The organism is Paenibacillus rhizoplanae, assembly GCF_042684125.1.
Classification (GTDB): Bacteria; Bacillota; Bacilli; order Paenibacillales; family Paenibacillaceae; genus Paenibacillus_AQ; species Paenibacillus_AQ rhizoplanae.
Genome location: NZ_JBHUKY010000013.1, coordinates 55,879 through 147,229, shown reverse-complemented (window position 1 = coordinate 147,229; position 91,351 = coordinate 55,879). Strand labels below are relative to the sequence as shown.

The following is a 91,351-nucleotide window of genomic DNA, read 5'->3' as shown; positions in this document are numbered from 1 at the left end:
AAGCGAATGCATGGCACGCTGGGGTATCTTTCCCCCGCCCGATTCGCTAAGCAGTTTACGACGGCATCCGTTGCGTGAGTATCTACTTTCTTGACAGAGGTCCAAAATACTCATTATGCCGGGCTGCCATGGCCTGCACAGTCTGGTCGAGCGACTGCGAGCTGAGGAAATACTTCTCGTACTCCTGTGAGCGCAGGTCCATTACCTCTTGCGGCAGGCTGCGGACATAGGTTGGCGTCTTGTTGTCGAACATGACGTACATCAGAGAGTCCAGATCGTAGGAGTCACTTTTGTCGCCGATGAGGCTCTTGAGTGCATCTTCCTGCTTGGCATCCTTGGAGGCCGGGAGTCTTCCGCCTGCTGCCATCGGGGACATGCCGCCATCGGAATACCACTTCAGGAACTCCCAGGCCGCTTCCTGCTTCTTGGACTTGGCGTTAATGGAGATGTAATCGCCGAGACCTCCGCGGGTCACATAATCACCTGCAGCTTCGGCGAGTCTCGGTACAGGAGCGAAGGCGATTTTGAAGTCACGCGGGAAATCGGTGAAGTTATTCGAGCTGCGCAGCAGCCATGCCCCGATATTGAGCATCGGCACCTCTCCGCTGAGGAAGACCTGCTCCACCGGCATTTTGGAAGTTAATTGCTCGCCGAGCGGCGGTGTGGTCTTATCGTCCTGCATCATCCCGTTCAACGTCTCCAGCCATTGTCGGACCAGCGGATGATCGAGATTGGAGGTGCCGTCCGGCTTGGTGTAGCCCTCCTGTGACAGCACGGAGTCGATGGGGTCCACGAAGGGCTCCATATTTTGAATAAAACCGTACGAATTGCCGATCTTCAGCTTCTTCGCATACTCGCGCAGCTCATTCCAGGTCCATTCCTTCGGAACGGGCAGACCGGCCTTGTCCAGGGCGTCTTTATTCAGAGCGATGAAGAACGGGCTTTTGGTCGTCGGAACGCCGTAGAATTTGCCGTCAATCTTCCAGCTTGCGGTGTCCGCGCCCATCTTCTCTTCAATGTTGTAATCGGTGAAGCCGCTGAGGTCCAGGGCCAGTCCCGATTCCACCCGCTTGGCGGCATGGGAGATCGTATAGTTCACGAACAAATCCACATCCTGGCCGGTAATCATCGCCGTATCCAGCTTCAGATTGCCGTCATCATCATTAACATAGCGTACATATTCAACCTGAATATCGGGGTGCTCCTTGTTCCAGTTGTCCATGACCTGCTGCGGACCTGATTCCGGGGGGACACCGCCCCACATTTTGAGCGTAACCGGTGTATTCTTACCTGTGGCAGAGCTTCCATTGTCCGCTGAAGATGAATTGCTGCTGTTCCCGCAGCCTGCGGCCAAGCCCATGATCAGAACGAGTGAAGTGATTCCGGCGATAACACGGCTCTTGTTCAAAGCGACAACCTCCCTGTGTGTACTGTATAAGCTTGCAATTCAAGAATAGCAGATGGCCGGAAGCGTCAGAAGGAACAAAAAACAGGAGAATATGGAACATAACTTTACATTCTCTTCCCGGATTAGGGCTAGGGCGGCAATAGTGCAGGGAAACGTTCTATTCCGGGAGCAGCTGGTGCGGCGTTTCAAGTCCATTGTGTAAAAACACAATCATGTCAGATCATGTTTTTCTTTTTACCCAAAATGCAGTGGCGACCCGTATGTTATGATTCTTTACATAAGAGAACCCTAACTGACAGGAGCGATGAAAGATGATTATTGGCGTACCGAAAGAAATCAAAAACAATGAAAACCGCGTAGCGATTACCCCTGCGGGTGTGGTAAGTCTAAGCGCAGAAGGCCACAAGGTGCTTGTTGAGGCCGGAGCGGGTGCGGGCAGCGGATTCCTGGACGAAGAGTATGGCGCCGCTGGTGCGGAATTGGTTGCAGAAGCCGCCGTAGTGTGGGCTGCCGCTGAAATGGTAATGAAGGTGAAAGAACCGCTGAGCAGTGAATACGGCTACTTCCGCCCGGGGCTTATCCTCTTTACTTATCTGCATCTGGCTCCAGAGCCTGCTCTTGCTGCCGCCCTCAAAGACAAAGGCGTATTCGCCATCGGCTACGAGACCGTAGTGGATGGACGTACCTTGCCGCTGCTCACCCCGATGAGTGAGGTAGCCGGGCGCATGGCTGTACAGCTCGGTGCACAATTCCTGCAAAAAAACTACGGCGGACAGGGTATCCTGCTCTCCGGGGTTCCAGGTGTAAGCCGCGGCAAGGTCAGCATTATCGGCGGCGGTGTGGTCGGCACCAACGCAGCCAAGATGGCCATCGGACTTGGTGCCGAGGTGACCATTATCGATCTGAGCGCAGACCGGCTCCGCCAGCTTGACGATATTTTCGGCGCACAGATCAGCACCCTGATCTCCAATCCGTATAACATCGCCAAGGCTGTTGCCGAAGCAGACCTGCTGGTAGGGGCCGTGCTAATTCCGGGCGCGAAGGCACCTAAGCTGGTAACGGAAGCGATGGTGCAGACAATGAAGCCAGGTTCCGTCATTGTCGATGTGGCGATTGACCAGGGCGGGATTGTGGAGACGATTGACCGGGTGACCACGCATGATAACCCTGTATTCGAGAAGCATGGGGTCCTACACTACTCGGTCGCCAATATGCCGGGTGCAGTCGCTAAAACCTCGACCATCGCTCTAACCAACGTAACCGTTCCATATGCCCTGCAAATTGCCAACAAAGGCGTATTCCAGGCCATCGAAGACAATGCCGGTCTGAAGAGCGGCGTCAATGTAGCCAACGGCAAAATCACCTGTCAGGCCGTAGCCGAAGCTCTTGGGGAAGAGTACTTCACGGTTGAGGCTGCTGTAGAGCAGGAGTTCACGCTGATCTAATCTGTAGAGATAAAAGTCGGCTAGAGGGGTATTGTAATAGACAAAGAGTATGCCTGATGCAGTCCGGTGAGCGATCACCGGGCTTTTTGTGTTGGAGTGGGCTAAATGTAATCGAAAAAGCGAACACATTCGGCGCTGCGGAGGCACGTAGGCCGAATGTAATCGGGAAACCGATCACTTTGACCCCGCGCGAATTGCTGCTGCCAAGGCAGGTGTGCCGGACATACGCTCCATGTCAGCTATCGCTCCGCACTATTTTTGCTTTTGACGAAAATCCCTCATCGGATGTTAGGTTTCCTCCATATTTCTTGCATCTCCCTATAGGCAACTGCTAGGCGCTGTAATATAATGTAATCACTTATATAAGCTTCGGCTATTCTTAGGGGTTGGGGTGGGAACATTGACAGAAGCAGAGCCATCATTTGACCGTTTTTTTGACAGCATGGAATCCCTGGCGGATACCCTTAGTGAATCGCTTCAGGCGCAGGTTACGATTGAGGACAGCAATCATCATGTGATTGGCTACAGCTCCCATCAGTTTGAGAGTGATGCGGCACGAATCTCGACCATCATCGGCAAAAGAGTACCGAATACCGTGATCATTGGCCTCCGCAAAAAGGGTGTTATGCACAATCTGGAGAATACCGGCCATCCGATCCGCATCCCCGCAGTGATGGAGGTGGGTCTGGGTCCCAGACTTGCCATGTGCATCCGGCACCAGCAGGAGATTCTCGGCTATATTTGGGTGGTGGACGGGGGAAATCTTGCCGAAGGTCATGCGGAGCGTATCGTGGAAAAGGCTGCAGGGATTGCCGGACGTTATCTGCTGAAGCAGCGCGGCTGGAAGACGAAGCAGGAGAAGACGTTCGAGGATTTCTTTTGGAAGCTGCTGACCTCGCATTATGAGAGTGAGCCGCGAATCCGCCAGGAGGCAGAGGCTGGTGCGATTCTGCTGCCGGAGCGTTATTATATCGGGGTGCTGGAGAGCAGCAGGCCGGTGGATGAGCATTTTTTGCAGAAATTCCGCAGGGTGATGGATACCTATACCGGGCAGAGGCTGCTTTTTCAGACCGCCGAGCAGAACCGGCTGATTATTCTTTTCTCCTTTATGTTTCCGTTGGAAGGGACCGGGCGTCTGTCTTCGTTCCTGCACAAGCTGCTAGGGGAGCTGGGCCAGAGCGAAGGCTGCAAGCTTACAGCAGGCTGCAGTCCTGAATACCGCGAATATACCTCGGCTGCTGAAGCATACCGCGAAGCGCTACAGATTCTGGAGATGAAGAAGCTGCTGCCTTATCATACGCGTGAGCTGCTGCTCTATGAAGAGATCGGGTTCTGGGCGTACCTTCCGGCTATTCTGGAACAGAAACGGAGCCGCCCCCGCCGGAGCCCGCTGCTCTATCCTTTGAAGGAGCATGACCGTGAGCATAAGAGCGATTTGCTGAGAACCCTCGCTGTATACCTGTCGCTGGACGGCAATCTGAAGGCATCGGCCGCTTTTCTGCATATTCATACCAATACCTTAATGTACCGACTCAACAGGATCGCCGAGATTACAGGCCGGAGCCTCAAGGAGACCGATTACCGTACATCTATCTACCTGGATCTTCTGACCGAGGAGACCGCGCAGGTGAATCTATGGTTCCAGGAGGCTGCTGGTTCCAGAGAGTAGCTAATGTTTGCGGGCGATCCGAAAGGCATTGGTAGCAGCTTCAAAGCCGATTTGAGGATAGAACGTTAAAGCTTCCTCTGATGACAAAAGCACGATGGCTACTTGATCTCCTAAGGTCTGCTGAAGGAGTTCTACCAGTTCTTTACCTATATTTTTCTTCTGATACTCTTGGACGACGGCCAGATCCGACAGATAACAGCAGTAGCAATAGTCAGTGATGGCCCGAGCTACTCCGACTACCCGGCCGCCATCCCAGCAGCTAATTAAGATATCGGCTTGATCAATCATTTTCTCCATACGTTCTAAATCGTTGTGAGGACGCTTTAGCCCTGATAATCTAAACACCTCAGCCATTTGTTCAGGCAACAGCTTTTCATTAACCTTAAATGCTAAGCCCATACTAATTACCTCTCCTTTTACATTCATTTTTATTATTCTAAGCTATAAATGAGAAAAAAATGGATAAAGGATACTCTTGCATCGTCTAGGATTAAGTGGAGGTTCTATTATCTCTGAAGCACTTGGCGCACAGGTTACTTGGAATAAAACGGCTGATAATGCCTCCGTATATATTAACTTACCTGAATAATACTGAATGAAATAAAGAGTCTGCCTTTCAATTGGGTAGGCTCTTTATTCTGAGAAGAATTACTAATATATCCAACCCTGTATCCAGGTAGCTAATACCAAAAACACAGAAAGTATTTACATAAATTTAACTTTAATCATAAATAATGTTAAATTCATGTCAATCATGCTTTCATCTGCTTTGATATAATTTCTGCTAAGGATCTGCTAAGTAAGTGAAAGGAGATTAGAGTCTTGAAAAAAGAGCTAGGATTATTGATGTTATGGAGTACCATTTTGCTGTCAGGGTGTGGGGCGGATAAGCCCGCAACGGTCACGCAAGGTACGGGGGATTCGCCTAGTAAACAAATAACAACGCAGCCGGAACAGAATACAGATCGTTCTGGGGATTGTACTGTAGACCGTATAGGCTTGGATAGTGAAACCGCACAAAATTTCTATGGAACTTGGGAAGTTGAGAAGCTTCTAGGATTCGCAAATTCATACAATGATGCTTCCGAATATCCAACAGGACAAAAATTCATTGGAGATAAAATTATCATCAAAAAAGATTTTTTTTCATCAAAAGGACTTAAAAATTACACGAAATATCAAACTGAACTAAAAAATCCATTATATGAAATTACAACGATATGTACTGACTCTACCTCTTTTTATAGATTCTATAAAATAGATATTCCAGACTTAAATATAAAGGATGTAGTAAAAGTAATAGATGTAAGTGATCCTTATACAAAACTTGGCATACCTTCTAGCTTGAATTTTTTTGCTATTAATAGTGATAGACTTATCTTGTTATCAGAGGCAACTATTTTCGAGCTTAAAAAAATTGCTGATGAAATGTAAATACTAGAGTCAATGATAATTCGCTTTTATGGACGCGTGGTAAAAATAATTTATTGTTCTGGTTGTAATCTATCTGTGTAAATCACCTTATATAGTGAAGGCATCTGTTCTGAGCCTATCTGCTAACAAGAAGGAGCGTGACATAAATGAAGAAAGTGCTATATGTACCATTGGATGACCGGCCTGTTAATTTGGATGATGTGATTGTGCAGGGGAGATCGGCGGGGATTCATGTGATCACACCGGATGTAACGGACCTTAAGAATCGGCTGGATTCGCAAAAGACCGCATCGGGCACAACCCTGCTGACCACAGGTTCACCGGCTTATGGAGATACCGTCAAGATCCGGCAATATATTCGGGATCATGCAGCTTCTGTGGATGGTTTCATCCTGTCAGCGGATATGCTGGCCTATGGGGGGCTGATTGGCAGCCGCCGTCTGCGTACGGATGCAGGGGGTGCTTATCCCACTTACGATGCTGCAATTACAGACTTGCTCGACGTCATCCGTGAAGTGAAGCAAGCTTACCCGGACAAGCCGGTGTATGTAATGGATACAATTATGAGACTGGCGACCACCTCTTTTGCGGGAGGACTGGACCTCACGGCGTATACGGAGTCCCGCAATTTCATGCTTCAGCCGCGCAGAAGCTTCACGCAGTTCGATGATATTCTCAGCGGATATAACCTGTCCCCGACCGGTGACTATGGCAGTACAGCTACTTTTGATAAAGAGCAGTATTACAATGCCAGAGCGCATAAGTTCAAGACGAACCGCTATATTCTGGAGGTGCTGGCGCAGGAGGGCTCTATTGATTTCCTTGCAGTCGGTGTGGATGATGCCAATACTCAGGGCGTGCAGATTAACGAGATTCACTATATGGAAGCAGGCATTAATGAATGGCTGGGCGGGACCCATGGTCAAAATCCGGACCGGGCCGTCATTCTCCCGGATGCAGACGGACTGGGACAGTCCTTACTGGCGCGGATGGCGAATCAGCTCTACCGGAACGGGGCTACCACCAGGTACACTGTTGAATATTTCGGACCGCATGGCTCTACCCTTACGAGTCCGTATGAATATATGGATGTGCATCAGAACATTTTGCGCCATCTGGATATTGTGGGAGGAGAGGCGGTAGGCGATGCCCGTGAGGTGGAGATTATCGCGATTACCGCTGCGGATCAGGCGCTGGCTGCGGTTAACCGCATTGAAGATAACTATTCCCGCGCCGTCCCGTCGTTAGTGATTGACTGTGTCGGCGCAGGTGCAGCAGATGCAAGTATAACTGAGGCTTTGCTGGGCAGCAGGCATACTGGCGCTCTATTAGGGTATAGCGGCTGGAATACGCCGGGGAACAAAATCGGTCTCGCACTGGGCATGGCCCAGGCCCGGTATGCTTATATCGTTACAGAGACCGATGCGGCGGCGCTGGACCTTGCGGTTAACGCTCACGGCTCACTGCTATTCAAACGCTTCCTGAAGGATTACTTCTACAAAAGGCTGGCGATTGGCGAAATCCGGACGTACTCCAGAGCCCATTCGCTCTATGAGAATGTTGCAACGTTTACAGATCAGAATATGTTGCTGTTCAATAGCCCGGAGGATTACGCTCATCTCGAGGCCCTTCTGAGAGAGCGGATGCAGACACACACGGCCACGCTTGCCGGGACGGGCGCCTTCCTGATCGGCAGTGCTGAACCGGCGTGCGGTATCCGGCAGATTAGCGGAGACGGCTGGTCCTTCTCCGAATACGCCAGCGCAGTACTTCCACACGATGATCCCGATTATATTTGGGGCCGCGCCTTTGAGATTACTTTGAATCCTAACCTGACTTTGCAATAATAGACTGTTCTTCATGGGTTGAATTTTAAATATTTTGAGGGGGGAGCTAGGCTCCCCCTATTTAGGTTTGTGGAAAGAAAAATAGATAAACCCAATAAGGGAAAAATATATATGGTATAATAAGTAAAAAATAGGAAAGGGGTGGCTGTGAGGGGAAGGATAATAACATAATGGTATGTGAGATGGATAAAATTAGGTGTATGGTACTTCCCATGGAATTGATTGGATTAATTATATGTTATTCATGGATTCATTTTCTCTGATATAATTTCAGATAATTAGACGAAAGGAGCTTTCAGGGTTGAAAAAAGAGCTTGGTGTATTGATTGTGTTGAGTGTCGTTTTGCTTTCAGGATGTGGATCAGATAAACCTGCAACGGTTAATAATGGTTCGGGTGAGTCTCCTAGTAAACAAGTTATGACACAGCCGGTGCAAGATAAGGATGTGAAGTTGCTGGGGTCTTCAGAAGATGAAAAAGTAAAGTTTTATACAAAAACTGATGGGATAACACTGGATATTAACGGTAATAAGAAAGACTATCCTTGGAATATTCCTATGGATACTGGAACTGCCCCGCAGGTATTTTACACGGATGTTACAGGCGATGGGAAAGAAGAAGCCGTAATTATCATCCAGACTGGGCGAGGAACAGAATTAAACAATTATGATATTCATGTCGTTAATGCCGAGGATCTATCCGAAATTAAAGTCCAAGGTTATGAAGAGATTGTTGCGAATCAGCTTGAAACGCATGTTGCTAAAAACGGTGATGGTACACTAGCGATTTCCGTTAAATCACAAGGAAAAGAATATGATTTCAACTATGGATTTGATCCAGCACCGGATTACAAGCAAGATAGCCTTGCTTTTGGAGGAGTATATATTTATTCATTGGAGAATCAAAAAATAAAATTGAACCTTGGAGGATCTGTAGGTGTGTCTGCTACATATGTATGTGATTTCAATATCACATACAAATTCGATAGTGCCAAGAATGAATTTCTTGCTGATCAAATTGAAGTTAAACCTTTAGGAAGCTAATAGATGAGTACTGTAGTGTAAGCCGTGTTCAAATCCCCATTGAGCAACGATGAAAGCAACAGGCAAGCCGTTAATACCCCCACTTTTTCTCCAACTCTGATAAGATACCCATTTTGCAAGAGCAATTATGCCATAATTTGTTCAGTTGTATGTGATAGAGCCATTCACAAAAGTATTGATGTTTGATACACAAGCCATATTTATTACCTCCAATATGTCACCGGCGTCTCATTATATAAAGAGAAATGAGTCTCTTTATTTACAACCACTGATCGGCGGGGACTTGTCGCAAGGAGGCTTTGATCTTTGGTGTGAAAGATTCTAGGATATGTAGTGTTGCCCCCTGATCATGGTGTTGCTGTGCTTGTACTAAAAGTTCGGCCAACATAAAATCACCGCTTTACATTTTTTTGTATTTCATTCTTTAAAGCATTGATAGCCTCGCTTAAATCAGATATTTTCTTTTCAAAACGAATAAGCAGATACAAAGTAATTGCAATCGGGAAGCCTAAATTAGCAATGAAAGTAGTGATGTCACCCTCCATCATCATTCATCCCCCTTCTTTCATTCCCCTATAAAGAGAAATGAAATGTATTTTTTACAACCATTTTCCAAAAAAATAAAGAACGTATGTTCCTATATCTTAACATTGATAATATTTCAGTCAATGAAACTAAATCTATGGTGCTGAGGATCGGGCAGCGGCCAGGAAGGAGAGCACCGGCAAAAGCCGGTTCTTTTGGCGCAGTAAGCAAACTCCTCCGCACCAATTGCGGCCCGACACGTACAATAACCTATATTTCATGACAAGAAGACGAAAGGGGGAAGCAGAATGGGGTATGGATATGCGGCTCCGGCGGATATGGCCTTTGAGAGCAGAATGCGGGGGGAGATCATTGCGGCAGCCCGGGCAATGAATGTAGGGGGGACAGATTTTTCGACCTTTGAGAATTCCCGCTGCAATCCGAGGTACTGGACCCGTACAGGAGGCGGTGGATTTGAGCTGAATGCAAATGTCACTCCTTCGGCGGCGATTAATGATATTTTTGTGAATGGACAGCTGTATGCCTTCGAATGTGCTATGGCGATGGTGATGATTCTATATAAAGCAACCATCAACATGATCGGGGAGGCGGCCTTCAACCGTTATTTCACTGGTCTGTACCTGTGGGACTGGAACTATGACAGCAATCTGAAGCTGATTACCACGTTCAACAGGAATGAGCTGCAGCCGGGCGATGTGGTCTATTTCAAGAATCCTGACCATGATCCGGCTAAGCCGGAATGGCAGGGGGAGAACGCGATTATGTTGTCCAGGGACAGTTACTACGGACACGGGCTCGGGATCAAGAATGCCACTCAGATGATTGTATCGCTCAACAGGGAGCGGGTGCCGGGCAGCCGGACCTCGGCCTATCTGGCGGATGAGGGGCTTCACCCGGACTTTGCCTATATTGCTTCACTGGGCAACGCACGCATGGGCCCGCCGGTCTCCGCGAAAGTGAATGCAAAAACCGCCATCTACTCCAGAATAGGTACGAAATCGTATATTATCCGCTAGAGCGGGGGGGCGGTCTAACCCTTGGCCGAACGGAACTTGAGCGGGTGCAGGCCGGTGGTTTTTTTGAAAACTGTACTGAAATAATGGGGATTCTCATAGCCGACCCGCTCCGAGATCTCCATGACCTTCAGGTCCGTAGTCAGCAGCAGCTCCTTCGCCTTGCCTATGCGGATCTGGGTGATATAGTCGGTAATGGTTCTGCCGGTCTCCTTCTTGAATAGCAGGCTGATGTAGTTAGGTGTCAGAAACACCTCCTCGGCAATCCTGGACACGGACAGCTCCGAGGCGTATCCCTCCTGAACGATGGTACGGATGCTGCTGACGATCCGGCTGTTCCTGGAGGTGTTCTTACCTGCTACATAAGCGCTTAAGTCATGCAGGAGTGACAGCATATACGCCTTAAGGCCGGTGATCGTGGTCTGCTGGTACAGCTTATCCATGATGCTAATCCGGTCGCTCAGCACCTGCCCGATGTCCTCATCAATCTCATATAGAGCTCTGGCGGAGGTGAAAATCATCTCCGCGCAGAGGCTCTGCACATATTCAATTCTATGCTTGGGCCCGGCCAGCCCGCCGAAGAGCTGCTCCATCAGCCGGGTGACGGTGTCCGTATGTCCTGCCTTCAATTCATTCATCAGCCGGGCCTGGAGTTTATAGATAAAAGTGCTCTGCAGCTTCTCCGTGTCGGGCTGGATATCCTTAATGTAGAGGACAGAGGCAGGCCCGGTATAGAATTTGTACACCAGCGCGGCCAGCGCATCCTTATAGGAATCCTCAAGCTGGCCCGCCAGCGGACAAGCCCGCCCGATGCCGACGGAGGCGTCCAGCCGCAGAGACTTCTGAATGTTGGCGATAATCTGCCCGCATGTTCCGGAGAGGGAGGGGGACGGAGGCGTCTGCGGGGTGCAGAATACCAGGATGAACTCGTTCTCACTGGCCACGAAGCTGATGGCGCAGGGGTGGCTGTTCAGGCTCTCCTGAATGACATTCTGGATGGAAAAATAAAGCAGCTGCTTATGCTCCTCCGAGTATTTAGCCACCGCGCTCCGGTATTCATCCAACTGGAGCACACAGACGCTAAGCAGTGTCCCCTGCTGGAAGGGCAGGGCGAAATACTGTATCTTTTGCCAGATCTCATCCTCCTTGCGGTACAGGCCGGCGATCAGATTCTGGAGGAATTTCTCCCGCAGCAGCGGCATATTGTCTTGAAGCTGCTGCTTAAGCTGCTCTATATCCAGCTGCTGCTCGCGTTCCTCTGTCAGCTTGGCCACCGCCTGGCGGAAGACACTGCGGATCTCGGGCAGCTTGACAGGCTTCAGAATATATCCCTCTGCGTTCACCTTCAGTGCCTCCCGGGCGTAGGAGAAGTCCTGGGCGCCGCTGATTATAATAATCCGGGCCCTGCAGCCTGCCTCCCGCAGCTTCTCTGCTACCTCAAGTCCCCCCATTAGCGGCATCATAATGTCGGTGAACAGAATATCCGGCCTGAGCTTCAGGCATAATTCGTACGCTTCCAGTCCGTCCGAGGCTTCCCCGATAATCTCAATCCCGAACTCTTCCTGCCAATCGAACACACGGATCAGACTGTTGCGGATAAACGGCTCGTCATCCGCTACGATCATCGTTAACATCTTCCTTCACCTCATTCCAAGTAGTGACCACCGGGAACCGGATGACAGCCAGCAGACCGCAGCCGTCTTCGGTATTGTCGTAATAACGGATGCCGTAGGACTCTCCGAAAAACTGCCGGATTCGCATATGCACATTGCGGATGCCGTAAGACTGGTTGCCCGGCTGCGGGTCTGCCAGCAGCTGGTTCAGCCGTGCGGGATCGGCGCCTATTCCATCGTCGAACACGGAGATGCTAAGCAGCTCCTCCGTCTGCTCGACCCGGATGCGAATCGTGCCTGTGCCCCGCCGCTGCTGAATCCCGTGAATCAGGGCATTCTCCACCAGCGGCTGGAGACTGAGCTTCACCACCAGACATTCCTCTGCCAGCGCCCGGTCCGTCTCCTCCAGCTCATAGTGAAGCCGGTCCTGGAAGCGGAACTGCTGAATCTGCAGATAGCTCTCGACCTGCCGCAGCTCATCGCGGAGCGGGATAATATTGCGGCCCTTGCTCAGGCTGTACCGGAAGAAGTCCGAGAGCGAGGTGACCATGCTGCTGATCTCGGGAATATCGTGGTTAATGGCAATCCAGTTAATGGAGTCCAGGGTATTGTAGAGAAAATGCGGATTGATCTGGGCCTGGAGCATTTGCAGCTCGGCTTCCTTTTTGCGCAGCTCGGTGACGTAGAGCTTGTCGATCAGTGCCTTAATCTGCTGAAGCAGCTTATTGTAGCGGTTGAATAAATAGGAGAATTCGTCCTTGCGCCGGTAGCGGATGGGGATATTGAAGTTCCCGCTCTCGGCATGCGACATCGACTGGATGAATTTGCGGATCGGTGCGGAGATATTCTCGGACAGCAGCAGGGCCATCAGGAAGGAGACGAGCATGCAGATGACTATTACGATATACATCACCCGGCGGAAGGAGATCAGCTCCCCGTTAAGCTCGCGGACAGGTGAGAAGGACAGGATGGTCCAGCCGGTGTTCTCCAGGGTTTTGTACGAGACGAGCATCTCCTCGCTGCCGATGGAGTGGCGGAAGGAATGCAGGGCGGATGAGTGGTCTGGAGAGAGAGGGTTGCTGGTACTGTCAGCAGGCCCTATAGTCAAGCTAAGCTTGCTGTAATAATCCTGGGCAGCGATATTCTGGCCGATAAGCGACGGCTCGGGGCTGATGGCGATGGTTCCGGCCTTGTCTGCGATATAGACCTTACTGCCGGGCGTGGGCTTATAATGCTCCAGGAGCGTGCCGAATTCGGCCGCCGGGATATCTAGGGTGAGCAGTCCGACATAGGGCAGTTGTGCATGCCGGATACCGAACAGGCGCTTCGCGAATTTGAGGGTGAACCGGGAATCCAGCGAGCTAAGACCCACCACGGCAAAATCGGCTTTGGCCGGAATGTTTAAATACCAGGGCTTCAAGGTAATAAGATCGATATTGAATACACGCCGTGAGAAATTATATTGGGTATATTCCGGCCGGTTCAGCATATAGAGCATAGGAACGAAGCTGTTGCCGGAGGTCCCGTTCGCGGGGAAATCCTCAAGGATTTTGCTAAGGGCGGCCAGCTCATTAATGATTCCGGTACTGTCTGTTGGCCGGTTGGAGGAGATGAGGTCCGCGAATTCAGAATTTAGGTACAGCGCGGTCATGGATTGATTGGCGGCTTCGAACCGCCGGGCGAGATTATCCTGAACCAGATTGAAGTTATTCTCAATGGATGTATTCATATTCCGGGTAATGATCCCGGCGGATTTGTTATAGATGGTGACAGAGATGATCGTAGTCGGGAGAAGAACCAGGAAGAGGAAGTAGAGAATCAGGCGGCTGCGGATGCTGAAGTTATAGAGGAAGAGTGCCTTCGACAACGAATCGTAATATTTCTTCATCGGAGTCCTCCTTCCGAGTCAATAACTGGTATACATTGTAAAACGCGTGAAGTCAGGATGTCAACGCAGGAGGTGCGGTGTGAAAAGGTTACTGTTCTATTTTATTATCATCTTAGGCTGCGGGCTGGCTATTTACACTCTTGGTTATAACCGCCCGCTGCTGCCGGACCTCACTCAAGGCGAGAAGGCCGTACCGGCGGCGCAGACCACCCGGGTGAGGGTCGCCCTGTCTGACTGGACGGAGAACCTGGAAGTGAAGAATGCTATCAGCCATTATAATAAAACAAATCCCGATCAGATTGAGATTGTAGTGATGAACCTTGCTACAGACGCATATGACGATACCTTGAATATGCTGATGACCTCCGGGCAGGGGCCGGATGTGTTCAGTGTCGATAACGCCTGGCTGGCCACTTACGTCAACAAGGGGTATCTCGCTAATTTGTCTGCTGATCTGGATGCCGGCTGGCTGCTGCGCTTCCCGGTATGGGCCAGGAAGCACGCGTCCGGCTCGTTGTTCAAGGGCGGAATCTACTTCATGCCCTCCAGTATTGATACCGTGCGCCTGATCTACAATAAGCAATTGTTCCGCAGCGCCGGACTTGACCCGGAGCGGCCTCCGCTTACCTTCGCCGCACTGGAGCAGGCGGCCCTGCAGATCAGCCGGGCCGGAGCCCCGGTGAACAAATACGGCTTCGCGTTGCCCGCCGGGGATAGCCGGGCCAGCCTCCAGGCCGGACTGGAACTATCGAATACCTACAGCGGTTATTATCTTTATGACTACCGGTCGGGCCGTTATGACCTGAGTGTGTATGCCCCCTGGCTGCAAATGGTGCGGGAGATGAAGCAGCAGGGCAGCCTCTACCCGGGGGAGACTCTGCTGAAGCTGGGCAGCGCGCTCCGGCAGTTCGCAGACGGCAATATCGGCATGATGTATGTTACCAGCAAAGATTATGTCAAGCTGCAGGAGTATATGCCTAAGGATGACTGGGGAGTAGCGCTCCCTCCGGCAGCGGATCTGTCACGGCGCCGGGCCGGGGCCCTGATGATGGTCCCCCACGCTCCGCTGGTGGTGAACAGTGCGGCGCAGAGCCGGGAGGCTGCGGTGAAGGTCTGGAGATTTCTTCAGTCGAAGGAATTCCTGGGCATGCTGTACCAGCAGGCGCTCGCCCTTCCGGTGACAGACGGGATTATGGATAAGCCGGGCGCTTCACGCGGGCTGCGCCACTTCAGGGAATTCTATCCCACCGCAGCAGAATCGATCTATCCGCTCTCCCCGCAGATCATGGACCAATACGACCCGAATACGGTGTCCATGGAGCCGCGTTATTCAGGCGACCGTCCAAGAATGCAACTGTACCTGCGGATCATCGCGGGGGACATTCCGTTGGACCAGGGACTGGGCAGCGAGAGTGAGCGGCTGAATCAGATGCTGGACATTGCAGCTACCGGGTATTCTTTTCGGCGTGAGGAGTATATCTATCCGCAGTTCGATCCCCGTTCCCCGTTATTGGGGGAGAGCCTGCTGAGCCGTTCAAGCAGCGGACGGGAATAGAATAGGCTTATATTCAGGAACCTTTCCTGGCCAGTGCGGCTCGCGGGAGGGTTCTTTTGTGTTGTCTCCTATTTATACAGGATGGCTGCCGGAATCTAGCTGTAATGCACACACCGTGCCGGAATCGCAGAATATTACTATATTGATCCATCTTTCTGCTGCTAGCTTCTATGTAGTCAAAAGATAGATTAAGCGAGGAAAGGACAATCTAGCAGGGCAATGCAAATCTGTCATTAAAGGAGACTGGAAAATGACTCTACTATCCACAGGACCGCTGGAAAATAATGCAGTAGGAGGAGTAAGACCCACTACACAGGTTACGGTCAGAATTGATAACCGCAGTAATGTTTCAGCTTCTACGGTAGTTTTACAAGGCTATTACATGCAGGGAGGCATGCGTGTACTGTATGTCAGTCAATCACTTAATGTAGCTGCCAACGGATCTATTACTAATACTTACTATGCGGATCTGGATGCCTTTGAATTTGTGTTTGCCACTTCAGATACTGTAGATGATCCGGTTCAGATCTCCGTATGGGGCAAGAGCAGTACGGGACAGCTCGTCACCGCCCACCGGTTGGTCTCGGCTGAATTATTGGGCGATACTGGCGTAACGGGTGCGACTGGGGCTACTGGGGCAACCGGCGTTACGGGTCTGACAGGCGCAACGGGCGCGGGAGTGACGGGGGCGACCGGAGTAGGAACGACAGGTGCGACCGGGGCGACTGGCGTTACGGGTCCGACAGGTGCAACTGGCGTAGGAGTAACGGGGGCGACCGGAGCAGGTACAACAGGTGCGACCGGGGCGACTGGCGTTACGGGTCCGACAGGCGGGACCGGGGCAACGGGGGCTGGGGTGACCGGGGCGACTGGAGCTAATGGGGCGACTGGCGTTACGGGTCCGACAGGTGCAACTGGCGTAGGAGTAACGGGGGCGACTGGAGCAACGGGTGCGACCGGAGTAGGCACAACAGGTGCGACCGGGGCGACTGGCGTTACGGGTCCGACAGGCGCAACTGGAGCAGGAGTGACCGGAGCGACCGGGGCCACCGGCGCAGGAGTGACCGGGGCGACCGGGGCAACGGGCGTAGGAGTGACCGGGGCGACCGGAGCAACGGGCGTAGGAGTGACTGGAGCGACCGGGGCAACGGGCGTAGGAGTGACTGGAGCGACCGGAGCAACGGGCGCGGGAGTAACGGGTGCGACCGGAGTGACTGGGGCGACCGGGGCAACGGGTGAAACCGGGGCAACGGGTGAAACCGGGGTAACTGGAGCAACCGGGGTAACGGGTGAAACTGGGGTAACGGGAGCAACGGGAGCAACAGGAGCAACGGGAGCAACAGGAGCAACCGGAGCAACGGGGGCAACCGGGGCAACGGGTGAAACTGGGGTAACTGGAGCAACCGGAGCAACCGGCCCGAATGCTGCAACGGAAGGGTTCTCTGCATTCCTGCCGACGTTCTCGGCCGCGACCAGTACGCAGCTTACGGGTTGGACTGTTACTTCGCCTTACTATGACAGTGCGACATTTAATGAGACTACGGGCAACTACACGATACCGGTATCCGGCAGATATTCGTTTGAGGCAACCATTAACTACAGCACTACGGCTGCCATCTCGGTTGCATTGGGAGCGGGAATTGATCCGGCTTTTGTAGTGCGGAGAACATCACCGACAGTAACAGATCTGGTAACCGGATTGTTCCCGCTGCTGAATGTTAACATTGCGCTTCTGCTGTCTCTGCGGACAATCCTTGGTAATGGTACGGTAACATTGGCAGGTGAAGTTGAACTGACGGCAGGCGATGTGATCGGACTCTTCTATGAAGCAGACGGATTAACAATTCCGCTTGATCTTGGAGGTGTCTCTTCGGGCATTGTGTGGTCTGTTCACAGACTGACCTAGTCCCGGCAGGCAAGACCAGACCCTTAAGCTTCAGCTAAAAGAGCGTTCCACGCGATCATCGCGGAGCGCCTTTTTGTGTTTTGTTGATTCCGCTCCTTTGCATTCCAAACTCCGTAGGATTTTGAACTTTTATTATAGATGGCCTTATTTAGCATGGAGCCGCCTGCGGGTACACTTAAGTCAGGGAAGAGAGGGACTGCTGAAGGAACACGGGAGGCGGAAGACAATGGTTATGAAGACGAAAAAGAGACACGGGCTGAAGCATCTGCTGAAGCATAAGGTGCTGCTGCTGATGCTGCTGCCGGGCGTAGTGTTTTTGCTGATCAATAATTATCTGCCAATGTTCGGAATTGTGATTGCGTTCAAGAATATCAACTATGTGGACGGGATTCTTGGCAGTCCGTGGGTTGGGCTGGATAACTTCAAATTCCTGTTCGCCACCTCGGATGCCTGGATTATCACGCGCAATACGGTGCTTTACAACTTCGTGTTCATTGTGTTTAATCTGCTCTTCGCCGTATCCATCGCGGTGGCTCTGAATGAGCTGAGGAACAAGCTGGCCGCCAAATTCTATCAGAGCATCCTGTTCTTTCCCTACTTTTTGTCGATGGTGGTGGTGAGCTATCTGGTATTCGCTTTTCTAAATGTTGAATACGGTTTCATCAATAAAGGAGTCTTCGCCCTGTTCGGGTTGGATGAGCTGAACTGGTATTCGGAGCCGAAGTACTGGCCGTTCATTCTGCCGCTGATCAATCTCTGGAAAGGGGTGGGCTATGGCTGTGTCATCTATCTGGCGGCGATCATCGGTATTGACAATGAGTACTATGAAGCGGCCCTGATCGACGGTGCCAGCAAGTGGAAGCAGATTCTGCACATTACCATTCCGCTCATCCGGCCGGTCATTATTATTACAACGATTCTGGCCATCGGGGGCATCTTCCGCTCCGACTTCGGGCTGTTCTACCAGACCACACTGAACTCCGGGGCGCTGTACCCGACTACACTGGTCATCGACACCTACGTCTATAACGCGCTGATTAATATGGGTAACCTGGGGATGTCCGCAGCGGCCGGATTATACCAATCGGTGGTCGGCTTTTTCCTGGTCCTCGGCTCGAACTGGATCGTGCGTAAGGTTGACAAGGATCAGGCGGTTTTCTAGCTAAAAGTCAGGCAGCACACGTACCCTGTAGAAGGAGTGGAAATCCGTGGCTAATAACGAAATATCCCGCTTCACTAACGTTCTCCTCCATATTATTTTTATCATCCTGTCCCTGGCCTGTCTGCTGCCGATTATACTGGTCTTCATGATCTCCATCACCGATTACGATTACATCGTCCGCAATGGCTATCAATTCATTCCGGAGAAGCTTAGCCTGGAGGCTTACGCCTATCTATTCAAGGATTACAGTGTGGTGCTGCGGGCCTACGGCATCTCATTCTTCGTCACGATCACCGGAACGCTGGCGAGTGTGTTCCTCTCTTCTCTGTATGCGTACCCGATATCGCGGGCGGATTTCCGGTATCGCGGGGTGTTCGCTTTCCTGATCTTTTTCACCATGCTGTTCGGCGGCGGGCTGGTACCGTGGTATATGGTCTACACTCAGGTTCTCGACCTCAAGAACTCTATCTGGGCGCTGGTCGTGCCGATGCTGCTGTCCCCGTTCAATGTGCTGATTATGAAGACGTACTTCCAGATGAGTGTGCCGCCCGCGCTGATTGAAGCCTCTACGATTGACGGGGCCGGCGAGCTGCGGACCTTCTTCAATATTGTATTTCCGCTGTCCCTGCCGGTGTTCGCCACGATCGGGCTGTTCAATACCCTGCATTACTGGAACGACTGGTTCAACAGCATGATCTTCATCACTGATACTGACCTCTACTCCCTCCAATATCTCATGTACAAAATGATCTCCCAGGCCGACTACCTGAGCCGCAACGGGGCACTTATTCAAGGCTCGGCCACCGAGCTGGCCAAATTGCCGGGGGAAACGATCCGTATGGCGATGGCGCTGATCGGCATTGGGCCGATTGTGCTGGCCTATCCGTTCTTCCAGCGGTATTTCATCAAAGGACTGACGCTCGGCTCTATCAAAGGCTAACCTCGGAACCTACCGATTAGCATATATCTGTTCTATCAAGGGGAGGAAAAAAGTATGGCAGGTAAAAAAGTCACAGGTCTGCTGTTGTCGCTTGTGCTGATAGCCGGATTCACCCTGGCCGGATGTGCGGGGAACAATGGCAATACAGCTGCGCCTACAGAGAAAGCGGGAGAAAGCACCACAGCTCCTGCCGCAACGAAGGAAGCTACAGGAACGGAGGCAAGCGGAACGGAGGTGCCGGGTGCGCTTGAGCCGGTGGAGTTGTCCCTGTATCTGCCCGGCGGCCCGGATAAGGATGTGGCGTCCGTGGAGCAGGAGATCAATGCTTATCTGAAGGACAAAATCAATGCCACAATCAAGATTAACCAGCTGAGCTGGGACAAACCGGCCGACAAGGTCAATCTGATGATCCAGTCCGGCGAGGTGTTCGACATGGTCTATACCTGGAACTTCATGACCAATGCCGCGAAGGGGGCGTATCTGCCGCTGGAGGAGCTGCTGGACACCTATGCCAAGGAGACGAAGGCACAGATCAATCCGGCTTACCTGCAGGCAGCTACCGTCAACGGACATTTGTATGCGGTTCCAACTGAGAAGGAGCTGGGGCAGTCGGTCGGGTTTGCTTTTGACAAGGCGATTGTGGATAAATACGGCTTCGATGTGAACAGCCTCCAGAAGCTGGAGGATATCGAGCCGATGCTGAAGACGATTAAGGAGAAGGAGCCGGCCCTCTCGCCGCTGTTCATGAACCATACCGACAGCCTGCACTGGTTCACCGCCTATCCGGACAGTGAGGATCTCGACGGCAGCAACGATATCCCAACCCTGCTTGATTACAAGACCATGAAGGTGTTCAACGAATATGACACGCCGGCCATGACGCAGCGGCTGAAGCTGATCCGCAGCTGGTATGAAGCGGGCTATATCAACAAGAACGGAGCCACAGACAAGACCGAGCTGAAGGATGCGGTCAAAAGCGGCAAAGCCTGGTTCGTCTACGGCAACATGAATCCGACCTCCACCAATGACTGGACCCGGCTTGCCGAGAAGCCGATGATTATCAAGACGCTGCTGCCTGTTCAGGTCAGCACCAAGAGTCTGCAAGGCTCCATGCTCGCCATCTCCAGAACCTCGAAGAACCCCGAGCGGGCCATGATGTTCATGAACCTGCTTCACACCGATCCGGTGCTCTACAACCTGCTGACCTTCGGCATTGAGGGCAAGCATTACAAGAAGCTGGAGAATAACACCGTGGAATTCATTGCGGACAGCGGCTATAACTCCGTATCTTCCTGGATGATCGGCAATGTGCTGCTGAATTACCTGAATAAGGATGAAGATCCGAAGCGTGTGCAGCTCTATACGGACTGGAATAAGAATTCGAATATTTCACCGGTCATCGGGTTTGTGTTCGATTCAACCAAGGTGCAGTCGCAGATCGGGGCGCTGATCAACATCACGAAGCAGTATAAGAACACCCTGTACTCCGGGGAAAAGGACCCTGAACCGGTCCTGAAGGAGATGAACAGCAAGCTGAAGGCCGCAGGCCTGGACGCTGTGATTACGGAAATTCAGAGTCAGCTCGACGCTTTTCTGGCCGCCAAATAAGCAGTAGAGGCCATAGCACGCCCGTTACCCTGCCGCAAGCAGCCAAAGCGCCCGCCTGTGGCAGGTACCGGGTATTCTCTTTCGCTAATCCAGCCTTTGGGGAGCCCCTATCTGATCAAGAGAGGGTGTTATTATGCGAATTCAGAGAATCACAGGTAAATTGCTCATTGCAGTGCTGGTATGGATGTCCGCTTCATTGCCCGGAGCACGAATTAGCTCTGCCGAAATGCCGCCTGCACAGGTGATTGTGGAAGAACATGTAAATAAAAGCACAGTCACAGAGGATACCTACCAGCCGTCTCCGCTGCTCTGGCAGGTGGGCGAGCAGGATGACAGCTCCGCAGAATTTACAGTGTATCAGGATGTGTACAGTGAGAATATTACCCTCCCCGTAAATCCCCTGAACTGGAATACGATCTCCCGCGGCATGAAGCTAGACCGCAATGCGGCGATGGAGCTAAGCTTCAATCTTACGGAAGTCCCCCTCTATGGTGTGGAGTTCAGCTTCAAGGTACTGGATGCAAGCACCGCTATTCCGCAGCTGGCCGTATTCACCAATGGCGGCTTCAGCGGGCTGATTCAGATTACCGGGCTGAACGACGGAGAGACCCCCCTTACGAACACATGGAAAGAAACCTATAGACTCTACATTCCCTCAGAACAGCTGAAGATTGGCAGCAATGAGCTGAAGCTGACCGTGGACCGCGGGCTATACGCAGATCCCCAGTCTCCCGGATATGACGGTGACAAGTATCTGTGGTTCGAATGGGATTATCTCAGGCTGGGCGCATTGACTGAGCCAGCCGACGAGCCTATCCACGGACGGTATGTCCACCTGGGAAGCACGATTGCCGCCTCGACCTTCCGGTATGACGAGCATGCGATCCGCCATCTGGCCCCGATGGCCAAGTGGCTGGGCATTGCCTATAGCGGCAACTGGATGCGCACCTCCTTCTGGTCCGATACCAGCGCAGGCTGGGACCCGCAGGGCCGCAAGTACCTGGAGACACTGCGCGACCTCAACCTTACCCCGATGGTCAATATCATCGGCGGCAACTGGAAGACTAACAGTGAGCTGGCGGCAGGGACGATCAGCTCTGCGCTGAGAAGCTATTATAGCGGATTTGTCACCAAATTCGGCGATCTTTACGAGTATGCCGAGACAGGCAATGAGCCGGGATTGTTCGGCTGGGCACAGAAGGCGGTGCTGGCGCTTCATGAAATGATGGACGAGGAGAGGCAGACGAACGGCCAGCCGTACCTGAAAATTGTCGCCCCAGGCTGGGCATACTGGCCGTATAATGGAAGCCCTGACGGCTGGGAACGGGATGCCGCCCAGCGGGCACCGATTGAAGCGCTGTCGGATGTGTCTAACGGACACAGCTATGGCGGGACCGGGGTCCAGCCGTTGCCGGGAGGCAGCCTGTATGAGAATCTGCGGGTGTATGGCGATTCGGAGGAAGGCTTCGGCAAAGAAATGGCCATGAGCGAGACCGGCAGCAACGACAATCATTCCGACAATACGAAATACGGCACGTATGCTTACAGGTTCGCTTCTGCTTTTGACCGGGAGCTGCGGGGGAATATCGGTTATGTCGATCATATTATGCAGCACGCCGCTTTCTTCAATGACGGGACGGAGTTTGGGCTGTTCGATTCTGCGATTAATTGGAACACGCACCGCTATGAAGATACAGCGGCGGTACCGGCCAATATCAACGAATCCGGGGAGACCCGGCTGAAGACGTTCCGCAGACTGGCCGCCGCGTACGCTACGCATGGAAGCCCGCTGGGCTACGAGATGCTGAATCCGGCTGAGCTGACCGGGCTGAAGGCATATTTCCGCGCAGTGGATACCTCGGCGCTGGGCACTTCGGCCATCGGGGCGGCTGCGGATAAAATCCTGCTGAACTTCGTGAATTTCGAGAAAACTCCGGTCACGATGCAGGTCCGGGTTGCCATGCCTTCCAGCGGAGTGTATGCCGGGGAGCGGTTTGGTCCAGGAGAGACGTACGCCGCCGCCTACTCCCGCGTGGAGCTTACGGCAGACCCGTACATTACACTTACAGTAGCACTGGACGCGGGAGAGACGGTCCAGTACATCCTGGATGAGCAGGACAATACGCTGCCTGCTTCTCCGGGCAATCCTGCGGCAACAGCCGTCAGCCATGAGCAGATCCGGCTGACCTGGGCGGCCTCTACAGACAATGATGCTGTCGTCAGCTATAACGTCTACCGTGACGGCGGAGCAGCTCCAGTGATCAACATTCCGGGACGGCTGACCTTCTGGAGTGACTATACCGTAGCGCCCCAGACCTCTTACAGCTACACAGTGCAGGCCGTGGATGACTCCGGCAATGTATCGCCTCTCAGCGCAGCCGTATCAGCGACCACACCGGTCATGCCCATTACACCGCATGCCGCAGGAGATCCGTCCAAGTTCGAGGCCGAAGCTACCGCCTTCGCCCTGCCGCTGAAGACCGGCAATAACAGCAGCGCCTCGGGCGGCAAGGTCGTCGAACAGACGCATAGCGGAGGCTTAACGATCCAAGGCTTCCATTCCGTGAACGGGGGCAGCTACACCTTAACAATTGTATACGCTTCCAACGAAGAATCGAAGAAAAACATTCTCGTGAACGGCGTGAAACAGTCCACAGTAACCCTGCCTTCTACGGGAAGCTGGACCGCGAATCTGACCGCACGGCAGTATGGGATTACCCTCCAGCCGGGCTATAACACAATCAGCTTCACCTCGGCGGGGAAAGGGGCAAATCTCGACTACTTCAAGCTGGAGGAAGGGCTGTATGTTCCGCTCTCCCACTGGTATCCGGCCGCACATGATCATCCTTACATTGACTATGTTGGATTCACCCCTGCGCCCAATGGAGTCTCCCATGTGACCTATGAGGAGGATGCCACGGCTGCCTTCAGCTTCAATGGTATCGGTGTCCGCTGGAGATCGGATATCAAGAGCGATATGGGCAGTGCAGATGTCTACGTCGATGGCGAGTTTAAGGAGACTGTAGTGATTCCGCAGGCAGGGCTGGAGGGCGATCATAAAATCGTCTACGAGCTGACGGGCCTAGCATATGGGCTGCACCGGATTGAGATTGCAGGCAACGGTGGGAAGGTCATGGTCAGCGGGCTGGAATATGAGAGCTACGAGTCTGTATTGCCCGTGCCAGGACCGGATCTGACGGTGACGGATATCGGCTGGCATATTGTGAACAGCGACGGAAGCCCTTCTGCGCATAGCACGCCGCAGCTGGGCGACTCCCTGATCTTCTGGGCCAAAGTGAAGAACATCGGCGTCCGTCCCACACCGCTGAATGCTTCGACCGGACTCGGGCAGATTACCGGTGGCGCCTTCTCGGTCAACGGCGGGGTGGTCTCGTGGACGGACACGAATACCAGTGTGATTCAGCCGGGCGAGGAGATTACACTGACGGCTAACGCCAGTGCGCAGGGTACCCCCCGGTGGACGGTGCCGACCATCGGCGAGTTTACGGTCAGCTTTTTTGTGAATGATATCTGGCGGTATGCGGAGATGAACAAGGAGAATAACAAGCGGGCACAGGCGCTGGAGATCAGCTTGCCCTGACGGGCTATTCAGCCGCTGGGCATATCCGCGCAGGCAGTTTGTAGAATATTGAACTTATATTATAGCTGGCTGTATGTAGAGCAGCTTCGCGATCCGGTACACTGGACTCAGAACAGAACCTGCCGGGAGGAGTATGAATGATGCAGAAGCCGTTAAGCAAGGAAGAACAGGAGTGGGTAGAGGGTACGCTTGAAGCGATGAGCCTCCGTGAGCTGATCGGGCAGACAATGCAGGACCACGCAGGCAGACTGCCGTTCAAGGGAGATGATGAAGCGGGTCTGCGCAGATATCTGGAGCAGTATCCGGTGGGCAGCTTCTTCATCGGCGGGGAGGTTATTCAGAAGGCCGCGGGCAAAGCGGAGGATTACCGGGACTGGGCGGCAATGCTGCAGGGCATCAGCAGGTTCCCGCTGCTGTTCTCCGGTGATCTGGAATTCGGGGCAGGCTCGGCCGTGAGAAGTCTCACGGCCTTCCCGCCGCTCCTTGCGCTTGCCGCCGCCGATGATGAAGCCCTGGCGTATGAATACGGCAAATATACCGCGCTGGAAGGGCGGGCTGCGGGGTTCACCTGGGCGCTGGCCCCAGGCACCGACCTGCTGCTGAACTGGATGAATCCCGTTATTACGACCCGTTGTTTTGGCGATGAGGCTGGACGGGCGGCACGCCTGTCCGCCGCTGTTATGCGGGGCATGCAGGAGCATGGCCTTGCGGCCTGCGCCAAGCATTTTCCCGGTGATGGGGTCGATTACAGGGATCAGCATATCATTACTACGGTGAACAGCTTATCGGAAGAGGACTGGTTCTCCACGTACGGGCGGGTTGCCGGGGAGATGATTAGCCAGGGTGTGATGTCCTATATGACCGGACATATTGCCCTTTCCTGGATCGAAGACGGAGCAGGCGGCGCTGGATCGAAGCCGGTCCCGGCAACCGTCTCGGAGCGGATTACAACAGGGCTGCTGCGGGAGCGGCTGGGCTTCGATGGAGTGGTGTTATCAGATGCGCTGGATATGGGCGGATTCTTATCCTGGGGAGACTACACGCAGCGCATCATAGACTGCTTCAATTGCGGTACGGATGTGCTGCTCTGGCCGGGAGTGCGGTACTTTGCAGTGATGGAGCAGGCGGTGGAAGACGGGCGCGTCAGCCGGGAACGGCTGAAGGCCAGCGTCCGGCGGATACTGGAGCTGAAGGCGCGGCTTGGCGTGCACGCTGCCCGCGCCGGGGGAGAGGATGGCCGGGCGCTGCCGCTGCTGGACGACAAGCTGCCGCCCGGCCTGGACCGGCAGGTCAGACAATTCAGCCGCGAGCTGGCCGGGCGCTGCATTACCCTGGTCCGCAACCGCACCGGCCAGCTGCCGCTGAATCCCGGGGCGGTCCGCCGGGTGCTGGTCATCATGCTGAACAAGGTGACGGAGGGTCGCAGATATGAGCGGATGAATCTTTTTGTGGAGCAGCTTAAGACCCGGGGGCTAGAGGTCGATATTCTGGATGAATTCGAGCCGCTGACGACGCTGCGGCAATGGGAGCTGTCCGGGGTCCGCTGGGATGCCGCCTTCGCCCCTTATTTCCTTCCGCTACACGGAATGATGAATACCGCCCGTCCGGTGGGCGAAGCAGCCAAAGCCATCTGGGCCATGCAGCATGCGGAGACAGTCCGGCCGATCGGCATTTCGTTCGCTACGCCGTATCTGCTGCAGGACATTCCCTTCTTAGATACCCTGGTGAATGCGTATTCTCTGCATGAAGATACAGTAGAGCTGACGGTTAAGGCGCTGTTCGGAGAGATTCCGTTTCAGGGAAGCTCCCCGGTGAAAGCGGAGATTTGAGAGGGCGATTACGGTTCGGGGAGGCTTCAGACATCTTGAGTGCGAAACAGGAATCAGAGGCAAAACGGGCAGCGGGCAGGAAGCGGGAACTGGAGGCGAAGCTGCGCCAGATCTTTGAATATATGCGTCTTGAAAGGCACCAAGGGAATTGGGGAATGGATATAGATCATTGGGACTGGGTGCCCGGCGTGGGCGTAATCTCATTACTGGAATATGGTACGGCGACTGATAAAGAAGAGGTGACGGACTACCTGCTGCACTGGGTGAACCGGAATAAGCAGAAGGCCGAGGGGGTTCGGGTTATCAATTCCCTGGCTCCCTACGCGCTCTTTCCTGAGCTGTACCGGCTGACCGGGGACCCATGGTTTCTCAGCCGGGCTCAAGAGGTTGCAGCATGGATGCTGAAGACTGCCCCCCGGACCCGGGAAGGGGCACTGGAGCATACGGTGACAGAGGCGGTGGAATTCCCGGAACAGGTTTGGGCCGATACGGTGTATATGGCCGTGCTGTTCCTGGCCCGGCTTGCCGGTCTGACCGGCGACCAGGAGCTTGCTGCCGCCGCCGTGCAGCAGACCGTGCAGCACCTTCGGCTGCTCCAGGACCCGGCGACGGGGCTGCTATTCCATGGCTGGAACAGCCGGGCAGGCAGCCATATGTCGGCAGCCCGCTGGGCCCGGGCCAATGCCTGGGTGGCACTTGCGGTCCCGGAGATTGTGGCCGGGACCGGAAGCCTGACTGCTATTCCACAGGAGCTGTACAGCCGCTACCGCAGGCTTGCTTCTGCCCTGCGGCAGGCGCAGGGGGCCGGCGGCTTGTGGCATACAGTGCTCGATCAGCCGGATTATTACGAGGAGACCTCGGCCAGCGCCGGTATTGCCTGCGGCTTCCTGAAGGCGGTGAAGAGCGGACTGCTGGAGGATGCCTATCTGGAGAGCGCGGAGGCGGCCCTTGCGGGAATTCTTCCGCTTATCCATGAAGACGGTGAGGTGCAGGGGGTCTCGGGAGGCACCCCGGTCATGCCGTCGATAGCAGCCTATAACACCATTGAGAGATATCCGGCACTGTACGGGCAAGGGCTGGTGATGCAGCTGCTGACAGAGGCATTGGATCTGGGGCAAATGGAGGATAGGCTAGAGGGTCAGGGGCATCAGGAGTGTCTGAAGCGCCAGGGACGTCAGGAGTGTCTGGGAGGACAAGAGGACCAGGGGCTTCAAGAACATCCAGAGTGTCAAGGGGGTCAGCAACGTCAGGCGCAATCCGGGGGGGATGACGGTGAAGGATAACGCAGAAGCTGCGGGTGGAGGGGTGGATCAGCGGCAACGGCTGATCCATAAGATGGCCGGGCTGGAATCCCGCTACGATTCGGCCATCTGCATGCTGCGCTCTCCGTTCAGCAGCCCGGGGTATCATACGACGCTGAAGCAGGCGGAGTTCATCCACTCCACCAGAGACTCGCTCAGCTATGCGCTTGGACTGCTTGACACGGAGCTGGCCCGTTATGAAGAGCGGGCATTCGATATTATCCGGCAGGTCATCTCCTTGCAGGATACGGACCCGGCGCATGATACCTTCGGCATCTGGTCCTGGTTCTATGAGGAGCCGCTGGACCAGATGGCTCCGCCGGACTGGAATTGGGCTGATTTCTGCGGCAGCCGTCTGGTGCAGGCCCTTTCGCGCCACGGTCACCGCTTCCAGGACGATCTGAGGGAGGCGGCCGTCTTGTCCATAGAGTGTGCCTGCGAAGCCATTATCCGGCGCAATGTCGGACCGGATTATACCAATATTGCGATTATTGGCGCGTTCGTGACCAGAATTGCCGGGGAGAAGCTGGGGCGTAAGGATTATGCGGACTATGGGCTGGAGCGGCTCAGGAAGCTGCATGCTCATACCCTGAAGCATGGGGCTTTTCAGGAATATAACAGCCCAATCTACACCTACATTGCCATTCTGGAGCTGTCGAAGCTTCAGTCCGAGACCTCGGACAGCAGGGTTAAGGCATGGACCAGAGAGCTGCTAGAGCTGACCTGGAGGACCGTGGCCGGGTATTATCACCCCGCCACGGCCCAGTGGTCCGGCCCGCATTCCCGCTGTTACGGAGTGCTGCTGGAGGACCAGAGCAAGGCGTTTCTGCAACTGGCGACAGGAGGAGCCGTGATGTTCTTCCCATGGGAGGAGCTGCCCTACGAAGAGGAATGGTATATGAGCGGCATTCATTGTCCCCCTGCCTATCTGAAGGGCTTCAAGGTTCCTGAGACGAAGGAGATAAGGCAACGCTTGGAAGGGGAGGAGAAAGGGCAGGAGCAGGGGACAGGGAAAGAGCGGAAGCGGGAGTTGGGCCAGGAACAAGGGCGGGATCAGGAATGGGATCAGGAGCGGAATCGGGAGCAAGGTCGGGATCAGGAGCAAGGTCAGGGTCAGGAGCAAGGTCGGGATCAGGAGCAAGGTCGGGATCAGGAGCAGGGTCAGGTGCAAAATCACAATCAGGGGTATGACGGCAAGTGGGCGGTCACTTATATGACTCCGCAGTGGAGCATGGGCTCCTTCACCCATAGTGATCTGTGGAACCAAAGACGGCCGCTGCTGATCTATGCCAATAATAACGGACAGCCCTCATATCTCCGGCTCCGCTGCCTGCATGACGGCTATGACTACTGCTCCGCACGCTTCCAATCGCTGCAGGAAGCAGGCCGTGTGCTGTTCGGGATCGATTTCATGACAGATGGCGGGGATACCCATCCGAATCTGGACCGGACCGGCGGTGTGATTGCGGCTTCGGACCTGCGGCTGCGGCTGGAGGTTGGCGGCGCTCTGGAGGGAGTTACAGCCGCATTAACAGAAGAAGGTACGGTTATCACCATTGCAGGAACGGAGTTTCGCCTGACAACCTGGTTCGCGGCATTCAGCGGGCAAGCGGATGCAGGCAACCGATTGGTGTGGGAACTTCATAAGGCAGACGGCCGGATGAATATCGATATGATTCTCTACGCCGGTCCGCGCAGGATGCTGGACTTCACCTCCATGCAGCAGGCTGCGCTGGTGTTCTCTCTGGCGGTTCAGGAGGAGGGGGGATTGAACTCTGCCCCACTTCTGGAGCTGACGGATGAGGGCGGGCTGCGGGTTAGCAGCGGCGTAGAGCACGAAGAGGACAGAGCGCAGGGAGATGAAGGAGAGGAGGCGGCAGAGAGAGCGAATAAAGCCAACGAATCGAATGATGTGAATGAAACGGATAAAACGGATGCTGAGAAGGGAGAGCGGGGTGTAAAAGTCGAAAAAAGCGTAAAAAGCATGAAAGGCGGATTCGCACTTAACCTGCGGCCCGCTCCGCGAGAGCTCCTGATATCACCGGACAAAGGCTGAACGTATGCGAAAAACCGAAAACAATTTGCTGGTACAACGGCCGATGACAAAATGTATGTGAAAAACCGAATACAATGGTGAGTGCGAAGGCACATGAACCAAATGTATGTGAAAAACCGAATACAATCGATGCTGCTGCGATGAGGGATGGACCCCATGCTCCGCAGCCCGTAACATTTTAGAGAAATCCTGCAAAAAGTGCAGCAACATTGCCCAATAGAAGCGGCTTATGCTGAAATCCTGCATGAAAGGCAACAAAGCCAGTGCTAACTTGCTCTTATCACCGGAATTCCTGCAAATGATGCAACAATGCGATCCATACAAGCGGGTCCGTGAGAGGAAACGCTAAGAATTGGCAAGAGATAGGCGGAGCACCGCCATGTAAGGAAAGAACACTTCAGAGCGTATGTGAAAACCGGCTACAACACAAGGAGCTGGCCCCCGTGATGCGGGGACCAGCTCCTGTGACATTCAGTGATTTTATTGCGGCAGCTCTATAAAATCATCTCTGAACCGCTCGTAATCGGCGGCCCGGCATTCCAGCTTCAGGCGTGTGCCCTGCTCTTCGTAGCTCACGGACTGCACATCGGCATGTTCATTGAAGTAGGAGACAATGCTGCCCCGGTCGAACGGGACTAGAATCTCACACTGTACATAGTCGGTGAAGATGCAGCTGCGGATCAGAGTGACCAGCTCGGCGATCCCGCGGTTTTTCTTAGCAGACAGGGTTACAGAGTTCCCCTCCACCTGCGGGTAAGGCTCCTCCCTCAGATCGGCCTTGTTGTAGGCGTACAGGGTAGGAATTCCGTCAGCGCCCAGCGCCTTCAGGGTCTCGAACGTTACAGCCATATGCTGCTCATGCTGCGGATCGGCAATATCGACGACATGAATCAGCAAATCCGCTTCTGTTACCTCCTCCAGGGTCGAGCGGAACGCCTTCACCAGATGATGGGGCAGCTGGCTGACGAATCCTACGGTGTCGGTTAGCAGGAAGGTCTTGTGATCGGGCAGCGCAATGCTGCGCACCGAGGTCTCAAGCGTGGCGAACAGCATATCCTTGGCGAGCACGCCTTTGCCCGAACCGGGATGATAGGTCTCCACCAGGGTGTTCATTAAGCTGGACTTGCCGGTGTTGGTGTAGCCGACCAGACAGACCACAGGCACCTCGTTCTTATGCCGCTGCTTACGCTGGATCTGGCGCCGGGCGACCTGCGTCTGCAGCTCTAACTGCAATACGGAGATCCGCTCTTCAATCCGTCTGCGGTCCAGCTCCAGCTTGGTTTCCCCGGCCCCTCTATTCTTCAGACCGGCCCCGCCGCCCTGTCTGCCGAGAGACTCACGCAGGCCGCTCAGGCGGGGAAGCATATATTGCAGCTGTGCGACCTCTACCTGAAGCTGGGCTTCCTTGGTCTTCGCCCGCGAGGCGAAGATATTCAGAATCAGAATCGTCCGGTCAATGACCTGGCGGTCCAGTGATGACTCCAAGTTGCGGATCTGGGAGGGTGACAGCTCATCATTGAAAATAACGATCGGTGCTTCGTGCTGGTCCATCAGCAGCGCCAGCTCCTGGATTTTGCCGGTCCCGATGTAATGCGACGGGTTCACCCGGCTGGATTTCTGGCTAAGCTCAGCCACGACCTCAATCTCGCAGGCGGCTGCCAGATTGCGCAGCTCCTCCATCGAATAAGCAAAGTTCGTGTCGTTCTGCAGCTGCATGCCGACGATAACGGCTTTCTGTTGTACGGGTTCCATATATAGATCAACCTCCATAGTGTAATTTGGGCATCAAAAAAGCACAGGCAGTCTGCCTGTGCTAACAGTAGGTGGAGGAACAACAGAATAAAGTCTGGTATAGCCCGCTGTGCGGGAGCAGCTATACGGCCATGCTTGCCATAGACACCATGAAGGTTCAAGCGGCAGGGGCGAAGGGCTCCGGCAACTTAAAAAGATATAGAGCTAATCCTCCCGGCAAACGCAGAGATCCTGGCGGAGCGGATACAGGCCCTAGTGGGCATAGTGTACTGGTTCCGGGTATCAGCGTACAGGTTGCGGATTAACAGGTGTATGCTATGGGTTACGTGTTATGGACAGACTTATCCTGAGTCCTCTGCACAAGGCAGAGCTTTCGCGCTATGGGAAAATAATTAGCCGCGCAAAGTGCGAATCCGGATATAGTCTATCACACGCAACCCTCCGTTCTAAAAAAGTTACATTGATTTTAGCACAGTCCTTGTCATCTGGCAACAATCTCCAGGGGCGGGAGCGTCAGTGGGTTGACAACTGCCATGCTCTGAAAGCCGATCAGAAACTTCCAATTCCCTCTGCATATCCTATTGAACACAGCTCTAACGGAGGGTGATAACTATGCCTATACTGACAACCAATATGTTAACAAAGAACCTTACCCCGGGAGCAGGACTCATCAGTCAGGCAGTAGTGAAGGTAGTGAACAACGGGATAGCTCAGGGAACGATCTATTTGACCGGTTACAACAATGATGTAAGTCCCTCAACGCTGTTCGCACAGGAGTTGTTTGAGTCGAACTATCGGGAAGTTGTGACCAAAACGTATAATATTACGCATAATTTTTTCCAATTCAATATTTCCTACTCCCAGGATCAGATCCGGGTCCGCATCTATCTGGTGGACAGCGGCGGAGTCTGGATTCCCGTTCCCCTGCAGCCCATGGCGCTTAGCCGGATTACCTCAGAGTTTCGTAACAATATCCCCGTAACGAGCAGCGACACCGCAGCCATCAGCTTCCGCAGAAGCACCACGTTCGCCGTTCCTGAAGCAGTGGCCGCCGAGATCGTTCCAGACGGGCTGGAGATTCTGGCCTCTACCCCTATCCGCTATAAGGTGGTAGCCGGGGGGACGGTTAATGGAACTTTTGTGAATTACCCTACGCCTACTACGTCTATCCCCGTCACTGAAACAGCGCTGTTGGTGAATTATACCTGTACAACGGTCACAGGCGGACGGATGCTCACTCAAGGCATCGGCTCCGGCATATCCGGAGCGTACCAGAATGTGGCGGTGAATCTGCTGAATCAGCGGCTCGCCTACGATCTTCAGCTATTACCGGTCACGCTGGTGGTCAGCTCGCTTGCCGGTGAGGACAATGTGGCGGCTACCTTCCGAATGTCAGAGCAATGGTGAAGACCGAAGGTGGAGGATCAGTACTGCTGCGTTGGGTGGCCGGTAACAGACCAATGACAGACCTGTAGCATATAAAAGATAGCCGAAGCAGGGGGATATCCGCAGCGGCGGGTTATCCCACCCATTCCCGGCGCAGCGTGAACAGATCCTTCAGCGCGTCCGTGGACAGCTCGGTGATCCAGCCCTCGGAGCCGGAGATGACGTCGTCGCTGAGCTGCTGCTTGCTCTCCAGCATCTCGTCAATCTTCTCCTCCAGCGTGCCGAGCGAGATGAACTTATGCACCTGTACATCCCGGGTCTGGCCCATGCGGTAGGCACGGTCAGTGGCCTGATTCTCCACCGCCGGATTCCACCAGCGGTCGAAATGGAACACATGATTGGCGGCCGTCAGGTTGAGGCCGACCCCGCCCGCTTTGAGCGAGAGGATGAATACATTCGGCTGATCGGACGGCTGTGCTCCGGCGGCTGCATCTGCAGCGGCTTCGCCCGCGGGCAGTGCGGAAGCCTGGAACCGCTCAATCATACGGTCACGCGTGTTCTTCGGCGTGCTGCCGTTCAGGTACAGCACAGGTTCCTGAAGCTCCTGCTGAAGTACGGCCTGGAGCATTTTACCCATGCCTACATACTGGGTGAAGATCAGGCAGCGCTCGTTCTCCTCGCGCAGCTCGCGGACCATCGCCAGCAGCCGTTCCAGCTTCGCAGAGCGTTCGATCAAGGAGGAGGTGTCCAGAGCGCTACCCGCTTCCGGCTCAGGCAGTGCCTCCTTGGTCAGCAGCATCGGATGGTCGCAGAGCTGCTTCAGGCTGGTCAAGGCGGCCAGAATGGCTCCCTTCCGTTCGATGCCCTCCAGCTTCTGCATCCGTTCAAGCAGGCTGTTCACGTTCTGGTCGTAGAGTGCGGCCTGCTCGGCCGTCAGGTTGATGTAGGTCTTCATCTCATTTTTATCCGGGAGATCAAGCTGAATGGCCGGGTCCTTCTTCTTGCGGCGCAGCATGAACGGCTTGACCAGCCGCTGCAAATCTGCGGTCCGCTCGGCATTGCGTTCCTTCTCAATGGCATTTGCGAACCGGTCCTGGAACCCCTTCGGGCTGCCCAGATAACCTGGTGTAATGAAATCGTAGATCGACCACAGCTCGGACAGCCTGTTCTCAATCGGCGTTCCGGTCAGGGCGATCCGGTGCAGGGCGGGGAAGCTGCGCACAGCGGCGGACTGCTTCGTTCCGGCGTTCTTGATATTCTGCGCTTCATCCAGGCATACGGTTGCCCAGGTGAACTGCTTCAGCAGCTCCTGGTCTAGTGAAGCAGTAGCGTAAGAGGTAAGCACGACATCCGCCTGCGAGGCCGCGCCGTAGAAATATCCGGCATCCAGCCGCCGGCTTCCATAATGCAGCATCACGTTCAGGGAAGGCGCGAAGCGCTGTAGTTCCTTCTGCCAGTTGCCCAGCACGGAGGTCGGGCAGATGATCAGCGAAGGCCAGCCGGCCGGTTCGGTCTGCCGCCGGGCCACGAGCACGCCGGAAGCAGCCGCTTCCTCCTCCTGCTCCTTCAAATGGAGCAGGTAGGCGATCAGCTGCACCGTCTTGCCAAGCCCCATGTCATCGGCCAGGCAAGCGCCCAGCCCGAAGCGGCGGAGGAACACCAGCCAGGCGAAGCCCTCATGCTGGTAGCTTCGAAGCTCGGCGCGCAGACCGGCCGGCACCTCCGGCTGCGGCCACTGGCTGCGCTGCCCCAGCTGGCCGATCAGCTTCACGAGATGGGCGTTCAGCTCGACCTCCAGCTGGACGCGGACCGCTTCTTCCTCGGCCCGCTGCGCTTCTGCTTCCTCTGAATCGCCGTCTGCACCGCTGCTTAGCAGGTGCAGCTGCAGCACATCCTGGAAGGACAAGCCGCGCGACTTGTCCATTCCGGCCATGGCCCGCTGAATCTGCGCCAATAGCGCAGGGTCCAGCGGAATCCACTTGCCGCGGAACTGGACTAGGCGTTCTCCGCGGGCGACAAGGTCCGCGAACTCTGCCTCGGACAGGTCGGCGTCGCCGATGGAGATGCGCCAGTCGAAATCGACCAGCGCATCGAGGCCGAACAGCGACTGCCCGCGGCTGCCCTCAGCCGTGCCGGAGCTGATCTTCGCGCGCAGGCGCGGCTTCCTGCGGCTGGCGGCTTCCCACCACGCCGGCAGCAGCACCTGCCAGCCGGCCTCCAGCAGGAGCCGGCTGTCGGCCGTGAGGAACCGCCACGCGACCTCGTCGCTCAGCGGCTCTGCCAGCACATCGGCGCCGCGCCCGATGTGCTCTGGAAGGCTGTCACGCAGCCGTGACAGCCACCCACCCGCGCGCTCGTGGACATGCTCTGTCCACGCTGCGGGCCAAGTGCCATGCGGCTCGCCGTCCCCGGTGAGCCGCAGCGGCACAAGCGCGGATTCGTCGCGCTTGTCCTGGAGGAGCAGCTGGAGCCGCCAGTGCGGCAGCTCATCGTCAGGCTCAAGCAGCTGTAGCACCGGCCGGAACGGCGCGGTGTCTGCCTTCCAGCCGATGGACATCAGCCAGCTGTCTTCGTCCATTCCGGCTGCGCTTCTCCCGCCTGCGCTGAACAGCAGCGGGAATTCACTGCGCAGATCACCGGCCTGTGCCTCGGTGCTGTAGTACCGCTGGAAGACCGCCGCCGAGAAGGCGGCCTGCAGCCCTTCGGCGAACCCGCTGCGCTCCTGAAGACGATGCAGCGCGGCCGCATCGTCCCAGTCTGCTTCGGCGGCTTCCGCCAGTGCTTGCTCTGCCCAGACCCAGCGGAGCTGGCCTTCACGGTAGGCTGCGAAACTCGGGGCATACTGCCGGGCCTCCAGCACTCCGGCCAGCAGCGGGGCCAGCCGGGTTAACAGCTGGGCATCGCCCTGCCAGCTCCAGCCGACATGCTGAAGCAGCCGCAGGTCGGCAAAGAAGGGCAGGACCTGCTCGGCAGGCAGCACCACCAGCTCGACCTCATCGGCCTTCGAGGTGCTAAGCTCCGTGCCGTAGAAGGATTCCTCATGCCAGGCGAACAGCTTCTGCTTGAGCTGGACACCGGGCATATAATCATCCCGGTCATCCACGCCGTAGATCAGCGCATCGCCATACTGGGTGAGGGCGAGCTGAACGGTAATATTGCGCATCTTTATATTCATGGAATCAGTTTTCCTTTCCGCAGCTCCTCCTGAAGGGCGCGCAGGCGGCTATGCCTGTCTGTGAAGCCGTCCAGGAACACTTCCCAGCGTGCTTCGCGTTTCAGTTTTTTGTACAGCTTGGCGAGCCGCTTCAGCAGCTTCACGGCCGCTTTGTAGCTGTGCCGGTTCTTGTCCAGCACGAAACGCTCCACTGCCTGATGGTAGAACGGCAGGAGCAGCTCCGGTGCATTCTTCTCGATCGGCTGCAGGTCGCTCACCCGGAAGTCGGAAGGCTGATGGCCGGAGGAGATCTGCATATCCATCCATTCCTGCCATTTGCCGTAGGCGAGCAGCTGGACTTCATAGATCTCGCGTGACAGCGGCAGCATTCCCGACAGCGTATCCCACATCAGCGGCTCTTCTTCGGGCAGGTGACGCACCGCCTCATCCCAGTAGCCCGCATAATCCAGCAGATTGTACATTCGGCTGTTCAGCAGCGGGCCGAGCGCGGCCAGCCACAGGGTCAGACGTCTCCACTGACCGGCTTCGGCCAGCGGAGGCAGGAAGCTCATCAGCTCCTCCGGGTGCAGCCCGGGCCGTTCGGACGCTGTGTTCAGCTTCTCAATAGCGGCCGCATCCTCATGCAGCAGCGCATGCATCCGGCTCTCGGCCAGCAGCAGGGCATGGCGGGAGGAAGCGGCGCTTAGCTTTTCTCCGGCCTGTTGCAGCTCCTCCAGCTCCTTGGTGTACAGCTCCGGTCCGCTTAGATTCGGGGTAATCCAGTTGATCCATAGCAGGCTGTAACAAGCAGAGAAATAAGGCTGTTCTCTGGCACGGTCGCGCGTTTCGGTCAACATCTCGCTTCGCAGATAGGCAATCGTATCGTAGACTCTGGGCCACTCCTCAGGGGCTTCTGCCAGCGGCAGACCCCGCTTCATCATGTCTGTGATATGCTCTTGCAGCTCGGAAATCGCAATAGAGGTGTAGTAACCCACGGAATAACCAAGGGACAAGGGGCTCGCCATGAGGGAAGTCCCGCCAGGCCGGAGGATACTCTCCAGCACACAGAGATGAGCGTGTAACTTGAACAGTTGGGCAGCAGCGGGAGGCAGCTTGGGCTGTGCCCCGGTGATGGCGGCGAGCGCCCGGTCAGCATACTGCGGGTTACGCACCGTATGGGCAAGCGGCTCCACCAGCAGCGCCATGTATTCACGCCACTGCTGCACCGTAGCCTCAGGAATCTGCGCAGCTAGCTTCTTCAATGATTCCCCGCGCCGTCCCGGAACAGCGGACACCGCAGCGGAATGAAGCTTGGGCTGGTCGACCAGCGCCTTGGCGTTCGCGATGGAATGCACAGGCTTGTCCTGCTCCTCGGCGTATTCCATCAGCACAGCCGCCATATGCTTGCACATCCCGGATACAGGGCAGTCGCAATGGCTCTCCTGCAGATCGTCCAGGTCAATGGAGACCGCATAATCCTCCCGGCCTTCGACCAGCGCCATGATTCTGTGCGGCGTGACCACTCTGAAGGCCTGCACGCGCTGCTGCTTATAATATTGATATCCCCGTTTCAGGGTCAGATCATCGAAAGAATGGGCAACCTCCGAGATGAGCTTATCCCACCCGGCAGCATCCATGATATAGTTTGACTGCATCGCTATCGTTCTCCTGTAGCAGATTGGGTGAATCCGTCGTTCCATTATATCATTATTGTATAGCGTATCCCGGAAAAGTCTGAAATCCTAAGGAGGTATGATATGCCCCATATTGAAATATTAGGGGAACTTAAAATGAAATATCTGCTGATGGCCGGGGGATAAGCAGTCTCTGAATCATCCGAATGAGGAGCAGATGGAATGTATGCGGAAAACCGAATACAATCGGTGCTGCTGTGAAGAGGGATGGGGCCCCATGCTCCGTAGCTTGTAACATTGTAGAGAAATCCTGCAAGAAGTGCAGCAATACTGCCAAATAGAAGCGCCAGATGCTGAAATCCTGCATGAAGTGCAACAAAGCCAGCGCTAACTTGCTTTAAAAACCGGAATTCCTGCAAATGATGCAACAATGTACTGTGGCCAGAAACCTTTTTCAAAGGAATCCTGCAAAATGTGCAACAATGCGATCCATACAAGCAGGCCGCGAGAGGAAACTCTCAGAATTGGTTTAAGCAAGTACGTGATTAATTACATAATATTGATTTTATAGAAACAAATACGCTTGGATGGCGTCTAAGATAGAAATCTATCATCCAGGGAGAGATCGAAAATGAACAAACTTTTGAAAATAGGAATATCAGGACTGGCCTTGACCCTAGTGTTTAGTGCGGGAGCCTTTGCGGCTACCGTCGCTCCAAAAATAATCGTAAATGGTAATCAAGTGAAAACTCAGACGCTGCCTAAGATTATTAATGGTACGGTTTATGTCCCGATTCGGGCCATTTCAGAAGGGTTGGACGCAAGTATTCAGTGGGATAACACAAGTAAGACCGTGTATGTGGATTCTGATCCGAATTTCGGAATGGAGCGCAGCAGCGTGGCTTATGTAGCGAACCGGAACTTAGCATACAGATGGATCATGGCTTATGACGAGCGGGATTATCAGGGAGTGCTCGATGTAGTTACGCCTGATTTCAAGACGGACATTTATAACGAAAGCTTCCCGGCGGGAACGTACAATATGGGAACGATTGTTGAAATGAAGCCTGTTGCAAGTACAGACAGCACCTTAACCGTACGGATTGTTCAGAGAGTGACTGCGGAGGATGAGTACAAGGTGAAGGTGGAGCGGTGGCATTTTGTTTTTGGGCAGGGGAAAATCAAGTCTGTGAAACGGGTACCGGACACTGCAAAGTATCTGGACCGGTACACCCTTTTCCCGGGAGCTAACTTCGGCATATAGGTTCCTTACTCCGGGATGGCCCGGATCAGCTCCGTGTAAGAGAGGCCGGGGAATTTAAATGTTGTTAAAGCGCCGTCGCTAAGCGTGTGATAACCGTTATACACCCCGTTGTCGTAGCTAAAAGAATCCTGAAACAGATCGGAAATATACGCTGGCTGCACACCGCCGAACGTAGTTGCAGGATAACCGGGGATATCTGTCTCCGAAGCCTGCCATATGACTGTTGCCGTTGTGCCTGTAATTTCAACCACAGTGGTTATTTCTCCATTGCTGTAGGCATAGCGGGTGGCGTCTTTTGAGGCAAAGGAATAGCTGTAGTATTGGGACTCATCACTTTGTATACTTGTACCAGGCTTGAAGGAGTAGCGAACCGGCAACGAAATGGCCGCCAGGCGCGCCTGCTTCAGATCTGCTGAATGGATGGCCTGGGCATCAGGAGTGAAATTCTGGGATTGAATGAAGATGATCTCCCTTATCTTTTCATAGTACACACTGTATACAAATGCCTCACTGACGAACTTTGCGGGAACCATGATTCGTCCGTTGTAATTATTGGCTTCACTGTCCATCTGCACAGGCTCGCCATTCTTATAAGCAATAGACTGTCCCTGAGTCATTTCAAAGTGGTCATTGGAGGAGTTCGTAATCGTTACCGTATGGCGGATACCATTCCAGGAATAGTGGAGCCCCAGGGAAGCAAGCGTGCGGATGGGAATCATTATTCGGCCAGACTGTATAAAAGGACTGCTATCAGCGGAGATAAACGCACCGTTGATGTTTACCTGTATAGGTCTTGTGGTTGACCGGGCCGGGCTGGAAGCAGGGGCTGCCAGAATAACGTTGGGAAGCATAAGCATTAACAGGATAATGCAACAGGCAGAAAGCCACCTTTTCAATGAAAACATAGACCCATCATTCCCTTCCAGTTATTTGTATATATTGATTATAACGTGAAATTCAAATTAGGATAAGTATGGGAGAAAGCATGAATAAAAAAAACTGGATTTCAGTAATTTTAGTAGTCTCTTTATTCGGAAATGCTATGTTTTTTATGGATTATAAGCGTGTCAGTAGGAATGAAGAGTTGAAATATGAAATACTGAATGCTTATATTCAACGGGATCTAGCTCTCCTTGAGGAAACTATACAATATCAACAAGATCATAATTGGGGAAATGAAACTCTTGTTACACAAAAACTAGATGACACCATTGATTCAATCATCTTACACAGTGGAATGGAAAGCGATAAGGAGAAGGAAAATATCTTAATGAAATTGTACGATTATATGAATGCGTTTAAGGTGAGTGACGGTACTTTTGATGTTAGCCTAACCGATAAGCAACGTGCTGATTACATCCATTTAGCTCAAAAGCTGCGTACTAACGGATGGAATTACGGTATAGGATATGATACAAGCTGGGATTATTTTGCTTCAAAAGTAAACAAGCTCTTAGGAGCATCATAGAGTTCATTACAATCTTTACCCTGGTCCGGAAAAAAGGCCCTCCAGATGCCGTTATGGCTGCTAGAGGGCTTATCAGTAATCTTGTATCTATTTCTTCACTACAGGAATCCATACCTCGCAAATACATTCATCGTGCTCGTCATCCGTCCAGAAGTATTTCTCGATGCACGGTCCTTCTACTTGTTCAAAGCCTGACGACGGGAACCATTCCGAATAGATCCGCCGCCACACATTCTTAATGTCTGACCCCAGCTCCGGGTCGTTGGGCACCTTATCCAGGCAATCGAATACAGCATACGTCTGGCCTTGTATAGTCAGATTAACCAGCTCTTCTGGTACCTTCTGTCCTTCCGGCAGCTCGGTTCCCATCAGATAGCGTTTCGTCCCATCTTCACGGAAGTCGTAGTAATAACCGAACAGCAGCGAACCGGCAGGTCTTCCGGCACATTCGTTAATCCGGTCATGCGTCCCATCGTTCCAGATTTTCTCTACGAACGCAGGGATTTCGCTATAAGCATCCTGGTGGATAATAACCTCCTTACCCATGACGCCATAGCCCCTCTCTTCAACCATCCTGTAATTCATTTCGCTTTCCCCTTTGATCTGAATTTGAAAGGAGATGCGGGAGAACGATTTGAGCTTCACGTTCTTTTTCTTCGCCATATTGGGGGTCACCCCATGCACCCGCTGAAACGCTTTAGCGAAGGACTCCGGCGTCTCGTACCCGTACTTCAGCGCAATGTCGATCACCTTGCCGTCCGTCCCTGCCAGTTCTTCCGCCGCCAGCGTAAGACGCCTATTGCGTACATATTCGGTAACAGTGAACCCTGTCAAGGCATGGAACATCCGCTGAAAATGGTACTTCGAGGTCATCGCCGCTCCGGCAATATCCTCGACGCCGATGGCGTCATGCAGATTCTGCTCTACGTAATCAATCGCCTGCTGGAGCAGCCGTATCGTCTCCATCTCCTCACCTTCCTTTCACTATTCATTGTAGAGAAGCGGGCAGGGAGGGGCCTGACCGGGAATGCTTTGAGTTGTCCGGACTTTTTATCATATACTCCATTCGATGCGTTTCCTGAAATCCAAGGCTGTTATACAAATGTATGGCTTCGTTCCCAACGACACAGCATAGGATAACGCTTGTGTAGCCGCGCCGATGGATCTCATTGCATAAGTACTTCACGAAGGTTCGTCCGATTCCGCGTCCCTGAAGGTCTGAACGTACACTAATACTGCTGATTTCATTCCCGTGGAGGTGGCTGTACGCAGCAATTTGCCCGTCAAGCTCATAGACCAGCCGGTCCTGCGCATCCGTTGCCCAGGCGTTTCGTCTGCCTTCATTAGGCTCTGCTACCACAGAATCGGGGAAGCAGCCGACACGCACCCGCATCTCATGAAAAGCAGTAGCATACAGTGAATGGGCGGCAACAAAGTCCTCATCTCTATACAACCTTGCTGAGGCTGTTTCCTGAGTAAAAGAACCGCCGGTCCGTTCCATATAAATAAGTGAATAGTATGGAGCATAGCCAAGGCTGCGGGCAAACGCAAGAGAAGAGGATACCCCGAACCGGACAGAAGTACTGACCTTTCGGGTTCCGCCTGCCTGTAATTGAGCTTCTGCCATCTGCATCAATGCCCTGCCAATGCCTTGTCTGCGATACTGCGGGGCGACGAATACATTCAAATGAGACTGGGGGATGGACGCTTCCATTTGGACTAACGCAATAAGCGTCTCATCTACATAAGCGGCAATAAATAGTTCCGGCTCTTCTTCCAGCACCTGCAGGAGGTCAGGACCAGAGTCCGCGTCCAGGCTTAATAGTTTTGCGGCAGCGAGAGAATCCTTCTTGCTTAGGCGTTCGCAGCGGATATCTGATAGTTTCATTGGGTTCTTAGTCCTCCGGATCAAGATAGTTAATTCAAGCAGTCAATTCTAGCACTAATAGCTGAAGTATTTCCACTTTTTTCCTCACGTTGCTCGGAAATCGGCTAAACCCTTAGCCTCACTGTCGTAATCTTGCTCTCCTATTGCAATAGGCTGCATATGTCAAAACGAATCGTTTATACTGGCGGTAAGAGGTGATGGGGATGGACCCGCAATTGTTCGAGCGTATCTATGAAACGGTGGTGCGGCGCGAGCCGACCTATGACGGGATCTACTATACGGCGGTGCGGACGACCCATATTGTCTGCCGCCCTTCCTGCCGGGCGAGAACGCCAAAGGCAGCGAATGTTGTATTCTATGGCTCCTTGCAGGAGGCTATTTCGGCAGGCTTCCGTCCCTGCAAAAGATGCCGTCCCGAGGAAGGCGGCACTCTACGGCCTGATGCGGTACTGGCGGCGCAGGCAGATACCATTATGGACGGGCGGTTCGGCAGCAAGCTGACCCTGGAGTCGATGGCTGCAGAGCTGAAGGTCAGCCCGTTCCACCTGCAGCGCACCTATAAACGGGTCACCGGCCAGTCACCGGCTGCCAGATTGGATGCGCTGCGCACAGAAGAAGCCCGCAGGCTGTTGACGGAGACCGCAGCGGGGATGGCTGAAGTCGGCGGGGCTGTGGGGTTCCGTACGCCCTCTCATTTTGCCGCCTGGTTCGTGAAGAAGACGGGGCTGCCCCCTACAGAGTACCGCAGCAAGCATAACGAAGGAGGAAACCAACATGAACCCAAGCCGGAATAACAGCCGGAGTACAAATACTGTCACGATTTATCATCATACCCTGAATCCCGGAAACGGGGAGTGGACCCTGTGGGCCAGCGATAAAGGCCTGATCCGCGTATCCTTCCCGCAGGACGAAGGGCAATTGCCCGCCTCCTGGTTGAAAATGTATGCGCCTGCCCATGAGCTCATGAAGGATGCCGGGAGATTTGAACAGCTTGGGGTGATAACGCTGCTGGAGCGGTATTTTGCCGGAGAGCCGGTAGATTTCAGCAGTGTTGAGCTGGATCTGTGGGGCACCCCGTTTCAGCAGGAGGTCTGGCGGGGGCTGCTTACCATCCCGCACGGGGAGACTGCCAGCTACAAGCAATTGGCTGAGCGGATCGGCAGACCGTTGGCTGTCCGTGCTGTCGGTGCGGCCAACGGGCAGAACCCGGTGCCGGTCATTGTACCCTGCCACCGGGTCATTGGCGCGAATGGTACCTTAACCGGCTTCCGGGGCGGACTCCAGATGAAGCAGGAGCTGCTCCAGCTGGAGGGTATTTTGAATGTAAAGGCGGCTGGTCATGAACGATTTGCTTTTTAAGCTGCAGCTGCCGGAGGACTTCGACCTGGGGGCCTGTCTGGAGTACATGAACCGCTCGCCGCTGGAATGTCTGTTCCGCACGGATGAAGCAGGCGTCAGCCGGATGTTCAGGATAGAGGGCGGCCCGCTCCTGGTGAGGCTCAGTGTGTCAGAGGGCCACAAGCTGAGTGTAACCCGGCTGCATGGGGCGGTTCCCGGTGCGCTGGAGCAGGAGCAGCTGGCCCGCTACATTGTGGAATGGTTTGATCTGGACCGGGACCTTGCCCCGTTCTATAAGCTGGCGGCTGCGGACCCGCTGCTCGGGCCGCTGGCCAGCCAGCACCGGGGGCTGCGGATCATCGGCATCCCGGATCTGTTCGAGGCGTTATGCTGGGCGATTCTGGGGCAGCAGGTTAATTTGGCTTTTGCCTACAGGCTGAAGCAGCGGCTGACTGCTGAATACGGGGAAGCGCTGGAATGGGAGGGGCAGACCTACTACCGTTTCCCTGGCCCGGAGGTATTCGCAGAGGTGCAGGTAGAAGAGTTGTGCACCTTGCAGCTAACCCGCAGCAAAGCACAGACGGTGCTTACCGTAGCCTCGCTGATCACCAGCAGGGAGCTAAGCCGGGAGGAGCTGCTGGCACTCCCGTCCCCGGCCGCCGCCGAGCAGCGGCTGCTGCAGATCCGCGGGATTGGCCCGTGGACCTCGCAGTATGTGCGGATGCGCTGCCTGCGCGATGCGTCCTCGTTCCCTGTAGGCGATGTCGGCCTGCAGAATGTGATTAAGTTCCTAACCGGCATGGACCGCAAGCCGACACCGGCGGAGCTGCTGGAGCTGGCCCGGCCGTGGCAAGGCTGGGAAGCCTACGCCACCTTTTACTTGTGGCGGGCGTTATATTAGAACAAAGCCCTGTCTCCCCGGTTTTTCGGGAGACAGGGCTTTTTAATAGGATACAAGAGTGAATTTCTAAACATTGATACAAATTTATGTGGGATCGCTCACTGTTTTTAATTTATTGCCAATATGACCGATTATGCAGTTTCTGTTTGTTTCATCGGGCCTGAAAAAAATTCTTCCTGCTCCAGGAGTCATCCTTAAATGCCACGTAAAAATCTTATATTCTCCATCTGGACATAAAAATTTGTGGTCGTTCTCATATTGATCTAAAGTTTTTTGGCTTTCTGGAGTAATTTTAAAGGGAATTTCCGAAGCATTAAATGCCCCTCGAGTCCAATTTATAAAGTATTCATTTAAATCAAAAAGTCTATTCTTAATTTGTTTAAGAATAAGCTCACCTTTACGAAATTCTAATAATTGTGCTAAAGCTCTCTCGCAAAAAATCAATGCTGGAAAAAGTTCTTCAATTCTATTTCTCCAATCTCCATCATCTATTAGAAGTTTCTTGCGTAATTCAAAGTATGGCTTATGTGATTCTAGGTGATTAGATAGACTTACATGCCGAATTTGTAGTAGTTCCTCATATAATTCTCCCGAAGAATCTAACTCCAAGAAAGTAAGTTCTAGTATGGGGGTATTCCAGTCCAGATGAGATGAGATGCTTATTGCGATACCATCTAAAAGATGCGCCACCCCTAATCCCCGGCAATAGACTCCATTATGTATAAACTCAGAAGAAATAAAACTATTATATAAATGAGATTCAGTATGCATATCTATATAAGGTTTTCTAGAGATTTTGGCTTTGAAAAACCTTTTAAGTTCTCTATCTACCGATTCATCATTTAACCATTTCAATATCTTATAATCATTTGACAATTCCAAATGCAAGAAATCATCTGCAACTCTTAAATCGTTTTTTACACCATGATGAGAAAACAATTCCTGAATAAGTAGTACCAATTGTTCCATCTTCGATTGAGCAATTGCGGTACTATTAAATGGGTTTCTAAGGGATAACTCATTAAAGACTAATTCCATAGTATTTATCCCCTTTTCTATATTCCAAGTAGCTGGTCTAAGCTTTTGTCCCATTCATCGAAAAAGTCTTCAGGCCAATTATTAATTCTGCCATCCTTATCAATACTTAAGTTTTCTACTGAGTGTATTATTTTTTCGTTATTTTCTTGTTTGTTGAAAAAGTTAATTGAAACATCGTTAGGACTAACTTGACCTCCGTGAACGGCTAGCCTAATTCCATTAAGAACATGATCGCTATGAGTTTCTGTAATGATTTGGACTCCTCCCATTGAAGCTAATCCCATTAATTTCCCTATAATTGATTGACCTTTAGGATGTAAATGGGCTTCAGGATTTTCAATAAGCAGCAGGGTTCCAGGCTTGGAGGCTAACAAGGAAACGAGAACAGGCAGAGTATATGTCAAACCAAACCCCACATTTGTAGATCTAAAGGAATTGCTAACGTTTCGCGCACTAGTAAACTTATATCGAAGGCTGATTATATCCATATCAGTATGATCGCCTATATCGACTTTAGTGCCTGGTGTTATGATGCTCAACCAAGCATCAACTTGTGCTTTTAGACTATCAGAAACAGCATCTGGGTGTAGTAATAGCTTATTATCAACTATCTCATTTTGAAAAACTGATAAAAAATGTGTTGTGTATTCTCCATTAATTCCTAAATTATTTTGTTGTTTAACTTTATAATTAGATCTACTAAAGTAAGTTCGTGGGCCTATTCTCTCTGCGCTCAAGTACTGAAATTGATCCGAGAATAATCCAATGTGCTGTTTATTATAATTAGTAGAAAGGATAGGCAACAATTCAGAGGATTTATCATAACTAAATAACCAACTAACTTTTTCAATATCTTCATAATGCAATTCTATTCCTAGGTATTCTTTTTCGGCGTTTTCAGTTAATAGATCTTGTCCTGTACCCAAATAGATTAGTTCACCATTTAGGGATAATCCATTTTCATAAATTGTACCTTGCAAAAAAGATTGTCTTAATAGTAATAATGATTGAATTATAGTAGATTTCCCTGCACCATTTAGTCCTGTTAATAGCGTCAGGGGAGCAAGAATAATCTCTTGGTCCTGAAAGCACTTAATATTCTGTAAATGTATTTTTTTTAACATTTCAACACTTCCTTAATAATTTTTTCTACTCTAGTAAATCTAAATTCAACCCTTCTTGGATCGCCAGTACCTTGAGAAATAGCACCATCAAATCTTTTGTTCTTCATTAGTTTCATAAATTTGTCTTTAATAAGGTCACGATTAATTACTAGCTTTTTAACTTGTTCATTGTCAAGATTCCCTAAATTAACTGACCAAGTATCGAATAGAGCTTTATTAATTTGTTTTCTATTATCTTCAAGCTTATATCTTCTTCGAAATGCATCATCTCCGAATATTTCCCTAGAGCTTTTCATGGCATTCTTAAACTTGTTTTCTAATTCTTCTAATTCCTTTTTGCTCTTTTTGTTGAGAAGTCCCATTGCAGAGTTGAGGAAATTCTCTAAATCAGGAAAATATTCGGAGTATGATGTCATTGAAAACGCTAAAAATCTCAGGACAAAATCCCTATCTTCCATCCTATCCGATTTTATTGAATGACAAGTTGCATCTAAAAACTCTTCTGTTCCAGCCAACTTCTTTAAAAATGTAGATGCAGTACCTTGATTCAAAGCATGACGAATTTCTTGAGGAGTTAATGGTACTCCACCAGTGTTAATTCTTTTAAATATATTGTATTTAACTTCTGGTGGAGTTCCATCGTTTATAACAAAGGCTATTATCTGCGTTTCTTCAATTCTACGTTGAATATGTCGAGGCAACTGGTTATAGGTTTGACCATCAAATTGTGTAACGTATTCCATATTAAATAATTTTAATTCTTGATCAATAAAAAATCTTTTAAGAGCAGTAAGTCGTTGAAGTCCATCAACGACTAGCCAGTTATTATCATTGCTGCCATCAAAATAAAATGCAGGCAAAGGTATTCTTATCATAAGAGATTCGATTAATCTACTCTGTTGAACATCATCCCACAATCCGCCTTTTCTTTGGAAATCGGTTAATAAGTTTATCTCATTTTCTTTTAATCTTTTAATTAATAAATCAATAGTTAGAGATTTTTGAGTTATGTCTATTTTTGCGGGATCAAAGGGATTTGTAATGAGGGTGTCACTTGAATCATCTGTTCTTTCTATACCTTCTTCTTCATGGGAATGCTCAAAATCCCAAGACAATTGGCTATCATTCTTTTTCATAATCCACCTCACAAACTTCTTCTTAGTTATTAATTATACCCTTAGGGTATGAGCAAATACATAATTATGATTTAAGAATTCCTTTGAAAAATAATAAAAGGAATTCATCATATGTTCTTTAATCCACAGACTATATCCTTCTTTTATATAAATGTTGTTACATATGTCGTGATATCGTGAATTCTTTAGCTAGGAAGAGAGAATATAGAGAGTCTGGAAGCTGACATTTCTATTTATTTTGGCGAGTATCATTTTAACATTCAGCAGATATAATGCCGCAAACGATGGAAAGCACTGTCTCACCAGAGGTTGGGAGACAGTGCTCTTTTAAAAAATAATAGTTCTTCTGAGACCCCCGTTCTTCCCCCCCATTCTTACTTCCTGTTATCCATGAAAATCTGGAAGCATACACCGAACTTATCGGTCACCATGCCGTAAGCGGGACTGTAGTAGGCCGGGGCCAGCTCGATATCGACGGTGCCGCCTACCTTCAGTGAATTGAATAGCTGCTGTGCTTCAGCCTCGGTCTCCACCGTGAGACAGATGTTGATGTTATTGCCCCGGCTGCGCGGCATACCCGGCTCATAATCCGCCACAAAAAACTTCGTCTCTCCCGCCAGCAGCACCGCATGGGCAATCTGCGCTTTCTCCTGCTCCGTCATCGGGGCGTCCGGGTTCTGCGGGCCTTCGCCCATCGTTTGCTTGAACAGCACCACAGCGCCAAGCGCCTCCTGATAAAAAGCTATCGCCTCCCGGGCAGATCCGTCCACCAGAATATAAGGGTTCATTTGCAGTTTCATGTTTTGTTCGCTCCTTGGAAGGTATATTTGCCTGTACTAACCGGCTATGGTTATAGTGTAGACTATAATGGTGACAGGTATTGTCATAGTTAAAATATAAATGGAGTGAACTCTGTGTCGAAATCCAAAAGGCTGCTGGACCTCATGATGACTGTCAACCGCAAGCGTAAATTCACCGTCAGGGAGCTGGCTGACGAATTCCATGTCTCCTCACGCACGATTCTCAGGGATTTACAGGAGCTTGGGGAGCTGGGCGTACCGCTCTATTCCGAAGTGGGGCCGCATGGAGGGTATCAGGTGCTGAGCGAGAGAATCCTGCCGCCGATTGCGTTCACGGAGGAAGAAGCGGTGGCGATATTTTTTGCCAGCCATGCCCTGCGCCATTATAAATATCTTCCCTTCAAGGAAGAATCCTTATCCGCCTTGCACAAATTCTATAACTACATGTCTGGCGATGTCCGTGACCGGATTGATGAGATGAAGCACCGGATTGATTTCCTGACCCCGGCACGGCAGGCGGAATTCCCTTATCTGCCCCAACTGCTGAAGGCGGCCACCGGGCAAAAAGTGCTGCTGATCGATTACCAGTCGAAGGGCCGGCGGCAGCAAAGGTGGATTCAGCCCGTCGGCATCTATGCCAGTAACGGCCTGTGGTATTGTCCGGCGTATTGCTTCCTGCGGGGCGGCATCCGTACTTTCCGCTGCGACCGGATTCAGTCTGCCGGATATGACGCAGATCAAGCGGGACCGGCCCCGCTTGATCTGCGTCATATCCACTTGGACAATACGGAGCATTACGGCAGCCCGCCGCAGGAGCAGGCCGAACAAAGCCTTATCCGGCTGTACGTGGAGCTGGGGAATGAAGGGGTCCAGGCCTGTGAAGGGGAGGTATGGTCCCCGCAGCTGCTGCATATCCGTGCAGACGGCACAGGCTGGCTGGAGGGAGAGATTCCGGGAAGCGATCTGGGCTTCTTCGCACGGTTTGTGATTGGCCTGTGCAGTGAGGCTACCGTGCAGGAGCCGCCGGAGCTGGTAGCGGAGGTGAAGCGGACGCTAACCGAAATGCTGGAGAAATATAAATAGAATGAGGGAATCAGGAAAATTACGAAGCGGTTGATACCTGATTGAACTAGTGAACAGATGGAGTCTCTTATATAGAGGCTCTTTTTTTGAAATATAAGCATTTATATGTTGGCCACTATAAAGTTCCTTCTATTTCTCGCAGAAACGGTACCGTTCTTTAAAAGGATGGTACCGTTTCTGCTTGTCGAACTTTGTCATTTCCGTGTCATTGGGTGCAGATATACTTGGCTTTAGTATCAATTTGAAATAATAAAATTTTGGGAGTGAGAATCTAAATGATAGCAAGAGGCAAAACAAACAGGCTGAGATTCATGCCAACCGTGTCCAAAATGTTGGCTGTGGTGATTACAGCAGTATCTGTACTGACGGTGTCACCCGGTGCAGGCTATGCAGACCCGGCAGTCTCGGAAATCACCTCTGCAACAGCAGAAGTGAGCAGCAATAATGCCGCTGTAACCGTAACCTTCAATACCTATGCCCAGCCTGCGGGCAGCCTGTCCGATCTGATGGACGGTATTCAAATCGAACGTTCCGGTTCGGAGCAATGGGTGGATCTTGCGGCAGACAGCGCCGGCAATGACATCAGCATGAATGGAGATGGTGCGTTAGTGATCACGCTGGGCACTGCGCTAACCGGCACCGACAATAGCATTCAGATTGCAGCAGGCGCGGTTATGAATACGGAAGAACGTCTCTCTGCCAATGTCCTTACCCTCTCTTCCATTGCAGCACACGATATTACCGCTCCTGTTGTTACAGGCTCCAGATCGAATGATGGCAGCTGGTTGAGAGTGTTTTTCGATGAGAACTTCTCGCTTAACGTGCCTGACGGGGCTACCGGCGAGCAAGCAGCGGCTTTCCTGAAAAGCCGACTGAGTGTAGCTGGCGACGGGGAGCACTTTGCTCCGTTTACGAATAATGAGGGATCTGCCTATCAGAACAACGCCCGCGAGTTGTATCTGAATTACAATAATAATATGAAAATCATTTCTGGGCTAAATACAGTCATCCGGATCGCAAGCGGCACACTAAAGGATGCGGCAGGAAATCTAAATGCGGAAATGAATCTGCATGTGAGTCCCCCAATAATCCAGTCGGTGGCTGTCAGCAATGACAATCATGATGTAGTGGTGACCTTTAATAAAGAAGTGTTAAATAACACCTCTTCGGACGATAACCTGAAAAGCAATATTTACTTAGTCAGAACAGTCTCCGGACAAGAGAAGTCCCTCAAGGCTCTGGTTGCACAAGACACTGTATCCATTGAATCCAACAAGCTGAGTATTCATTTCGCTGAAGCACTCTCCGGCACGGAGAGTCAAATTTCCATTAACGGAGGAGCACTCACCGATCTCAACGGAAATGTCCAGGAACAAAGAACGATCAGCGGTTTTCTGGAGACGGCTGTTGGAGGTGTAGACCCGAATCCGGCAGACACAACTATGCCGGCATATCTGTATTCTTCCGTGTCCGATGATTATCAGAATATTACTTTCGTGTTCAATGAGGAGATCTTTAATGCTAAGGGGAGTGACAGCAAATTCCTGGAGGATGTGCAGTGGTACGATCCTTACAGAAATCAATGGCTGTATACCTTGCCTTCAGACGTTACGTTCACCTTCTCAGGCACTAAGCTCATCCTGCATTTCCCGGAGCCGCTCACAGGCTACCAGTATTATTATCAGATCAATCCGGGGCATTTCATGGATGCAGCCGGGAATGTTCTGACAGGTTACGCAGCTACAAACTGGATTTACCCTCAGAATCAAGCAGCAGGGCTGTCTTACAATGGCGGTTATTTTTCAGGTGACGGACGTTTCTTGAGCTTGTCGTTCAACACTAATACTGCTCTTGCCGATCAGACGCTTGTTGACGGAGTATCCCATCTGAATGAGTACATTACCATTTCTACTGATCATGGAGTAACCTATTCAGCCCTGGATCCGCTGGATACCGTATCTCTGTATGGCTCCCAGATCGGCATCATCTTCTACAATGCCAAACAGCAGGGCTCGGTGAAAGTCAAAGTAGCTCCGGGTGTGCTTAGCGATCTATATGACAGTAAGCGCAACAGCACAGTTGAGGCAACAGTTGCCTATAATACCCCTGAACTCACAGGATATTTCTACAGTAACACGGAAAGCGAGTTTGCTTTTACCGACAATGCGGCCTGGAGAGAACATGTAGGAAAGGTAACTGTCTATGACCGGAATGTGGGACAATACAGAACATTGAATGCCTCAGAATATGTATTAAGCGAAGGGAAGCTAACCTTGGCCGGGGGGATATTCACAGCAGGAACCCGGTACACGGTTACTGTGGATGCCGAAGGCTACAGCAGTAAATATCTGGAGGGTGGAGCTTATAAATCTTCAGAAGTATTCTCTATGACTGCGCCGGTGGTTACCGCCGACAATGGAATTACAGCAACGATCCGGTTGTTTAACAATGCCTATGCTGAAGAAGTGAATGGAAATCAGACGATCCTATTTGAGCTCTTCGACGGCAATGCACCGGTTAGTATTGTTGCGGCTAATTTGAAGTTAAGTACGGGAACGTATTCTGCCAATTTCAATGTGAGTGATGTTGCGGTGAACCCGAATTATTCAGTAAAAGCCTATGTGGTTAGCCGGTATGGCAATGATCCTGCGAACCTCGGACTCAATCTGGCAACAGTTAAGACTCCGCTGGAACTGGATTTGGCGATACTGGCTGCCAATGAAAATAATAATAATAACGACTAGAAATGATAGATTAACAGGAAAGCGGGGAATGTCCAAGTGAAGTTACGCAAGTTTAGGTTGACTCTGATTATGGCTCTTTGTTTATCCCTCGTTCTGCCTGTTGCAGCATTTGCTGACAGCACGGCCGTGACGCTACATCCTCCGGCTGCTGTGGAGCTGGGCGGCACGGTGAAGATTACCGGTACTTCTACTCTGGATGAAGTCATTATTCAAGTGCAGCGGCCGGTCAAAAGTACTCTGTTCTATGATATTGTTCCAGTAAGCAACGGGCTATTCTCTATTTCGTTTGCTTTGTCCAAAAGTGAGGTTGCCGGAACGTATAAAGTGCTGGCAGGAGCGGGCACCCAAGTTGCCGCAGCTGATCTGATTGTCAAAGCGCCGTCAACAGGAGGCGGCACTGGAACTGGCGGCGGAAGCGGAGACGGAGGCGGCACCGGAACTGGTGGGGGCACCGGAACTGGTGGGGGCACCGGAACTGGTGAGGGCACCGGAACTGGTGGGGGCACCGGAACTGGTGAGGGCACCGGGACTGGCGGCGGCACCGGAAACGGCGGTGGAACCGACAGCGGCACTGGAAGCGGCGGCACCATCAGCACTGGTACCAGCACCAGCGCTCCGACGGGAACGATCACGGCAGCAGGCAAGCCAGTCACTCCGCCGGCGTCGAATGCTACGCCCGTTCAGGTAGATACAAGCAAGAATACTGCCGTATCGGAGACGGCGGCGAACGGCCGGGTGACCACGACCGTTAATCAAGACGGCACGGCGCTGGCTGCTGCTCTCTCCGCTGCAGCACAGCAGGATAATCACGGAGCTGCTCCGATTGTTTTCATGGCTTATAATAACATTTCAGGAGCGGGGGTGCGTTTTAGTCTGCCGGCCTCCGTTCTGTCAGCCGCAGCCTTGAATGCACCGGATACGATTATATCGATGCAATCCAATGACGGCGAGTATTCACTGCCGCTAAGTGTTCTTGACTTTGCTGCAATCGTGCAAAGCCTGGGCACAGCACCGGATAACCTCACGATTCAAATCAACATTTCTCCGGCAGCGGCAGATGTGAACGCGGCAATTCAACAAAGTGCGCGGAACATTGCGGCCTCCCAGTTGGGAAGTGCCATTGAATTTACAGTTGCTGCAGCAGGGAGCGGGAAGACAATAGAGCTGAACCGTTTTGGCTCAACCTATGTCAGCCGAAGCATTGTCCTTCCCTCATCTGTGGACAAAACACATGCATCAGTAGTTCTTTATGATCCGTCTACAGGACAATTTTCATTTGTCCCCGCTTTGTTTGATAAGCAGGCAGACGGATCGACTAAAGTAACTTTTAAACGGAATGGCAACAGTACGTATACCGTTCTTGCGTCCACCCGGACATTTAATGATATCCGCAGTCATTGGGCGAAGGCAGATATTGAACTGCTGGCTTCGAAGCTGATCGTGAACGGGTCCACGGAGACTCAATTTGCTCCGGATAGTGATATAACCAGAGCGGAGTTCGCGGCATTGCTCGTCCGTTCACTGGGACTGACTCCTGATACAGCGGGAGCGAACTACACTGATGTGATGACGGGAGACTGGTATGCCGGAGCCATTGGTGCAGCAGTTCAGGCCAAGCTGGTGGAAGGCTTCCAGGATCAGAGCTTTAGGCCGAATGACACGATTACCCGTGAGCAAATGGCGGTCATGATCTCCAGAGCGATTTCATTCGCCGGACAGACTAACGATGCTATAAGCGGGCAGGTCCGGCCGCTATCTGCTTTCCAGGATCAGGCTGAGATTAGCAGCTGGGCTCAAGGGGCAGTAGCACAAGCTGTTCAGGCAGAGATTATTACCGGTATGACACCTGAAACCTTTGTTCCGGCTGCGAAAGCCAGCCGGGCCCAGGCTGTTGTCATGCTATCCCGTTTATTAAAATACACTGGGTTTATGAACTAGACTGAGAAGTTCAACCGAGCGCTGCCCGCAGAGGCGGCGCTTTGAATTTATAATGGAAGTAACACATTTTGCTCATAACATGTCCCCAATTCATCAGTGTTGTTTAAAGGGCAACATTACTCCTCCTTTACGCAACTTTTCACAACAATTCTTGTATTTCCTCGTTCGTACAACACTCTCCTGTTCGCCCTGGTATTGCTCCAGCGTTGTCGAACTTTGTCATTTTCCCGTCATTGAGCCTGTGTATAATTATTTTAAATATAAGATATGGGAATTTGAAGGGGTGGAAGAAAACAGTGAAGAGAAATTCAATATGGAAAATGGGGCTAATAACAGCAATGGCTTCGGTTCTAATAAGCGGATGTGTTGTAAGCACCAGCTCTGTCACATTTAATTATCCTGCTGACCAACCGGACAGCACCGAGCATGTATATTTACGGTATTCGGACGGTACAGTAGCTGCAGTTCCTGATGCTGCAGGAGGCAGCAGTGTAACCGTTGCGACTTACAGTAATAAAACCATTGTTGGCGGGTATGTGAGCGACGGCAATATAAGCTGGGTTCCGGAATATTCGTATTCGTACCCCACGGTGAACGTATCCGGATTTCAAACCTACAAGCCTGCTTTTGCCGCAGATCATGTGAAACTGGCTAAACAGCCGGAGCAGGATGCCAATTATCCTGCCTATATCAATGTTACTCTTGCTGTCTATGATACTGACGATAACCTGGTGACCGGCCGCACCGAAGTATTTGCCCATTCGGCTACAGCTTACACCGTATTTAAGAATACAGATCCATTGGATAATCTCAATAATAATAATACTGCTAATGGAGGCTTCTCCTCGTATACAGAGAACGGCCTCGTCACCTTCCTCATCCAATCGGACAGTGCGGATATCTCTTCCCAGATTTCGCTGTACTCGGGTGCGCAGATCATCGCGGAGAATATCTTCAAAAAGGTAACCGGAATTACAGTAACAAGTATCGGCGGCTCCGATTCCCTGTATGCGGGGGACTCACTCACTATGAGTGCTGAAGTCCTGCCGTTGCATGCTGCCAACCGGGCTGTAGTCTGGTCTGTTGTATACGGCAGCGGGTCCGCGACTATTGATGCAACAAGCGGTGAACTTACCGCAGTTGATCCAGGTACAATAACTGTTACAGCCGCAGCTACAGACGGCACGGGTACAACGGGCAGCCTCCTGCTTACTATATTGGAGACGCCAGTACCAACAGCATCGCCGATGCCGACTGAGGCCCCAACAGAGGCGCCGACGCCGACCGAGGCCCCAACCGAGACGCCAACATCGACGCCGACCACAGCACCGACCGTGGCGCCAACCGAGGCGCCAACGGAGGCGCCAACATCGACGCCGACCACAGCACCGACCACAGCGCCAACGGAGGCGCCAACATCGACGCCGACCACAGCACCGACCACAGCGCCAACCGAGGCACCAACATCGACGCCGACCACAGCACCGACCGTGGCACCAACGGAGGCGCCGACCACAGCGCCAACCGAAGCACCAACCGAGGCGCCGACCACAGTGCCAACCGAAGCACCAACGGAGGCGCCAACATCGACGCCGACCGGGGCGTCAGCACCCATAGGGGTCACGGCGACAGCTACCCCTACAGCAACACCAACGGCTGCCCCAACGGCCGCAGCAACGCCAATACCTGCTGCTGCTGGACCGGGTGTGCAGTTCATAAGCAATGTTGTCGATCTTTCCAGTGTGCTGACCAGCCTTTCGCTTAGAATTGAAGATGTCAAATTGAATCCGGCTCCGTTAATTTTTACGGATACCACGGCTCACTGGGCCAACTCTGCCATCGGTATTTTTGTAAAGTTAGGTGTGGTTTCCGGCTATCCGGATGGCGGCTTCCATCCGAATGCAAGCATTACCCGTGCGGAGTTCGCTACCGTTCTTGCTAAGGTGTTCGGCCTTTCGGAGACCGCTTCGCCCGGAAGCTCCTTGAGCGATACCTCCGGCCACTGGGCCGAAGCTTCCATCCGCGCTCTGCAGCAAAGGGGGGTGATCTCCGGCTATCAGAATGGCCTGTTCCTTCCTAACCGTGAGATTAGCCGCGCCGAGATTATTGCTATGATCTCCAAGATCATTGACCTGAACAGTGTGAATTCTCCTGCCTCTTCCGGATTCTCTGATCTGGATAAGACATGGAATCAAGAACAGATCATGCAAGCGGCGGCAGCCGGTATTATTAGCGGGTCAGGCAATGGCGTCTTTCTTCCAGCCAGGCAGGCGTCCCGGGCCGAAGCTTTGACTATAGTCCTGCGTGTATTGGAGACTAATCCGGAGCTTAAGACCCTTCTGGATACCTTGAAATAAGCAAGCCACGTGCGGCTTCTGCAGACTTCTTGTCGGTAGGAAAGCCCGCTTCAGCCTTTTCGGAGGCCGGAGCGGGCTTTTTCTGGAATTTTAGAGGCCGGGCGCGGCTTTTAGCTGTTGAATAAAAATATAATTTGAAGTATCTCTGGCAGATCAGTTTCTGATAAGATAGGAGGCACAGAATGCAAGATTCCTTCCTGAATAGAGGTCAACCATCTATGACATATAATGTGTATTTATCGGCACTTTTGATGGCTGCGACCTGTTGCTCATTACTGCTGGTTTATCTGTGCTTCAAAAGAAGAGACCTTCCTATAGCGGTAAGCTACGGTCTGGGGATGCTGGCCGGCTCCTTTTATTCTTTTGGCTATGCCTTCGAAATTGTCAGTACCTCTCTGGAGCATATCCGTTTTTGGCTGCGCGTTGAATATATCGGGATTCCGTTCGGCACAGTGCTGTGGTTCATTATGGTACTTCAGTATACCGGCAGGCAGTCGTGGGTCCGTCCCAGGAATATTGCATTAATGATGATTGTTCCCCTAATAACCTTCACAGCCCACAATACCAATGAATGGCATCATTTATTCTATACAAGCATAACGATGAACGAGACAGAGGGCTTTCCGCTGGTCACCCTCATAAAAGGCCCGTTATATAAGCTTCATGTTCTCTATTCCTATAGTTTTTTCATCATAGGGATGTTTTATTTGCTGCAGATGCTCTTCCGGGCAGTCCGGGGGATGAAGAAGCAGATTGTCCTGATGATTATAGGTTCCTGGGGGCCCTTTGGTTTTACACTAATTTATTTGAGCGACGCGATCTATATGCCTATCGACATTTCACCCTTTGGTTTCCTGTTCTCCGGTGTTTTTTATATGTGGGGAATCTACCAGTTCAATATGCTGAGGATCGCGCCGCTGGCACTTCAGCGGGTGTTCGAATCGATGGAGGAAGCGGTCATTATTCTTGATACCGACAACTGCCTCACCAGCTTTAACCGCTCAGCCAAAGGAATAGTCGGCGGGTTGAATTACAGAAATACAGGCCAGCCTGCTGCACAGGTTTTCTCCGGGTATCCCTTGCTGTTGAAGATGATGGCACAGGGGCATGACAGCGCATCAAGAATTCAGCTTGCAGGTCCGGACGGCAATTTCTATAATGTCCATCTGTCTTTTGTCAGGAATAAGCATCTGAAGATTGTCGGAAAAATGCTGCTGCTAAGAGATGTGACAGAAGCTGTGCATGCAGAAGAACGGCTGCGTGACAATGCCCGGCAGTTAAGTGAGCTGAACATGTTCAAAGACCGGATGTTCAGTGTGGTTGCCCATGATATCCGTGATCCCTTGGCGGTCCTGGTCAATCTGATGGAGCTGCTTGAAGAGGAGATACAGGATGGCAGCGGGGATCATGATGAAGAGATCCTTCACGAAATGGGTCAGCAGATCCGGAACACCTTCGGGCTTGTGGAAGTGCTGCTGGACTGGTTCCGGAGCCAGAGGGAAGGGATGATCTTTGATCCGGTAACGCGGGATCTGGCATATACGGTACGGGCTAACCTGCGGCTCCTGCAGCAGCGGAGTGATACCAAGCAGATTCATATCATTTCAGAGATCCCGGAGGAGAGCTATATCTATGCGGATAAAGAAATGCTGGATCTGATCATCCGCAATCTCTTGTCCAATGCGATTAAATTCTCGTACCGTGGAGGAAGCATCCGTTTAAAGGCGGAGAGGAGAGACCGTCACATGGTCATCGCTGTGAGTGATACAGGGGGAGGGATATCCCCGGAGCAGGCCGGTACCCTGCTGCAGGATGATTACCGGATCTCTTCATCCGGTACCTCTGGAGAGCGGGGAGTGGGCTTGGGACTGACTCTGTGCAGGGAGTTTGTACAGTTGAACGGGGGAGAGCTATGGTTCGACAGCGTACCTTCCAAGGGGAGCACCTTCTATTTCTCGCTTCCGCTCCCTCCGGAAGCGGAACTGGCTCCAGCAGGCACGCAGCACGGGGAGGGACTAAGTCAATGAAAGTGATCATTATCGATGATGAGAAGGCTATGCATCTGATATTGAAACGGATGCTTGCCAAGCTGGAAAAGGTTGAACTGATGGGCAGCTTCCTGGATACTGCCGCTGCTTTTACCTATTTGAGCACTCATGAGGTGGACCTGATCTTTATAGATATCAGCATGCCCAGAGAAAGCGGCCTGGAATTTGCGGCGAGGCTTAGAAGGGGCGGCAGGAATCCCAAACTGGTGTTCATCACTTCCCATAAGGAGCATGCGTTGTCTGCCTTTGAGGTCTACGCCCTCGATTATATTGTGAAGCCGGTGATGCAGGAGAGGCTGCATGAGACGGTGCTAAGAGCCGCTGCACAGACTCATCTGGAGCGTGCGGCAGAAGCCGGACGGGAGCCGGATTTAGGCAAGGAAGTGCGGATCAGCTGTCTGGGCGGAATTGAAATCGAAGGGGTGCAGGGGAACAAGACCAAATGGAAATCACGGAAAAGCGCGGAGCTCCTCGGCTACTTGCTTGTACATAAAGGCAGGCTTGTGTCCCGTGCACGGCTCATTGAGGATATCTTTGGCGATATGCCGCAGAAGAATGCAGAGATTTATTTGAATACAACGGTCTATCAGCTGCGCAAGCTGCTGGATACCTATGGGCTGAAGAAGCATTTGCATTCGGAGAGTAACCATTATGCTTTTACGTGCATGGGGGTTGATGTGGATCTGCTTGGTTTCGAGGAGGGCTGCAGAAGCATGCCTGTGATAGATGAGGCTAATCTGGAACAGGCTATCGAGCTTGAACAGCTATATGCGGGCGATTTATTCGGAGACCATGTGTATCCTTGGGCCTGGAATGAGATTGAACGGCTGTCGCTAATGTATTCCGCATTCACCCGGCGTCTTTGCACGGCTCTGCTGGACAAGGGGGAGATGAATACGGCGAGGCGCCTGCTGATCAAGCTGCTGAAGCGCAATGAGCTGGATGAAGAAGCGCATATGCTGCTTATGAGGACCCTGGCTCTCCAGAATAACAAAGATGCCCTGAACCGGCAGTACCTGCAGTTCGCTGATATTTTGAACCGGGAGATCGGAATCCCTCCTTCGCTTGAGGTCAAATCTTATTATGCACAGCTGCTGTCCGGGCTAGGCTAACTTAATATATAGTTTTCCTGAGGTGATGAGTCGTGTATAATTTAGGGAATTATGCATTTTTTGAGGATTTGTAAAAGAGGGTGAAGGTGGGAGATGACGGGAATGAACAGGCATTCAGAACTTGTAACAGGGGAAAAGGTATATCTGCGCCCGCTCAACGGGGAAGATGCCGAAATGTATTACCATATGTTCTACGGCACGGAAGTCCGCAGGCTTACAGGAACGAAGAAGCATATCACCAAAGAGCAGATTGAGAATTATATCGCGCGTAAATCCGGAGATGACAGCACGGTGCTACTGCTCATCGCGCTGAAGGAGAACGATGAGGTTATCGGCGACATCGCCATTCAGGATATAGATGGGGATAACCGGAATGCCAATCTGCGGATCGCCATCGGGGACGAGCGGCACCAGGGCCAAGGGTACGGGCGTGAAGCGCTGCTGCTTATGCTGGATTATGGCTTCGGCATTCTGAATCTGCACAGGATTGAGCTGGAGGTCTACAGTTATAATGCCCGTGCTGCGCATGTCTATGAGTCCATCGGGTTCGTGCAGGAGGGGGTGCGGCGTCAGACGCTGTTCTATAACCATGAGTATCATGATGTGATAATGATGGGCATGCTGGAGAGTGAATACCGGGAGCGTTATTTGAAGTAGAGCAGGAAGGTCGAATAAGGTCAAATCCTTAATAATGTTAAAATTTATTATAAAAAAAGAGCCGAAACGCCGGATTTTCCCGGTTTTTCGGCTTATACCGGTTTTGTTTTCTCCGGGGGTGCAGGCTATAATAAAGCCATAGGTCAGACAAAGTCAAAGTCTTAGCAAGACCGAATTCAAAAAATCAAAAGTCAAATGAGAGGAGAATGAAAGATGTTTGATTTGGTTCCTTTTGGTAAACGCAGAGATGATGCTTTTGGTGTGCTGGCGAAGTCGCTGAACGAAGTGTTTAATGATGATTTTTTCGCACCGCTGACAAGTAACGCGCTGTCTTTCCGGACCGACATCCGTGAGAGTGAAGGGGCATATCTGATCGAGGCCGAGCTTCCGGGCTTCCGCAAAGAAGAAATCGACATTGATTATTCCAGCCCTTACTTGACGATCAAGGCGGTTCGCACAGAAGAGAGCAATGAGGAGAACAAGGGGCATCAGATGGTGCGCCGCGAACGGCGGTATGGCGAATATGTACGCCGGTTCTACGTGCAGGATATTGCAGAGGAAGACATTCGTGCTTCTCTGAAAGACGGTGTGCTGAGCCTGGAGGTGCCGAAACGGCAGAAGTCCCAGGGCAAACGGATCGAAATTCAGGATGGCGGCGGCGATGCTTAAGGGCCGGAAAGAGCTTCAGTAAGCGGAAGGGCAGGATTTCACAGGCTTTTCATATAGCATTTAATATTAGACGCATTGTAGTGGGAGTCCCGGCTATAATGCGTCTTTTCCCGGAGGAAGGCAGAAGGTTCCCATTACACGAAAGGAGGAGGTTCCGGTGGCGGCAAATTACTATGAGCGTCTTGGGGTAGATCAGAAGGCCTCGAAGCAGGAGATCAAGAAGGCCTATCAGAAGCTGGCTAAAAAATGGCATCCCGATGTCAACAAGGCCCCGGAGGCAGAGGCGAAATTCAAGGAAGCAGCCGAGGCATATGAGGTGCTGGGCGATGAAGAGAAGCGCAAAATCTATGATGAGGAGCTCCGCTATGGTGCCGCTGCAGGCTCACGGGGTCAGCGCAGCCACGGATCAGCCTCCTCTGCGTCATGGGAATCGCCGTTTGGCGCGGGCTGGAGCAGCGGAGCCGCCTCTTCCGGCGGTATACCGGATGAGGATCTGTTCGGAATGTTCTTCGGCAGCCGGGGTGCGGCTGACCGTGCTGGCTTTTTCTCGGGCGGCAGCGGCGCCCGTCCAGGCGGAAGCCCGTGGGGGGAGGAGTTCAGTACGATGCAGGCCCAGCTTGAAATTACGCTGGAGCAGGCCTACAAAGGCGGAAATATCAGCGTTCAGGCGGCGGGCAAGGACCTGAACGTACAGATTCCGGCGCGCTCGGCGGAAGGGACTATCATCCGGGTACCCGGCGGCGGAAGCGGAGCGGGCCAGGGCAAAGGCCAGGTCGGGGATCTGCTGATCTCGCTGCATCTCCTGCCGCATGAGATCTATGAGCCGGACGGCGGGGATCTGCTCGGCACGGTTGAGATCGCCCCTTGGCAGGCTGTGCTTGGCGGAGAAGCCAAGGTGGCGCTGCCGGATGGCAGCAGCGTGAAGCTGAAGATTCCTGCCGGTATAGCCAGCGGCGGAACGCTGCGCCTATCCGGCAAGGGGCTGAGACGTCCGGGCGGAACAAATGGTGACATCCTGTTCCGGATGGAGTTGGTCATTCCGTCCGATACATCGGAGGCGGAGAAGAAGCTGTACCGCCAGCTGGCGGAGTCCAGCAGCTTCCAGGCCGGGGCGAAACGGCGCAACTCTGGCGGGGCACAGCGGCGTAGAACGGCAACGCGGTAAGAGGCAAGCACGTTCAGCATATATCACAGCCGGGTAACCGGCTGATTAACCTATACATTAGAAAGGCGATGATTTTATGGATTTCAATAAGCTTACCCAGAAGCTACAGGAAGCGGTGGCAGAGGCGCAGTCGCTGGCGGCCTCCGGCGGGCATCAGGAGATTGACAATCTCCATCTGCTGAAGGCACTGCTTCAGCAGAATGAGGGCCTGCTGCCCCGGCTGCTGCAGAAGATGAATGTTCCCGTAGCCGAACTGCTGCAGGGAACCGAGGCGCTGCTTCAGCGCAAACCCAGCGTTAGCGGGAGCGGATCGGGCACCATGCGGCGCTATGCCTCGCCTGCGCTGATTGCCATGCTGGAGCAGGCTGAGCAGGAAGCGGCGCAGATGCAGGACGAATTCGTCGCGGTGGAGCATGCTGTCCTGGCGATGGTCTCGGATGCAAGCAGCGGGAACCGCGAGCTTCGCGGGCTGTTCACCAGCCGGGGCGTTACCCGGGAGAAGCTGCTTGGCGTGTTAGCGGAGATTCGCGGACACCAGCGGGTGACCAGCCGGGAGCCGGAGGCCACCTATGAGGTGCTGGAGAAGTACGGCCGCGATCTCGTGGCTGAGGTGCGGGCCGGCAAGATCGATCCGGTCATCGGGCGCGATGCTGAGATTCGCCGGGTGATCCGTATTCTCTCCCGCAAGACCAAGAATAACCCTGTGCTGATCGGGGAGCCGGGTGTCGGCAAGACTGCGATTGTCGAAGGGCTGGCCCACCGGATTGTCCGCCGGGATGTGCCGGAGGGACTGAAGGACAAGACGATTTTTTCGCTGGATATGAGTGCGCTGATTGCCGGTGCGAAATACCGGGGGGAATTCGAGGAGCGGCTGCAGGCGGTGCTGAAGGAGATCCGCGAGAGTGACGGACGGATTATTCTGTTCATTGACGAGCTGCATACGATTGTCGGTGCGGGCAAGACGGAGGGGGCTATGGATGCGGGCAACATGCTGAAGCCGATGCTGGCCCGGGGTGAGCTGCACTGTATCGGGGCGACCACGCTGGATGAGTACCGCAAATATATCGAGAAGGACCCGGCGCTCGAACGCCGCTTCCAGCAGGTGCTGGTCAGCGAGCCGGATGTCGAGGATACCATTTCGATTCTGCGCGGCCTTAAGGAACGCTTCGAGGTGCATCACGGGGTCAAAATCTATGACAGCGCTCTGGTAGCAGCCGGTGTGCTGTCTAACCGTTATATCACCGACCGTTTCCTGCCGGATAAGGCGATTGACCTGGTCGATGAAGCATGCGCAATGATCCGCACGGAGATTGACTCCATGCCCGGTGAGATGGATGAGGTAACCCGCCGCCTGATGCAGATGGAGATTGAGGAAGCCGCGCTCAAAAAAGAAACCGACGACGCCAGCGCGCGCCGTCTGGAGAACCTCCAGCGGGAGCTGGCCGACCTCAAGGAGAAGCATCTGGGGATGACAGCCCGCTGGGAGAAGGAGAAATCGGCCATTCAGGGCATTCGTGACCTGAAGAAGCGGCTGGAGCAGGCCCGCAAGGATCTGGTCGATGCGCAGGAGATCTATGATCTCAACAAATCGGCTGAATTAAGCTACGGCATTATTCCTGATCTGGAGCGGCAGCTTAAGGGTGCGGAGGAAGCGGCGCAGCAGGATCAGGAGACCCGGCTGCTGCGTGAAGCCGTGACGGAGGAGGAGATCGCCGATATTGTCTCGCGCTGGACGGGAGTTCCCGTAAGCAGACTGGTGGAAGGCGAACGGGATAAGCTGCTGCGGCTGGAGGATACGCTGCATGAGCGGGTAGTCGGACAGGATGAGGCGGTCCGGCTGGTAGCCGATGCGGTTCTTCGGGCTAGAGCCGGCATCAAGGACCCGAACCGTCCGATCGGCTCGTTCCTGTTCCTCGGGCCGACCGGGGTCGGGAAGACGGAGCTGGCCAAAGCGCTGGCGGTATCGCTGTTCGACCGCGAGGACGGCATGATCCGTATCGATATGTCGGAGTATATGGAGAAGCATAGTGTCTCCCGTCTCGTGGGTGCTCCTCCGGGATATGTCGGCTATGAAGAAGGCGGCCAGCTGACGGAAGCGGTGCGCCGCCAGCCGTATACGGTGGTCCTACTCGATGAAGTAGAGAAGGCTCACCCGGATGTGTTCAACATTTTGCTACAGCTGCTGGATGACGGGCGGCTGACCGATTCGCAGGGCCGGATGGTCGACTTCAAGAACACCATTGTCATCATGACCTCCAATATCGGCTCACCGCATCTGATTCAGGGCACGGATGACAACGGCGAGCTGACCGAAGCGGTGAAGGACCGGGTCATGAAGGAGCTGAGCGGGCATTTCCGTCCAGAGTTCCTCAACCGGGTAGATGATATCGTGATGTTCAAGCCGCTGACACTGGGCGAGACTCAGAGAATTGTGGTTAAGCTGGTCGATGGCCTGCGTCTGCGTCTCTCCGAGCGGAACATCGGGCTGGTCCTCAGCGATCGGGCTGTCCGCTTCATTGCCGAGGAAGGCTTCGATTCCGTCTATGGCGCCAGACCGCTGAAGCGGTTCATCCAGCGCAGCCTGGAGACCCGGGTAGCGCGCGCGCTGATCGCCGGAGAAGCAGAGGAAGGCTCAGTGATGACGGTCGATGAAGCGGACGGCGAGCTGACTGTTGCAATAGCGAAATCAGAGTCTGCGAAGACAGTAGGATCGGTGTGAAATGTAATGGGCCCCGGCACTGTGCATAGATTTGGGGATAAGTATTCCTTGAATACATCCAAATGAGCAGTCAGGCATGTAGTATTTCATGTTATATCACCTCGGTTAATAGGTCTTTGGTATGGTCCAACCAGCATCCGATTGAGACTATGCGACGATTTTTTGTAAATATGTGGTTGAAATGTTGTCATGGCGGGGGCTGCCGGGTAATAGAAATGATTAGAACTTTCGAATATGGCTGGATTAGAAGCAGAAGCCAAGGAAACGGAGGGAGAGATCATGGCGGCACAGTTGGTATCCGGTATCAGCCCGGTACAGGCCACTACAGCTTACGGCAGCACACAGAGTGATGTCAGTTCTCTGGAGAAGCAGCGCAACCGGCTGCTGATGGAGCTGGACAAGGTGAATGCGGCGCAGGGCGGAGAGATGCAGACTCCTTATCGCCGGGAGCAGCTGCAGCGGCAAATACGGCAGCTGGAGGCCCATCTGGTGCAGAAAAGCGGGAGTACCGCTTCGGCTTCATTTGTACCTGCTCCCCCGCTTCAGGATCACACTCCGCCTTGGCGGACTGAGGGAAAGGGAGGCCTTAAGGGCATCGGTCTGACCGATCCCCGGACAGCGACGGTGGACGCAGAAGGCCATTTTGATGCGTTGATTTAGATAAGGGAATAGTGAACCCAATCCAGCGGTAGCTTGTCGCGGGATCGATCGCTGCGGGATGAAGCAGACCGATCTCGTCGTAGTGCCGGAGCATTTTGGTGATAACCTTACCCTAGCAGGAATGTCAATACCTAGGGTGCAGCCGGCATGAATGCCGGTCTTGCTTGATAGATTAGCTATTCCCAATGAATGATAAGCGGGCAGCGCCACGTAGGGTGGCGTTTGCCCGCTTGTTCACGTGCTATCCCCGGCCTGTATGAAGCTAAGGATCTCCGTCACAATATGGGAAATAGCTTCCTCGCGCGGGAGAAGGATGCACTGACTGACCATTTCGATGTCCTCCTGAAATAGCTCAATGATCTGGAGCATGGCCTCCGGCTGTTTTTGACGGACACCGGTCAGAAGGTCTGCGAATTCGCTGTCTGTGATAGCTGCTGGATCATTTTTTGCTTCCATTTGTTAACCCCCTGTTGACTCATATGCAGCTGGGCCGCGACCTCAGCCTCTGTCATTTCCTGTAGATAAATCTTCTGCAGAATTACCTTTCCTTTGGCCGGAAGTGTATCTAATAGCTGCTCAACGGACAACCTGTTAATCATTTCCTCTGCTTCATCCCGCTGAGCCGGGCGGATATCCATGAAGGTACACTCATGCCGGCGGGTTCGTTTGCTCCGGTATTGTAAGCGCCAGCCGATTCGATAGATTTCCTGCCGGTAACGCTGTATCATTTGCTGTTCCATTGCCGTTATGCCTCCTCTTCTATATATCTTTCTAATAATAGGGAAATATTAGGTTGTATTTTACAACCTAAATGCGAACTTATGTTCTGTTATTTTAGCATATTTGCCTGCGGACCTATAGTGATATATTTCCTGAAGCGTATTCGCAAAAAAAGAAGAAGCTCCGATAGGGAGCTTCTTTCTCTCTTCTTATGCCTTAGCCCTCGCCCTATTCGCTCCAGGGCACCAGCCGGGGCTTCGGGTCAAGGATAGACTGATACTGCTCCTTCCAGCCGTACTCGGCATCCGGGTCCAGCAGCATATAACGCAGATACTTCTCCAGCCGGAATTCCGGCTTCGACCAGCCAAGATGCTTCAGGCGCAGATTGCTTAACTGATGGGACAGCTCGAAGATATTCTCTGGCAGCCGCCCGCAGTGCTGCGGCAGATCATTCCAGGCATAGGTGAAGTCTTCCCGGTAACGAAGCAGGAACGGGCGGTAACTCTGGTGGGCCTTCCAGTACATATCCTCACGGTAACTTGCCTCATCCCAGAAGTCGTAGAGCCGGAAGCAGAATAAGTCGCAATCTGCTGTCCGCAGCAGGGAGTCTACCTCCTCTGGAAAACATGATTCGAACAGCTCATCTCCGTCCAGATTAAGAATCCACTCCGGACGGGTCTTAACCACCGCCTCCCACTGCTGCTTGCGCAGCTCTGATTCATTATGGAAGCGGGAGACAGGGTTGTGTATCAGGTGGAGCGGAATCCCCTCCAGAGCCTCGCGGCAGATATCGGCTGTATTATCTGTGCTTGCGTCGTCGATAATGACGGCCTCATCGATATACTTGCGGTGCTCCTCGAGCACCTGGCGCAGGAACCTGGTGCCTTCATTCTTGACGATCATCGTAAGGGTCAGCTTGGGCCGGCGGGAAGCAAGCGCTGCCGGAGGCTCCTTGGACAAGCGCTGCCGGGCTTCGGCTTCGGTCCACAGCACATCCCACTGTGCTGCTGCCTCCTGTACTCTTTTGTCACCGGGAGCCGGAGCCATCTCTGCCTGGCCCGGCAGATCAGTGTCGCTGTCTTCAACGGCCGGCGCTTCACCTGAGCCGTCAGGTTCTGCTTCACTCCTGGCCCCGGCTGCTCCTGAATGACTGCCAGCTTCATCCTTCGCTTCTACTATAGAGGCTGCTTCCGCGCCCGAGGTGTGCCGGATGAACTCCTCGACCAGATCCAGATCACTGTCTCTGTAGAGGTGCAGCGCAGGGAAATGGGTATCCACGAAGAGCGGAAGGCCGAGGGACGCTGAACGGATGCAGAAATGACGGTCCTCTCCCCAGTAGGAGATATTACGGACCCGGTCGTAGCTGATCCCGGAGCTGAGGGCTGAGCTGCTGATCAGCGTGCAGGCGCCAAGTCCGCCAACCTCATAGATTCCAGGCTGCTGCATCTTCAGCAAAAAAGCATGGAAACGGCGCTGAATCTCCTCCGGCGAGAGCTGCTCTCCCGGATGAATCTCCCACTGGTTGTATTCGTCATGCATCCATACCTGCGGCTGCAGCATTGTATTCGGCTGCCACTGTGTCCAGAAAATCTCGGAGATAATATCCTTGCCTGTACCGATCAGATGCAGGAGCGTATCCGGGTGCAGAATGAGGTCGGAATCAATCAGGAACAGGTAGTCATAGCCGAAGGCCTCCGCCCGCCGGATCATCAGGTTCTTGAATCCGGCCACCTTCCAGACCAGATTGGAATGCCAGACATGAGTATGCTCATCTCGGATATAGTCATCATGGTAGCCGGAGGATTGCAGGAAGACGGATCTGCCGTTCCGGGCGAACTGCTGCAGCAGCTGGCTTGCGGCTTCATCCGGGTTATCGTCAATCAGATAGAAATCAAGATCGATATCCTTCAGGTTCAGACGCAGCAGAGAGTTCAGGAATTGCTCCAGGATCGCCGGTTTCTGATGAATTGGGCTGCCCAGCAGAACCCGGGTTCTATTCTGATTCATAGCGGGTCACTCCGGAATAAGGTCAACATGATAGAACATCCCCTTGGATTCGAAAATAGTCGATATGAATTATATGTATTCAATATATTTAGAGAAGTACCAGACTAACCCCCGTTTGGAGAAATAATAAGCTGCCCGCAAGAAGAGAGAGGATTTGATGTATAGCAGAGAGCTGTTGTACAATACCGCATAAAGGGAGGTTATCAAATGGTAGATAGACAGAATAAGGTGAAGTTATCGCAATGGGATGCCCTGTTGCTGGAGTCGCTGCGTTCGTACGGCTGGTCAGAAGAGGAATTGCTGCGCAGAGTTAATGAAGGGGAACTGCCGGCGGATGAGAGCAAATACGAGTTCGATTACGGGCAGCTGTCTGTACTTGCAGATGAACAGCCGGAGGTATTCCGCCAGGCCGTTCTGGAAGGCTACCAGATTAAATACAATACCATCCGCGGAATCCGCAGCTGGATAGAGGTTGCGCTAGGAATTGAAGCGAAGCTGGAGCTTGCGGAGGGGCACGAAGCGGTGGAAGCGGAATTAACGGAGACTGAACGCGAACGGCTGGAGGATGTATTGTCTTACGGCTGGGCGGTTATAGGCGGAGCAGCCATGGACGGCAGTGCCGGAACGTACCGGATTGAGCCGATTCAGCGGTAGAATCTAAAAAGGGGACACCACAAACAGCCGCTCCGAATCGGAGCGGCTTCAGGAAAGAGGCTGGAGTATATCCGTAATAGGCGTGCGGCGGATGCTTACACTTACATATTTAACTGGATTTTCCGCGTGCTTAGTACGCCTTCCAGTCCGGTAGGGTCGGTGCTGACCTTGCGGAGAACGAATTCTTCGGCCCGCTCCGAGGTGCGCAGGCGCAGCGGCTTGGTCTCAAGCTGTACCAGCTCCCACATCACCTCCGCTACGGATTCTGCACTCTGCGGCTCCACATTCCGCTCCAGGAATGCTGCTCTGTAGGCATCCAGAATCGGCTTGTACTCATCCTCGAGAACACCGCCGGTGCTGGCGACATGCCCCATTACGGTTGAATTGAATTCCGTGGCGATTGCCCCCGGCTCAAGCAGCGTGATATCGATGTTGAACTGCGGCTTGTAATAGGTCGCCAGACTCTCCAGCAGCCCTTCCACCGCGAACTTGCTGGCGCAGTAGACCTCGTTCATCGGTTGCCCGACCAGTCCGCCGACACTGGAGGTCGCCACAATATGGCCGTAGCCAGTCTTTTGCAGCAGCGGCAGTGCAGCCCGGATCGTATGCATTACCCCGTACACGTTGGTGTTGAAGACATCCTCGATCTCAGGGAACGGTGCCTGTCCGAGCGCTCTCAGGTATCCGTATCCTGCATTGCAGAATAATACATCCAGCCTACCTTGCTCCGCTTCTATCCGGTCTATAACCTGCTGAATACTCTCCGGCTGTGTCACCTCAAGCTCTATGAACTGTAGATCCGCTACATCACGGTACAGCTCCTGTTCGCGCTCCAGATGGCGGGTTCCGGCGTAGACGGTCCAGCCTTCATTAGCGAATTTCAGTGCGGTGGCAAGGCCAATACCGGAGGATGCTCCGGTGATACAGATTACTTTTTTCATATAGCTTCAGCCTCCATTGTATTTGAAAATATGAAAAGGGTATGAATTGTACAATTTTGCCCACATTATAACATATAGTAACCGAACTCCGTCAAAACGACATAAAGTTCGTTTTCTCGCGCGGATTAGGCTAGACCAAAGTTGCTATAATTGTTTTCGGTACGGTACAATTAAATAAAAAATCCTAATCGCTTGCGAATGGAGAGGAACAAGGAAATAATGGAAGTACTCAAGCGTTATATCGCCAATTTAACAGTCCGGCGCTTCTTGATTTTGGCACTGATTGGACTGCTGCTGTACAGCATTAGAGACATGCTCAATCTGGTGCTGCTGACGTTCCTGATCGCTTATGTGATGAACAGCTTCCAGGTATTGCTCAGCAGACGGATCGGCAAATTCGTGAAGGTGAACAGTAAGGTTATCATCATTGCATTGTATCTGGCGCTGATTAGCATGATCGTCCTGGCACTCGTGAAATATCTGCCTAAGGTGTTCTCGCAGATTAAGCAATTAACTGCATTTCTGGGCACACTAACCTCCGAGGATATTCCGCAGAATCAGATTATGCAGTATTTATTCAATATGGTCAAGGAGCTTAACTACCAGAGTTATTTGAATCAAGGCATCGAATACGTATTCAAAATTAGCAACTGGGGAACCACCTTCGTCCTGGCTACAATCCTAAGCCTCGTCTTCATCCTGGAGAAGAACAGAATTGTCAGCTTCACCTCCCGTCTGAGAGACAGCAAGATCTCCTGGTTCTATGTCGAGCTGGAGTACTTCGGCCGGAAATTCATCTCCTCCTTTGGTAAGGTGATTGAGGCTCAGATCTTGATTGCGCTGTTCAATACCCTGTTTACGGTCGTTGGATTGTGGGTGCTGGGCTTCTTTTTCGAACCCTTCCCGTATCTCTTTGCCCTCTCCATCATGATCTTCATGCTCAGTCTGATCCCGGTCGTCGGCTTTGTCATTTCGCTGATTCCGTTATGTATCATCGGCTACAACACCGGCGGACTGGCGCTGACGATCAACATTCTGGTGATGATTGCCATTCTGCATGTCATTGAAGGCTACTTCCTGAATCCGAAGCTGATGTCCTCCAAAATGAACCTGCCGATGTTCTACACCCTAGTAGTACTGCTGTTCTCCGAGCATTATATCGGGGTATGGGGACTGATTCTCGGGATTCCGATCTTTGTCTTTTTCCTGGATATCCTGGATATCAGCCGGGACAATAAGCCTTCACTGGAATGATGCAACCAAGCTATATCATACGTAATTCGCATAGGGTGATATTCAACCTGCTCAAGGTTCGGGTATCACCTTTTTTATAGAATTTATATGTTTTGGGGTCCCCGCAAAGTACCTGAGTCATCATCGAAGCTAAAGCCCCACTTTGTGGGGTTACCTTAAGGAGGAGTAACCAGATGATCAGATATCCGGAATTAGAAGCAGGAGCCGTTATTGGTGTAACCGCGCCTTCATCAGGAGTGGGAGAGGAACTTCGTGAACTGCTTGAACTGGCTGTAGGACGGCTGCAAAAAAGAGGGTACGGCGTAGTATGCGGACCGACAGCGTGGACACAGGAGAAGGCCAAATCGGCCCCGGCTGCTGTACGTGCCGCTGAATTCAACAAGATGATGGCCGATGAGTCCATCGGACTCGTCATGCCTCCCTGGGGCGGGGAACTGTTGATCGAGATTCTGGAGCAGGTGGATTTCAGCAAGATGAAGTGTAAATGGATTCTCGGCTATTCCGACATCAGTGTGCTGCTGCTGGCTGTCACGCTGAAGACGGGGATTGCCACTGCCCATGGTACCAATTTCATTGATCTCCGTGGAGAACAGACAGATCCGACAACCGCTATGTGGGACAAGGTATTGTCTACCCCAAGCGGCGGGTCCGTAATTCAGCATTCCTCACAGCAGTACCAGCTGGAATGGGGAGGAGGCGAGCCGTCGCCCCATGTGTTCAACCTTACAGAAGCAACTAGCTGGAAGACGGTGGGTAATCAGGCCATCACCATGCACGGCCGCCTGCTGGGCGGCTGTATTGACGTTATCCGTCATCTGATCGGCACGCCGTATGGAGAGGTGCGGCATTTCCAGCAGCACTATATCCATAATGAGCCTATTCTGTGGTACTTAGAGAACTGTGAGCTGTCCGTGACCGATCTGCGCCGCTCCCTGGTGCAGATGAAGCTGGCGGGCTGGTTCGAGCATTGCAGTGGTCTGATGTTCGGCCGCAGTGCGGCTAACCGCCCTATGGACGGGTACACCGTAGAGGATGTATACCAGGAGCTGGCCGATGAGCTGGGCCTGCCGGTCGCATACGACATCGACTGCGGGCATCTGCCGCCGCAGGTTACTTTGGTAAATGGCGCTTTTGCAGAGGTAGCGGTTGGAGAGGGCAAGGGAACTCTGACTCAGTACTTCCGGGCATAGATTGGATATTAGGATGTTGCTCGTATGAACTCTAATTTCCTGCCTCTTCTCATACCATAAGCAGTCCGCTCTTAAACAGGTATATTCGTCATATAGAATGTGAATTTATGTCGAATTTAGTTGAAAAAAAGTGCTGGGATTATTCAAGGAATGCTCTACGAATGGCTGGCATCCTGTATAATTTATGAATATACAGACAGCTAGAGCTGCCGATTCCTGATCGCAGTTAATCCCTCACGAAAGAGAGCAGTGACTATGAAATCCATCGCATGGGTGACTGACAGCACCAGCACCATTGATTCTGAATTCGCCATGAATAACCATGTTTATATCGTTCCCCTCCGTCTAATCGTCAATAATGAATGTTATAAAGAAAATATAGATATTAACGCCGATCAGTTCTATGATAAAATGCGGCAGCATGACAAGGTAGGCAGCTCCCAGCCGCCGATTGGCGAGTTCGTGGAATTATACGAGCGTCTGAAGGAAGAGTACGACGAGATTATTGCGATCCACTGTTCCTCCGAGCTTAGCGGGACCTTCAACACCTCGATGCAGGCGGCGGATATCGCTGGAGTGAATGTAATAGGTATCGATTCCAAAGTAGGCGCGTACCCGATCCGTGAGATGCTTCTGCGCGGTATTCACTGGCAGCAGGCAGGTTGCTCTGCGCAGGAGATCAAGAACAGAATTGATAATATAATCGAGGAAATGTCCTTCTATATCATCCCTGCCAGCCTGAGCCAGCTGCACCGCAGCGGACGGCTCTCCGGATCTCAGTTCCTGCTGGGCCAGCTGATGCGGATTCATCTGCTTCTGAGGTTCGATGAGGGCAAAATTGTCGTAGTTGATAAAATCCGGACCTTCAAGAAGACGAAACAAAAGCTGCTAGAGACCATCCAGCAGGAAATCGGCCGCTTCCAGGATGTATGTATTATGCACGCCAACAATAAAGAAGAGGCGCTGAGCTTGGAGTGGGCCATTAAGGCCATGTCCCCTTCGGTGCGCACAGAGATTATGACCTTTGTCCCGGTGGTAGGTGCTCATATGGGCGAGGGAACACTGGCGCTGTCATGGATTAACCGTACGGCCCTGAATAGTATTGATGCTGAGGATGAAGTGCTGGAGTCTGTGCTCTAGAAAAGGAGCGGAACGATGTTCTTATATCATTATTATGATGCAGCTGTGGGGCCGTTTGTCAGCCTATCCGATTTACCGGGCGATCAGGCGAGGGCTGTGCTGGAGACGATTAAGCAGACCAAGCCCCAGGCCCAGAGCGCCCAAAGACACGATAAGTATGTGGAATATCGGCGGAACTGCGAGAGCATCATCCGGGCGGCATTTATTAGTAAGGGCGGTCTTGTCCAGCGGTCCTCCCCGCATTATATGGTAGTTGAACACAGTCCGTGGCTAAGTACATGGTTCGAGAATGGCGCATCGCTCAAGATTCCGATAGAGGAATTTGATGTGAACACGATTTCTTTTACCTATGGGGACTCCATGCCCACCTTCAGCCCGCTGATTAACGATGGAAAAGAGTACAGGCACACTCTGTATACCTATCCCGAGATTGTGAGCATCATTGACAAGTACGGGTTACCGCAGAATTGGAACAATGACGGAAAGTACGGTCCCGAGCGGTACGTCGAAGCGCATGTCTGGAGCGATGGGGCGGTTAGCCGGTATCTGAGTGAACGGAGCCGGGCCCGATAATATGGTATCGAAATAACCAGAAAACGGCTGGATCAGGGGAACCTGACCAGCCGTTTTTAATGGAGTGAGCATTCAAGACTACTACATAGCCTTTTGCAACCTAGAGTTGCAGAATAAATTTAGAATACTCTACTTACGCTCGATTTCGATATCAGCTCCTCTGTGCTACTATTGGCTGTGTTGAGTGATAGTAGAGTGGAGGTGCGGGTACTTTGATAGATAATAACAAAGCCGGGCAGAATATATTGAACTTAAGGAAGAGGCTATCCCTGACCCAAACAGAGCTGTCCAGCTTACTTGGCGTAAGCCATCAGGCGGTTTCCAAGTGGGAGCAGGGTGACTGCCTGCCTGATATCGGGGTGTTGCTGAAGCTTGGACAGGTCTTCGGGAAGTCGGTGGAGGAGCTTCTGTTAGGGGAGAGCGTTAGCCGCGATTCAGCTTCTGAGAAAATTGTAAGCCCTCCCATCGAGCTGCCGGATGAGGTCTGGACGCAAGCTTTGGATCATATCCAAGGCCGCATCTCACCACCCAGCTTCAACACCTGGTTCAAGGGCACAAAGGGGAAACAGCTGGGGGAGACTTATTGCGTCTACAGTCCGAGCCGTTTTGCTTCAGAATGGTTATATCACCGTTATTCCAATTTGATTGTACCGATTCTCGAAGATATTACAGGCACATCCAGCCTTAAGGTCGAGTTCTGCTCTATGGGAGCGTGGGACATTAACCGTAAGGATTAGGTTTCTGCCCGGTAGGTTTTGCCAAGCTGATGACCCAGACCAAAATAATGGCGGAAATTGTAGATGAGCGGACTCCATTTCAGAGGATCGATATGTTTGTCATCCATAATAATATCCTGGTGCGCATGTACATGAACAGCTTGTGCCTCAATGATTGCAAAGGCAGACGAATGATCCGGTATCCGGATATGTTGGATGCGTGCTTCAATTTGTAACGGACACTCCATAATTCGTGAAGGCTTAACCGTTTGGGACGCCACAGGTGTGAGTCCGCTGACAGCATATTTATCCTTTTGATAGGAGTAGCCATGTTGTTGCTTGTAATCAGGGACAGGATGTTTACCCGTATAGGGGGCAAGCCGCTCCACATTCTCCCACAGTGAGGGGCCGGGGATGTTAATGACGCATTCGGGAAGCCGTTCCAGGTTCTCGATTGCTTTTCCCCCAAGACCAATTCCTAGTACAATACAGTCTCCCAAGGCCCAGGAGGATGAAATTGGACTGATATTTACGGTATCATCCTCATTCAAGGTGTTCAGTAAGATGACAGGAGTTCCATAATATAAAATCTTGGGTTGTATCGTTACAGTGTTCATCATTTGCTTCGTAGGGTCCATTGTGTTTCTCCTCCCATATTGTAGATCCTACTTCAGTGTATAATATAAATAATTCAACACTCATCGAAGTATGGAATGCAAAAGGAGGGTTAGGATGCAGGCAAATCCGAATGTTGCTATCATCGCAGCTCTAGTGAGTGAAGCTTCACGGGCAGCAATATTAACCGTTTTACTGGATGGAAGGTTCCATTCGGCAAGCGAGTTAGCATATATGGCAAGAATCAAGCCACAAACGGCAAGCTTTCACTTAGCGAAATTGATCGATGCTAACGTGGTTACCGCTCTGAAACAAGGGAGACATCGTTACTTTGCGATTCGGAACCTGGAAGTGGCGCGGGTGATGGAGTCCTTATTGTCTATTGCCCCGCCTGTTGCAGTTAAATCTTTACGGCAATCCTCGCAGGACAAGGCGTTGCGTTATGCCAGAACATGTTATGACCATCTTGCCGGGAATGTGGGGGTGCAATTAACCCATGCATTGCTAAGCAGTGGTATTTTACTTGAACAAAAGGACAGGTATACGGTGACGGAGGATGGCAAGAAATTTTTTGCTGACTTTGGCATTGATGTGAATGAAGCTGCAACGAAACGCCGTCTGTTCTCACATCAATGCCTGGATTGGAGCGAACGCCGCCACCACCTGGCCGGAGCCCTGGGAAATGCCCTTCTGGAGAGAGTCCTGGAGCTGGACTGGGTCCGGCGTCTGCCGGGTACACGTGCGGTACAGGTCACCAATGAGGGAAAAGCGGGTTTTGAAAAAGTATTCTCACTTGATTTGAATTAGCTGCAGGAGATAAAGCTACCACTCCATAAAATTCTCTTCAATCAGCGCAGCGAACGATTCCGCGATCACCTCGTAATCTCCATTGTCGTGATCGATGAGCAGCACCCGGCCTTCGGGGTCAAGCAGGATCGGGTTGCCCGAACCGTCCATGGAGAAGACTGCGCTTCGTGCGAGCAGCCCGCTCATAGCGGTATCCTTGTAATCCTCGCGGAAGGACAACGTTAACTCGGTCACACTCTCCCGTCCGATGGAGGAACCGTTGCTGAAGGCGTGTACGGATAGTCCGGCATAGGCGCCGCCAAAGCTTCGGATGAATTGAACATAATCCTGATCCAGCGACAGACCCAGTAGCTTCTCTGCCTCAGCGATTTGTTCCTCTGTTGCTGGTGTACCGAGCAGACTCTGATTCCCCTCTTTGGTTAAAAAAAGCTGCAAACGTTCCATTAGCGCATCATTCATAGCTATTCCTCCACTTCTAAGGTATCTATTAATCATAACAAGAGCGGGACTTAGGTCAATAGTGCTCTTTGAATGATCTGAATATGTAGCTGCGAAGGCATATGAGCCGGATATTAAAAAGCTGTCCCACGCGCAGTGTACCTGCTCGTAGGACAGCCTTTTTAAATATTTTCAGCCACATTTAATTGTTGCTGCTCCGATTCACTCACCCAAACGAGGTTTCGACACTCTGCGCCACAATCTCCCTAAGCTCGGCCTTCTGTGCGTTGAACTGCTGCGGGGTGATGCTGCCGCTGGCGAGTCTGGCTTCGAGCTGCTGGGTCAGCTGCTTGACTTGCAGGTTAATGATCTGGGTGACATTGCCGCCATTCTCTTCTGCGATGTTACGCAGGGATTTGCCGTCATATAAGGCGTCGTATAGCTCTTCGTCAGAGGTCGGGTTCAGGTTCAGGGCATCCAGCAGCTCATCGGTATCGGCCACATCGGATGTGGACCATTTGGCGACAGGAAGGGTATGTAAAGCCGGCTTACCCCAGGCCGTTCCTCCGAACGACATAGCTACGATCATTGTTCCTACAATCATTACGCGCTTAATATTCATATGTTTTATATTCATGTGTATCATCCTCTTTTCGTGGTTGGTTATATCGGTCAAGGTTCATTATTTACGGCGGCTTGTGAACTTCAGCTAAGTACAGTTTACTAGGCAATACTGAAATGAAGCTTAAGTCTTCTTAAAGATAACCTAAATCTTTGCTTGCCCCTGCCGGTTCCTTGCTCCGGCTTCTTCATCTGCGTTATTCTTGAAGGGCATTACCCGAACGGAACAAGCGAGAGCGGAAGGATGAACCGTCTATGAAAAAAATACTGGTCGTCGATGACGAACCGGCCATTGTAAGTGCGATTGCCTACGCGCTGCGGCGTGAAGGCTATGAGGTCGATACTGCCGGTGACGGGGAGGAAGCGCTAAGCAAGGCGAATACCTTCCGTCCGAATGTGCTGGTGCTGGATGTAATGATGCCGAAGCTGAGCGGTTATGATGTCTGCCGCAAGCTGGAGGACCGGGATGATATTGGAATCATTCTGCTCACTGTCAAGAATGATATTGTTGATAAAATTGTCGGTCTGGAGCTGGGTGCAGACGATTATATGACCAAGCCCTTCGAGATCCGCGAACTGCTGGCCCGGGTGAAGGCGCTGCTGCGCCGGCTGGAGAAGAATACGTCTGAGATCCGCAGTGAGCTGATCGAATACGGCCTCTTGCAGGTTCACCTAGACCGGCGCAGCGCCGAGCTTGGCGGGGAGCCGCTGGAGCTGACCCCGAAGGAATTCGATCTGCTGCATCTGCTGCTCTCGCACCCGCAGCGGGTGTATATGCGCGAGGAGCTGTTGGAGCAGGTCTGGGATATGGACTATGCCGGGGGAACGCGCACCGTAGATATTCATATCCAGCGGCTGCGCAAAAAGCTGGGCGAGCCCTACCAGAATATCCTGCAAACCGTCTACGGTGTAGGCTATAAGGCAGTGCCTGCGGGGAGCTACTCATGAGAATCAGCATTAAGCTGAAGTTCAGCCTGTTCCTGGCGGCGCTGCTGATTCTGGCCGTCGGCGTGCTGAGCTACTTCGTCCTGCGCGGCGTGGAGCGCAATGAGCAGGGCCAGACAGAGCGCAATCTGGCTCAGCATGTCAACACGGTCAATCTGCGCGTGAAGCAGACATATTATACAGGTGCGCGCCTTACACCGCAGGTCTTCATGCAGCAGCGGGGCAAGGCGCTGGCTGCTGAGCTGGCCGGATTCACCGGCCTGGAGGTGACCCTGTACGACAGCCAGGGCCAGCAGGCGGGCACCTCGGCGCAAGGCGAGCCTGGGCCGGGTCCGGGCAAGCCGGATCTCAGCACAGCGCTGGACTACGCGCTGAATAACAAGGTCGCCTACCAGAGTGAAGGCGACAAGCTGTTCTACCTGGCTCCGCTACAGGGACCGGAGGGGCAAATGGGCGTAGTGCAGCTGCAGTATTCCCTGGAGGGAGCCCGCAGCTTCCAGCAGACACTGTTGAATCTGTTCCTGACCACAGGCGGCGTGGTGCTGGTGTTCAGCTTCATCCTCGGGTATCTGTATTTCAACCGTGCGGCTGCCTCCATCGGGCGGCTGAAGAAGGCGGCGGAGGATATCCGCGGTGCCAACTATATCACGGCTCCGCCGGTGCGGCGTAAGGATGAGCTGGGGGAGCTGGCCGAGGGCATCTACTTCATGAGCCGGGAGATCGAGCGCAGCATTGCCGCCAAGGACGATGAACGGCGCAAGCTCCAGCTGGCTGTGGAGAAGCTTCAGGCGCTGGAGCAGCAGCAGAAGCAGTATATCGGGAACATCAGCCATGAATTCAAGACGCCGCTGACCTCGATTAAGGCGTATGTTGATCTGCTGAATATGTATGACGATGACCCTAAGTTGCTGCATGATGCCAAGCTGAGTATTGCCAAGGAGACAGAGCGGCTGTACGAGATGGTGGATAAGGTGCTGCAATTGACGGCGCTGGAGAAGTATGATTTTGAATCCCAGGCAGAGCTGTTGGAGGTTGAGAGTACCCTACGCGATATCTGCGGACGGATGAAAGGCAAGGCGGAGCGCTACGGCCTCACAGTCACGCTTGACGCCCAGCCTGCGCATATCTGGATCGACCGGGAGAGCTTCATGCATATCTTCATCAATCTGCTGGACAATGCGATCAAATATAATGTCCCGCAGGGGAGTATTTATCTGCACAGCGAGGTCAGGGAGCAGCGGGTATGGATTACTGTTCAGGATTCCGGCATCGGTATTCCGGAGGCGTCGCGGGATAAAATTTTCGAAGCGTTCTATACGGTCAACCGTGACCGTTCCAGAGCCTCGGGCGGCACAGGGCTTGGTCTCTCGCTGGTCCGTAATCTGGTGGAGAAGCAGGGCGGCACCATTGCCTTGCTGGAAAGCTCAGGCGAAGGGGCGGCGTTTGAGCTGTCTTTTCCGCTGGTGTCCTGAAGGGATAATGTTTACAAGTTGGATATATTTGAGATGCGGTTTGGAAATAAGCGTCCGGTATGCTGAAGAGGCAACATGAGCGATGAGCTGGAGGGAAGCCTGAATGAATCATGAGCGCCATAGAGCCTGGGGCAAGATCTGGAGCATTCTGCTCTGCGGAGCTGTTCTGCTATCGGTTACTGCCTGTAGTACTGAGAACACAGATACACGTGAGGTTGTAGAAAAGGCAGGCCGCAAAATTACAGTCCTCGACAATATCAGCGAACCGGTCTACACGAAGCTGAAGCTTGCGGGCATACAGAAGGTGGAGGGTGTGCGGGGGACGGATTTTGCCGGCGAGGATGTAATGGTAGTGACCAAGGAGAACCGCAGTCTTCCCTCGCAGGTTATTGAAGGACAGGAACGGTATCCGCTGAATCTCTATCTGCATACCCTGTCCACAGGTGAGGAAGCACCGCTTCAGACGGGAGAGCTGAATTACGGCGCGCCGCAGATGTCCCCGGACAAGACGCATGTCTTCTACAAGGAGCTGCATGACATCACAGGATTCGGCTATATTATGGATCTGTCCGGGGGCGCCCCGGTGAAGGTAAGTGATGGGGAGTTTCGGGTGGAGGAAGGGAAATGGGCGGATGACGCGCATGTGATTTATCCCGATATGGAAGGCAATATTCTAAGTGCTGATGTAACCGGCAAGCAGGAGACGATCGTGAAGACGGGCATCCCGTATGTGCATGAGGTGGTTCAGACCGGCAGCCGGATTCTCTATGTTACAGGTGAAGACAGCCAGCTTAGCGCCTATGACACAGTGACGAAGCAGACCAAGGTGCTGCGAAAAGATGTAATCTGGGCGGTTCCTTCTCCGGATGGAAGTCGGCTGGCGATTGTCGAGCGTAACGGACGCGGAGAGATGACTCTGAAGCTCTGTGACAGCGAAGGCAATGAGCAGTCTAAGTTAGCTTCGGGGCAGCAGATCTTTGGCACCAGCTGGTCGCCGGACGGCAAGCTGCTGGCTTATGCAGTGACGGCGGCGGGTGCGACGGATGACCAGCAGGACCTGTTCATTACGGAGGTGGAGACCGGAGAGCAGACGCCTGTGCTGAATGATTTTCATCTGGCTAATTCTCTCCACTGGAGTCCGTCCGGCAAGAAGCTGCTGGCCACAGCTACGGTGCTGAAGGATAATATCTATCAGTTTCTGACCTACGTGGTCAGCCTTCTGGAATAACAACGGCGGGATTCATGGTATAATGGGGGAATCTGCGAACAGGATGAACAGGAAGGAGCAATACCCCAATGGTAGTAACCGCACAGGAAGTGGCGGAGTGGATGGTGAAGGAGATTAAGTTTACAGGAACTTTATACCAGACCGCTGCGATTGAATATGTGAAGGCAAATTTCGGTGAGGAATTTGTATTCGTAAATGAGAATGGCAATGCATCGCTGTCCAAAGAAGTGAAGAAGGCGTTCCGCAAGCTGCATGGCGGCCGGATTGCCTGGGACCGCGACGGATTCCTGTGGGCCTGGACCTGAGGACGGCATGGGCGTAGTTACACAAAAGAACACGACAAAGGGAGCGTTGCTTGTTCAGCAGCGCTCCCTTTTGTATGCAAATAGAACTTACGTGACATCACCTATACATATTCGAGCATGCCCTTGTCTTTGAGCAGATCAACAATGTCTTTGACCGACTGTGCTTTATCTTTGGGGCAGATCATGATGGCATCCCCTGTGTCGGCGATGATGAAGCTGTCAACGCCGATGGTGGTGATCAGCCGCCCGTTGCCATAGATAATGGAATTGCGGGTGTCGATGCCGACATGATTGGCCTTGATAATGTTGCCTTCATCATCAGGCGGGAAGATGGCGCCGAGTGCGTCCCAGCTGCCGATATCATTCCAGCCGAACTGGCCGGACAGCACCACTACCTCATCAGAGCGTTCAAGTATACCATAGTCAATTGAGATATTCTGCAGCAGCGGATAGATCCGGTTAATCGTCTCCTGCTCCTGGTCTGTACCGAGCGCTTCACTGATCGGCAGCATCGTATTATACAACCGCGGCAAATAACGCTTGAAGTTATCGATAATGACCGAAGTTTTCCAGATGAAGATCCCGCTGTTCCAGAGATAATTGCCTGAGGCCAGATACCCCTGTGCCTTCTTGAAATCCGGCTTCTCCACGAATTCAGCTACATCGTATACGGCAACCGGTTTGACTGCGATCGGCTCTTTGTCATAAGCGATGTAGCCGTAGCCGGTGGACGGGAAGGTCGGTTTGATCCCGATCGTGACAATGGCGTCACTCTCCATCGCGACGGTGCAGGCTTCGTCCAGCGTAAGCCGGAACTGCGGCTCATCGGTAATATAGTGATCGGAAGGCAGGACAACCATTAAGGAATCCCCTTCACTCATCTGCTGGATGGAGAAGGCCGCGAACAGGATGCTTGCTGAAGTATTCCGGGCCACAGGCTCGATCAGAATATTGCTCTTCTGCACACTGCTGTGCATGATGCTCTCCAGCAGGACCGCCTGTGTGCGGTTCGTCACAATAACGGTATTCTCCTGCGGGATGATGCCCTTGAAGCGTTCGATCGTATCGTTCAGCATAATATCGTTGCCGCTGATGTTCAGCAGCTGCTTGGGAATTTCCTGTCTGGACAATGGCCAGAAGCGGGTACCGCCTCCGCCTGCGAGGATCGTTGCATATTTATTCATGGTGAGTCACCAGATGGGCAATCGTGAAGGAGATGATGCTCTCCGATCCCTGATTGAGGTTCAGCCCCGAGCTGTGAATCCCGTCGTAGCAAGCCCCGGTCTGGGGATCAATCAGGGAGAGCTCCAAGGAATTATGTCCCGTGTACCAGGCGTAGCATAATTCAGCCTGCTTCAGATAAGCCGGCTCCTGCAGCACTGCGGCAGCCTCCCGGCAGGCGAGCAGCATCTCGCAGGCTTCGATCGGCTGCTCGTCATAGAGAGCAGGCTTCCCGCCGCGCAGCAGCCAGCCATGGCTGCCGATGGGCCGGTAATAGCCTTCCGGTGCGAAGGTCATGGAGATCAGGAAGTCCAGACTTTCTATGGCTGTTACACGAAGCTCAGGATTGCCGGAGAGCGTGGCAGCCTTAAGCAGCGCCCAGGGCAGCATCGAATTTCCGTACGTCAGGCTGTCTTCGTACCAGTTCCAGCCCTCGCCCTTGGTATGGTTGTACTGGTCATTCAGCCGGACCGCGACCGATTCTATAAGTTCTTGAATGTAGGCTTCAGGCAGGAAGGCCCGTTCCTCTTCTGTACTGGGTATATGCGGATAAGGGAAGGAGTAGGTGAGTGCTCCGGGAGTCTCAAGCAAATAGCTGAGGCCAATAACGGCATAGCCCAAGGCGCGGGGAGAGCGCAGGCCACTGATATGCGGCAGTGCCTGGTTGATCAGATACCGGCAGGTGTTCAGCAGATTATCCGGCAGAATGGAGGAGTGGGAGAGTACGAACCCCAGCGCCCAGAGTGTGCGCCCCTGACAATCCTCGGAGCCGCGCTCCTCCAGGAAGGAACGGCTGTAGTCCATGAAGTTGCGGAAGTTACCTTCCTCCGTCTGTGCATGATGGACGAATGAGAGATACGTATGAATCAGACCAAGTGAAGCAGTGTCCTGATTCTGCCGGTACATCAGCACGGCTGCGATTAATGCCCGCGCATTGTCATCGGTCGTGTAGCCCTTGGCACGGTCGGGAACACCGAATTTCGTATGCTGGAAAATGCCCGTGTCATCGGTTATTTGCTTCAGATAGCCGGTATTGAACTGTAACACCGCTGGCGCCTGCATCAGATCACACTCCGGTCAGCCGGTGTGGCAAGGCCTATAATGTCCTGGAAGATAGCGGCATAGGTCTTCGCAACCTCACTCCACATCATTGTACTGCCGAGAGCCTGTGTACGCTGTTCCATATCCCGGACTTTGGCCGGACTGTCCAGCAGCTCTAGAATACAGGCCTCCAGGGAAGCCGAATCGCGGAATTCCGCCAGCAGTCCTCTGCCTCCGGCAAGCATTTCTTCGGCATAGCGGTAAGGGGTGGAGATAATCACTCTGCCATAGCCGACTCCATAAGCGAGCGTTCCGCTGACGGCCTGTTCCTTGCCCAGATAAGGAGTCATATAAATATCCGACATCACCAGGGACTCAATGACCTCTTCCTGGGTCAGCAGCTTGTCGACGAACAGCACATTATTGACCAGGTCTAATTCATGCACCAGATCGGTCAGCTTTTGACGGTATACTTCACCGATCTCCTGCTTGACAACCGGATGCGTCTTGCCCCAGATGATATAGAGCGCGTCAGGATGCTGCTTCACTACGCCGCTCATAGCCTCAATCGCATATTCAATGCCCTTGCCGGGACTCAGGAAGCCGAAGGTCGAGAGGATTTTGCGTTCGCCGAACTTGTATTGAAGCTTCAGCTCTGCACGGGTGGAGGTCTGGACAAAAGGAACGCCGTGATGAATGAATGCTATTTTGGCGGCGTTAATATGATAGACAGAGATCAGATCCTCTACTGTGGACTGGGCCATGGTGACCACCTTGACGCTTCCTTTGGCGAGCCGGGTGATAATCTCATGCTGCTTGGGGGTAGGCTTGGTTAAGACAGTATGGAAGATAACCACGTAAGGAACCTGAAGCTTCTCCGTGAACTGCAGCAGATATTCGCCGCTCTCTCCGCCGTAGATGCCGAATTCATGCTGAATGACTAGCAGATCGGTATCTGACTGGTTGATGTCTCTGGCTGATTCTATATAATCAGATAGCTGATGTTGGTTGATTTCCCGCATGACCTGATCCGTGTAACGGTAGTTCCCGTTGTTATTCATGGCGATGATGCGCGGTTTGTTGAAGCCCTGAAGCTTCGTGAATTCATCCAGCAGATCCTGGGTGAAGGTAGCAATTCCGCATTCTCTAGGCAGGCTGGTGGACAGGAAAACAATGTTTTTATTGCGGTTGCTGTGGTTCATAATAGAAAGCCTCCCTATTGATTATCGAACTTTTGGGGACAAAAAAAGAAAATAAAGAGGGCTTTATTTTCCGGGGATGAGTGGTATAAAATTTGGTTTCTGCAAATTATTTCCTGCCCAAACTATAACATGACCATTTAATCTTGTCAATTTATTGACTCTCTTGAAATCACCGGATATAGTGATGTAGGAGGTGTATGGATGCCAGTCATACGCAGTAAGTTGAGTGAGGTTATGGAGAAGCATGACCCGAAATTATCAATCCGCAAGCTAGCGAAGGACATTAATTACCATTTCGATTCCGTCCGGCGGATGTACAAAGACGAGATGGTACAGTATCCCCGGGATCTGCTGCTGAAGCTGTGTACGTATTTCAATATTCAGCCCGGAGAATTGATCCGGATGGAACCCGATGAGAACGATTGGGCCATAGATAAGACGAATGAATATGAGGAGGAAGGCAATGACAAGGAGCCCGGCGAAGACAGCAACCTGTAATGAACTGCTGGATACCTTTTATGCCAATCTCCGTACCGTGCACGTGGAGAAGCTGGTCTTCTCCGGTGTGGGCGGGCGTGATGTCTACAATATAACGGCTCCGTTCCTGCATGACGGGGAGGAAGTGATCTTGGGAAGAGTTGAGGAACGGGATAGTGAGTTCTCTCAAGTCTTCTTTTTTACATCCGGCGAGGATGGTGTATGGGTTCCCAGAGCGCATACCCACACCTATAATCTGCAGGACCCCTGTGTAACCCGGATTAAGGGCGAGCTGATTGTCGGCGGAGTTGAAGTGATTACGGCTGGGGATAATCCGCCCAAAATAGTCTCATGGGTTACCCAGTTCTACCGGGGATACCGGATCGATTCGCTGCACCATTTCGCCTCCGGTCCGGAGCTGATGAAGGATATCCGGCTGATTGAGCTTCAGGATGGCAGAATCGGCGTACTGACCAGGCCGCAGGGAGAGCGGGGCGGCAGAGGACAGATTGGCTTCACCATTATTGATTCACTGGAGGAACTGCATGAACAGACCTTCCTGGAGGCGGAGGTCCTGCAGCATCAGTTCGTACCGGAAGAGTGGGGCGGAGCCAATGAAGCCCATCTGCTGCGCAATGGCCATATAGGTGTGCTGGGGCATATCGCCTGCTTCGACCGTATGGAGAAGAAGCATTACTACTCCATGGTCTTCTCACTTAATCCGGACACTTTGGAGACTACCCCGGTTAAAATCATCGCGGCCAGAAGCGATTTCCCTATCGGTCCGGGCAAACGGCCCGATCTGCAGGATGTGATTTTTAGCGGCGGACTGGTACGCGGAGCGGAAGGCCGGGCGGTATTGTCTGTAGGCGTCAGTGATGCGGAAGCCTACAGAATCGAGATCCCTGATCCTTTTGTCGAATATGAAGTCTGATCCTACTTGGTTTGACTAGATTCTATGGTCATGTTACACTTGAGATGACAAGAATTTATGGTCGAAGAGAGCGGGAACCAAGCAATGAGTACATTTATTCAACTAAGCAATCGTACATCGGAAACAAAGTCCAACCTGAATGTGGCAAGAAAGCAGGGCCGCATCCCGGCTGTACTGTACGGCATTGGTAGAGATACTCTTAGTCTTGAAGTGAACGAGAAGGAACTGCTGGAGATGCTGAGAACGAATCCACGGGCGATTCTGCAGGCGAAGCTGTCGGATGGGACGACTATTCCGGTAGTGGTTCAGAACCTTCAGAAGCAGTCGATGTCCGGTAAAGTGCTGCATGTTGATTTCCAGCATGTGAATATGAGCATCAATATGGACAGCAAGGTTACCATTCATTTTGCAGGCGAAGCTGCTGGCGTCAAAGAAGGCGGCGTACTGCAGGTGGAAATCTATGAAGTTGAAGTCCGCTGTATGCCAGGCAATTTGCCTACTTCCATGGAAGTGGATATCAGCAGCCTTGCCATCGGCGACCAATTGCTGGTGTCGGATCTGATTTTCCAGGATGGCATTGAAGTGCTGACCGATCCAAATACTGTCATGATTCAGATCAAGACTGTACATGAAGAAGTTGAAGAACCGGTAGTAGTTACTCCGGCTTAAATACAAGAATGACGAAATTAACCCCTTTCATTAGAATTAGCGGGGAAACTCATGGGTGCATGAGTTTCCCCGCTGTTCTGTGCTGAAAGGGGTTATTTGTGTTGTTTGTTAGACTGGAGGTTCCGCTGTAGCAGCGGAAGCCAGTTATACAGGCACTTCCCGGGTACTCTTCTCCATCGGGGATTTGCATAGCGGGCAGGGCTTCGAGGCCAGATGATCCTCAGCCCCGCCTGCCTTCATCCGGGTCCAGCCCGGGCAGGCTTTGCCGGTGCATGTCCAGACCGGGACAGTATGTGTTCTCGCTGCGGCTGAACCCGGGGTGCTGCTGCGGGTGATAGACGTTCTGCCCGGGCTGCTCCCTCCGGCGGCCGGAGCTGGTGCCTGCGGGCGCGCTGCCGAGCGGAAGGCCGCGAGCATGAAGCGCGAGACCTCCGCCTTTTTACCACGATGCCTGGCGGGCGAGCTGATGAACAGCTCTTCCTTGGCCCGGGTAACGGCCACATAGGCGAGCCGGCGCTCCTCTTCTAATGCGGCAATGCCCGCTTCGGCTGCGGCTCTTGCGGCGGCCGCGCTGATCACCTTGACCGAGGCCTTCGCCGGCTTGCGGTCCTTCGCGCGGTCCTCCTCCAGAGCGGAGCTATGCGGCAGAATCCCTTCGGAGGCTCCGATCAGGAAGACTATGGGGAACTCCAGTCCCTTGGATTTGTGAATGGTCATCAGCGCCACCCGGTTGCCTTGCTCCTTCAGCCCCGGCTGCCGGTTCTGCTCATTGCGCTCTGTTACGTTGTCGATGAATTCGAGGAACAGCGGAATCGTAGCGAAGCGCTCTGCCGAGGCCTCCAGCTCATCGAGCATTTCCTTCAGCGTCTCCCGGTGCAGCGTAGCCTGATGGCGCTCGCTGCCTTCGATGAAATAATCGTAGAATACCGTGCGGATCTGGCGGATCGCTTGTAGCGGTGTCAGCTCCCGCAGGCCGCGGATCAGGTCCAGCCGCTCGCGTAGCTTGACGCCCTTGAAATCCTCCATCCCTGGCATGGACAGCAGATGAATCAACGGGCCCTGCTTCGCCTGCACCGCCTCCATGCGCCGGATATGCTCCATTCCCTTGTCCCGGCTCATGTAGAGTGTCGGCAGAATATTCTCCATGGCGGCGAAGTCCCGGCGGTTCACCGACAGTCGCAGGTGATCCAGCACCGGAGAGATCAGCCAATGCTCATACAGCAGCTGGCCTTCCCCATAATCTATATAAGGAATATCGCGCAGCAGCAGCAGCTCCAGGACAGCCCGGTTGCTGCTTGTCGCGCGGTATAACAGAGCGAAATCACGGAATTCCCGGGTCCCGCTCTGAGTCTCACGCTCAATATGCTCCACAATCTGCGCAGCCTCGTCATCTGCCGTCTGCGGACGCAGATAACGGGGCGGCAGACCGCTGCTGCGGGCGGCCTGTAGCGTCTTGGCGCGGCGCCGTGAATTATGGCGGATGATACCGTTACCCAGCCCGATGATCGCCGGGCCGGACCGGTAGTTGATATCCAGCGTAATCACCTTGGCCTGCGGATACAGCTTCTCGAACTCCAGGATGAACTCGCTGCGGGCTCCGTTGAAGGAATAGATCGTCTGGTCATCGTCGCCGACCACCATCAGATTATCCTGCGGAGCAGCAACCATCTTCACCAGCTCATATTGCAGCGCATTCGTATCCTGGAACTCATCGACCATGACATACTGATACTGCTGCTGAAGCTCCCGCAGCAGCGCCGGCTGTTCCCGGAGCATCTGGAAGGCGAGCAGCAGCACATCGTCGAAATCGATTTTGAAATGATCGATCTTCCACTGCTCATACACAGCCAGGATAGCCTTCATCTCCTTCTCTGCTTCTGTAGTTTCCGGCAGCTGCCCGGGCAATCCCATGTTCATCTTGCAGGCCGAGAGCAGACTGAGCAGATTCTCCGGCGGATAGGCATCCTTCGGCAGTCCCAGCTCACGCATAATCTGCTTCAGCAGAATATGCTGGCGGCGGGTCTCGCTGAAAATATCCTGCCGCATCCCCTGCCGCCGCAGGAAATAAAGAAAGAACGAGTGGAACGTACGCGCCTGCAGGCGCGCAGCATCCCCCTCGTTCACCCCGGGCAGCAGGGCAATCCGCTCACGCATCTCTGCTGCTGCCTTGCTGGAGAAGGTCAGCAGCAGCAGGCGTCCTGGAGCGACGCCGCGCACAGACAGTAAATACCCGGTTCTGCAGATCAGCACCGAGGTTTTGCCGGAGCCGGCTCCAGCCAGTGTCAGCAGCGGCCCGAGATGATGGCGTACCGCCGAGACCTGCGGCGGATTGAGCAGAATGCCTCCGGCCTCCAGCCGCCTGAAATAAGCCGCATCGCTGTCCCCCGGCTGTACCGTCTCCCGGCTCGTGCGGGCTGAGGCTACCTTCGCCTGTGGTATATTCTCACCGCTGGCTCCCAGCGGGATATTATGAAATAAGAGCTTGTTCATTAAGTTCACCTTCGTTTGTTTCTGAATGCGTAATTAGTCATGCGGTTTTGGCCAGTATACACTATACCATTCTGCACTCTTTTCTGCACGGGGCTATCTTGCGGATGTATTCAGCTTGGCCAGAAGGGAATTCACCTTGCGCTCGTACAGCCGCGGCTGATCCTCCTTGATCTCCTCCAGCAGGAAGGCCAGGCACTTCCGGATTCGTGGCGGCATGCGCACAGCGATCTCAGCGTAATCCCTGCGGAAAGTGTCGTCCTGGAGAATTCTTTGATTCAGCACAATCGCCCAGTTGCGGGCATGCTCCAGCATCTCCGGCAGCGATTCCAGCAGTTGGGTCAGATACATCTCCATCTGGACACTCTCCACAAAATGAACAAGGCTGAACATCACCTCTTCCTGCTCCGTATCATCATCGAATACTTTGAAGATTTGGTGAATGACGGCATCCTCCGTATCACCGGCCAGACCCTCCAGTGCCTGATCGAACTGCTCGCATTCCAACTCGGTGCGCAGCAGCCGGTTCTCATATAGCCGGGCAATCCCGGGGTATAGGTTCATAGAGTAATTCCTCCCAGCAGAAAATAACGCCATTTATCATAAGGTCCAATTTTTGACAGATAAGGCTAATATATTGGACATAGGACTAGCTGATTATAACAGATGTACAAATAGAAGTGAGGTATGGAGGGATATCATGTTTATTCCGGTGCTTATGGAATTAACCAATGCCGAACGGCTGACGCTCATTCTATATCTGGCAGTCAACCTGGGCGCCATCTCATTATTATGCTTTCGGCGCTCAGGAACCGACCGCCGCTAACAGGAACAGCCTTCATGCGAAGGCTGTTTTGCTGTCGCTACGCTTGTTCCTTATCCAGAAGATGCCGCAGTCCCGCCGCTACACCATTCTCCGTATGGCTTAATGTAATGAAGTCGGCGGTCTGCTTCAGCACGGGTGCGGCATTCTCCATGGCAATCTTGTACCCCGCCATCTCGAACATAGGCAGATCATTGTAGCTGTCGCCCATCACCGCCACTTGCTCTGCAGGAATCCCGTAATGGGCAGCGAGCATGCTTACACCGGCGCCCTTATTTGCTTCCTCATGGTTGATCTCGATATTGTTGACATGCGATGCGGTAATAATCAGTCCGGGGATGGCGGCGAACCGCACAGAGGCTTCCTTCAGCAGCTCACGGTTCAGCGAGAAAACCAGTGTCTTATAGATCAGATTCTCTTCCTTGCTCCAGACGTCCTCCATCTTCTCCACATAGGTTACCGCTGCCTGCTGGAACTGCTGGTCTACCATCGCCTGGAGCAGCCAGGCCAGTTCCTCGGGAACCTCAGTATCCTTATGAGCAGCCAGCTTTTCCAGTTGTACCCGCTTGTCCAGCTCCACATATACGTTATCCTCAGTGTATACCTCTTGAACCTCCACACCCTTACAAGGGTGGGATTCTTAGCTAGTTAGCGGGCGCAACCGTTTCCGCTTTGCCCTACTGCTAAGTTAAGGGCGAGTTCATTCGCCCATCCTAGATCAGAGCTTATAGCTACCTAGGCTGGCAGACTGTTACCATCTGCCACAGGTTGACGCATGATGTTGATGGCACCGACCCGATCCCGATGTGCTGTATAACCGCAGTTGCAATGATACGTTCGATCCTTTGCTTTGTTCCGCTCTCCACAAGAGGGACAGGCTTGCGAGGTGTATGCCGGATTCACTTCAACCACTTGGATTCCAGCGAGTGCCGCCTTATATGCGATGAACATTTGCAACTGGTAGAACGACCAA

The 91,351-nt window shown here is 52.7% G+C and carries 77 protein-coding genes; 48 read left to right on the top strand and 29 right to left on the bottom strand.

The features are described from left to right. Positions 1–82: 82 nt before the first annotated feature. On the bottom strand, positions 83–1,408 hold the full coding sequence (locus ACFSX3_RS05480) for an ABC transporter substrate-binding protein (protein ID WP_379258412.1): 1,326 nt from the start codon (positions 1,406–1,408) through the stop codon (positions 83–85). 311 nt (positions 1,409–1,719) lie between these two features. On the opposite strand from ACFSX3_RS05480, the gene ald reads away from it, so the two are divergent. Further along, positions 1,720–2,853: an alanine dehydrogenase gene (ald, locus tag ACFSX3_RS05475; protein ID WP_209992803.1), complete on the top strand. Its 1,134-nt coding sequence runs from the start codon at positions 1,720–1,722 to the stop codon at positions 2,851–2,853. Positions 2,854–3,253: 400 nt separating this feature from the next. Continuing rightward, positions 3,254–4,522 carry a PucR family transcriptional regulator gene (locus ACFSX3_RS05470; RefSeq protein WP_209992804.1) on the top strand — a complete coding sequence of 423 codons (1,269 nt, stop codon included), beginning with the start codon at positions 3,254–3,256 and terminating at the stop codon, positions 4,520–4,522. Here the strand turns inward: ACFSX3_RS05470 and ACFSX3_RS05465 are convergent, their stop codons facing one another. After that, the gene (locus ACFSX3_RS05465; RefSeq protein WP_209992805.1) at positions 4,523–4,921 is read right to left on the bottom strand and encodes a GNAT family N-acetyltransferase; all 399 of its coding nucleotides are present in this window, start codon (positions 4,919–4,921) and stop codon (positions 4,523–4,525) included. It abuts the gene before it with no gap. Positions 4,922–5,344: 423 nt separating this feature from the next. On the opposite strand from ACFSX3_RS05465, the gene ACFSX3_RS05460 reads away from it, so the two are divergent. From ACFSX3_RS05460 to ACFSX3_RS05450, 3 genes are all read left to right on the top strand, one after another. Beyond that, positions 5,345–5,956, top strand: a complete 612-nt coding sequence (locus ACFSX3_RS05460; RefSeq protein ID WP_209992806.1) for a hypothetical protein — start codon at positions 5,345–5,347, stop codon at positions 5,954–5,956. A 146-nt stretch (positions 5,957–6,102) separates the two neighbouring features. Then, a complete protein-coding gene (locus ACFSX3_RS05455; protein ID WP_209992807.1) occupies positions 6,103–7,803 on the top strand; it encodes a DUF4127 family protein in 1,701 nt (566 codons plus the stop codon). Positions 7,804–8,104: 301 nt separating this feature from the next. Beyond that, positions 8,105–8,845, top strand: coding sequence for a hypothetical protein (locus tag ACFSX3_RS05450; RefSeq protein WP_209992808.1), 741 nt, complete (start codon positions 8,105–8,107; stop codon positions 8,843–8,845). Positions 8,846–9,237: 392 nt separating this feature from the next. Here the strand turns inward: ACFSX3_RS05450 and ACFSX3_RS05445 are convergent, their stop codons facing one another. Next, positions 9,238–9,396 carry a YvrJ family protein gene (locus ACFSX3_RS05445; RefSeq protein WP_379258398.1) on the bottom strand — a complete coding sequence of 53 codons (159 nt, stop codon included), beginning with the start codon at positions 9,394–9,396 and terminating at the stop codon, positions 9,238–9,240. Between the two features lie 282 nt (positions 9,397–9,678). Between ACFSX3_RS05445 and ACFSX3_RS05440 the strand changes: the two genes are divergently transcribed. Beyond that, a complete protein-coding gene (locus ACFSX3_RS05440; RefSeq protein WP_209992809.1) occupies positions 9,679–10,407 on the top strand; it encodes a protein-glutamine gamma-glutamyltransferase in 729 nt (242 codons plus the stop codon). A 14-nt stretch (positions 10,408–10,421) separates the two neighbouring features. On the opposite strand, the gene ACFSX3_RS05435 is transcribed toward ACFSX3_RS05440, so the two are convergent. Next, positions 10,422–12,038, bottom strand: a complete 1,617-nt coding sequence (locus tag ACFSX3_RS05435; RefSeq protein ID WP_209992810.1) for a response regulator — start codon at positions 12,036–12,038, stop codon at positions 10,422–10,424. After that, the gene (locus ACFSX3_RS05430) at positions 12,013–13,905 is read right to left on the bottom strand and encodes a cache domain-containing sensor histidine kinase (protein WP_209992811.1); all 1,893 of its coding nucleotides are present in this window, start codon (positions 13,903–13,905) and stop codon (positions 12,013–12,015) included. Before ACFSX3_RS05430 ends, ACFSX3_RS05435 begins: the two co-directional genes overlap by 26 nt. A 79-nt stretch (positions 13,906–13,984) precedes the next feature. On the opposite strand from ACFSX3_RS05430, the gene ACFSX3_RS05425 reads away from it, so the two are divergent. The 9 genes from ACFSX3_RS05425 to ACFSX3_RS05385 all read left to right on the top strand — a co-directional run bounded on the left by ACFSX3_RS05425 (position 13,985) and on the right by ACFSX3_RS05385 (position 29,863). Beyond that, on the top strand, positions 13,985–15,460 hold the full coding sequence (locus ACFSX3_RS05425) for an ABC transporter substrate-binding protein (RefSeq protein WP_209992812.1): 1,476 nt from the start codon (positions 13,985–13,987) through the stop codon (positions 15,458–15,460). Between the two features lie 250 nt (positions 15,461–15,710). After that, positions 15,711–17,366 (top strand): hypothetical protein, encoded by a 1,656-nt coding sequence (locus ACFSX3_RS33300; RefSeq protein ID WP_209992813.1) that lies wholly within the window; start codon positions 15,711–15,713, stop codon positions 17,364–17,366. A gap of 226 nt (positions 17,367–17,592) precedes the next feature. Continuing rightward, positions 17,593–18,528 carry an ABC transporter permease gene (locus ACFSX3_RS05415; protein WP_379312690.1) on the top strand — a complete coding sequence of 312 codons (936 nt, stop codon included), beginning with the start codon at positions 17,593–17,595 and terminating at the stop codon, positions 18,526–18,528. Positions 18,529–18,574: 46 nt separating this feature from the next. Then, positions 18,575–19,468 carry a carbohydrate ABC transporter permease gene (locus ACFSX3_RS05410; RefSeq protein ID WP_209992814.1) on the top strand — a complete coding sequence of 298 codons (894 nt, stop codon included), beginning with the start codon at positions 18,575–18,577 and terminating at the stop codon, positions 19,466–19,468. Between the two features lie 54 nt (positions 19,469–19,522). Next, positions 19,523–21,076 carry an ABC transporter substrate-binding protein gene (locus tag ACFSX3_RS05405; RefSeq protein ID WP_209992815.1) on the top strand — a complete coding sequence of 518 codons (1,554 nt, stop codon included), beginning with the start codon at positions 19,523–19,525 and terminating at the stop codon, positions 21,074–21,076. A 133-nt stretch (positions 21,077–21,209) separates the two neighbouring features. Beyond that, positions 21,210–24,677 carry a carbohydrate-binding domain-containing protein gene (locus ACFSX3_RS05400; RefSeq protein WP_209992816.1) on the top strand — a complete coding sequence of 1,156 codons (3,468 nt, stop codon included), beginning with the start codon at positions 21,210–21,212 and terminating at the stop codon, positions 24,675–24,677. 137 nt (positions 24,678–24,814) lie between these two features. Beyond that, on the top strand, positions 24,815–26,506 hold the full coding sequence (locus ACFSX3_RS05395; RefSeq protein ID WP_209992817.1) for a glycoside hydrolase family 3 protein: 1,692 nt from the start codon (positions 24,815–24,817) through the stop codon (positions 26,504–26,506). Between the two features lie 35 nt (positions 26,507–26,541). After that, the gene (locus tag ACFSX3_RS05390; protein ID WP_379258379.1) at positions 26,542–27,789 is read left to right on the top strand and encodes a glycoside hydrolase family 88/105 protein; all 1,248 of its coding nucleotides are present in this window, start codon (positions 26,542–26,544) and stop codon (positions 27,787–27,789) included. Next, positions 27,779–29,863 (top strand): hypothetical protein, encoded by a 2,085-nt coding sequence (locus tag ACFSX3_RS05385; protein ID WP_209992818.1) that lies wholly within the window; start codon positions 27,779–27,781, stop codon positions 29,861–29,863. Before ACFSX3_RS05390 ends, ACFSX3_RS05385 begins: the two co-directional genes overlap by 11 nt. A 480-nt stretch (positions 29,864–30,343) precedes the next feature. On the opposite strand, the gene hflX is transcribed toward ACFSX3_RS05385, so the two are convergent. Continuing rightward, the gene (gene hflX / locus ACFSX3_RS05380; protein WP_209992819.1) at positions 30,344–31,615 is read right to left on the bottom strand and encodes a GTPase HflX; all 1,272 of its coding nucleotides are present in this window, start codon (positions 31,613–31,615) and stop codon (positions 30,344–30,346) included. Positions 31,616–31,746: 131 nt separating this feature from the next. Between hflX and ACFSX3_RS05375 the strand changes: the two genes are divergently transcribed. Then, on the top strand, positions 31,747–31,920 hold the full coding sequence (locus ACFSX3_RS05375; RefSeq protein WP_379258377.1) for a hypothetical protein: 174 nt from the start codon (positions 31,747–31,749) through the stop codon (positions 31,918–31,920). A 307-nt stretch (positions 31,921–32,227) separates the two neighbouring features. After that, positions 32,228–33,022, top strand: coding sequence for a hypothetical protein (locus tag ACFSX3_RS05370; protein WP_209992821.1), 795 nt, complete (start codon positions 32,228–32,230; stop codon positions 33,020–33,022). 112 nt (positions 33,023–33,134) lie between these two features. On the opposite strand, the gene ACFSX3_RS05365 is transcribed toward ACFSX3_RS05370, so the two are convergent. Continuing rightward, complete coding sequence (locus tag ACFSX3_RS05365) at positions 33,135–36,176, bottom strand: DEAD/DEAH box helicase (protein ID WP_209992822.1); 3,042 nt, start codon at positions 36,174–36,176, stop codon at positions 33,135–33,137. Next, positions 36,173–37,810, bottom strand: coding sequence for an SWIM zinc finger family protein (locus tag ACFSX3_RS05360; RefSeq protein ID WP_209992823.1), 1,638 nt, complete (start codon positions 37,808–37,810; stop codon positions 36,173–36,175). Before ACFSX3_RS05360 ends, ACFSX3_RS05365 begins: the two co-directional genes overlap by 4 nt. Before the next feature lie 610 nt (positions 37,811–38,420). Here ACFSX3_RS05360 and ACFSX3_RS05355 point away from each other — a divergent pair. Further along, positions 38,421–39,053, top strand: a complete 633-nt coding sequence (locus tag ACFSX3_RS05355) for a stalk domain-containing protein (protein WP_209992824.1) — start codon at positions 38,421–38,423, stop codon at positions 39,051–39,053. 5 nt (positions 39,054–39,058) lie between these two features. Here ACFSX3_RS05355 and ACFSX3_RS05350 read toward each other — a convergent pair whose 3' ends face one another. Beyond that, the gene (locus tag ACFSX3_RS05350) at positions 39,059–39,904 is read right to left on the bottom strand and encodes a copper amine oxidase N-terminal domain-containing protein (RefSeq protein WP_379259008.1); all 846 of its coding nucleotides are present in this window, start codon (positions 39,902–39,904) and stop codon (positions 39,059–39,061) included. 134 nt (positions 39,905–40,038) lie between these two features. On the opposite strand from ACFSX3_RS05350, the gene ACFSX3_RS05345 reads away from it, so the two are divergent. Continuing rightward, positions 40,039–40,521 carry a hypothetical protein gene (locus ACFSX3_RS05345; RefSeq protein ID WP_209992826.1) on the top strand — a complete coding sequence of 161 codons (483 nt, stop codon included), beginning with the start codon at positions 40,039–40,041 and terminating at the stop codon, positions 40,519–40,521. Between the two features lie 87 nt (positions 40,522–40,608). On the opposite strand, the gene ACFSX3_RS05340 is transcribed toward ACFSX3_RS05345, so the two are convergent. Both ACFSX3_RS05340 and ACFSX3_RS05335 read right to left on the bottom strand, forming a co-directional pair. Further along, a complete protein-coding gene (locus ACFSX3_RS05340) occupies positions 40,609–41,487 on the bottom strand; it encodes an AraC family transcriptional regulator (protein ID WP_209992827.1) in 879 nt (292 codons plus the stop codon). A gap of 22 nt (positions 41,488–41,509) precedes the next feature. After that, on the bottom strand, positions 41,510–42,409 hold the full coding sequence (locus ACFSX3_RS05335; RefSeq protein ID WP_209992828.1) for a GNAT family N-acetyltransferase: 900 nt from the start codon (positions 42,407–42,409) through the stop codon (positions 41,510–41,512). A 203-nt stretch (positions 42,410–42,612) separates the two neighbouring features. On the opposite strand from ACFSX3_RS05335, the gene ACFSX3_RS05330 reads away from it, so the two are divergent. From ACFSX3_RS05330 to ACFSX3_RS05320, 3 genes are read left to right on the top strand one after another with little or no spacing between them, the layout of a single operon-like run. After that, positions 42,613–43,203, top strand: coding sequence for a bifunctional transcriptional activator/DNA repair enzyme AdaA (locus ACFSX3_RS05330; RefSeq protein ID WP_209992829.1), 591 nt, complete (start codon positions 42,613–42,615; stop codon positions 43,201–43,203). Next, positions 43,184–43,768, top strand: coding sequence for a methylated-DNA--[protein]-cysteine S-methyltransferase (locus ACFSX3_RS05325; protein ID WP_209992830.1), 585 nt, complete (start codon positions 43,184–43,186; stop codon positions 43,766–43,768). The genes ACFSX3_RS05330 and ACFSX3_RS05325 overlap by 20 nt, the downstream gene beginning before the upstream one ends. Further along, the gene (locus ACFSX3_RS05320) at positions 43,749–44,648 is read left to right on the top strand and encodes a DNA-3-methyladenine glycosylase family protein (protein ID WP_209992831.1); all 900 of its coding nucleotides are present in this window, start codon (positions 43,749–43,751) and stop codon (positions 44,646–44,648) included. Before ACFSX3_RS05325 ends, ACFSX3_RS05320 begins: the two co-directional genes overlap by 20 nt. A gap of 84 nt (positions 44,649–44,732) precedes the next feature. Here ACFSX3_RS05320 and ACFSX3_RS05315 read toward each other — a convergent pair whose 3' ends face one another. From ACFSX3_RS05315 to ACFSX3_RS05300, 4 genes are all read right to left on the bottom strand, one after another. Next, on the bottom strand, positions 44,733–45,686 hold the full coding sequence (locus ACFSX3_RS05315; RefSeq protein WP_379312686.1) for a hypothetical protein: 954 nt from the start codon (positions 45,684–45,686) through the stop codon (positions 44,733–44,735). A gap of 17 nt (positions 45,687–45,703) precedes the next feature. After that, positions 45,704–46,810, bottom strand: a complete 1,107-nt coding sequence (locus ACFSX3_RS05310; protein WP_209992833.1) for an AAA family ATPase — start codon at positions 46,808–46,810, stop codon at positions 45,704–45,706. Further along, a complete protein-coding gene (locus tag ACFSX3_RS05305; protein ID WP_209992834.1) occupies positions 46,804–47,946 on the bottom strand; it encodes a GmrSD restriction endonuclease domain-containing protein in 1,143 nt (380 codons plus the stop codon). Before ACFSX3_RS05305 ends, ACFSX3_RS05310 begins: the two co-directional genes overlap by 7 nt. Before the next feature lie 374 nt (positions 47,947–48,320). After that, positions 48,321–48,746, bottom strand: coding sequence for a VOC family protein (locus ACFSX3_RS05300; protein WP_209992835.1), 426 nt, complete (start codon positions 48,744–48,746; stop codon positions 48,321–48,323). 114 nt (positions 48,747–48,860) lie between these two features. Between ACFSX3_RS05300 and ACFSX3_RS05295 the strand changes: the two genes are divergently transcribed. The 11 genes from ACFSX3_RS05295 to ACFSX3_RS05240 all read left to right on the top strand — a co-directional run bounded on the left by ACFSX3_RS05295 (position 48,861) and on the right by ACFSX3_RS05240 (position 65,898). Continuing rightward, complete coding sequence (locus tag ACFSX3_RS05295; RefSeq protein WP_209992836.1) at positions 48,861–49,829, top strand: helix-turn-helix transcriptional regulator; 969 nt, start codon at positions 48,861–48,863, stop codon at positions 49,827–49,829. A gap of 275 nt (positions 49,830–50,104) precedes the next feature. After that, positions 50,105–52,573: a hemoblobin-interacting domain-containing protein gene (locus ACFSX3_RS05290; protein ID WP_209992837.1), complete on the top strand. Its 2,469-nt coding sequence runs from the start codon at positions 50,105–50,107 to the stop codon at positions 52,571–52,573. 69 nt (positions 52,574–52,642) lie between these two features. Next, entirely contained in the window at positions 52,643–54,511 is a 1,869-nt protein-coding gene (locus tag ACFSX3_RS05285) for an S-layer homology domain-containing protein (RefSeq protein ID WP_379258351.1), read from the top strand. Positions 54,512–54,849: 338 nt separating this feature from the next. After that, positions 54,850–56,868: an S-layer homology domain-containing protein gene (locus tag ACFSX3_RS33295; protein WP_209992839.1), complete on the top strand. Its 2,019-nt coding sequence runs from the start codon at positions 54,850–54,852 to the stop codon at positions 56,866–56,868. A 218-nt stretch (positions 56,869–57,086) separates the two neighbouring features. Beyond that, positions 57,087–58,895, top strand: coding sequence for a sensor histidine kinase (locus tag ACFSX3_RS05270; RefSeq protein WP_209992840.1), 1,809 nt, complete (start codon positions 57,087–57,089; stop codon positions 58,893–58,895). Then, entirely contained in the window at positions 58,892–60,028 is a 1,137-nt protein-coding gene (locus ACFSX3_RS05265) for a response regulator (RefSeq protein ID WP_209992841.1), read from the top strand. The genes ACFSX3_RS05270 and ACFSX3_RS05265 overlap by 4 nt, the downstream gene beginning before the upstream one ends. Before the next feature lie 102 nt (positions 60,029–60,130). Continuing rightward, the gene (locus ACFSX3_RS05260) at positions 60,131–60,685 is read left to right on the top strand and encodes a GNAT family N-acetyltransferase (protein WP_036723653.1); all 555 of its coding nucleotides are present in this window, start codon (positions 60,131–60,133) and stop codon (positions 60,683–60,685) included. A 213-nt stretch (positions 60,686–60,898) separates the two neighbouring features. Next, the gene (locus tag ACFSX3_RS05255) at positions 60,899–61,354 is read left to right on the top strand and encodes an Hsp20/alpha crystallin family protein (protein WP_209992842.1); all 456 of its coding nucleotides are present in this window, start codon (positions 60,899–60,901) and stop codon (positions 61,352–61,354) included. A 157-nt stretch (positions 61,355–61,511) separates the two neighbouring features. Continuing rightward, complete coding sequence (locus ACFSX3_RS05250) at positions 61,512–62,519, top strand: DnaJ C-terminal domain-containing protein (protein WP_209992843.1); 1,008 nt, start codon at positions 61,512–61,514, stop codon at positions 62,517–62,519. A 76-nt stretch (positions 62,520–62,595) separates the two neighbouring features. Further along, positions 62,596–65,238 (top strand): ATP-dependent chaperone ClpB, encoded by a 2,643-nt coding sequence (gene clpB / locus ACFSX3_RS05245; protein WP_209992844.1) that lies wholly within the window; start codon positions 62,596–62,598, stop codon positions 65,236–65,238. Positions 65,239–65,517: 279 nt separating this feature from the next. After that, positions 65,518–65,898: a hypothetical protein gene (locus tag ACFSX3_RS05240; RefSeq protein ID WP_379258343.1), complete on the top strand. Its 381-nt coding sequence runs from the start codon at positions 65,518–65,520 to the stop codon at positions 65,896–65,898. A gap of 234 nt (positions 65,899–66,132) precedes the next feature. Here ACFSX3_RS05240 and ACFSX3_RS05235 read toward each other — a convergent pair whose 3' ends face one another. The 3 genes from ACFSX3_RS05235 to ACFSX3_RS05225 form a co-directional block, all read right to left on the bottom strand. Continuing rightward, complete coding sequence (locus ACFSX3_RS05235) at positions 66,133–66,354, bottom strand: hypothetical protein (RefSeq protein ID WP_209992921.1); 222 nt, start codon at positions 66,352–66,354, stop codon at positions 66,133–66,135. Then, positions 66,297–66,638, bottom strand: a complete 342-nt coding sequence (locus tag ACFSX3_RS05230; RefSeq protein ID WP_209992846.1) for a sigma factor-like helix-turn-helix DNA-binding protein — start codon at positions 66,636–66,638, stop codon at positions 66,297–66,299. The genes ACFSX3_RS05235 and ACFSX3_RS05230 overlap by 58 nt, the downstream gene beginning before the upstream one ends. Positions 66,639–66,846: 208 nt before the next feature. Next, positions 66,847–68,625, bottom strand: coding sequence for a glycosyltransferase family 2 protein (locus ACFSX3_RS05225; RefSeq protein WP_379258339.1), 1,779 nt, complete (start codon positions 68,623–68,625; stop codon positions 66,847–66,849). A gap of 207 nt (positions 68,626–68,832) precedes the next feature. Between ACFSX3_RS05225 and ACFSX3_RS05220 the strand changes: the two genes are divergently transcribed. Then, positions 68,833–69,279 (top strand): hypothetical protein, encoded by a 447-nt coding sequence (locus ACFSX3_RS05220; RefSeq protein ID WP_209992847.1) that lies wholly within the window; start codon positions 68,833–68,835, stop codon positions 69,277–69,279. A 101-nt stretch (positions 69,280–69,380) separates the two neighbouring features. On the opposite strand, the gene ACFSX3_RS05215 is transcribed toward ACFSX3_RS05220, so the two are convergent. Beyond that, positions 69,381–70,220, bottom strand: coding sequence for an SDR family oxidoreductase (locus ACFSX3_RS05215; protein WP_209992848.1), 840 nt, complete (start codon positions 70,218–70,220; stop codon positions 69,381–69,383). A gap of 219 nt (positions 70,221–70,439) precedes the next feature. On the opposite strand from ACFSX3_RS05215, the gene ACFSX3_RS05210 reads away from it, so the two are divergent. The 5 genes from ACFSX3_RS05210 to ACFSX3_RS05190 all read left to right on the top strand — a co-directional run bounded on the left by ACFSX3_RS05210 (position 70,440) and on the right by ACFSX3_RS05190 (position 75,114). Next, entirely contained in the window at positions 70,440–71,474 is a 1,035-nt protein-coding gene (locus ACFSX3_RS05210; protein WP_209992849.1) for an AI-2E family transporter, read from the top strand. A 173-nt stretch (positions 71,475–71,647) separates the two neighbouring features. Then, positions 71,648–72,664 (top strand): S66 family peptidase, encoded by a 1,017-nt coding sequence (locus tag ACFSX3_RS05205; protein WP_209992850.1) that lies wholly within the window; start codon positions 71,648–71,650, stop codon positions 72,662–72,664. 255 nt (positions 72,665–72,919) lie between these two features. Next, complete coding sequence (locus ACFSX3_RS05200; RefSeq protein WP_209992851.1) at positions 72,920–73,804, top strand: DegV family protein; 885 nt, start codon at positions 72,920–72,922, stop codon at positions 73,802–73,804. Between the two features lie 15 nt (positions 73,805–73,819). Further along, positions 73,820–74,377: a hypothetical protein gene (locus tag ACFSX3_RS05195; protein ID WP_209992852.1), complete on the top strand. Its 558-nt coding sequence runs from the start codon at positions 73,820–73,822 to the stop codon at positions 74,375–74,377. 212 nt (positions 74,378–74,589) lie between these two features. Then, positions 74,590–75,114, top strand: a complete 525-nt coding sequence (locus tag ACFSX3_RS05190; protein ID WP_209992853.1) for a helix-turn-helix transcriptional regulator — start codon at positions 74,590–74,592, stop codon at positions 75,112–75,114. Here ACFSX3_RS05190 and ACFSX3_RS05185 read toward each other — a convergent pair. Then, positions 75,111–75,731 carry a flavin reductase family protein gene (locus tag ACFSX3_RS05185; protein ID WP_209992854.1) on the bottom strand — a complete coding sequence of 207 codons (621 nt, stop codon included), beginning with the start codon at positions 75,729–75,731 and terminating at the stop codon, positions 75,111–75,113. The two genes, ACFSX3_RS05190 and ACFSX3_RS05185, sit on opposite strands and share 4 nt — an antisense overlap. Before the next feature lie 94 nt (positions 75,732–75,825). Between ACFSX3_RS05185 and ACFSX3_RS05180 the strand changes: the two genes are divergently transcribed. After that, positions 75,826–76,515: an ArsR/SmtB family transcription factor gene (locus tag ACFSX3_RS05180; RefSeq protein WP_209992855.1), complete on the top strand. Its 690-nt coding sequence runs from the start codon at positions 75,826–75,828 to the stop codon at positions 76,513–76,515. Between the two features lie 15 nt (positions 76,516–76,530). Here the strand turns inward: ACFSX3_RS05180 and ACFSX3_RS05175 are convergent, their stop codons facing one another. Together ACFSX3_RS05175 and ACFSX3_RS05170 are read right to left on the bottom strand one after the other, a co-directional pair. Then, complete coding sequence (locus ACFSX3_RS05175; RefSeq protein WP_209992856.1) at positions 76,531–76,974, bottom strand: SMI1/KNR4 family protein; 444 nt, start codon at positions 76,972–76,974, stop codon at positions 76,531–76,533. A gap of 205 nt (positions 76,975–77,179) precedes the next feature. Beyond that, positions 77,180–77,590, bottom strand: a complete 411-nt coding sequence (locus tag ACFSX3_RS05170) for a hypothetical protein (protein WP_339221719.1) — start codon at positions 77,588–77,590, stop codon at positions 77,180–77,182. A 239-nt stretch (positions 77,591–77,829) separates the two neighbouring features. Here ACFSX3_RS05170 and ACFSX3_RS05165 point away from each other — a divergent pair, with 239 nt between their 5' ends. The 4 genes from ACFSX3_RS05165 to ACFSX3_RS05150 all read left to right on the top strand — a co-directional run bounded on the left by ACFSX3_RS05165 (position 77,830) and on the right by ACFSX3_RS05150 (position 81,524). Further along, entirely contained in the window at positions 77,830–78,522 is a 693-nt protein-coding gene (locus tag ACFSX3_RS05165) for a response regulator transcription factor (RefSeq protein ID WP_209992857.1), read from the top strand. Then, positions 78,519–79,991, top strand: coding sequence for a sensor histidine kinase (locus ACFSX3_RS05160; protein WP_209992858.1), 1,473 nt, complete (start codon positions 78,519–78,521; stop codon positions 79,989–79,991). Before ACFSX3_RS05165 ends, ACFSX3_RS05160 begins: the two co-directional genes overlap by 4 nt. Positions 79,992–80,094: 103 nt before the next feature. Next, entirely contained in the window at positions 80,095–81,219 is a 1,125-nt protein-coding gene (locus ACFSX3_RS05155) for a PD40 domain-containing protein (RefSeq protein WP_209992859.1), read from the top strand. A gap of 68 nt (positions 81,220–81,287) precedes the next feature. Further along, positions 81,288–81,524, top strand: coding sequence for a DUF6953 family protein (locus ACFSX3_RS05150; protein WP_209992860.1), 237 nt, complete (start codon positions 81,288–81,290; stop codon positions 81,522–81,524). Positions 81,525–81,625: 101 nt separating this feature from the next. On the opposite strand, the gene ACFSX3_RS05145 is transcribed toward ACFSX3_RS05150, so the two are convergent. The 3 genes from ACFSX3_RS05145 to ACFSX3_RS05135 are packed head-to-tail and all read right to left on the bottom strand — an operon-like array spanning position 81,626 to position 84,988. Next, positions 81,626–82,708: a mannose-1-phosphate guanylyltransferase gene (locus tag ACFSX3_RS05145; protein ID WP_209992861.1), complete on the bottom strand. Its 1,083-nt coding sequence runs from the start codon at positions 82,706–82,708 to the stop codon at positions 81,626–81,628. Then, the gene (locus ACFSX3_RS05140; protein ID WP_209992862.1) at positions 82,701–83,807 is read right to left on the bottom strand and encodes a glycosyltransferase; all 1,107 of its coding nucleotides are present in this window, start codon (positions 83,805–83,807) and stop codon (positions 82,701–82,703) included. Before ACFSX3_RS05140 ends, ACFSX3_RS05145 begins: the two co-directional genes overlap by 8 nt. Continuing rightward, entirely contained in the window at positions 83,807–84,988 is a 1,182-nt protein-coding gene (locus ACFSX3_RS05135) for a glycosyltransferase family 4 protein (RefSeq protein WP_209992863.1), read from the bottom strand. The genes ACFSX3_RS05140 and ACFSX3_RS05135 overlap by 1 nt, the downstream gene beginning before the upstream one ends. 201 nt (positions 84,989–85,189) lie before the next feature. Here ACFSX3_RS05135 and ACFSX3_RS05130 point away from each other — a divergent pair, with 201 nt between their 5' ends. The 3 genes from ACFSX3_RS05130 (at position 85,190) to ACFSX3_RS05120 (ending at position 87,068) form a co-directional block, all read left to right on the top strand. Next, on the top strand, positions 85,190–85,486 hold the full coding sequence (locus ACFSX3_RS05130) for a helix-turn-helix domain-containing protein (RefSeq protein ID WP_209992864.1): 297 nt from the start codon (positions 85,190–85,192) through the stop codon (positions 85,484–85,486). Further along, positions 85,452–86,399 (top strand): DUF1861 family protein, encoded by a 948-nt coding sequence (locus tag ACFSX3_RS05125; RefSeq protein ID WP_209992865.1) that lies wholly within the window; start codon positions 85,452–85,454, stop codon positions 86,397–86,399. Before ACFSX3_RS05130 ends, ACFSX3_RS05125 begins: the two co-directional genes overlap by 35 nt. Positions 86,400–86,483: 84 nt before the next feature. Continuing rightward, complete coding sequence (locus tag ACFSX3_RS05120; RefSeq protein WP_209992866.1) at positions 86,484–87,068, top strand: 50S ribosomal protein L25; 585 nt, start codon at positions 86,484–86,486, stop codon at positions 87,066–87,068. A gap of 144 nt (positions 87,069–87,212) precedes the next feature. Here ACFSX3_RS05120 and ACFSX3_RS05115 read toward each other — a convergent pair whose 3' ends face one another. Continuing rightward, the gene (locus ACFSX3_RS05115) at positions 87,213–89,558 is read right to left on the bottom strand and encodes a UvrD-helicase domain-containing protein (protein ID WP_209992867.1); all 2,346 of its coding nucleotides are present in this window, start codon (positions 89,556–89,558) and stop codon (positions 87,213–87,215) included. Positions 89,559–89,651: 93 nt separating this feature from the next. Continuing rightward, positions 89,652–90,119 (bottom strand): Imm30 family immunity protein, encoded by a 468-nt coding sequence (locus ACFSX3_RS05110; RefSeq protein WP_209992868.1) that lies wholly within the window; start codon positions 90,117–90,119, stop codon positions 89,652–89,654. A gap of 136 nt (positions 90,120–90,255) precedes the next feature. Between ACFSX3_RS05110 and ACFSX3_RS05105 the strand changes: the two genes are divergently transcribed. Next, positions 90,256–90,381, top strand: a complete 126-nt coding sequence (locus ACFSX3_RS05105) for a hypothetical protein (RefSeq protein WP_340945244.1) — start codon at positions 90,256–90,258, stop codon at positions 90,379–90,381. A 37-nt stretch (positions 90,382–90,418) separates the two neighbouring features. Here ACFSX3_RS05105 and ACFSX3_RS05100 read toward each other — a convergent pair whose 3' ends face one another. Both ACFSX3_RS05100 and ACFSX3_RS05095 read right to left on the bottom strand, forming a co-directional pair. Beyond that, on the bottom strand, positions 90,419–90,997 hold the full coding sequence (locus ACFSX3_RS05100; protein ID WP_209992869.1) for an HAD family hydrolase: 579 nt from the start codon (positions 90,995–90,997) through the stop codon (positions 90,419–90,421). A 116-nt stretch (positions 90,998–91,113) separates the two neighbouring features. Then, on the bottom strand, positions 91,114–91,351 hold a 238-nt coding region (locus ACFSX3_RS05095), incomplete at its 5' end, for a zinc ribbon domain-containing protein (protein ID WP_379312681.1).

What these genes read in the sequence shown, in the direction of transcription:
- ACFSX3_RS05345 (WP_209992826.1), top strand. Translation starts at nt 40,039, where the DNA reads ATGAATAAAAAAAACTGGATTTCAGTAATTTTAGTAGTCTCTTTATTC.
- ACFSX3_RS05120 (WP_209992866.1), top strand. Translation starts at nt 86,484, where the DNA reads ATGAGTACATTTATTCAACTAAGCAATCGTACATCGGAAACAAAGTCC.
- ACFSX3_RS05115 (WP_209992867.1), bottom strand. Translation starts at nt 89,558, where the DNA reads ATGAACAAGCTCTTATTTCATAATATCCCGCTGGGAGCCAGCGGTGAG.
- ACFSX3_RS05375 (WP_379258377.1), top strand. Translation starts at nt 31,747, where the DNA reads ATGCTTGCCATAGACACCATGAAGGTTCAAGCGGCAGGGGCGAAGGGC.
- ACFSX3_RS05165 (WP_209992857.1), top strand. Translation starts at nt 77,830, where the DNA reads ATGAAAAAAATACTGGTCGTCGATGACGAACCGGCCATTGTAAGTGCG.
- ACFSX3_RS05210 (WP_209992849.1), top strand. Translation starts at nt 70,440, where the DNA reads ATGGAAGTACTCAAGCGTTATATCGCCAATTTAACAGTCCGGCGCTTC.
- ACFSX3_RS05255 (WP_209992842.1), top strand. Translation starts at nt 60,899, where the DNA reads ATGTTTGATTTGGTTCCTTTTGGTAAACGCAGAGATGATGCTTTTGGT.
- ACFSX3_RS33300 (WP_209992813.1), top strand. Translation starts at nt 15,711, where the DNA reads ATGACTCTACTATCCACAGGACCGCTGGAAAATAATGCAGTAGGAGGA.
- ACFSX3_RS05405 (WP_209992815.1), top strand. Translation starts at nt 19,523, where the DNA reads ATGGCAGGTAAAAAAGTCACAGGTCTGCTGTTGTCGCTTGTGCTGATA.
- ACFSX3_RS05290 (WP_209992837.1), top strand. Translation starts at nt 50,105, where the DNA reads ATGATAGCAAGAGGCAAAACAAACAGGCTGAGATTCATGCCAACCGTG.
- ACFSX3_RS05175 (WP_209992856.1), bottom strand. Translation starts at nt 76,974, where the DNA reads ATGAATGATGCGCTAATGGAACGTTTGCAGCTTTTTTTAACCAAAGAG.
- ACFSX3_RS05135 (WP_209992863.1), bottom strand. Translation starts at nt 84,988, where the DNA reads ATGAACCACAGCAACCGCAATAAAAACATTGTTTTCCTGTCCACCAGC.
- ACFSX3_RS05200 (WP_209992851.1), top strand. Translation starts at nt 72,920, where the DNA reads ATGAAATCCATCGCATGGGTGACTGACAGCACCAGCACCATTGATTCT.
- ACFSX3_RS05150 (WP_209992860.1), top strand. Translation starts at nt 81,288, where the DNA reads ATGGTAGTAACCGCACAGGAAGTGGCGGAGTGGATGGTGAAGGAGATT.
- ACFSX3_RS05105 (WP_340945244.1), top strand. Translation starts at nt 90,256, where the DNA reads ATGTTTATTCCGGTGCTTATGGAATTAACCAATGCCGAACGGCTGACG.
- ACFSX3_RS05160 (WP_209992858.1), top strand. Translation starts at nt 78,519, where the DNA reads ATGAGAATCAGCATTAAGCTGAAGTTCAGCCTGTTCCTGGCGGCGCTG.
- ACFSX3_RS05360 (WP_209992823.1), bottom strand. Translation starts at nt 37,810, where the DNA reads ATGCAGTCAAACTATATCATGGATGCTGCCGGGTGGGATAAGCTCATC.
- ACFSX3_RS05180 (WP_209992855.1), top strand. Translation starts at nt 75,826, where the DNA reads ATGCAGGCAAATCCGAATGTTGCTATCATCGCAGCTCTAGTGAGTGAA.
- ACFSX3_RS05225 (WP_379258339.1), bottom strand. Translation starts at nt 68,625, where the DNA reads ATGAATCAGAATAGAACCCGGGTTCTGCTGGGCAGCCCAATTCATCAG.
- ACFSX3_RS05140 (WP_209992862.1), bottom strand. Translation starts at nt 83,807, where the DNA reads ATGCAGGCGCCAGCGGTGTTACAGTTCAATACCGGCTATCTGAAGCAA.
- ACFSX3_RS05365 (WP_209992822.1), bottom strand. Translation starts at nt 36,176, where the DNA reads ATGAATATAAAGATGCGCAATATTACCGTTCAGCTCGCCCTCACCCAG.
- ACFSX3_RS05170 (WP_339221719.1), bottom strand. Translation starts at nt 77,590, where the DNA reads ATGAATATAAAACATATGAATATTAAGCGCGTAATGATTGTAGGAACA.
- ACFSX3_RS05240 (WP_379258343.1), top strand. Translation starts at nt 65,518, where the DNA reads ATGGCGGCACAGTTGGTATCCGGTATCAGCCCGGTACAGGCCACTACA.
- ACFSX3_RS05395 (WP_209992817.1), top strand. Translation starts at nt 24,815, where the DNA reads ATGATGCAGAAGCCGTTAAGCAAGGAAGAACAGGAGTGGGTAGAGGGT.
- ACFSX3_RS05430 (WP_209992811.1), bottom strand. Translation starts at nt 13,905, where the DNA reads ATGAAGAAATATTACGATTCGTTGTCGAAGGCACTCTTCCTCTATAAC.
- ACFSX3_RS05325 (WP_209992830.1), top strand. Translation starts at nt 43,184, where the DNA reads ATGAACCCAAGCCGGAATAACAGCCGGAGTACAAATACTGTCACGATT.
- ACFSX3_RS05300 (WP_209992835.1), bottom strand. Translation starts at nt 48,746, where the DNA reads ATGAAACTGCAAATGAACCCTTATATTCTGGTGGACGGATCTGCCCGG.
- ACFSX3_RS05350 (WP_379259008.1), bottom strand. Translation starts at nt 39,904, where the DNA reads ATGCTTCCCAACGTTATTCTGGCAGCCCCTGCTTCCAGCCCGGCCCGG.
- ACFSX3_RS05265 (WP_209992841.1), top strand. Translation starts at nt 58,892, where the DNA reads ATGAAAGTGATCATTATCGATGATGAGAAGGCTATGCATCTGATATTG.
- ACFSX3_RS05465 (WP_209992805.1), bottom strand. Translation starts at nt 4,921, where the DNA reads ATGGGCTTAGCATTTAAGGTTAATGAAAAGCTGTTGCCTGAACAAATG.
- ACFSX3_RS05435 (WP_209992810.1), bottom strand. Translation starts at nt 12,038, where the DNA reads ATGTTAACGATGATCGTAGCGGATGACGAGCCGTTTATCCGCAACAGT.
- ACFSX3_RS05285 (WP_379258351.1), top strand. Translation starts at nt 52,643, where the DNA reads ATGGCTCTTTGTTTATCCCTCGTTCTGCCTGTTGCAGCATTTGCTGAC.
- ACFSX3_RS05235 (WP_209992921.1), bottom strand. Translation starts at nt 66,354, where the DNA reads ATGGAAGCAAAAAATGATCCAGCAGCTATCACAGACAGCGAATTCGCA.
- ACFSX3_RS05335 (WP_209992828.1), bottom strand. Translation starts at nt 42,409, where the DNA reads ATGAAACTATCAGATATCCGCTGCGAACGCCTAAGCAAGAAGGATTCT.
- ACFSX3_RS05215 (WP_209992848.1), bottom strand. Translation starts at nt 70,220, where the DNA reads ATGAAAAAAGTAATCTGTATCACCGGAGCATCCTCCGGTATTGGCCTT.
- ald (WP_209992803.1), top strand. Translation starts at nt 1,720, where the DNA reads ATGATTATTGGCGTACCGAAAGAAATCAAAAACAATGAAAACCGCGTA.
- ACFSX3_RS05305 (WP_209992834.1), bottom strand. Translation starts at nt 47,946, where the DNA reads ATGAAAAAGAATGATAGCCAATTGTCTTGGGATTTTGAGCATTCCCAT.
- ACFSX3_RS05110 (WP_209992868.1), bottom strand. Translation starts at nt 90,119, where the DNA reads ATGAACCTATACCCCGGGATTGCCCGGCTATATGAGAACCGGCTGCTG.
- ACFSX3_RS05315 (WP_379312686.1), bottom strand. Translation starts at nt 45,686, where the DNA reads ATGGAATTAGTCTTTAATGAGTTATCCCTTAGAAACCCATTTAATAGT.
- ACFSX3_RS05130 (WP_209992864.1), top strand. Translation starts at nt 85,190, where the DNA reads ATGCCAGTCATACGCAGTAAGTTGAGTGAGGTTATGGAGAAGCATGAC.
- ACFSX3_RS05340 (WP_209992827.1), bottom strand. Translation starts at nt 41,487, where the DNA reads ATGGAGACGATACGGCTGCTCCAGCAGGCGATTGATTACGTAGAGCAG.
- ACFSX3_RS05445 (WP_379258398.1), bottom strand. Translation starts at nt 9,396, where the DNA reads ATGATGATGGAGGGTGACATCACTACTTTCATTGCTAATTTAGGCTTC.
- ACFSX3_RS05195 (WP_209992852.1), top strand. Translation starts at nt 73,820, where the DNA reads ATGTTCTTATATCATTATTATGATGCAGCTGTGGGGCCGTTTGTCAGC.
- hflX (WP_209992819.1), bottom strand. Translation starts at nt 31,615, where the DNA reads ATGGAACCCGTACAACAGAAAGCCGTTATCGTCGGCATGCAGCTGCAG.
- ACFSX3_RS05270 (WP_209992840.1), top strand. Translation starts at nt 57,087, where the DNA reads ATGACATATAATGTGTATTTATCGGCACTTTTGATGGCTGCGACCTGT.
- ACFSX3_RS05205 (WP_209992850.1), top strand. Translation starts at nt 71,648, where the DNA reads ATGATCAGATATCCGGAATTAGAAGCAGGAGCCGTTATTGGTGTAACC.
- ACFSX3_RS05220 (WP_209992847.1), top strand. Translation starts at nt 68,833, where the DNA reads ATGGTAGATAGACAGAATAAGGTGAAGTTATCGCAATGGGATGCCCTG.
- ACFSX3_RS05310 (WP_209992833.1), bottom strand. Translation starts at nt 46,810, where the DNA reads ATGTTAAAAAAAATACATTTACAGAATATTAAGTGCTTTCAGGACCAA.
- ACFSX3_RS05400 (WP_209992816.1), top strand. Translation starts at nt 21,210, where the DNA reads ATGCGAATTCAGAGAATCACAGGTAAATTGCTCATTGCAGTGCTGGTA.
- ACFSX3_RS05455 (WP_209992807.1), top strand. Translation starts at nt 6,103, where the DNA reads ATGAAGAAAGTGCTATATGTACCATTGGATGACCGGCCTGTTAATTTG.
- ACFSX3_RS05155 (WP_209992859.1), top strand. Translation starts at nt 80,095, where the DNA reads ATGAATCATGAGCGCCATAGAGCCTGGGGCAAGATCTGGAGCATTCTG.
- clpB (WP_209992844.1), top strand. Translation starts at nt 62,596, where the DNA reads ATGGATTTCAATAAGCTTACCCAGAAGCTACAGGAAGCGGTGGCAGAG.
- ACFSX3_RS05260 (WP_036723653.1), top strand. Translation starts at nt 60,131, where the DNA reads ATGAACAGGCATTCAGAACTTGTAACAGGGGAAAAGGTATATCTGCGC.
- ACFSX3_RS05145 (WP_209992861.1), bottom strand. Translation starts at nt 82,708, where the DNA reads ATGAATAAATATGCAACGATCCTCGCAGGCGGAGGCGGTACCCGCTTC.
- ACFSX3_RS05415 (WP_379312690.1), top strand. Translation starts at nt 17,593, where the DNA reads ATGGTTATGAAGACGAAAAAGAGACACGGGCTGAAGCATCTGCTGAAG.
- ACFSX3_RS05230 (WP_209992846.1), bottom strand. Translation starts at nt 66,638, where the DNA reads ATGGAACAGCAAATGATACAGCGTTACCGGCAGGAAATCTATCGAATC.
- ACFSX3_RS05125 (WP_209992865.1), top strand. Translation starts at nt 85,452, where the DNA reads ATGACAAGGAGCCCGGCGAAGACAGCAACCTGTAATGAACTGCTGGAT.
- ACFSX3_RS05320 (WP_209992831.1), top strand. Translation starts at nt 43,749, where the DNA reads ATGAACGATTTGCTTTTTAAGCTGCAGCTGCCGGAGGACTTCGACCTG.
- ACFSX3_RS05370 (WP_209992821.1), top strand. Translation starts at nt 32,228, where the DNA reads ATGCCTATACTGACAACCAATATGTTAACAAAGAACCTTACCCCGGGA.
- ACFSX3_RS05355 (WP_209992824.1), top strand. Translation starts at nt 38,421, where the DNA reads ATGAACAAACTTTTGAAAATAGGAATATCAGGACTGGCCTTGACCCTA.
- ACFSX3_RS05440 (WP_209992809.1), top strand. Translation starts at nt 9,679, where the DNA reads ATGGGGTATGGATATGCGGCTCCGGCGGATATGGCCTTTGAGAGCAGA.
- ACFSX3_RS05330 (WP_209992829.1), top strand. Translation starts at nt 42,613, where the DNA reads ATGGACCCGCAATTGTTCGAGCGTATCTATGAAACGGTGGTGCGGCGC.
- ACFSX3_RS05185 (WP_209992854.1), bottom strand. Translation starts at nt 75,731, where the DNA reads ATGGACCCTACGAAGCAAATGATGAACACTGTAACGATACAACCCAAG.
- ACFSX3_RS33295 (WP_209992839.1), top strand. Translation starts at nt 54,850, where the DNA reads ATGGCTTCGGTTCTAATAAGCGGATGTGTTGTAAGCACCAGCTCTGTC.